Genomic DNA, 113506 nt, shown 5'->3' with positions numbered 1-113506 from the left:
TCTGGTCGGCGGCCACGCCCGAGCGCTCGATCGCGGCGCGGGTCACGGCGGTGGCCAAGTCGGCCAGCGGCAGGTCCTTGAGGGATCCGCCAAAGCCACCGATGGCTGAACGGACGGCACTGACGACGTAGATTTCTGCGCTGCTCATAGGGGCTCCGATTGCGAAGGCATGGCGGGACCGGGCCAGGCTCTGCGAGAATGGCCGGTGATCCGTCGGTTAGGTCCGAGTCTAGGCAAAGGCCGGGCTTGAGCCTATGCCGGAACTGTTCAGTCAACCTGGCATTTTTTGCCACTCAGCATAGACAGCGAAAAACGCCATGCGCGAGAGCGATTCGGTCGCGGTGTACTTTCTCAATGCCATGCTTCATGCCTTGCGTGATCGCCCCGATGAACGCGATGCGCGTCTGCGTGCCGTGGGCATCGACCCGGCGCTGCTCGGGCAACCCCAGGCGCGGGTGCCGGCCAAGGCTTTCGCGCAGCTGTGGCTAGAGCTGATTCAACTGCTCGACGATGAGTTTTTCCGTCTCGACAGCCACGGCATGCCGCTGGGCAGTTTTGCCCTGATCTGCCGTGGGCTGATCCAGGAACCGAACCTGGAAAAGGCCTTGCGCCAGTGCATGGCCAATTTCAGTCTGTTCCTGCGTGACCTGCACGGCAGCCTGACGGTACGCGGCGGCCGGGCGGTGATCAGCGTACAGTCGAGCATCGTCGACCCTTTGACCCGGGTGTACGCCGAGGAAACCTACCTGGTGCTGATGATCGGTCTGTCGTGCTGGCTGGCCGGTCAGCGCATTGCCATCGACCGAACCGAGCTCTCGGTGGCGCGCCCGGCCCAGGAAGATGACCTGTTGCTGTGGGGGCCGGACCTGCGCCTGGGCAGCGGCCGTACCGAAGTGGAGTTCGACAGCGCCTGGTTGCGTCTGCCGGTGGTACAGGACCTGGCCGGTCTCAAGACCTTTCTGCGCAGTGCGCCCCAGGGGCTGGTGATTCGCTTTCGCAACCAGAATGGCCTGGTGGCCGAGGTGTACCGTCACCTGCGCGCGCGGGGATACGGGCAATGGCCGACATTGGCAGCGCTGGCCGATCAGCAAGGCATTAGTGCCAGCACCTTCCGTCGACAACTGGAACGCGAAGGGCGCTCGTACCAGCAGATCAAGGACGAGGTACGTCGCGCCATGGCTTTCGAGCGCCTACGCGACGGCACCTTGAGCATTGCCGAAATTGCCGAGCAGGCCGGTTTTCAAGAGCCCAGTGCGTTCCACCGGGCGTTCAAGAAGTGGACGGGGCAGAGCCCGGGTACCTACCGGGCGCGCTTGGCGGTAGCCAGAACCGAGTGATCAGGCCGGCACCATCGCAAAGCCAACACCGAAGCGGTTCCAGGCATTGATGGTGGCGATCGCCAGCGTCAGGTTGGCCACTTCCTCGGCTTCGAAGTGTTCGAACAGCGCGTCGTATTCCGCCTGCGGTGCGCCGTGTTCGGCGAGGCGGGTCAGGCTTTCTACCCAGGCCAGTGCTGCACGTTCGCGTGGCGTGAAGTAACGGGTTTCGCGCCATACGCTCAAGGTTTGCAGGCGTGCTTCGGTTTCGCCGGCCATGCGCGCGTCATTGGCGTGCATGTTCACGCAGTAGGCGCAGCCGTTGATCTGCGATGCGCGCAGGCGCACCAGCTCCAGCAGTGAGTTTTCCAGGCCACTGTTGGCCAGGGCCTGCTCCAGGCCGACCATGGCTTTGTAGGCTTGCGGGGCGTGCTTGGCCCATTCGATGCGCGCTTGCATGACAGTCTCCGTATTCAAGTGTGAAGGGGTGTGGACATGCAGCTACCTTAGCCGTGCCCGTGCGCTCACCCGATAGCCAATCCCGCGCTTTCAAGGGAGGCCAATGGCCCCATTTGGGTAGCCACTGGCAGGCATCCAATCTCTTCATTTCAGCCGGCAAGCGTCTGCCGGGATAATGACCGGGTCTTGCATCAGGAGTACGTGTCCATGCCCGAAGAACGTTACATGCGCGAAGCCCTTGAGCTGGCTCGTGCCAATATCCAGGCCGGCGGCCGGCCCTTCGGCGCCGTGCTGGTGTACCAGGGCAAGGTCGTGGCCCGTGCGGTCAACGAGATCCACTGCACCCAGGACCCCACCGCCCATGCCGAAATGCAGGCCATTCGCCAGGCGGCCAAGGCCTTGGGGCAAGCGCGCCTGGACGGTGCGCAGATCTATGCCAGCGGCCATCCGTGCCCAATGTGCCTGGCCGCCATGCACCTGTGTGGCATCGAGCGAGCCTGGTTCGCCTATGACAATGACGAAGGCGAGCCCTATGGACTGTCCACGGCGGCTGTCTATGCCCAGATGGCCCGGCCCCCGCAGCAGCAATGTCTGCCGCTTCGCCCCTTCAAGCCCTCGGGTGAGGCCGGCCTCTATCAACAATGGAAGCAGGCCAGCACACAATGAGAGGTGCACTGAACGTGTTGCTGGTGGTGCTGCTGGCGTTGAACCTGCGGCCCATCCTTACCAGTATCGGCCCGTTGCTCGAACCGATGCGCGAAAGCACGGGCCTGGGCTACCAACAGGCTGCGTTGCTGACCGCGTTGCCGGTGCTGTGCATGGGACTGGTGCCATTGCTGCAACCTTGGCTGCGGCGTTGGCTCAGTGAGCACGGTGGCATGCTGGTCGGGCTGTCGGCCATTGCCTTGGCCTGCCTGTGGCGTCTGCAACTGGACAGCGCCGCCGCGTTGGTCGCCAGTGCGGTGCTTGCCGGGCTAGGCGTGGCCGTGGTCCAGGGCATGATGCCGGGGCTGGTGAACCGCTGGTTCCCCAGCCGCCTGGCGGCAACCATGGGGTTGTACTCGGCGGCGCTGATGAGTGGAGGAGGGCTGGCGGCGGTGTTCGGGCCGCATCTGAGTGAGTACTTCGGGCGCTGGCAGGCAGGCCTTGGGTTGTGGGCGATTCCCGCGGTGCTGGCGGCACTCGCCTGGGGTTCGCTGCGCCCCCGCCAGGCTGTACCGAAACGGTCCAGTACCGCCGGCGGGCACTGGTTCAGCAACCGTCGGGCCTGGTTGCTGGCGCTGTACTTCGGACTGATCAATGGTGGCTATACCAGCATGGTCGCTTGGCTGCCGGCCTACCACCTGGAGCACGGTGGCACGGCTCAGGGCGGTGGTGACCTGGTCGGGTTGATGACCCTCTTCCAGGTTGCCGGTGCCTTGGGACTGCCATTGCTATTGCGGCGTTGGCTCGATCGTCGCCCAGGGCTGTGGATGGCCTTGTCGATCCAATTGGTCGGTTTTCTGGGGTTGTTGCTGGCGCCGACGCAGGCCATGGGGGCCTGGGTGGCGATGATCGGCTTCGGCCTGGGTGCATGCTTCAGCCTGAGCCTGACCTTGACCCTGGAGCACCTGAAGACTCCGGCCGAGGCGGGCAGCCTGGCAGCCTTCGTGCAGGGGATCGGTTTCATCATCACCGGCATCGTGCCCTACATCACCGGTTGGTTGCGTGATGTGAGCGGTGACTTCCAGGCGTCCTGGTCGTTGCTGGCGCTCACTGTGCTGGCGATGCTGCTGGTCACCCTGTGTTTTGCCCCGCGCGGCTATTCGGTCGCAATCGCTCGAGCGCAGCGGGTCGACCGGGCGCCTGCGGTCAACTGAGTCGTTGCAGGGTATCGACCACCCGGTCCAGGGCCGGGTCGATGTCCAGCAGCTCGATCGCACCGAACCCCATCAACAAGCCAGGGCGCACCGGGACTTCGTGGTAGAAGGGGGCCAGTGAGTAAAGGCCTACTTCGACCTTGCGGGCCAGGTTGGCCAGAAGCTCCACATCGACCTGCGGCTGCGCCAGCGCACTCAGGTGAAAACCAGCACTGGCGGGCACGGCCCGGAACCATGGGGCCAGGTCGCCTTCCAGGCGTGACAGGATCCGTTCGCGGCGGGCGCTGTAGATGCCGTGGCAGCGGCGTATGTGCTTGTTCAGGTGTCCTTCGCTGATAAAGCGTGCCAATGCCCACTGCAGCAGCGTGGGGCTGTGCCAGTCGGTCAGGTGCTTGGCCACGCAGGCCGCCTGCAGTACTGCGGCCGGTAGCACCGCGTAGCCCAGGCGCAGCTCGGGCAGCAAGGTTTTCGAGAAGGTCCCGACATAGGCCACCAGACCGTGTCGGTCGAGGCGCTGCAGGGCGTCCGACGCCGGTCCGTGGTAACGGAATTCGCAGTCATAGTCGTCCTCGATGATCAGTGCACCCAGCTCTGCGGCGCGGGCCAGCAAAGCCTGACGGCGGCCTTCGCTCATCGGCATGCCCAACGGAAACTGATGCGAAGGGGTGACGTAGATCAGCCGCGTGCCTTGGGCGATCTGCTCGACGCACATGCCTTGGTCGTCCACCGGTACCGATTGCAGGCGGGCACCCAGGGCCAGGAACAGTTGCCGTGCGGGTGGGTAGCCGGGGTCTTCCATGGCCACCTGGCAGCCGGGTTCGATCAGCACGCGGGCAATCAGGTCCAGTGCTTGCTGGGCGCCGTTGCAGACCAGCACATCCGCCGCGCTGCAGTGCACGCCGCGGGCGTAGGCGATGTGGTGGGCAATGGCTTCGCGCAGCTCTGGCAGCCCCTGGGCCGGGAATTGCCGCTCGGGATGGCGCTGGCTGCGACGCAACGCGTAGTTCAGGCAACTGCGCCACTGGTCGAAGGGAAACTGCGCCTTGGTCGAGGCGCCGCCAACGAAGTCATAGCGCGAGGGCGCTTGCAGTGTGCGCCTGGCCAGCACCGTAGCCCGCTGCTGCCAGCGTTGCAGCGAGTCGGCGGCGGCCAGGGGAATGGCCTGCGTATCGCTCACGCTCACCGGTTGCCGTGGGGTGATGAAGGTGCCGCGACCCACTACACCGCTGAGCAAGTTGTCGTAGGTCAGACGGGAATAGGCCTCGGCCACGGTCTTGCGCGAAACCCCCAGTTGTTCGGCCAGCAGCCGGGAGGGGGGGAGCTGGGTGCCCGCGGCCAGGTGGCCACTGTCGATACCGGCACGCAGTTGTCGATAGAGCTGGTCGGCCAAGCCTTTGCGGCCGTCCAGGCGGATGTGCAATTCCATGGTGGGGGTCCGCAGCGCAGAATTGCTCAGGATAGCGGATACCGCTGGTCAACGTGCACCCCGAGATCGCTGTTACAGGGCATGGCAGCGCCACCGTGCGGGTTACCTAGTGTGGTATTTCTGAAACACCACACTAGAATCGAGCCGTGCTCACGGTGATGTACCTTTTGTCCGGCAGGGCGATGCGGATCACCGTCTCGTCAGCCGGTGCCTTGCGCTTCTGTTTGATGCGCACCCCTTCCACGGCGACGGCGCTCATGCGGTGGCTGATGGCGCGGCCACTGGCATCGAAGAACACTTCACTGGCCAGTAGCTCGATCTGTTCGACCAGTTGCCGGGTGCGTTCATCGGTCGAGCAGAAGAACAGCACGCCGGACAGGTGCGGGTCGTCATCAGGGTTGCTGATGTCGTGGTCCAGCAGTTCGCGCAGGGCGCTGCGCAGTTCGGCGGTGGTGCGCAGGTGTTTCAGCATGGGGAACCTCCTCGGATCGCGAGCGGGGTCGGGCCGCCAGTTCCTTGCGGCCCTTTGTCATCCAGTGCCGATCATGTTTTCGCCGGGTGGCTGCGACAAGTAAGGCACATCCGTTCTGTCCGTGGGAAATTTCCGAATTTATCGCTATTGGCGCCATCGGTCAGGCTGGTACCGCCCTATGGCACTGCGGCACAATGTCTCGCTAAATCGCATTGCCGAGGCGTCCCGATGAACAGCCATTTTCAAGCCGTCGACCTGAACAAGGCTTATCGCCTGCTCAATCACGGGCCGACCGTGCTGGTGTCCGCGCACCATGTGGGCGTGGAAAACGTCATGGCTGCTGCCTGGGCCTGTGCGTTGGACTTCGACCCACCCAAGGTCACGGTGGTGCTCGACAAGACGGCCCGCACCCGGCAATTGGTAGAAGGCAGTGGCTGGTTCGCGATCCAGGTGCCGACGGCTGCTCAGGCTGAGCTGACCCACGAAGTCGGCACGCGCAGCCTGTTCGACCACCCCGACAAGCTGGCCAGCATTGGCGTCGAGTTGGCCCATGTCCAGGGCTACGCGCCACCCTTGGTGCAGGGCTGCTCGGCCTGGTTGATGTGCCGGGTGATCGACGAGCCGCACAACCAGAACACCTATGACCTGTTCATCGGTGAAGTGGTGGCAGCCTGGGCGGACGATCGGGTGTTCCGTGATGGGCACTGGGCCTATGAGCATGCCGACCCGCAGTGGCGCAGCCTGCATTACGTGGCGGGTGGGCATTTCTACGCAATCGGTGAGCCGGTGGTGGTGCCGGACTGACGTCTGGCTTCTGGCAACGACGCCGTCACAATGCAGCGGCCCCGGCCTTGGCCACTTCGGCATCTTGCTCGGACTTGACCCCGGACACACCGATGGCGCCCACCACTTGGCCGTCGATCCTCAGCGGTATGCCGCCTTCCAGGCTGGTGAGCAAGGGCGCGGTGACGAATGCGGTGCGCCCACCGTTGACCATTTGCTCGTAATCGCGGCTTTCCTTGCGTCCCAGCGCCGAGGTGCGGGCCTTTTCAACGGCGATGTAGGCGCTGGCCGGGGCGCAGCCGTCCATGCGTTCCAGGGCCAATGGGTGGCCGCCATCATCGACCACGGCGATCGTCACGTTCCACTGGTTGGCCTGTGCGTGTTGCCGGGCGGCGCTGAGCAGGCGATGGACTTCGGCCTGGCCGATCACGGGCTTGCTATGCATGGTTGGTCTCCGGGTTCAGGGCTGCTTCGACGATTTCGATCCAATGGCGCACGGTTGTGCGCCCGGCGCCGTCGAGGTGGGTCTGGCAACCGATGTTGGCGGTGGCGATGATCTGCGGCTTGCCGCTTTCCAGGGCGTCCAGGCGGTTGTCGCGCAGCTGTTGCGACAATGCCGGCTGGGTCAGCGAGTAGGTGCCAGCCGAGCCACAGCACAAATGGCCGTCCGGCACTGCAGTGAGGGAGAAACCCAGGCGTGTCAGCAGGCGCTCCACCGCGCCGCCGAGCTTGAGGGCATGCTGCAGGGTGCACGGGCAATGGAAGGCCAGACGCTGTTCGGTGCACAGGCCCAGTTGCTCGACCGGCTCGTCGCGCAGGATCTCCACCAGATCGCGTGACAGGTCGCTGACCCGTCTGGCCTTGGCGGCGTAGCGTGGGTCTTTTTCCAGCAGGTGACCGTAGTCGCGCACGAACGCGCCGCAGCCGCTGGCGGTTTGTACGATGGCTTCGGCGCCTGCTTCGATGGCCGGCCACCAGGCATCGATGTTGCGTCGTGCGCGTTCCAGGCCGCGTTCCTGGGCGTTGAGGTGATAATCCACGGCGCCGCAACAGCCGGCTTCGAACGCCGGCTCGACGCTGATACCCAAGCGGTCCAGCAGTCTTGCCGCGGCCGCGTTGGTGTTGGGCGACAGCGCGGGTTGTACGCAGCCTTCGAGCAGCAACACCCGGCGGGCATGGCGTGGTGCCGGGCGCTTGCCTGGATCGGCGACATGCACCGGCAGCTTATGCCTGAGTGTGGCCGGCAACAGCGGCCGCAACACCTGGCCGGTGCAGCTCAGGGCCTTGAACAGGGCCGGCCGAGGCACCACCGCCCGCAAACCCTGGCGCAGCAGGCGCTGGCCGAGGGGGCGCGGCACTTGCTGCTCGACCACGGCGCGGCCAATGTCCAGCAGATCGTGGTACTTCACCCCCGAGGGGCAGGTGGTTTCGCAGTTGCGGCACGTCAGGCAGCGGTCCAGGTGCTCTTGGGTGCTGGCGGTGACTGGCGCGCCTTCGAGCACCTGCTTGATCAGGTAGATACGTCCGCGCGGGCCGTCCAGTTCGTCGCCAAGCAGTTGGTAGGTGGGGCAGGTGGCGGTGCAGAAACCACAGTGCACGCAGGCGCGCAGGATGCTTTCGGCCTCTTCGGCGCGGGCCAGGCGCTTGGATGTTTCGCTCAGGTTGGTTTGCATGGCGTGGCCTCACAGATCCGGGTACAAACGACCGGGGTTGAAAACCCCCTGGGGGTCGAGCTGTTGCTTCAGGGTGCGGTGGTAGCGCATCAGCGCGGCGGGCAGTGGTGCGCTGCTGTCATCGCCCGCTGCATAGCCTGTGACATGGCCGCCGCGCTGGGCGACCTGCTCACGAATCAGCGCCGCTGGGGCCGTGGAGGTGAGCCAGCGCTGCGCACCGCCCCAGTCGATCAGCTGTTCGCCCGGCAGCTCCAGTTCGCCGGTGGCAATCGGCAGCGACACGCGCCACAACGGCGCTGGGGCAGCGAAGAAGCCCAGGCGCTGTTCACGCAGGTCGCTCCAGAAGCGGCTATCGAGTTCCTCGCCCCCCAGCCGTTGACGGGCCGACTGCACCGAACCTTCGCCGCCTTCCAGGCGCAGGTACAGTGCGTCGCCGTGGTGGCAGGCGGCGCTGATCGGCAAGGGTTGCTGGCCCCATTCGGCCAGCTCTGCCAGCGCCTGGTGGCGGGTCATGGGCAACCGCAGGCTCAGGCATTGCCGTGGACGTGGCAGCACTTTTAGCGACACCTCGGTCAGCAAGCCCAGGCAGCCGAAGCTGCCAGCCATCAGCCGCGAGACATCGTAACCGGCCACGTTCTTCATCACTTCACCACCAAAGCGCAGCAGCTTGCCGTGGCCGGTGATCATCCGTATGCCCAGGACGTAGTCGCGCACTGAACCGGCCCAGGGCCTTCGTGGCCCGGACAACCCCGCCGCGACCATGCCACCAAGGGTCGCCTCGGTACCCAGGTGCGGCGGTTCGCAGGGCAGCATCTGCCCGGCTTCGTACAGCGCTGCCTCGATCTCGCGCAGCGGTGTACCGGCGCGGGCGGTGAGCACCAGTTCGGTCGGGTCGTAGCGTACGATGCCACGGTGGCCACGGGTGTCGACGACTTCGCCGGCCACCGCTCGGCCAAGCATGGCCTTGCTGTTGCTGCCCTGGATGCGCAGCGCGCTGCCTAGGTTCAGCGCCTGGTTGACCTGTTCCAGCAGGTCCTGGCTGAGGTCGCGATCCATGCTCATCAGAAGCGCTCCAGTTCGGGGAAGGGCAGTTGGCCATGATGCACATGCATCGCCCCAAACTCGGCGCAGCGATGCAGGGTCGGGATGTTCTTGCCGGGGTTGAGCAAACCCTTCGGATCGAACGCGGCCTTCACTGCGTGGAACAGGGTGATTTCGTCGCTGTTGAATTGCGCGCACATCTGATTGATCTTCTCGCGCCCCACGCCATGCTCACCGGTGATGGAGCCACCCACCGCGACGCACAGCTCCAGAATCCGTCCACCCATGGCCTCGGCGCGTTCCAGTTCGCCTGGCAGGTTGGCGTCGAACAGGATCAGTGGGTGCATGTTGCCGTCGCCGGCGTGGAACACGTTGGCCACGCGCAGGCCGTATTCCTGCGACAACTCGCCGATGCCCCTGAGTACCCGTGGTAGCTCGCGACGCGGAATCGTGCCGTCCATGCAGTAGTAGTCCGGCGAGAGCCTGCCCACCGCCGGGAAGGCGTTCTTGCGCCCGGCCCAGAAACGCGCACGCTCGGCCTCGTCGCAGGCCAGGCGTACCTCGCGGGCACAGGCCTGTTGTAGCACGGCTGCGACGCGTTCGCAGTCGTCGTGCACGTCTGCCTCGACCCCGTCGAGTTCGCACAGCAGTATCGCGGCGGCATCCACCGGGTAGCCAGCGTGGATGAAGTCCTCGGCGGCGCGGATCGCCAGGTTGTCCATCATTTCCAGGCCGGCTGGGATGATCCCGGCGGCGATGATCTGGGCGACCGCCCGACCGGCATCCTCGACGCGGTTGAAACTTGCCAGCAGCACCCGCGCCACCTGGGGGCTGGGCAGCAGTTTGACGGTCACTTCGGTGACGATACCCAGCATGCCTTCCGAACCGGTGAACAGGGCCAGCAGATCGAAGCCCGGGCTGTCCAGGGCATCGCCGCCCAGGGTCAGGCGTTCGCCCTCGACGGTGAGGATTTCGACCTTGAGCAGGTTGTGCACGGTCAGGCCGTATTTCAGGCAGTGCACGCCACCGGCATTCTCGGCGACATTGCCGCCAATCGAGCAGGCGATCTGCGAGGACGGGTCCGGCGCGTAGTAAAGACCATGGGGCGCCGCCGCCTGGGAAATCGCCAGGTTACGCACCCCAGGCTGCACACGGGCGAAGCGGCCCTGTGGGTTCACTTCGAGAATGCGGTTGAAGCGTGCCATCACCAGCAGGATGCCTTTGCTCAGGGGCAGGGCGCCGCCCGACAACCCGGTGCCGGCGCCCCGTGCAACCACAGGCACTCCCCATGCATGGCAGAGCTTGAGCAGGGTTTGCACCTGTTCCAGGCGTTCAGGCAACACCACCAGCAGCGGGAGCGTGCGGTAGGCCGAGAGACCATCGCACTCGTACGGCTTGAGGTCTTCGGCGCGGTGCAGGATATCGAGGTCGGGTAGCGCCTCGCGCAAGGCCGACAGCAGGGCAGGCAGGTCGATGGCGGGCAGTTCCCCATCGACACGTTCGTCGTAAAGGATGCTCATCAGGCTCACTCAGAGGCAATTCTTGTTGTTATCGCGCACCTGTGGCAGGCGCGCGCTCACGGTTAACCCATCACCCTTTCAGCCTGCGCCGACGGAGGCGTTCGGTCGAGCCTTCGGGCAGCTGGTCCTACCAGTTTTTCGCACGAAAGCTGGTGATTCGTGGCGCTCCATGGCTAGATTGCGGCATGCAGTACATGTGGTCCTACCAGTCAGAGGATACGTATGATTACTGAAGGCAAGGCCAAGGTCGCCGAACAGGTGGCCGAGCGGGTCGAGCGGTTGATCGTGGAGGGAGTATTGAAGGTCGGTCAGGCGCTGCCGTCGGAGCGACGCCTGGTGGAGAAGCTCGGCTGTTCCCGTTCGGCGCTGCGCGAGGGCCTGCGTCTTTTGAGCGGGCGTGGCATCATCGACACCGAACAGGGGCGTGGCTCGTTCGTGGCCGACCTCACCGGCTCGGCCAACAGTACACCATTGATGCATCTGTTCAGTTCGCAACCGCGTACGTTGTTCGACCTGCTGGAGGTGCGTGCGCTGCTGGAAGGTGAGTCGGCCCGCCTGGCGGCCCTGCGCGCCACCGAGATCGACCGTCTGCTGATTCGTCGTCGTTACGAAGAGATGCTGGCGGCCCATGAGGCGGCTGACGCCCACGACCCACGCGAGCACGCCCGCCGCGACCACGCCTTCCACCGAGCCATCAGCGAGGCATCGCACAACCCGGTGTTGGTGCACACCCTGCAGACGCTCAGCGACCTGACCTTGAGCACGGTATTCGCCTCGGTCAACAACCTGTACTGCCGGCCAGCGCAGAAGCGTCAGATCGACCGCCAACACGCGCGGCTATACCACGCCGTGATGGAGCAACTGCCCGAGCAGGCGCAGCGAGCGGCGCGCGAGCACATCAACGGCATACGCGACAGCCTGCGCGAGATCGAGCAAGAGGAACAACGCCTGGTGCGGGCGACCATGCGCATGGATGGGTGGGGGTAGGCGTGGAATCGCCCTCTAGAGATTCGAGCGCTATGTGGGCCGCGATGACCCCGGCTGCCCCGCAAGCGCCGGCGAGCCGACGCTTACAGGGTTCGCACCGCGCCGATCAATGCTCGGCGATCGGGTCATCCTGGGACAGAATTGCGCGCGCCAGCTCTTCATCACTGGCCTGCAGGCCTGGATGGTCCTTGCGGGCCTGCTCCAGCGCCGACTCCACGTAGGCGCCGCGAATCGCGCCACCGCTGGCGACAAAAGCCGAAAGCTCGTCGCGGGCAGGGATGATGCGTTTGTCATCCTTGAAGGTCGAATACAGCGACGCGGAGATACCGGCCGAGGTGGCGACGTCTCCGGCATCGACTCTGGCCAGGGCAGCCCCGGCAGGCAGAAGGAGCAGCAGTGCAGGGGCAAGGAGTAGTTTGCGCATAGCGTGTTCTCCAAAAGCGTGCAGCCAAAAGGGGTTGGCGCTCAATCCTTAAGAGGGTGCGGGCCCGGCAGTAGTTCCGTTGGCGATCCTGCCAAGTGACTCAGCGGCAACCCGTGGGCGGACGGCGGTAAAGCGCGTGCGGTGTGCCAGGGGCCTGTCCGACTTGCACGCAACCCTCGCGTCTGAATCCCACACGCTCGGCCAGGCGCTGGCTGGCGCTGTTGGCCAGATCGGTCGTCAGCCAGAGCGGCACCTCCACGGCATCCAGCAGGCCTGCCAGTGCCTCGCGCATCAAACCTTGTCCGCAGTGGTCCTGGCTGACCCAGTAACCCACCTCGTACCCATCCTGACCGGGGCGCAGGCCGATGCAGCCGACCACTTCGGCGTTGTCCGGGGTCAGCACGAAGTAGCGTTTCTCAGCATCAGGGTCGATAAACTGTTCGGCGCTCACTTCCAGGCTGTCGCGGACTTCATCCAGCGTCCAGTCGTCCTTGGCCCATGCCAGGAAGGTTTGGTGCAGTGCGTAGCTGCGCAGCAGTGCCCTGTGCAATTGGGAGGCTATGGCCGGGGTCGGACGACTGAGCCGGGTGCGTTGAGTGGTGACGGCGCGGGGCAATGAAGGGCAGGGCATCGGAGCCATCCTGGCGGAGTGTGCTGGGCTGTATCTAAGCATAACGGGCGCAACGGTTCACCTGTGGGCTCGATTGCATCAGTGATGCATTGACGCTGGCGACCAGGGCATGATTTGCTCCCTGGCTCGGGTGCGAACCCGATCACAGATCATTCAAGGGAAAATGAAGGTCCGCCATGTCCGAATACACGCTGCACTGCTTCGCTGAATCCGGCAACGCTTACAAAGCTGCGCTGATGCTTGAACTGACCGGCCAGGACTGGCAACCGGTATTCGTCGACTTCTTCAATGGCCAGACCCGTGAGCAGGCCTGGCGAGACGAGGTCAACGAGCAGGGCGAAGTACCAGTGCTCGAGCACGCTGGGCAGACGTTGACCCAGTCGGCGCTGATTCTTGATTACCTTGCGCAACGCACGGGCCAGTTCGCTGCCCGTAACGAGGACGAAAAACGCGAAATCTGGCGCTGGATGCTATTCGACAACCACAAGTTCACCAGCTACTACGCGGCGCTGCGTTTTCTGTTCTGTCTGAAGAATACCGGTGAAACGGACGTGACCCACTTCCTGCGCGAGCGGGCCAAGGCGGCCTACAGCGTGGTCGATGCGCACCTGGAAAAGACCCCTTTCATGGTGGGCGGGCGCGTTACCATTGCCGACCTGTCGTTGGCGGGTTACGTGTACATGCCTGAGGACACCGGCATCGAGCTGGAAAATTATCCCCACATCCAAGCCTGGAAGGCGCGCATCAAGGCATTGCCAGGGTGGAAGCACCCCTACGAGTTGATGCCCAAGGCGCTGCCGGTCAGCCGCTGATCGCAGGCTGCGCGCCGGTCACTTCAGTCACCGCTTGCGGGGTGGCGGCGCGCAGAATCACTCGACGGCGTTGTTCGTACTCATCCATGGAAAGGCCTTGACGCTGTAGGGCCTCCAGTTGCAGTTGCAGGGTTTCCTGCGCCGTGTAAGGGCGCAGTTCCGGGTGGCTGGCGCAGCCGCCAAGCAGTGCCACGCCGAGGGCGCTCAGGGCAGTGATCAATATTCGGGTCGTGGCTTTCATTGGGCGGCTCCAGGGGCGGCGGGGCAGGTGTCTTGTCGATGGCCCCAGCTTATTGAGCGTCGCCGCGCGATAGAAATTGGCATTGTCGATAGTGACTATCGAGCCAACCCCAGGACCAAGAGAACGCGCGCTTGTTGCTGACGACGAGCGCTTTGCTAACCTTATTCACGCTCCAACTGCCCAGTGGCGGTTCACTCCTTTCACGCAAGCCGAACACATGGGGAAATGCCATGCGCATTCCAATGTGCTGTGTTGTGTCGATGGTGCTGTGCCTGAACGTCCTGCCCAACCGCCTGCAGGCTGCAGATCCCCCAGCGCCTGAACCTGCGACGCCGGCAGTTGCGACTAAGGACGCGGTGTTCACCCAGGCGCAACTGGACCAGATGCTCGCTCCCCTCGCGCTTTACCCCGACGCGCTGCTGGCCCAGGTACTGATGGCCGCCACTTACCCCGGCGAAGTCGCCGAGGCGGTGGCCTGGTCCAAGGCCAATCCGAAGGCCCAGGGCGACGAGGCTGTGAGGCAAGTGGCCAAGCAATCCTGGGACCCCAGTGTTCAGGCACTGGTGGCCTTCCCTCAGGTGCTCGTCACGCTTGGCCAGGACCCGGTGTGGGTGCAGCGTCTGGGGGATGCGTTCCTCGCCCAGCCCGACGATGTGATGAACAGCGTCCAGCGCTTGCGCCACCAGGCCCAGGCCGTCGGCAACCTGCAAAGCAACCAGTACCAGAACGTGACGGTCCAGGCGGCGCCCGCCACTGGCAGTGCATCCCCAGCGGCCAGTTCATCGTCGACCACGATCATCATCGAGCCAGCCGACCCGCAGGTGGTGTACGTGCCCAGCTACAACCCGAGCACGACTTATGGCACCTGGGCCTACCCGGCCTCGCCACCGGTCTATTACCCGCCATCGCCGTTGTATTACGCTGGCTCCGCCCTGATCGCCGGGCTGGCGTTCGGGGCGGGGGTGGCGATCATCGATTCGCTGTGGGGTGATTGCGACTGGGGCGACAACGACATCGACATCGACGTCAATCGCTACAACAACATCAACGCCAACAACCGCATCACCAACAACCAGAACAAATGGCAGCACAACGCCGTGCACCGTGACGGGGTGCCTTACCGAGACAGCCGTAGCCGTGAGCAGTTTGGCCGCCAGCTCGACGGTGCCGCCCAGCGCACGGCGTTTCGTGGTGACGATGCCCAGCGGGCGCAGGCGCGGGAAAAGGCCCGGGCGTCGATGGATCGCCATGGCATCGAGCGCCCGGCCACCAGCAATCGCGAAGCCCGCGACCGGGTACGCGAGGTGCAGGCGGGCAACAGCCCGGGTAACCGGGTGCAGGCACGGCAGGACGCGCCACGTGCCCATGATCGCAGGCAGGAACTGCGCAACACCCGGGACGCCGGCCAAGCCCGGCCTGGTGAAGGGCGGGCCCTGCAGCAGCGTAGCGCCGGACGAGCGCGCAACAATGCCTTCGAAGGGGTTCGCTCGCCGTCGCGCAGCACCCTGCAAGCCACCCGCGGGCGGACCAGCCAGAGCTTCGCCCAGCGGCCCAATGCCTCGCGGGCGGCCGGGCACCAGATTTCCCGGCCCTCCAGTGCAGGCGTGCGCCGTGGCGCAGGAGGCCGTCGATGAATGCAAAGGCAGCGGTACTGGCATTGGGCCTGGCCTGGTCGGGTCTGGCCATGGCGCAGCAGGCATTCCCCACACCGGAAAAGGCAGTGGAGGCGTTCGTTGCGGCATTGGGCGAAACGCACGCCGATGAGGCGCGTCTGGCGCAGCTTCTTGGGGATGACTGGCGTACCTATATTCCCCGCGGGGGTGTGCAGCGCAGCGATGTCGACGCATTCTTGCAGCAGTACCGCGAGCAGCACCGTGTCCAGGCGCAAGGAGACCGTAACGCGATTCTGGCGGTGGGCAGCCAGCACTGGACGTTGCCCATCCCGCTGGTAAAAGGCGCGCAGGGTTGGACGTTCGACCTGAAGGCCGGCAGCGCCGAAATTCGAGCACGGCGCATTGGTCGCAATGAACTGGCCGCGCTGCAGTCCGTGCTGGCGTACCACGACGCACAGATGGAGTACGCCTCCCAGGACCGCAACGGCAACGGCGCGCTGGAATACGCGCAAAAGATCTTCAGTTCCCCAGGCAAGCATGACGGGCTGTTCTGGGAAGACGAGAACGACGGCCAGGTCAGTCCGCTGGGGCCGCTGTTCGGCAATGACGTGATGGGCGACGACTGGTATGGCTATCACTTCCGCATCCTCGACGGCCAGGGACCCTCGGCACCGGGTGGGGCCTACAGCTATCTGATCGGCAACCAGATGAGCCGTGGTTTTGCCTTGATCGCCTGGCCTGCGAAGTACAACGATACCGGCGTGATGAGCTTCATGATCAGCCATGACGGCCAGGTGTTCGAGAAGGACCTTGGGCCGAATGGGGAGGCAGAGGCCAAGGCCATGAAGCGCTTCGATCCGGATGACAGTTGGCAGGTGGTCCCCGACGACGTAGGGGCCCCCCCGGCAGGCGCCAGCACGCCAGCGATTGGCCAGTAGCAGACAACCAAGCAATACGCATCAGCCTGTGAGAGGATGTCCATTCCGGCCGATCGGCCAGCCAGGACCCAAGAACCCAGCCTGATGAAGACGCCAAAACGAATCGAACCACTGATCGAAGACGGACTGGTCGACGAAGTACTGCGGCCATTGATGAGCGGCAAGGAAGCAGCCGTCTATGTGGTGCGCTGCGCAGGGCAGATCCGCTGCGCCAAGGTCTACAAAGAGGCCAACAAGCGCAGTTTCCGCCAGGCCGCCGAGTATCAGGAGGGCCGCAAGGTCCGCAACAGTCGCCAGGCCCGGGCCATGGCCAAGGGCTCGAAGTATGGCCGCAAGGAAGCCGAGGACGCGTGGCAGAATGCCGAGGTGACCGCGTTGTTCCGTCTGGCCAATGCCGGTGTGCGGGTGCCTAAGCCCTACGACTTTCAGGATGGTGTGTTGCTGATGGAGCTGGTGACCGACGCCGACGGTGACGCTGCACCACGTCTGAACGATGTTCACCTGGAGCCGGAAGAAGCCCGCGAGCACCATGCCTTCGTCATCCGCCAGATCGTCCTGATGCTCTGTGCCGGCATGGTGCATGGCGACTTGTCGGAATTCAACGTGCTGCTCGGGCCGCAAGGCCCGGTGATCATCGACCTGCCGCAAGCGGTGGACGCCGCCGCCAACAACCACGCCTTCAGCATGCTGCAGCGTGATGTGGCGAACATGGCCAGCTATTTCGGGCACTTCGCACCAGAGCTCAAGCGCACCCGTTACGCAGAGGAAATGTGGGCCCTGTACGAGGCCGGGGAATTGCGCCCCGACAGCCCGTTGACCGGGCAGTTCGAGGACGATGAGTACGACGCCGACGTCCAGGGCGTGCTGCGCGAGATCGATGCCGCACGGCTCGACGATGCCCGTCGCCGAGCGGCTCGTGCCGAGGCGGAGCACGGGCCGCTCAACGCGGTGGAACCGACGCCACCCTGGATGCAGTAGGGTTATCATCGCCGACGTGGGCGACCCGCGAGGCGGACATTGGCGTCACGTCGAGGGACTGCGGTCAGAAACGGTAGTCCAGCGTGGCGAAGTACGACCTGGGTGTGCCCATCAGCCATTGTTCGCCACTGTAGGCCGAGGACACGTAGTCACGGTCGAACAGGTTGTTCAGTTGCAAGCCCAGGCGTACGTCCGGCACCACCTGCCAGCCCAGGTTGGCGTCGACCACGGTGTAGCCAGGTACTTGAAGGCTATTGGCACTGTCGGCGTAGCGCTGGTCGACGTAGCGCAAGCCCAGCCCAGCTTCCACGGCCTGCCCGAAGCCTTTGCTCACCCATAGGTTGGCGGTGCGTCGCGGCACGTTGGCCGGGCGGTTGCCGGCGCGGTCCTGGGTTACGCCACCGACCACTTCATCGAAGTCGTCGTACGTGGCGCGAACCACGGCGGCGTTGGCCGAGACCTGCCACTGGTGGGGCAAGGCCAGTTCGAGGCTGGCCTCCAGCCCGTCAGAGGTCTGTTGGCCGGCTTGTTGTTTGTCGTGGCTGACAGGGTCGTCCACCAGCAGCTTTTTCTTGACGATGTGGTAAGCCGCCAGGGTCCACTCGCCGCGCCCCTCCCAGAAACGTTGCTTGAGGCCCAATTCGGTCTGTTTCGACTCGGTCAGGTCATAGTGCATCTGGCCGGGGCTGAGGCTGATCAAATCGTTCACCCCGTCCTCGCTGGTGGCGTACTGACCGTACAGGGACAGGTCATCGTTCACTGCGAACACCAGCCCGGCGCGCCAGTTGCCGCCTTGCAGGCTGTGGTCGCTGCGGGTGCCGTCGACCAGGTTGTCGCGGTCGATATGGTTCTGGTCGCGGCGCACGCCGGTCACCAGCGAGAGGCGCTCGGTGACCCGAAGGCGGTTTTCCGCGAACAGGGCGAAGGTGTGGGTGGTGGACAGCGTCTGCGGGCGCAGCGGCGAGTTGCTGTGGAACGTCGCCGCAGTTGGGTGCCATGGGTCGACGTAGTCGCCACCGACATCGTCGTAGGGTGAGTTGCTGTCGACGTTGAAGCGAATCTTGTTGTACTCGGCGCCGACCAGGGTGGTGCTGGCCAAGCCGAACAGGCGGTGGTCGAGCGTGAAGGTCTGGCGGTCGCCGATCTGCTCCTGATTATGCTTGATCTGCAGGTAGCTCTGGCGCAGCAGTTGGTCACGGTCGGCATCCCAGCTGTAGGCCTCGGCATTGCGCCAATGGCGGCGGCTCTTGATGTAGTAGAGCTGGTTGCTGGCACTGAGGTGGTCGCTGAGGGTCCAGTCGGTGGTGAAACGAGTCCACGCATCACGGTAGCGCTGCACGTCATCGTCGATGTTGTAGTTCTTCTTGCGCAGGCTGGAGCGGTAGTGGCCGTCGATCAAGGGTGTGCCGAAGTCGTTGGCCGGCTCGGCATCGCCGCGCTCGTGGGCCAGGGTGAAGCTGAGGTCGTCGTTGGCGTCGAAGCGCAACGCGGCGCCCAGGGCCAGGCTGCGCGAGTCGGTGCGGTCGACCCAGCCGTTGCTTGCCTGGCGGTTGAGGGTCACCCGGTAGCTGAGGCGCTCGCTGATGCTGCCGCCGCTGTCCAGGCCCAGTTGCTGACGGTCCCAGGCGCCATAGCCCAGGCGCAGATGGTTCTGCACCTGGCCGCTGAATGGCTTTTTGGGGATCACGTTGACCACCGCGCCGGTTGCGCCCTCGCCATACAGCACCGAGGCCGGGCCACGGATCACGTCGATACGCTCGACCAGCCACGGGTCTACCGGAAAAGTCTGGGTGCCCGCGCCCGTGTACAGGCGTGTGCCATCGAACAGGGTCATCACCGATCCATGCCCGGTAAAGCCCCTGGCCGAGAGACCGGTGCCGCCGTCGCCTGGGGTACCGATGAAGGAGATGCCGGGCGAGCGGCTGACTGCATCCTGAACGGTGAGGTTGTTGCGCTGCTGGATCTGTTGTGCGCTGATGCTGCTGGTGCTGGCCGGGGTTTCCAGGGCGCTGAGGTTAAGGCGCGAGCCAGCCTGGGTCGGGGTGGCGAGGTCCACGGCGGCGTCATCGTGGGTGCCGGTGATGGCCGTGGAGGGCAGGGCCAGGGCACTTCGTTCGTCGGCCAGGGCAGGAAAAGTCACGGCCAGGCAGGCCGCCAGTGTGTGAAGCTTGTAAATACGGGACATGTCGTTCCACGGCTGCAGGAATGAATGGATCCCGGTGGAAAACACGCAAAGGTGAGCCACGCACGCAGGTGCGCACGCGCAAACCGGCCTGCGCCCGCCCACCGCGGGTTGCCAAGTGAAGCTCCAGGCCGGTCTCCGGGCTTGCGAGGGTCGTGAAGCCTTCACCTTCCCATGCGTTTGCACAGTGGTATTTCGAAGGGTTCGCTCGCTTACCGTTGCGGGGGCAGCGCCGGACTTGTCGTGTAGCTCGACTCACCGGCTTCCCGTTTCACCCTGCGCGCGGCGGCGCAGGGCACCTGAAACTGGCGCGCATCTGACCATCGAAACGGCTCTGCGTCAATGGATTGCGCGGTATTGCCGATGGCGCTATCGACCCCGGCGGCGTGATACGCGGGCTTCGATGTTCTTGCGCCCGATCAGCAGCGGCGGTTTCTCCACCACCGGTTCGTCGGCCAGCCATTTGTACATCACCAGGCAATCCACCAGCCCAAGACGGGCATGGCGGTAGGCCTTGGGCAGGCGACCGACCGTTTCGAAACCCAGTTTCCGCCACAGCGCCACGGCCACTTCGTTGCTGGCCACCACCGAGTTGAACTGCAGGGCCAGGAAGCCCTCCTGGCGTGCCAGCTTTTGCGAGTGCTCGCACATCATCCGCGCCACGCCGCGCCCGCGGGCGGCTTCGCAAACCATATAGCCGCAGTTGCCCACATGGGCGCCGGGACCTGCCGCGTTGGCCTTGAGGTAATACGAACCGAGCACCTCGCCGTTCGCTTCGGCAACCAGGGTATGCAGGGGCAGTTCCAGCCACAGTTGCCGGGCGTGTTCGAAAGTGAGGGCAGGGTCGTAGGCGTAGGTTTCGCGGGCCTGGATGACGGCCTGGAAGGTTGGCCAGAAGCGCTCGAAGTCTTCGGGCGTCATGGGGCGGATGTGGATCATGCGGGTTCCTGCAAGGGCTGAGGTGCCCAGTCTGAGTAACGCGGCGCCGTCGCGCAAGGGCGGCGCCGCCAGGCCTCAGCTGTCGGCCTTGCCAACGGCATCCAGTGCCCGGGCCGAGTAGACCAGCGCGGCACCCGCATTCATGGCGACGGCCACGCCCAGGGCTTCGGCGATTTCTTCGCGGGTGGCGCCGTGCTTGACGGCTTGCTGCGAGTGCACGGCGATGCAGCCGTCGCAGCGGGTGGTGACCGCCACGGCCAGGGAGATCAACTCGCGAGTCTTGGCGTCCAGGTGGTTGGTCTTGGCACCCGCACCGCTGGCCGTCATGTAGCCGGCCACGGTGTCGGGGGAGAGTTGCTTGAGATCGCCGATGCCGGCCATCAACTGCTTACGGTAGGCGTCCCAGTCCATCATGCTCATCGTCTTCACCTTGTTGGGGTTTGGGCAGGAGATTTCAGGGTAGTCCAAGCCTTCAGATATAGATGAACACCAGCAGCAGTGCCGCGACCACGGCCCACTTTTCCAGGTAGTAGCGGGTACGGTTACGCTTCTTCAGCGCCTTGCCGCGCTCACGGATCCGGTAGATGCGGGTGAACAGACGGTTGATGCCGCCGGTCTTGTCGTTGGCGGTGTTCGGCGCGGCGGCGGCGGCCATGACATTGCGGCTGAACCAGCGGTTGAAGGCGGTCGCCCAGCGGTACTTGAGCGGACGCTCGACGTCGCAGAACAGGATGATGCGGTTGTGATCGGTGGTATTGGCGGCGTAGTGGATGTACGTTTCGTCGAACACCACCGCTTCGCCATCGCGCCAGGAATACTTTTCGCCATCCACATCGATGTAGCAGCCGTCGTCGTTCGGTGTATCCAGGCCCAGATGGTAGCGGTAGGAGCCGGCGTAGGGGTCGCGGTGGCGCACCAGTTTCGCACCCGGCGGTAGGGTGGCGAACATCGCCGCCTTGACCGTGCCGATGCCTTGGAGCAACTCGGTGGTGCGTGGGCACAGGCTCATGGCCGAGGGGTGGCTTTCGCCGTACCACTTCAGGTAGAAGCGCTTCCAGCCGGTCTTGAAGAACGAGTTGAAGCCAACGTCGTCGTAATTCTCGGATTTCTTGATGGCACCGGCATGCAGCAGTTGCTGGGCCTCTTCACGGATTTCCTGCCAGTGGTCCTTGAGCGGTTGCAGTTCCGGGAACGCCTCGACCGGCAGGTAGGGCTTGGCTGGATGCTTGGAGAACAGGTAGAGGAAGCTATTGATCGGGGCGAGGAAACTGGAGTGGTCGCCCAGCTGACGGGTCAGCTTGTGGCGTACCCGACCGCGCAGGTGAACATAGGCGATCGAGAAGACGAAAAGGAGTACGAGTGCAATTTTCATGGACGTTTACTTGTCGAAGAAATGGCCATGCGACATGGCATTAGCACGCCAGCATAAACAATCATGTAGGGACTTTGTACTTATTGTTACGTGAAATCAGGACGACTTAGGTGTAATGGCCCATGCTTTGCGCAAACGTTTCAAGTGGATTCAGCCCTATGGAGATCCCATGCCCCAGGATGTTCGCCCAAGTGGCGCCCCGTTCAAGCGACTGTTCTTCGCACTACCGGTAAAAGGCAGCCAGCGCAGTGACATTGCCCAATGGCGGCGCGGTCTGAACCTGCGCAGTGGCAAGCCGGTGCCCAGCGAGAACTTCCACCTGACCTTGTTGTTTCTTGGCGATGTGGACGCCGCACAGGTGCCTGCCATTTGCGCCGTGGTAGACAATCTGGCGCGGCCCGAGGCGCCGCTGCGGTTGCTGCTTGACCGGTTGCAGGTCTGGAACCGCGCCAATGCACTGGTGTTGGAGCCTCAGGAAACGCCTGCGGGGATGCGTCAGCTGGTGTATGGCCTGCAGCAGGCACTGCTGCCCCTGGGGTTCCAGGAGCAGGCACGCGAGTACCGGCCGCACCTTACCTTGTCCCGGGATTTTCGCGGGCAGCTGCCTGAAGCGACGGTGGCCCCGGAGTTCTTTATCGCGGCCCGGCATTTCACCTTGTACGAGTCACGCAAGGGGCGCTACTGGCCGCTGGCCGAGTGGCCGTTGTTGTAGAGCACGGTGGGCGCGGCCTGGCGTCGCGAAATGGCTGCCTCAGAAATGACGCACTAAACGGGGTATGACAGGAGGCGGCCACTTTCGTCCCCTGGACTGCGGGCAAACTGGCGTTTGTACTCGCGGCTGAACTGCGAGGTGCTCTGGTACCCCACCCGGTGCGCTGTCTGCGCCACTCCAAGGCCTTCGCCGATCAGCATTTGCTGGGCTTTGAGCAGCCGCAGACGCTTGAGGTACTGCATCGGTGCCATGTCGGTGCAACGCTTGAAATGCTCATGAAAAGTCGAAACGCTCATGTTGGCGCACGCCGCCAGGTCTTCGACGCTCAGTGGCTCGGTGTAGTGCTCGCGCAAGTGGGCCAGGGCCGCGCCGATGCGGGCGAAGTGACCTTGCTGTTCGACCAGTGCCCTCAGGACATTGGCCTGGGGGCCGCGCATGGCGGTGTAGAGCACTTCGCGTACACGTGCCGGGCCAAGAACCTTGGCGTCCAGCGGGTTTTGCAGGCACTGCAGCAGGCGTTCGACGCTGTCGCGCATCGGCGCATCCAAAGCCGCCGACGTCATCGACTGCGGAGTTTGCGCCTGCACTGTGGCGTCGGGGGGCAGGTCCATGCTTTGCACCAGCTCACCGAGCACCGCGCGGTCGATGTCCACGGCTACGCCAAGCAGAGGCGCATCGGGAGTGGCAAAGGTTTCGCACATAAAGGGCACCGATAGCGCCTGCACCAGGTAATGGCCGGCGCCATACTCCAGCGTGCGTGGCCCAAGGCGAGCAAGCTTGCTGCCCTGGGCCAGGATCATCAGGCTCGGCTCGTAGATCTGCGGGCTGCTGGCCACGTAGTGGTCCCAGCTCAGGACGTTCACCTGGGGCAGGGCGGTGGGTACGAAACCGGGGCGTGTGGTCAGTCTGCGGATCAGGGCGCAGAGGGTGGCATTGGCGTCGACGTGGCGGGTCAGTTGCATGAGGAACCAGGGCAGAGAATCAGACAGTCGCATCATCGCAGATTGACGGTCTAGCGCCAGAGCTTGGCTGTTAGTTCCGTAGAATCAGGCATGGATGCCGGAGAATCGGTTGTGGGCTCAGCGATTCGAGGCGCGCAGAATGCGTCGCCTGAATCGTTTCACTTCCCATGAGGTACCGTATGTACACCGCTATCGGTTACGCCGCCCAGACGTCCACCAGCCCCCTCGCGCCGATGACCTTCCAACGTCGCAGCCCACGCCCGGACGATGTCGCTATCGAGATTCTCTACTGTGGCGTGTGCCACTCGGACATCCACCAGGCCCGCAACGAATGGGGCATCGCAGTCTATCCACTGATGCCGGGCCACGAAATCATCGGCCGGGTGACCGCCGTGGGGGCGAATGTTACCCGGTACAAGGCGGGCGATCTGGTCGGCGTCGGCTGTATGGTCGATTCCTGCCGTCACTGCGAAGCCTGTGCCAAGGACCTGGAGCAGTACTGCCTGGAAGGCCCGACCATGACCTACGCCACCCCCGACCGGGTGGACGGCAGCAATACCATGGGCGGCTACTCCAACAGCATCGTGGTCGACGAGCATTTCGTCGTGCGTATTCCCGAGGGCATGGACCTGGCCAGTGCCGCGCCGATTCTGTGCGCGGGTATCACCACTTACTCGCCACTCAAGCACCACGGCGTCGGCCCAGGCCACAAGATCGGCATTCTCGGCATGGGCGGCCTGGGCCACATGGGCATCAAGCTGGCCAAGGCGCTGGGTGCCGAAGTGACGCTGTTCACCCGCTCCCAGGCCAAGGCCGAGGAGGCGCGCCGCCAAGGCGCCGACCATGTGATCGTGTCCACCGATGCCGAGCAGATGCGTGCTGCCGCCGGGCGCTTCGATTTCCTGCTCGACACCATCCCGGTGCCGCACGACCTGAACCCGTACCTGGAAACCCTCAGGTTCGACGGCGTGCACATCCTGGTCGGTCTGATCGAACCGGTAGACCCGGCGCTGCATGCGGCCAACCTGGTATTGAAGCGTCGGGTGCTGGCTGGCTCGTTGATCGGCGGTATAGCCCAGACCCAGGAAGTGCTGGACTTCTGCGCCGAGCACGATATTCGCTGCGACATCGAGCTGCTGGATATTCGTCACATCAACCAGGCTTACGAGCGGATGATCGCCGGTGATGTGAAATACCGGTTCGTCATCGACATGGCGACGCTGCAGGGTTGATCGAACCCCAGGTCGGCGCGATGAATCTGGGACGCCTGTGGTTGTGAGGGGCTGGGCTGACGCGTACCATGCCCGGCATTCCTTCCAATAACAGACCGTACGTCAGCACCGTGCCCGCGTGTGCCAGGCGCGCCGACTGTTGCCTCGTTTCCGGAGTAACGATATCCACCCATGAACGGACCCATTCCTACCCACCTACCCACCACTACGGGTAATGGCAGCTGGTTGAGCGTCATTGCCCTGGCATTGGCGGCCTTCATCTTCAACACCACCGAATTCGTCCCGGTGGCATTGCTCAGCGACATCGGTCGCAGCTTCGAGATGACCACCGCGCAAGTCGGGCTGATGTTGACCATCTACGCCTGGGTGGTGGCGCTGGCGTCGTTGCCGATGATGCTGATGACCCGCAACATTGAGCGCAGGCGTCTGCTGCTGATGGTGTTCGCGGTGTTCATCGTCAGCCACCTGTTGTCGTGGCTGGCGCAGAGTTTCGCCATGTTGCTGGTCAGCCGGATCGGTATCGCCTTGGCCCATGCCGTGTTCTGGGCCATCACCGCATCGCTGGCGGTGCGTGTGGCGCCACCGGGGCAGCAGGCCAAGGCCTTGGGGCTTTTGGCCACCGGTACCACACTGGCGATGGTGCTGGGCATTCCGCTGGGCCGCGTGGTGGGTGAGGCGCTGGGCTGGCGCACCACTTTTCTCAGCATCGCCGGGGTGGCGCTGGCGACCATGCTATGCCTGATGAAGTCGTTGCCGCTGTTGCCCAGCCAGAACTCCGGCTCGCTGCGCAGCCTACCGATTCTGTTCAAGCGTCCAGCGCTGGTCATCACCTACCTGTTGGTGACCTTGGTGATTACCGCGCAGTTCACCGCCTACAGCTACATCGAGCCGTTCGCCCTGCATGTGGCGCAGATCGGCGGCGAACGTACCACCTTGGTACTGCTGCTGTTCGGTGGCGCTGGCGTGTTCGGTTCGCTGCTGTTCAGCCGTTACAGCGACCGCTTCCCCCATGGCTTCCTGATTGGCTCGATCAGCCTGCTGGCTGCTTGCCTGCTGTTGTTGCTGCCACTGTCGGGCAACTTCTATGGGTTCGCGGCGTTGAGCATGTTCTGGGGCGTGGCGATCCTGAGTTTCAGTCTGGCGCTGCAATCTAAGACCCTGAAGTTGGCCTCCGACGCCACCGACGTGGCCATGGCGTTGTTCTCTGGCATCTACAACATCGGCATTGGTGGTGGGGCGCTGCTGGGCAGCATCGTCAGCAGCCAGATGGGCGTGGCGGACATCGGCCTGGTGGGCGGTAGCGTAGCCGTGGCGGGGTTGCTGCTGGCGCTGGCCAGCACCCGGCGCTTCCGGGAAGCGCTGGGGGCCTGAGCACTCCTGGAAAGGCATCACCGCATCGGTTGAAGCCGGCTTGCCGGCTATGAGGGCGTAAGTCTCAACCCAGGACAGCCAACCCTGCCGACACCAGCAACAACCCGGCAAGTCCCCGGTTGAACCCACGCAGCCGCTGCGGCGAATGCAACCAGCGGGCGCTCCCCACGCCCAGCATCGCCCAGACGGTCATGCACGGCAGGGCAACCAGCAGGAACACCAGCGCCAACTGCCACACTGGCAGTGACGGCGCGGCGAACACGCCGATCACCGCCACCGCCATCATCCACACCTTTGGGTTGACCAGTTGCAACGACGCAGCGCTGAAGGCGCTGAAGGGCTTGCCAGTGAGACTGTGCAGCGGTTCGTCAGCGCTGCGCAGCATCTGCCACGCCAGCCAGCTCAACCAGATCACTCCAGCCCAGCTCATCAACTGCTGGGCGAGGGGGTGGCGAGTCAGCCAATCACCCAAACCCAGGCCGACCATCAGCACCACCCCTGCGGCCGCGCCACACCCCGCCACGATCGGCGCCACGCTGGCTCGCAGGCCCAGGCGGGCACTGTGGGCAAGGATCAGCAGGTTGGTCGGTCCTGGGCTGATGCTGGCGACCAGGGCAAAGAGGATGAAAGGCAACAGGGACGACGACATGACGAGTACTCCAATGAATCGGAGCACCATCCTCGCTGTCAGCGGTGCTTCAGTCTGGAAGCTTTGAGCAACGTCGACGGTAGTCGGCCGGGGTCAGTCGATATGCGCGGCGGAACCAGCGGCCGAGATGGCTCTGGTCGGCGAAACCCAAGGTCGAGGCCACTTCGGCTGGCGTCTGGCCTTTGGCAAGCAGGCGCCGGGCACGGGCCACCCTCAGCTGGATCAGGTAGGCGTGCGGCGCCAGGCCGAATGCAGCCTTGAAGGCGCGGGTCAGGCGGAAGCGGTCGACAGCACAGACATGGGCCAGGTCGTCCAGGCCGATGTCCTGGTCAAGATGGGCATGCAGATAGTCGCGGGCCACCTGGGCGACCAGGGGCAGGCGCGGGTCGGGGTTGATCCGTTTGCGCCAGTGCAGGTGCCGGGTAAGGCAACTGAGCAGGTCATCCGTAGCGGTCTGGCGGACCATGCGCAATTCTTCGCCGTGCAATGCCTGGAAGGCGCGGAACGTGGCTAGGGACAGGTGCTCGTCGCGCCAAAGCGTGCCTTTGAAGCTGGGCAGGCTGCCGGCCGGGGCCTGTCCGAACAGCGCGCGCATTTCGGCTTCCAGCCAGTTCGGGTCCAGGTACAAGGTCGAGTAGGTAAAGCCGTCATCGGTGGGCGCGTGGCCGTCGTGCAATTCACCGGGTTCGAGCAAGAACACCTGCCCAGGCGTGCTGTTGTGTTGCTCGCGGCGGCAGTTGAACTGTTGCACACCCTGCTCGGTCACCCCGACCAGGTACGTGTCGTGCCAGTGTGGGTCGTAGGCGTGACCGGTGAAGTGCGCACGCACCGACTCGATGCCGGTGTCGGCGTCCTGCTTGAGGTCGATCCAATTGCTCATGGCCGGGTGCTGCTGTGGAAATAGGCTTGCCACTGTAACTCGCAGGTCCTGCCCCGGCTTAGAACATTTGTGCAGAAAGTCAGGTCATCGCGGGTCCAGCGCCGCGAACCGGTCACGCAACCACACATGCAGGCGAGAAACCGCAGGCGACAGCTGTTTGCGGTGCGGGCATACCAGGGTCACCGGCGTCGGTTCACCAGGGTGGTCGGGCAACAGGACCTCCAGCTCGCCGGCGGCCACATTGGCACGCACATCCAGCCACGATTTATAGGCAATGCCTTCGCCCATCAGCGCCCAGCGCCTGACCAGGTCGGCGTCGTCGCTGAACAGCGAACCCTTGACCTGTACTGTGCGATCTCCCAGGCGCCACTTGTCATAGACCCGGCCTTGTTGTGGGTACAGAAGGCACGCATGGTGATGCAGCGCCTCGGGTGTGGTCGGCCGTCCATGGTGGGCCAGATAGGCCGGCGAGGCGACCACGACACGGCGATTGGCAGGCGCCAGAGGCAAGGCGATGTAGTTGGCATCGTCGTTGGTCCCATAGCGGATGGCCACGTCGACCGGGTCGCGGTAGAAGTCGGCGAGCTGATCGGAAAGGAGGATGCGCAAGTTAAGGTCGGGGTGTTCGCGGCGAAACTCCGTGAGCCATGGCAACAACATGTTGCGGCCCAGGTCCGACGGCGCCGATACCTGTAGCACACCGCGCAGGCTACTGTGGGCGCCGTGCAGGTTGTCCCGCCCTTGGCGCAGGCTTTCCAGGACGGTATGCGCGGTGGGCAGGTACAGCTCACCCTCGGCGGTCAGTCGCAGGCTGCGGGTGGTGCGGGCGAACAGACGTACGTCCAGTTCGCGCTCCAGGCGCTTGATGGCGGCGGCCACCTGCCCGGGCAGCACTTCGGCCTCCTGGGCGGCAGCGGTGAAGCTGCCCAAGGCGCTACTGCGAACGAACAATTCCAGATCAGCGATACGCAGCATTTTCACTCCAAAGATGAAAGTGTTGCTGCATTGTGCCTGTTTTTCTTTTTCTACGGACAGATAAGATGCGTGGCAAACCCGTGCCACCACCAGGAGTCGATTCATGGATACCGTTGCGCTCGCCAAACGCCGTTACACCACCAAAGCCTACGATGCCTCGCGCAAGATCCCACAGGCCACCATCGACGCGCTGCTTGAGCAGTTGCGTCACAGCCCGTCGTCGGTGAACTCGCAACCCTGGCATTTCATCGTTGCCGACAGCGCCGAAGGCAAGGCGCGTTTGGCCAAGAGCACGGTGGGAGGGTTTGCGTACAACACACCAAAGATCCTCGATGCGTCCCATGTCATCGTTTTCTGCACCCGCACCGAGATGACCGAAGCGCACCTCGATGCCGTGCTCGATCAGGAAGCGGCCAATGGTCGATTCCGTGACGAGCAGGCCCGCGCCGCGCAGAACCAGAGCCGCCGCCACTATGTGAATCTGCACCGATACGATCAGAAAGACCTGCAGCACTGGATGGAAAAGCAGACCTACCTGGCCCTGGGTACCGCGCTGCTCGGTGCCGCCGCACATGGCCTGGACGCCACGCCGATCGAGGGTTTCGACAGCAAGGTCATGGACGCCGAGCTGGGCCTGCGTGAGCGCGGTTTCACCAGCGTGGTGGTGCTGAGCCTGGGCTATCGCAGCGACGCAGACTTCAATGCGGGGTTGAACAAGTCGCGTCTGCCAGCCTCGACCGTCTTTACCTTCCTCTGAGCGGCAGCCTGAGCGCTGAAAGCCGGCCCCATCAGAGGTGCCGGCGTTCAGGTGCCAGGGCCTAGCCCGACCCCGTGCAGGGCCGCCACGTCAGCTTCGGATGAACGCCAGCAAGTCGGCATTGATCACGTCGGCATGGGTGGTAGGCATGCCATGGGGGAAGCCTTTGTAGGTTTTCAGCGTGCCGTTGGGCAGCAGCTCTGCCGACTTCGGCCCTGAGTTTTCATAGGGCACGATCTGATCATCATCGCCGTGCATGACCAGTACCGGTTGCTTGATGCCTTTGAGGTCCTGCGTGAAGTCGGTTTGCGAGAAGGCGACAATGCCGTCGTAATGGGCCTTGGCGCTGCCGATCATGCCCTGGCGCCACCAATTGGCGATGACGCCCTCGCTGGCCTGTACGCCAGGCCGGTTGTAGCCATAGAACGGTCCGGCCGGGACATCGCGATAGAACTGTGCACGGTTGCTGGCCACCTGTTCCTGGAAACCGTCGAATACCGACTTGTCCAGGCCGCCCGGGTTAGCCGGCGTCTTCACCATCAGCGGGGGTACCGCGGCAATCAGGACGGCCTTGGCCACCGGGTCCTGGGGGTACTTGGCCATGTAGTGCACCACTTCGCCGCCGCCTGTCGAGTGACCGACATGGACAGCTCCTTGGATACCCAGGTGCTGGACCACCGCAGCCACGTCAGCGGCGTAGTGATCCATGTCATGGCCCTCCCAAACCTGGCTGGAACGTCCGTGGCCACGGCGGTCATGGGCGACCACTCGGAAGCCTTTGGCGAGGAAGAACAGCATTTGCGCGTCCCAGTCGTCGGCACTCAGTGGCCAGCCGTGGTGGAAGTGGATGACGGGTGCATCGCGCGGCCCCCAGTCCTTATAGAAGATATGAACGCCGTCTTTGGTTGTTACGTAGCTCATGGTTGTTTCTCCTCCGTAGGGGGGTATCAGGCAGAGTCGAATGAACCATTGAGAATAGGAGAGATTTCGCCAGGCATAGGAGATTTTGGGGCGGTGACTTATCGGAATACCCAGAGCACGCGGGTCGCCCGGTCGGACAGGTTGGCGTAGCGGAACTGGCTGTGCGGGGGGAGCTGGAAGCTGTCGTTGGGGCGCAGGGTGACGGCTTGGTCGTGGCCATCGAGCCACAAGGTGAGCTCCCCTTCGAGCACGAAGCCGCCTTGTTCGGCGCTGTCGTTCAAATGCCCATCGCCGCTGCTGGCGCCTGGCGCCAAGTGGCTGTCCAGCATCGAGAACCCACCGTTGAGCTTGGGTGATACCAGTACGTCGGTGATGCCGGCGGCGTAATACAGCGTACGTCTCTCGTCCGGGCGGGTGACCCAGTCCAGCGCCCTGGGCTTGCTGACGTGGTAGAAGTAGGTGGTAGGTACCTTCAGTGCTTCACTGATTGCGGTCAGGTCGGCGACGGTGGGGCGCGACAGCCCGCGCTCGACTTGGGAGAGGAAGCCCACCGAGCGGTTGATCCTCGCCGCCAGGTCGTCAAGGGTCAGGCCACGGTGCTTGCGCAGGTCACGTACCAGAATCGCCAGCCCCTCGATCTCATCCTGCATGTTCATGTGCCAGCCTCGCTTCAGAAATGGTCCCGCAGCCGGTACCACGCCTTGGCGGCTGCCTCCAGGGGCGCGGCCAGGGTGTCGCCGCCGGGAAAGCGGCCATTGTCGATGCCCTGGTAAAGTGCCAACAGGTCATCGTCACCCAGGATCGCATCGCTGACTGCTTTCGCCGCCGCCAGGGTCGGCAGCACACCATGGCCGGAAAAACCTTGCAGCCAGTAGCGCTGGCTGTCCCGGCCAACGTCCGGGGTGCGCCGCATGCTGCAGTCGATATGGCCACCCCAGGCGTAGTCGATGGTCACGCCCGTCAGTTGAGGGAAGACCCGTTCCAGGTAGGGGCGGGTGGCGCTGGCCACGTCCTTGGGTATGCCGCCCAGGTAGGTGCAGCCACCGCCGAACAGCAAGCGGTGGTCCGGGGTGAGGCGGAAATAGTCGGGGACGAACTGGTTGTCGATCACGCAACTGTTGCGCGGCAGCAGCGATGCGGCAAGTGCAGGGTCAAGCGGCGCGGTGGCGACCTGGTACGAGCCCACTGGCAACAGCCTGCGTGAGAGCGTGCGGTCGAGGCGGTCGATGTAGGCATTGCAGGCCAGCACCAGCACGTCACACCGCACTTCGCCGCGCTCGGTGCGGACGCGATAACCGTTGTTGGTCTGCTGGTAGTCGACCACTTGGCTTTGTTCGAAGATGCCCCCGCCCGCGGCTTCGAGGGCAATGGCCAGTCCCTGGGCGAGCTTGAGCGGGTTGAGGTGCGCGCCCTTGCCGTCGTACAGCGCAGCCTGGTAGCGCGGGCTGCCGATCCACTGCGCCAGCTCGTCGCGGCCAATCAGGCGCAAGCCGTCGTAGCCCCATTTGTCTTCGGCCTCGTGCAGGGCTTCTTCCAGCATCTTCACACGGCGAGGCAGTACCGCCGCCCACAGGCTGCCGGGCCGGTAGTCGATGTCGAAACCGTGGCGCAGGGGCAGTTCACGCATCTCTTCTGCCGCCCAGCACATGCTGTCCCACAGCCGACGTGCGCGTTCTGTGCCAAGGGATTTTTCCAGCGGCGGCATGTCGCACGACCAACCCAGCAATGCCTGGCCACCATTGCGCCCGGAGGCAGCCCATGCCACACGACTGGATTCGAGCAAGGTCACGCGCTTACCGGCCAAGGCCAGGCGCAGGGCAGTGTGCAGGCCGCTGAAGCCAGCACCAACGATCACTACATCGGTGTCATGCTGGCCTTGCAGGGTAGGGCGCAAGGGGATGGGGGTGGGGAAGGTCTGGGCGTAGTAGCTGGCAATATGCTGAGCGGATTGCTTGAACATGCAGATGCCTCGTGAAATTTATAGTGCTTATTTTCATGAAAATGTAGCATTATTTTTTCACAGCGCCAGCTTTCTTTTATGGGAGATTCGCGGCTACCGCTCTTACGCAGGGTGGCGATGAGGAGGAGGCAACGATCAATCCTCCGGCTATGTCGATGCCTTGCGCCGAGGCTGCTTCGGTTTGCCAGCGCTCGCTTTGCCTTTCCCGCTGCTCCGGCGCTTCTTCTTCCACGGTGTCGCTGCCTTGCCTGCCGCCGGTCCGCTGATGGTCAGTTGCATGCCGCTGCAGCGCTGCACCAGCTTGCCCATCCAGGCCGATTGCCGCGCGACGAATTCCTCCAGGCTCATTTCGCCGCTTTGCACCATGTCCAGGGCCTGCTCCCAGATCGCCGTGGTACCGGGGTCGGCAATGGCGCGGGGGACGGCGTCGATCAGGCTGAAGGCTGCCGGGGTGGCGCTCAGCGCCTTGCCGTTCTTCACCAGGTACCCGCGGTCGAGCAGGCCTTGGATGATGCTGGCACGGGTCGCCTCGGTGCCGATGCCGGTGGTTTCCTTGAGCTTTTGTTTCAGGCGAGGGTCGTCGACCAGTTTGGCGACGTTCTTCATGGCCTTGATCAGGTCGCCTTCGGTGAAGGGTTTGGGGGGCTGGGTCCATTGATCCTTCAGTTGCACATCGTGCACGTTGCACACCTGGCCTTCAGACAGGACTGGCAGCACCTGGGCCGGTGGCGCCTCGCGGCCTTTGTTCGGGGTCAGTGCCTCGGGGAGGGCGCGGCGCCAACCTGGCTCGACGATCTGCTTGCCCACGGCACGCAGCGCGTGGCCGGCGCAATCGAATTCGGCTTGGGTGCGGTCGAATTCATGATTGGGCAGGAACTGCGCCAGATAGCGGGCACGAATGAGCGTGTAGACCGCCTTGTACTTGGCCGGCAGGCGGGACGGGTCGCTGGCGGCCGCGGTGGGGATGATGCCGTGGTGAGCGCTGACCTTGGCATCGTTCCAGGCCCGTGAACGGCGCTGGGGCGTCAGGTATGGCTGCAAGGGGGCCAAACTGGCGTCGGCGCGTTGTAGCGCGGCGAGGATTGCCGGAGCCTCGCTGTGCTGGCTCATGGGCAGGTAGCCGCAGTCGCTGCGCGGGTAAGTGATCAGCTTGTGGGTTTCATACAGCGCCTGGGCGATGTCGAGGGTTTCCTGGGCGCCGAGTCCGAACTTCTTCGAGCACAGCTCCTGCAGAGTGCCAAGGTCGAAGGGCAGGGGCGCTGCTTCTCGCACGCGCTCAGTGGCTACCTTCAGCACCTGCGCGGTGCCTGAGTTGCCCATATCGGCGGCGGCTTGTTGTGCCAATGCCGGGTTCAGGCAGCGGCCCTGATCGTCGCAGGCATCCTCTGGAGCGCGCCACTGGGCGTTGAAGTGCTGGCCGGCGTGTTCCAGCTGCACGTCGATGGACCAGAACGGCACGGGTACGAAGTCGGCGATGCTGCGGTCGCGGTCGACCACCAGACGCAAAGTCGGCGTCTGTACACGGCCTACCGGCAGTACGCCCTGGTAGCCGGACTGGCGACCGAGCAGGGTGAACAGCCGGCTCATGTTCATGCCGATCAGCCAGTCGGCCCGCGAGCGGCCCAGTGCCGAGTGATAAAGGCTGAACGTGTCCTGACCCGGCAGCAGCCGGGCCAGGGCCTTGCGAATCGACGCATCGTCCAGGGCCGACAGCCATAGGCGTTGAATCGGACCCCGATAACGACAGTGCTCGACCAGCTCGCGGGCGATCATCTCGCCTTCACGGTCGGCGTCAGTGGCGATCACCAGCTCCCGGGCTTCTCCCAGCAGGCGCTTGACCGCCTTGAACTGGCTGGCGGTCTTGGGCTTGACCAGCATTTTCCATTTTTCCGGAATGATCGGCAGGTCGGCCAGGTTCCAACGTTTGTAGCGAGCGTCGTAGCTGTCGGGCGGTGCGGTTTCAAGCAGGTGGCCGATGCACCAGGTCACGCAGACATCGGTGCCTTGCCAGCAGCCGTCGCCCTTGCGATTGGCACCTAGCACCTTGGCGATGTCTTTTGCCTGAGAGGGTTTTTCACAGAGGAACAGGCGCATGGCCGGGAACGCTTCATCGGGAAAGATGGGCACTAGGATGCGCAAGCGAGGGCGCGCAGGCAAGCTTTATCTGGATGGATGTACAGGTTTTTGTGTCGGGCAGGCATGTCTTTGGCCGGCAGCGGCCCTTTCGCGGGTAAACCCGTGATAGGGCCGCTGCCGGTTGTGCATCAGGCGCGCGAATCGCGGACCATGTCCACGTGCGGGATACCCGCTTCGAGGAACTCTTCGCTGACAACGCGGAAACCCAGCCGCTCATAGAAGGGGGTGGCATGGACCTGGGCGCTGAGCATTTGTTGCTTGAGGTCGCGGTTCTGCGCTTCGGCGATCACGGCCTTCATCAGCGCATCGCCAACCTTCAGTCCGCGCCAGTCCTTGAGCACTGAAATGCGTCCGATGGTGCCGTCGGGCAGCAGGCGGGCGGTACCGATCGGGTAGTCGCCTTCCAGGGCGAGAAAGTGCAGGGCGTCCTGGTCTTCGGAGTCGAACTCCAGCTCCGGCGGGATGTGCTGTTCGGCGACGAATACCGCCTCACGAATGCGGCGGATATCGGCGTTGTCTTTGTGCCAGTCGGCCAGGCGAACGCTGATCTTATTCATTGGCAAACCCCAGGCTTCCTTGTTTGACCAACTGCTGTACCAGCATAAGGCCATCTTCGTCCTGCAGCCACTGGTCAAGGTTGTCGATATGCAACGCGTCGGCGGAACACACCAGTTTCAGCAGTTCGCGCAGTTTGTCCGGCAGCGGGCAGCTGCGGCCGCTGGCGAACAGCATCAGGTCGTCGTTGAGCTCGGACCAGGCCATGCGTGCACTCGGGTTGCGGATCAGGATCGCGCCGTCTTCAAGGGCCTCGATCAGCTCGTCTTCGGACAACTCTTCGCCGACGACCTGTTCCGGATAGCGTGGCTCGGTCATGAACTGGCCGAACCAGGTCAGCAGCAGGTCTTTGTCGCCCATGTGCTTGTCGAGCAGCGCCTTGAGGCGGTCGAGGGCATCGTGCTGAATCTGGTGTGGGTCGCTGGCAGGCTCCGCGTCGGCGTCGCTGTAGCGCTCTTCGTCGGGCAGGAACTGGCCGAGGAAGTCGGTGAAGTGGGTCAGGACCTCAGCGGCGCTCGGGGCGCGGAAGCCTACCGAGTAGGTCAGGCAGTCGTCCACGGCCACGCCGTAGTGGGCCAGGCGCGGTGGCAGGTACAGCATGTCACCCGGTTCCAGGGTCCACTCGCCGCTTTGCTCGAACTCGGCGAGGATGCGCAGGTCGGCATGCGGCAGCAGCGGGCTGTCGCTGTTGCACATCTGGCCGATCTTCCAGTTGCGCTGGCCGTGGCCTTGCAGCAGGAACACGTCGTAGTTGTCGAAGTGTGGGCCGACACTGCCTCCGGGGGCGGCGAAGCTGATCATCACATCGTCGATACGCCAACTTGGCAGGAAGCGGAAGTGCTCCAGCAGCTCGGCGACTTCCGGAACGAACTGGTCGACGGCTTGCACCAGCAGGGTCCAATCCTTCTCCGGCAGCTCGGCGAAGGTTTCCTCCTCGAACGGGCCCCGGCGCAGCTCCCATGGGTGCGCGCCGTGCTCGAGGACGATGCGCGACTCGACTTCGTCTTCCAGGGCCAGGCCGGCCAGCTCGTCGGGGTCGATAGGGCTTTCGAAGTCCGGGAACGCCTGGCGCACCAGCAGGGGCTTCTTCTGCCAGTAGTCGCGCATGAATTCGCGGGCCGTGAGGCCGCCGAGCAGCTGCAGTGGAGTATCAGGATTCATGTTCAACCTATTGAAAAAACGTAATTTTCGTACGGGAATAAAAACGCCCGGCCAAGCCGGGCGTTGTACGCGACGCTCAGCTTAGATGCGTTTGGCCTGGGCTGCCGCGTTGCCGATGTAGGTCGCCGGGGTCAGCTGCTTGAGCTCGGCCTTGGCTTCGGCTGGCATGTCCAGACCATCGATGAAGGTCAGCAGCGCTTCAGGCGTGATGCCCTTGCCACGGGTCAGCTCCTTGAGCTTCTCGTAGGGGTTCTCGATGTTGAAACGACGCATGACGGTCTGGATCGGCTCGGCCAGGACTTCCCAGCAGGCGTCCAGGTCGGCGGCGATGCGCTGGGTGTTGATTTCCAGCTTGCCGATACCTTTGAGGCTGGCCTCGTAGGCGATGACGCTGTGGGCGAAGCCCACGCCCAGGTTGCGCAGCACGGTGGAGTCGGTCAGGTCGCGCTGCCAGCGGGAGACTGGCAGTTTGCTGGCCAGGTGCTGGAACAGTGCGTTGGCAATACCCAGGTTGCCTTCGGAGTTCTCGAAGTCGATTGGGTTGACCTTGTGCGGCATGGTCGAGGAGCCGATTTCGCCAGCGACGGTCTTCTGCTTGAAGTAGCCCAGGGATATGTAGCCCCAGACGTCACGGTCGAAGTCGATGAGGATGGTGTTGAAGCGAGCGATGGCGTCGAACAGCTCGGCGATGTAGTCGTGCGGCTCGATCTGGGTGGTATAGGGGTTGAACACCAGGCCCAGCTCGTCTTCGATGAAGGCGCGGGCGTTGGCTTCCCAGTCGATCTGCGAGTAGGCCGACAGGTGGGCGTTGTAGTTGCCCACGGCACCGTTGATCTTGCCCAGCAGCGGTACGGCGGCAACCTGGGCGATCTGGCGCTCCAGACGGTACACGACGTTGGCCAGCTCTTTGCCCAGGGTGGTCGGCGATGCCGGTTGGCCGTGGGTACGCGACAGCATAGGCACGTCGGCGTACTGATGAGCCAGGGCGCGGATGGCGTCGGCGATCTGACGCATCAGCGGCAGCAGGACTTCGTCACGACCGGCGCGCAGCATCAGGGCGTGGGACAGGTTGTTGATGTCCTCGCTGGTGCAGGCGAAGTGGATGAACTCGCTGACCTTGGCCAGCTCAGGCAGCTTGGCGGCCTGCTCCTTGAGGAGGTATTCGATCGCCTTGACGTCGTGGTTGGTGGTGCGCTCGATTTCCTTGACGCGCTCGGCGTGCTCGAGCTTGAAGTCGGTGGCCAGGCTGTCCAGCAGGGCGTTGGCTTCGGCGGAGAACGCCGGCACTTCGCCGATCTGCGGGTGGGCGGCCAGACGCTGGAGCCAGCGGACTTCGACCAGGGCGCGGAAACGGATGAGACCGTATTCGCTGAAAATAGGGCGCAGGGCCTGGGTTTTGCCGGCGTAACGGCCGTCTACAGGGGAAACCGCAGTGAGCGAAGAGAGCTGCATGGGGTGTTCTCGGACAGTCAGGCTTTTGGAAGGGCGCATATCATACATGAAAAATGCGCTCAGGTCGGGTGGCTGACCAAAGGTCAGGCCATTTATCAGGTGCGGCATTGCGTATTGCCTGTTCCGGCACTCTCGCTGGCAAGTCAGCTCCCACAGGACTTGCACCGCGCTCGAGGCGAGTGCGGTTCCTGTGGGAGCTGGCTTGCCGGGATGAGGGCCGGAACGGTCAACCCCCCCCTCAGGAAGGGTTGCGCATCATGTCGTACAGTTCGTTCAGCAACTTGCGCCGGCTGAACACCAATTGCCAGCGGTGCCCGCCCAGCTGGCGCCACAGGCGCGCGGCGCGGATGCCAGCCAGCAGCAGGGCGCGGATTTTCGAGGCATTGCTGGCCTGCTGCAGGAAGCGCATGTCGCCATGCACCTGGATGCGCTGGCGCAGGGTGCTCAGAGTGTCCTGGTACAACGCGCCGCTGGAAGCGATGACGTTTTCGTGGACCAGGCCAAAATGCTCGGCCTGCGACTGGATCTGGGGCAAGCGGTTGCCGATGGTGTCGAGCAGGTCGCCGCGCTTGTTCAGCTGGCGCTCCAGGCCCAGCATCGACAGGGCATAGCGCAGGGGCTCGCGCTGCAGGCTGCTGGGGTCGCGCTCCAGGGCGCCGACCAGGGCGCGATAGCCATCGCGCAGGTTGAGGTCGTCGCCGCCGAACACTTCCAGGGTGTCCTTCGGGTCGCGGACCAGCAAGCTACCGATCATGCAGCCAATGTTGGCCTCGCTGGCCTGCCCGGTGCGGGCGATGCGGTCGACCAGCACCGCGGCCTGGAACACGCCGCCCAGGGCGACCAGTTGCTCCTGCAGGTTGCTCATGCGCGCGGGCTCCACGGCTCGGCGGTTTCGATCACACCGCCGCCGAGGCAGACCTCGCCGTCATAGAACACCACCGACTGGCCTGGAGTGACAGCCCGTTGCGGCTCGTCGAACACTGCGCGGTAGCCGGTCTCGGTGCGCTCCAGGGTGCATTGCTGGTCGCTCTGGCGGTAACGGACCTTGGCGGTGAGTTTACGCGGGCTGCTCAGGTCGATCGGGTTGACCCAGAAGATTTCCGAGGCGAGCAGGGCGCGGGAGAACAGCCACGGATGTTCGTTGCCCTGGCCCACCACCAGCACGTTGCGAGCCAGGTCCTTGTGCAGCACGTACCACGGCTCGTCGCCGGCATCTTTCAAGCCGCCGATTCCCAAGCCCTGGCGCTGGCCGATGGTGTGGTACATCAAGCCGTGATGGCGGCCGATCACCTCGCCTTCGGTGGTCTCGATATCGCCAGGCTGAGCGGGCAGGTACTGCTTGAGGAAGTCGCTGAAGCGGCGTTCGCCAATGAAGCAGATCCCGGTGGAGTCCTTTTTCTTGGCGGTGGCCAAGCCGTGTTTCTCGGCGATGGCACGGACTTCGGGCTTCTCCAGTTCGCCGACCGGGAACAGGGTGCGGGCAATTTCCTTGCCGCCGACCGCGTGCAGGAAGTAGCTCTGATCCTTGTTCGGGTCCAGGCCCTTGAGCAACTCGGTGAGGTCGCCGGTATCGCGGCGGCGCACGTAGTGGCCGGTGGCGATCAGGTCGGCCCCCAGGGAAAGGGCGTAGTCGAGGAACGCCTTGAACTTGATTTCGCGGTTGCAGAGGATGTCCGGGTTCGGCGTACGGCCGGCCTTGTACTCCTCGAGGAAATGCTCGAACACGTTGTCCCAGTATTCGGCGGCGAAGTTGGCGGTATGCAGCTTGATGCCGATACGGTCGCACACCGCCTGGGCGTCGGCCAGGTCTTCGCGGGCAGTGCAGTATTCGGTGCCGTCGTCTTCTTCCCAGTTCTTCATGAACAGACCTTCCACCTGGTACCCCTGCTCCATGAGCAGAAGGGCGGAGACGGAAGAGTCCACGCCGCCGGACATGCCGACGATGACGCGGGTCTTGGCGGGGTCTTTGAGTGCTGGGCTGGTCATGGCTACCGATGTGTTTCAGGGGGAAAAGCGCCGATTCTATCAAACCCGCGCACGTACGTCAGTCACGCAGCAGGTCGAGGCTGTGCAATGGTCCGGCCAGGTAGTCGTCGATGCAGCGTGGTACCAACTCGCTGCGCCAGCGCGTGGAGTCGGCCAGCAATTCTTCGCGGGTGAGCCAGACGACGCGGACGATATCGCTGTCCAGCGCCAGGTCGGCGTGGTGGCGCACGGGGCGGGCGGCGAAGCAGATGCGCTGGTAGGTTACGCCGTTGCTCGGGGCGGTGTAGAGGTAGATGCCGACCACGCCGGTCAGCTCGACTTCCCAGGCGGTTTCCTCGAGGGTTTCGCGCAGGGCGGCCTGGGGTAGGGTCTCATTGGGTTCGAGGTGGCCAGCAGGCTGGTTGAAGACGTGCTGGCCGGCTTTGAATTCTTCGACGAGGAGGAACTTGCCTTCGTGCTCGACGATGGTGGCGACGGTGATGTGGGGTTGCCAGGTCATGGTGGAGTCCTTCGATCGTTGGGGCCGCTGTGCTGCCCTCGCCGGCAAGCTGGCGCCTGCGGATTCTGGGTGTGTACCTGAAAAGCACAAACCCCGGTGCGTGGCCGGGGTTTGTGTGGTTACTTCAAGCGAGCCTTACAGGGCGGCAATGGCACTGTTCAGGGTCTGGCTTGGGCGCATCACCTTGGCGGTCAGCTCGGCATCCGGGGCGTAGTAGCCACCGATGTCGGCCGGCTTGCCCTGAACGGCGTTGAGCTCGGCGACGATGGTCGCTTCGTTCTCGGTCAGGGTCTTGGCCAGCGGGGCGAAGCGCGCCTGCAGCGCAGCGTCGTCGGTCTGAGCGGCCAGGGCCTGGGCCCAGTACAGGGTCAGGTAGAAGTGGCTGCCGCGGTTGTCGATACCGCCGACTTTGCGCGATGGCGACTTGTTGGTGTCCAGGAACTTGCCGGTAGCTTGGTCCAGGGTGTTGGCCAGGACTTTGGCGCGCGGGTTGTCGTAGGTGTTGCCCAGGTGCTCCAGGGAAGCGGCCAGGGCCAGGAACTCACCCAGCGAGTCCCAGCGCAGGAAGTTCTCTTCGACCAGTTGCTGCACGTGTTTCGGAGCCGAACCACCGGCGCCGGTTTCGAACAGGCCACCGCCGTTCATCAGCGGCACGATCGACAGCATCTTGGCACTGGTGCCCAGTTCCATGATCGGGAACAGGTCGGTCAGGTAGTCGCGCAGTACGTTACCGGTTACCGAGATGGTGTCCTTGCCTTCGCGGATGCGGGCCAGGGAGAACTTGATGGCGTCGACCGGAGCCAGGACGCGGATGTCCAGGCCGGAGGTGTCGTGGTCCTTCAGGTACTGTTGCACCTTCTCGATCATCACGCCGTCATGGGCGCGAGCCGGGTCCAGCCAGAACACCGCCGGGGTGTTGCTCAGGCGGGCGCGGTTGACGGCCAGCTTGACCCAGTCCTGGATCGGCGCGTCCTTGGTCTGGCACATGCGGAAGATGTCGCCAGCTTCGACGTTCTGTTCCAGAACGACGTTGCCCTTGCCATCGACCACGCGCACGACGCCGTCGGCCTTGATCTGGAAGGTCTTGTCGTGGGAACCGTATTCTTCGGCTTTCTGGGCCATCAGGCCGACGTTCGGTACGCTGCCCATGGTGGTCGGGTCGAATGCACCGTTGGCCTTGCAGTCCTCGATCACGGCCTGGTAGATGCCAGCGTAGCAACGGTCCGGGATCACGGCCTTGGCGTCTTGCAGTTCGCCAGCGGTGTTCCACATCTTGCCCGAGTCGCGGATCATGGCCGGCATCGAAGCGTCGACGATGACGTCGCTCGGAACGTGCAGGTTGGTGATGCCTTTGTCGGAGTTGACCATCGCCAGGGCTGGGCGCACGGCGTACAGGGCCTGGATGTCGGCTTCGATCTCGGCTTGCTTCTCGGCGGGCAGGTCCTTGATGCGGGCGTACAGGTCACCGATGCCGTTGTTGGCGTTGAAGCCGACTTCGGCCAATGCGGTGGCGTGCTTGGTCAGCACGTCGTTGTAGAACTCTTCGACGATCACGCCGAACATGATCGGGTCGGAGACCTTCATCATGGTGGCTTTCAGGTGCACCGACAGCAGTACGCCGGAGGCCTTGGCATCGGCGATCTGTTCGGCGATGAAGGCTTTCAGGGCCTTGCGGCTCATGGTGGCGCAGTCGATGACCTCGGCGGCCTTGACCGCGGTCTTTTCTTTCAGGACGGTGGTGGTGCCGTCTTTGCCGACCAGCTCGATGCGCAGGCTGTCGTCAGCTTCGATCAGTGCGGCTTTCTCGCTGCCGTAGAAGTCGCCCTGGGTCATATGGGCAACATGCGACTTGGAGTCAGCGGCCCAGGCGCCCATCTTGTGCGGATGCTTGCGTGCGTAGTTCTTGACCGACAGCGGGGCGCGGCGGTCGGAGTTGCCTTCGCGCAGAACCGGGTTCACGGCGCTACCCTTGATGCGGTCGTAGCGGGCGCGGGATTCTTTCTCGGCTTCGGTGGCCGGCTCGTCGGCGTAGTCAGGGATGTTGAAGCCCTTGCCTTGCAGCTCCTTGATCGCGGCCTTGAGCTGCGGTACCGAGGCGCTGATGTTCGGCAGCTTGATGATGTTGGCTTCGGGGGTGGTGGCCAGCTGGCCCAGTTCCGCCAGGTGATCGCCTACCTGCTTCTCGGCGCCCAATTGCTCCGGGAAGGCTGCGAGGATACGGCCGGCCAGGGAGATGTCGCGGGTTTCGACGGCGATATCGGCCGATGCGGTGAACGCTTCGATGATCGGCAGCAGGGAATAGGTGGCGAGGGCGGGAGCTTCGTCGGTGAAGGTGTAGATGATCTTGGAACGGGTGGGCATGCGGGTTAACTCTCTATGTGCTGAGCGTACTCGAGTCTCGAGGTGCGCAGGGTAGGCGCATCGCCCTGGCAACGCCATGAGCGGATAGTCGAGAGGCTGCGAGCGGTGATGGTGGATGCATCAGTCGAGCGTCAAGTGCTGAGCTGCGGTAACAACCCAGGCTTAGTGGCCGTCGATGGCCAAGGGCGAGCCGCATTTTTCCAAGGGTTCGCCCCGATGACCCTACGGTCGCGCCGCAGTATACCAAACCATGCGGGCTATTCAGCAAGGCGAAGTGATATCTGCGCATTTATAAGACCAAAGACGTAGGGGCAATGTGGCGTGTTGCCGCAGGCTCGTACGGGGCCTGCAAGGCCGTGCGGTGCGGCGGATTTCTTGCGGGAAACGGCCTGCCCGGCGACGTGCCCTGTCTCGTCGACGCACGCGCAACGCCTTGCAGGTCAGCGGATGTGGTTTAGGCTCAGTGGATCGCATGATGTCCAATCACACCCGACAGCGGAGTAGTGCAAGCATGGGATACCAGAAAATCAAGGTTCCGACCGACGGCGCCAAGATCACCGTCAATGCCGACCATTCGCTTAACGTTCCCGACAACCCCATCATTCCTTACATCGAGGGCGACGGTATCGGCGTGGATGTCTCGCCGGTGATGATCAAGGTGGTCGATGCCGCCGTGCAGAAGGCCTATGGCGGCAAGCGCAAGATTGCCTGGATGGAAGTTTACGCCGGCGAAAAGGCGACCCAGGTCTACGATCAGGACACTTGGCTCCCCCAGGAAACCCTGGATGCGGTGCGCGATTACGTGGTGTCGATCAAGGGGCCGCTGACCACCCCGGTCGGTGGCGGCATCCGCTCGCTTAACGTGGCCTTGCGCCAGCAGCTTGACCTCTATGTATGCCTGCGCCCGGTGTTGTGGTTCCAGGGCGTGCCCAGCCCGGTCAAGAAGCCTGGCGATGTCGACATGGTGATCTTCCGTGAGAACTCCGAGGACATTTATGCCGGTATCGAATGGAAGGCTGGCTCGCCGGAAGCCAACAAGGTGATCAAGTTCCTCAAGGAGGAAATGGGCGTCACCAAGATCCGCTTCGACCAGGATTGCGGCATCGGCGTGAAGCCGGTCTCCAGGGAAGGTACCAAGCGTCTGGTGCGCAAGGCCTTGCAGTATGTGGTGGATAACGACCGTGAGTCGCTGACTCTGGTGCACAAGGGCAACATCATGAAGTTCACCGAAGGGGCCTTCAAGGACTGGGGCTACGAAGTGGCACGGGACGAGTTCGGCGCCGAGCTGCTGGACGGCGGCCCATGGATGAAGTTCAAGAACCCCAAGACCGGCCGCGAAGTGATCGTCAAGGACGCCATCGCCGATGCCATGCTGCAACAGATCCTGCTACGCCCGGCCGAGTACGACGTGATCGCCACGCTTAACCTCAATGGCGATTACCTCTCCGACGCCCTGGCGGCCGAGGTGGGCGGTATCGGTATCGCGCCGGGGGCCAATCTGTCGGATACCGTGGCCATGTTCGAAGCTACCCATGGCACTGCGCCGAAATATGCCGGGCAGGACAAAGTCAACCCAGGGTCCGTGATCCTTTCGGCCGAAATGATGCTGCGCCATATGGGCTGGACCGAGGCGGCCGACCTGATCATCAAGGGCACCAATGGCGCCATTGCGGCCAAGACCGTGACCTATGACTTCGAGCGCCTGATGGAGGGGGCGACGCTGGTGAGCAGCTCAGGTTTCGGTGATGAAATGATCAAGCACATGTAATGCTGTGCCCTGGGGGGCTGGGCTGCCGGCACCATCACCGGCAAGCCGGCTCCTGCAGGGGGATGGTTAAATGAAAACCGGCCGCTTCCGTTCAAAGAAGCGGCCGGCTTGTTCGTCTACCGGCAGAGTAGGGTGCGTCAGGCATTCACGGTATCGTCGGTCGTGGTCTGTATGCCGGGTGAGGGGGTGGCGCCAGCGCTGCTGATGTTGGTCGCGTGCAAGCCTTTGGGGCCCTGGATGATCTCGAACGTCACGGCCTGTCCGGCCTTGAGCGTCTTGTAGCCGTCCATCTGGATCGCCGAATAGTGGGCGAACAGATCTTCGTCTTTGCCCTCCTCATTGATGAATCCATAGCCCTTGGCATTGTTGAACCACTTGACTTTACCGCTTGCCATCCCTATGTCCCTCTGCAAAGGACTCCATCACTGGAGTATCATCCACTTCATCCGCATACGAACCGTGCGAAAAATCTGGTTGACTGCGCGGATCTTTATCGACCACGGTGGGTTCTTATTGGTTGTAACACCGTTTTGCCGATAGTCAAGGTCAGCCGGCGCGTGCGCTGTTGGTGGCCTGTGCGGTCAACCCACAACCTTAACTTGTCGATCATGATGAAATTCTTTCCATGCATGCACCTAGTGAGATTCGACTAACATTCAATCAGGATCGCCCGCAATCGAATGAGGACGACGGCTCAGGTCTTGCGGTTCAGGAAGCCAAGCCGATCCTGCAGGCGCCACCGATGTACAAGGTGGTTTTGTTCAACGATGACTACACACCGATGGATTTCGTCGTCGAAGTGCTCGAAACGTTCTTCAATCTGAACCGCGAGCTGGCGACCAAGATCATGCTGACCGTCCATACCGAAGGGCGGGCAGTGTGCGGATTGTTTACCCGTGACATCGCCGAGACAAAGGCCATGCAGGTCAACCAATACGCCAGGGAAAGCCAGCATCCGCTACTCTGTGAAATCGAGAAGGACGGTTAATCGCCGACCACTTGGGTATGAGGTGAAGCTATGTTAAACCGCGAGCTCGAAGTCACCCTCAATCTGGCCTTCAAGGAGGCTCGTTCGAAGCGTCATGAGTTCATGACCGTCGAACACCTGCTGCTAGCACTCCTTGACAATGAGGCTGCCGCGACCGTTCTGCGCGCCTGTGGCGCGAATCTCGAGAAACTCAAGCACGACCTGCAAGAGTTCATCGACTCCACGACACCCCTGATTCCGGTCAATGACGAAGATCGCGAAACTCAGCCGACCTTGGGCTTCCAGCGCGTTTTGCAGCGCGCCGTGTTCCATGTGCAAAGCTCGGGCAAGCGCGAAGTGACCGGTGCCAACGTGTTGGTGGCGATTTTCAGCGAACAGGAAAGCCAGGCAGTCTTTCTGCTCAAACAGCAGAGCGTGGCCCGGATCGATGTGGTCAATTACATCGCCCACGGCATCTCCAAGGTGCCGGGCCATGGTTCGCACACCGAGAACGACCAGGAAATGCAGGACGAAGAGGGCGGCGAAACGTCGGCCTCGGGCAACCCGCTGGATGCCTATGCCAGCAATCTGAACGAACTCGCCCGGGCCGGACGCATCGATCCGCTGGTAGGGCGTGAGCAGGAAGTCGAGCGCGTTGCGCAGATCCTCGCTCGCCGTCGCAAGAACAACCCGTTGCTGGTGGGTGAGGCGGGTGTCGGCAAGACCGCCATCGCCGAAGGCCTGGCCAAGCGCATCGTCGACGGCCAGGTGCCCGACCTGCTGGCGCAAAGCGTGGTGTATTCGCTAGACCTCGGTGCGCTGCTGGCCGGGACCAAATACCGCGGCGACTTCGAAAAACGCTTCAAGGCGTTGCTCGGCGAACTGCGCAAGCGTCCCCAGGCCATTCTGTTCATCGACGAAATTCACACCATCATCGGTGCCGGTGCGGCTTCGGGTGGGGTGATGGATGCATCCAACCTGCTCAAGCCGCTGTTGTCTTCGGGTGACATCCGCTGCATAGGCTCGACCACCTTCCAGGAATTCCGTGGCATCTTCGAGAAAGACCGTGCCTTGGCGCGGCGCTTCCAGAAAGTCGATGTCTCCGAGCCATCGGTCGAAGATACTGTGGGCATTCTGCGTGGCCTGAAGGGGCGCTTCGAAAGCCACCACAACATCGAGTACAGCGACGAAGCGCTGCGCGCCGCCGCCGAATTGGCCTCGCGCTACATCAATGACCGGCACATGCCGGACAAGGCCATCGACGTGATCGACGAGGCCGGCGCCTATCAGCGTCTGCAGCCGGAAGCCAACCGGGTCAAGCGCATCGATGTGCCGCAGGTCGAGGACATCGTCGCCAAAATCGCGCGTATTCCGCCCAAACACGTCACCAGCTCCGACAAGGAACTGCTACGCAACCTCGAGCGTGATCTGAAGCTGACCGTTTTCGGCCAGGATGCGGCGATCGACTCGCTCTCCACGGCCATCAAGCTGTCGCGGGCGGGCCTCAAGGCGCCGGACAAGCCAGTCGGCTCGTTCCTGTTCGCAGGTCCGACCGGTGTCGGCAAGACCGAAGTGGCGCGGCAATTGGCCAAGGCGCTGGGTGTCGAGCTGGTACGCTTCGATATGTCCGAGTACATGGAGCGCCACACCGTGTCGCGCCTGATCGGTGCGCCACCTGGCTATGTCGGGTTCGACCAGGGTGGCTTGCTGACCGAGGCGATTACCAAGCAGCCGCATTGCGTGTTGCTGCTCGATGAAATCGAGAAGGCCCACCCGGAAGTCTTCAACCTGCTGCTGCAGGTGATGGACCACGGCACGCTGACCGACAACAACGGGCGCAAGGCCGATTTCCGCAACGTGATTCTGATCATGACCACCAACGCCGGTGCAGAAACCGCTGCGCGGGCCTCGATCGGTTTCACGCACCAGGATCACTCGTCCGACGCGATGGAAGTCATTCGCAAGAGCTTCACACCGGAGTTCCGCAACCGCCTGGACACCATCATCCAGTTCGGCCGCCTGAGCCACGAGACGATCAAGAGCATCGTCGACAAGTTCCTCATCGAACTGCAGGCGCAACTGGAGGACAAGCGTGTGCTGCTGGAAGTCAGCGATGCGGCTCGCGGCTGGCTGGCTACCACCGGCTACGATGTGCAGATGGGTGCGCGGCCGATGGCGCGGCTTATCCAGGACAAGATCAAGCGGCCGCTGGCCGAGGAGATCTTGTTTGGCGAGCTGGCCGAGCATGGCGGTGTCGTGCACATCGACCTGCGCGATGGCGAACTGGTGTTCGACTTCGAGACCACGGCAGAGGTGGCGTGAAAGCGGGGTCGCGCAGCGGCCCTTGCCAAACTGGCAGGTACAAAAAAGCCCGGCACATGGCCGGGCTTTTTCATGGCTTGAGCTTAGCGCGCACGGTAAGTGATGCGGCCCTTGCTCAGGTCGTATGGCGTCAGTTCGACGCGGACCTTGTCACCAGTCAGAATGCGAATGTAGTTCTTGCGCATCTTTCCGGAGATGTGCGCGGTTACGACGTGCCCGTTTTCCAACTCCACGCGGAACATGGTGTTGGGCAGGGTGTCGACGACAGTACCTTCCATTTCGAAGCTGTCTTCTTTCGACATGCAGTAAAGCCCTCGGTATCCAGTGTTGGCCCGACGCAATGACTGCACCGGGCAAAAAAGTGGCGTGGATTATGCCCGATAACTGTGTGTCAAGCCAATGCTTTCAGTTGAGGGTGACCCAGCGCTGATTGATCAGCAGCTCGATAGGGCGATATTGGGTCTTGTAGTTCATCTTCTTGCAGTTCTTTATCCAATACCCCAGGTAAACCGCTTCAAGGTTCTGGCGAAGCGCTTCGGTGATCTGCCAGAGGATGGCGTATCGGCCAAGGCTGCGGCGCTCTTCCTCAGGTTCGTAGAAGGTGTAAACGGCTGACAGACCGTTGGGTAGCAGGTCGCATACCGCCACAGCCAGCAAGCGTTCGCCCAGGCGGAATTCGTAGAACCAGCAAAAAGGCAGGTCGCGTACCAGGAAGGTGGAGAACTGGTCACGGCTCGGTGGGTACATGTCGCCATCGGCGTGTCGGGTTTCGATGTAGCGTCGGTACAGGTCGAAATACTCTTCCTTGAACGCCGGGCGCGCCGCGGTCACGGTCAAGTCTGCGTTGCGCTTCAGGATGCGCCGCTGCTGGCGATTGGGGAGGAAGCGGGCGGCAGGGATGCGCGCTGGCACGCAGGCATTGCAGTTCTGGCAATGGGGGCGATAGAGGTGGTCGCCGCTGCGACGAAACCCCATTTCCGACAGGTCGGCATAGACATGCACGTCCATCGGCTGGCTGGGATCGAGGAACAGCGTTGTCGCCTGCTCGTCCGGCAAGTAGCTGCAGGAGTGGGGTTGAGTGGCATAAAACTTCAACCGCGCCAGCTCTGTCATGATCAACCCCCTCGGTGAGACTTTGCTTTAAGTGTAAGCCAGCTGGCAGAACTCGCCTAGGGAACCCAGGTGGCGCTGTTGGGCTGGTCGAGGTGGCGGTTGAGGTAGCTTGCGAACTCGGCGCGGCTGATGGCGCGGGCGCCAAGGCTATGCAGGTGGTCGGTGGGCATCTGGCAGTCGATCAGCACGAATCCGGCCTGGCGCAGGTGGTTGACCAGCGTCACGAAACCGACCTTGGAGGCGTTGTCGGCACGGCTGAACATCGACTCCCCGAAAAACAGTCGACCCATGGCCAGGCCGTACAAGCCACCCACCAGCTCGCCGTTCTGGCGCACTTCCACCGAGTGCGCGATGCCGCGCCGGTGCAGTTCGCAGTAGGCGGCGCGCATGGTGTCGGTGATCCAGGTGCCGTCGGCATAATCCCGAGGTGCCGCGCAGGCGGCGATGACGGCAGGAAAGTCGGTGTCGAAACTCACCTGGTAGCGGCCTTGGCGCATCAGCTTGGCCAGGGACCTGGAGATGTGCAGCTCGTCTGGAAACAGCACCGTGCGGGGGTCGGGCGACCACCACAGGATCGGCTGGCCATCCTGGTACCACGGGAAGCAGCCATGTCGGTAAGCCTGGACCAGGCGCTCGGGGCTCAGGTCGCCACCGGCGGCCAGCAGGCCATTGGGGTCATGCAGGGCCTTTTCCAGGGGAGGGAAGGTGAGCGAGTCGCGGGTCAGCCAGGTCAGCATGGTCTATCGTGCGGTGGGGGAGGGGAGAGGGCAGCATGGCGCGCCAGGCGTATGGGGTCAATGCCAGCGCTGTCTGGCTGGGCTGCCGGTAATTTCCTACACATTCATGTTCCCATCGGCACCATCCACCACATTTGCTGTCACACCTGTGCAAAAACACAGCATAAGCCTTTGTCACGAAAGAAAATGCGTGCTCAAATTGCACCTATACGAAAGTCGCCCGCTAAGCCGGCCATACGGCGTGCCGCCATGGCGGCAGGCGGGCAGTAATGTTAAAAGTAGTGGTTCATTGGCCAGTGACCGGCCGATCACTATTGGACGCGCACCACGCGCAGGAATAGACGCGTTTTGAAGAAATCCACCGCAACTCCAGCCCCTTTGCCAGTGCCCCAGTGGCGGCAGCAGCTGCACTACCGCCTTAAGGAAGGTGCGTTGATCGCTGTCGGCGCCCTGTGCCTGTACCTGTGGATGGCCCTGCTGACCTACGACACCTCGGACCCGGGCTTCAGCCACACCAGCAACGTCGAGCAGGTGCAGAATGCCGCTGGGCGCGCCGGTGCCTACTTCGCCGACATCCTGTTCATGGTGCTGGGTTATTTCGCCTATATCTTCCCGCTGCTGCTGGCGATCAAGACCTGGCAGATCTTCCGTGAGCGCCACCAGCCCTGGCAGTGGAGCGGCTGGCTGTTCTCCTGGCGCCTGATCGGTTTGGTGTTCCTGGTGCTGTCCGGTGCGGCGCTGGCGCATATCCATTTCCATCCGCCCGAGAGCCTGCCGTTTTCCGCGGGTGGGGCCTTGGGCGAAAGCCTCGGCGACCTGGCGCGCAATCTGTTGAATGTGCAGGGCAGCACGCTGATGTTCATTGCCTTGTTCCTGTTCGGCCTGACCGTGTTCACCGACCTGTCGTGGTTCAAGGTGATGGACATGACCGGCAAGATCACCCTTGACCTGTTCGAGCTGGTGCAGGGCGCAGCCAATCGCTGGTGGGAAGCCCGCAACGAGCGCAAGCGCCTGGTGGCGCAACTGCGTGAGGTCGACGAGCCAGTCTTCGATGTGGCGCCGATGGCCGCCGAGAAGCGCGAGCCGGCCAAACCGCAGCAACCACAACCGCAACCGCGCGAGCGCAGCGTCGAACGCGACGAGACCCCGATTCGGCCCGTGCTGGCGCGTGAGCCCGCAGTGTCGCGCGAGCAGCCAACGGCACCGGTGATCATTGCGCCAACGCCGGCCAAGCCAGCAGAGCCGAGCAAGCGGGTGATGAAGGAAAAACAAGCGCCGTTGTTCGTCGACAGCGCCGTGGAAGGCACCTTGCCGTCGATTTCCATTCTCGACCCGGCCGAGCAGAAGAAGATCGAGTATTCGCCAGAGTCCCTGGCCGGTGTCGGCCAACTGCTGGAAATCAAGCTCAAGGAATTCGGCGTGGAAGTCTCGGTGGACTCGATCCACCCGGGCCCGGTCATTACCCGTTACGAAATACAACCTGCGGCCGGGGTCAAGGTCAGCCGTATCGCCAACCTGGCAAAGGACCTGGCGCGTTCCCTGGCGGTAACCAGCGTGCGGGTGGTCGAAGTCATTCCTGGCAAGACTACCGTGGGTATCGAGATCCCCAACGAAAACCGGCAGATGGTGCGGTTCTCCGAGGTTCTCGCCACGCCGCAGTACGATGAGCAGAAGTCGCCGGTCACCCTGGCCCTGGGTCACGACATCGGCGGCAAGCCAGTGATCACCGACCTGGCCAAGATGCCACACCTGCTGGTGGCCGGTACCACCGGCTCCGGTAAGTCGGTCGGTGTGAACGCGATGATCCTGTCGATTCTGTTCAAGTCCAGCCCCGAAGACGCGCGGTTGATCATGATCGACCCGAAGATGCTTGAGCTGTCGATCTACGAAGGCATCCCGCACCTGCTGTGCCCGGTGGTCACCGACATGAAGGACGCCGCCAACGCCCTGCGCTGGAGCGTGGCCGAGATGGAGCGGCGCTACAAGCTGATGGCGGCCATGGGCGTGCGTAACCTGGCGGGCTTCAACCGCAAGATCAAGGACGCCCAGGAAGCCGGCGAAATCATCCATGACCCGCTGTACCGTCGCGAGAGCATGGACGACGAGCCACCAGCGCTGAAGACCCTGCCAACCATCGTGGTGATCGTCGACGAATTTGCCGACATGATGATGATCGTCGGCAAGAAGGTCGAAGAGCTGATCGCCCGTATTGCCCAGAAGGCACGTGCCGCGGGCATTCACCTGATCCTCGCGACCCAGCGCCCGTCGGTGGATGTGATCACCGGCTTGATCAAGGCCAACATTCCGACCCGCATGGCGTTCCAGGTATCGAGCAAGATCGACTCGCGGACGATCATCGACCAGGGTGGCGCCGAACAATTGCTGGGCCACGGCGACATGCTCTACATGCCTCCGGGCACTAGCCTGCCGATCCGCGTGCACGGTGCGTTCGTCTCCGACGATGAAGTGCATCGGGTGGTAGAGGCCTGGAAGCTCCGAGGGGCGCCGGACTACAACGACGACATCCTCAACGGCGTCGAAGAAGCCGGAAGCGGCTTCGAAGGCGGCGGCGGTGGCGGCGACGGTGACGATTCGGAAAGCGATGCCTTGTATGATGAGGCCGTGCAGTTCGTGCTCGAGAGCCGGCGCGCCTCCATTTCGGCGGTGCAGCGCAAGCTGAAGATCGGTTACAACCGTGCCGCGCGTATGATCGAAGCGATGGAAATGGCCGGTGTCGTCACCCCGATGAACAGCAACGGTTCCCGCGAAGTGATTGCCCCGGGCGGCCCACGCGATTGATCACACCTTGCCGGGTGCCAACGGTGGCATCCGGCCTATTCAATGCTCAATGAGGATTCCCATGCGCGCGATTCGCATGCTGTTGGTTTCTGCCCTTACCCTGGGCTCCCTGTCGGCTTACGCTGGTGAGCAGGATGTACAGCGTCTGACCCAATTGCTGGAGAAGTCCCAGACCATCGAGGCCAACTTCTCTCAGCTGACCCTGGATGCCAGTGGCACGAGCCTGCAGGAAACCAGCGGCAAGATGACGGTAAAACGTCCCGGCCTGTTCTACTGGCACACCGACGCACCCCAGGAGCAGGTGGTGGTTTCCGACGGCAAGAACGTCACCCTGTGGGACCCTGACCTTGAGCAGGCGACCATCAAGAAGCTCGACGTGCGCCTGAACCAGACCCCGGCGTTGCTGCTGTCCGGTGATGTGTCGAAGATCAGCCAGAGTTTCGACATCACCTCCAAGGAGCAGGGCGAAGTCATGGACTTCACCTTGAAGCCCAAGACCAAGGACACCCTGTTCGATTCCCTGCGTATTTCTTTCCGCAAGGGTTTGGTCAACGACATGCAACTGATCGACAGTGTCGGCCAGCGCACCAATATCCTGTTCAACGGGGTGAAGGCCAACCAGGCGGTGCCGGACAGCAAGTTCAAGTTCGACGTCCCGAAAGGCGCGGACGTCATCAAGGAGTAACCAGAGCCCGCCATGGACCTGTTTCGAAGCGAACCCGTCGCCCAGCCCCTGGCGGCCCGCCTGCGTCCGGCGAACCTGGACGAGTACGTCGGCCAGGAGCACCTGCTGGCGCGCGGCAAGCCGCTGCGCGAGGCGCTGGAGCAGGGTGCGTTGCACTCGATGATTTTCTGGGGACCGCCCGGGGTGGGCAAGACCACCCTGGCGCGGTTACTGGCGCAGTTCTGCGATGCTCACTTCGAAACGGTTTCCGCGGTGCTGGCCGGGGTCAAGGAGATCCGTCAGGCGGTTGAGGTGGCCAAGCAGCAGGCGGGGCAGTACGGTCGGCGCACCATCCTGTTCGTCGACGAGGTGCATCGCTTCAACAAGTCCCAACAGGACGCCTTCCTGCCATATGTGGAAGATGGCACGCTGATTTTCATCGGCGCTACCACTGAGAACCCGTCCTTCGAATTGAACAACGCCTTGCTGTCGCGGGCGCGGGTGTATGTGCTCAAGAGCCTTGACGAGCCGGCGTTGCGCAAGCTGGTTGACCGCGCGTTGAGTGAAGAGCGCGGCCTGGGCAAGCGCAACCTGCGGGTAGGCGACGATGCCTTCAAGATGCTGATGGCGGCCGCCGATGGCGATGGCCGACGCATGCTCAATTTCCTCGAAAACGCCTCGGACCTGGCAGAGGACGGTGGAGAGATCGGTGTCGACCTGCTGCAAAGCCTGCTCGGCGACAGCCGTCGCCGTTTCGACAAGGGCGGCGAGGCGTTCTACGACCAGATTTCGGCGCTGCACAAATCGGTGCGTGGTTCCAATCCCGACGCGGCCCTGTACTGGTTCGCGCGCATGCTCGACGGCGGCTGCGACCCGCTGTACATCGCACGCCGGGTGGTGCGCATGGCCAGTGAGGACATCGGCAACGCCGACCCTCGTGCGCTGAGCCTGTGCCTGGCGGCCTGGGATGTCCAGGAACGCCTGGGTAGTCCCGAGGGTGAGCTGGCGGTGGCGCAGGCCATCACCTACATTGCCTGCGCGCCAAAGAGCAACGCCGTCTACATGGGCTTCAAGACGGCGTTGCGTGAGGCCGCCGAGCATGGCTCGCTGGAGGTGCCGCTGCACCTGCGCAACGCGCCGACCAAGCTGATGAAACAACTGGGGTATGGCGAAGAGTACCGCTATGCCCATGACGAGCCGGATGCTTACGCCGCTGGTGAAGATTACTTCCCCGAGCAGCTTGAACCCCGCCAGTATTACCAGCCGGTGCCCCGCGGCCTGGAACTGAAAATCGGCGAAAAGCTTCGCCATCTGGCTGACCTGGATCGCAACAGCCCACGGCAGCGGAGAAAACCATGATCGCACTCATCGCCGCCGTCAGTGCGGGTGGCATCGCTGGCACACTGCTGCGCTTCGCCACCTCGAACTGGGTATCGGCCCACTGGCCACGGCACTTCTATCTCGGTACGCTGGCGGTCAACCTGGTAGGTTGCCTGCTGATCGGCCTGCTTTACGGCCTGTTCCTGCACAAGCCGCTGGCGCCGGTCGAGCTGCGCGCCGGGCTGATTGTCGGCTTCCTCGGCGGCCTTACAACTTTTTCCTCTTTCTCGCTCGATACCGTGCGCCTGATGGAAAGCGGGCAGGTACCGCTCGCCTTGGGCTATACCGGTATTAGCGTGATGGGGGGCTTGCTCGCAACCTGGGCCGGCCTGTCCCTGACTCGATTCTGAACCAACCTAAACATAACGAGAGAACGATATGCTCGATGCCAAACTGTTACGCGGCCAACTTCAGGAAGTGGCGGATCGCCTGGCCTCCCGTGGCTTCAGCCTGGATGTCGCGCGCATCGAATCACTGGAAGAGCGCCGCAAGGCGGTGCAGACCCGTACCGAGCAACTACAGGCTGAGCGCAATGCCCGCTCCAAGTCCATTGGCCAGGCCAAGGCCAAGGGCGAGGACATTGCGCCGCTGATGGCCGATGTCGAGCGCATGGCCAACGAGCTGGCCGCTGGCAAGGCTGAACTCGATGGTATCCAGGCTGAGCTGGACGGCATTCTTCTGACCATCCCCAACCTGCCGGATGCCAGCGTACCGGTCGGCGCGAGCGAAGAAGACAACGTCGAAGTGCGCCGCTGGGGCACGCCGCGTGCCTTCGATTTCGAAATCAAGGACCATGTGGCCTTGGGCGAAATCAGCAAAGGCCTGGACTTCGAAGCCGCAGCCAAGCTGTCCGGTGCCCGCTTCGCCGTGCTGCGTGGCCCGATCGCCCGTCTGCACCGCGCCCTGGCGCAGTTCATGATCAACCTGCACACCGGTGAACACGGCTACGAGGAACACTACACCCCGTACATGGTGCAAGCCCCGGCCCTGCAGGGTACCGGTCAGTTGCCGAAGTTCGAGGAAGATCTGTTCAAGATCAGCCGCGATGGCGAAGCCGACTTCTACCTGATTCCTACCGCCGAAGTGTCGCTGACCAACCTGGTGGCCGACCAGATTCTTGATGCCAAGCAATTGCCGCTCAAGTTGGTTGCCCACACGCCTTGCTTCCGCAGCGAAGCGGGCGCCTCCGGCCGCGACACCCGCGGCATGATCCGTCAGCACCAGTTCGACAAGGTCGAGATGGTGCAGATCGTCGAGCCGTCCAAGTCCATGGAAGCGCTGGAAGGCCTGACCGCCAATGCCGAGCGCGTGCTCCAGCTGCTGGAACTGCCCTATCGCGTGCTGGCGCTGTGCACCGGCGACATGGGCTTCGGTGCGGTGAAGACCTACGACCTGGAAGTGTGGGTGCCTAGCCAGGACAAGTACCGCGAAATCAGCTCGTGCTCCAACTGCGGTGACTTCCAGGCCCGACGCATGCAGGCGCGCTGGCGTAACCCGGAAACCGGCAAGCCTGAGCTGGTGCACACCCTCAACGGCTCTGGCCTGGCGGTCGGCCGCACCCTGGTGGCTGTTCTGGAGAACTACCAGCAGGCCGATGGCTCGATCCGCGTGCCCGAGGTGCTCAAGCCATACATGGGTGGTGTCGAGGTCATCCGCTAAATGGATTTCCTGCCCCTGTTCCACAAGCTGCAAGGCGGCCGCGTACTGGTCGTCGGCGGTGGCGAAATCGCTTTGCGCAAAGCGCGCCTGCTGGCCGATGCCGGCGCCGTGCTGCGGGTGGTCGCGCCCGAGGTCGACAGCCAGTTGGCCGCGCTGGCCCATGAAGGTGGCGGCGAGGTGCAGGTGCGTGGCTATCGCATGAGCGATCTGGACGGCTGCCGTCTGGTTATTGCCGCGACCGATGACACTGCGCTCAACGCCCAGGTCTCGGCCGATGCCCAGGCACGCAGCCTGCCGGTCAACGTGGTGGATGCCCCGGCGCTGTGCACGGTGATCTTCCCGGCGATCGTCGACCGCTCACCCCTGGTGGTGGCGGTTTCCAGTGGCGGCGATGCCCCGGTGCTGGCGCGGTTGATCCGCGCCAAGCTCGAGGCCTGGATTCCGTCGGCCTATGGCGAACTCGCTGGCCTGGCTGCGCGGTTCCGTGACAAGGTCAAGGGCTTGTATCCGGATGTCAATCAGCGTCGGGGCTTCTGGGAGACGGTGTTCCAAGGCCCCATCGCCGAGCGCCAGTTGGCCGGGCAGGGCGCCGAGGCCGAGCGCCTGCTGCAGGCCATGGTCGAGGGCGCGCCGGTGCAGCAGGGTGGTGAGGTGTATCTGGTGGGGGCCGGTCCTGGCGATCCAGACTTGCTGACCTTCCGTGCCTTGCGCCTGATGCAGCAAGCCGATGTGGTGTTGTACGACCGTCTGGTGGCCCCGGCGATCATCGAGATGTGCCGGCGTGATGCCGAGCGTATCTACGTGGGCAAGCGCCGCTCCGACCATGCCGTGCCGCAGGACCAGATCAACCGCCTGCTGGTCGATCTGGCCCGCCAGGGCAAGCGTGTACTGCGGCTCAAGGGCGGTGATCCGTTCATCTTTGGCCGCGGTGGCGAGGAGATCGAGGAGCTGGCCGAACAGGGTATCCCGTTCCAGGTAGTACCGGGCATTACCGCGGCCAGTGGTTGCTCTGCCTACGGCGGTATTCCGTTGACCCATCGTGACTATGCGCAATCGGTGCGCTTCGTCACTGGCCATCTCAAGGACGGCACCAGCAACCTGCCTTGGAATGACTTGGTCGCGCCTGCCCAGACGTTGGTGTTCTACATGGGGTTGGTGGGGTTGCCGACCATTTGCGCAGAACTGATTCGCCATGGCCGGGCGGCCAGCACGCCTGCGGCGCTGGTGCAGCAGGGGACTACGCGAAATCAGCGGGTGTTCACCGGCACCCTGGCAGATCTGCCAGAGCTTGTGGCCCGGCACGAAGTGCATGCGCCGACCCTGGTGATCGTGGGGGAGGTGGTGAAATTGCGTGAGAAGCTGGCCTGGTTCGAAGGGTCGCAGCAAGATTGAGTAACCGGGGCCGCTTAGCGGCCCCCGTTATTTCAGTCTTTCCAGATGCCTTTACCCACCAAGCGTTGCCGATCGTGTGGCAGGTTGAAGTCCTGCAGCGGCCCCTTTGGCACGATGCCTGTCGGGTTGATGGTCTTGTGACTCATGTAATAGTGCTTCTGGATGTGCTCCATGTTCACCGTCTGCGCAACGCCGGGCCATTGGTACAGTTCACGCAGCCAGTTGGACAGGTTCGGATAGTCGGCCAGACGACGCAGGTTGCACTTGAAGTGGCCGTGGTACACCGCATCGAAACGTATGAGCGTGGTGAACAAGCGCACATCGGCTTCGGTCAGGTACTCACCGGCCAGGTAGCGCTGGCGGCTTAGCAGGTCTTCCAGGGCGTCCAGTTCATTGAACACATCGTCGAACGCAGCCTCATAGGCTTCTTGTGTGGTGGCGAAGCCTGCGCGGTAAACACCATTGTTCACCGTAGGGTAGATACGGGCATTGAGCGCGTCGATGGTCGGGCGCAGCGGCTCGGGATACAGGTCCAGCAGGTTGCCGGTCAGTTCGTTGAACGCCGTGTTGAAGATCCGAATGATCTCGGACGACTCGTTGTTGACGATGCGCTTTTGCTGTTTGTCCCACAGCACAGGCACGGTGACGCGCCCGGTGTAATGCGGATCGTCTTGGGTATAGCGCTGGTGCAGGTAGCTCAGTGCGTCCAGGTGATCGCCGGTGGAGCCGTTCTGGACGTCGAAAGTCCAGCCGTTTTCGCCCATCAGCCAGCTCACCACCGACACGTCGATCAGGGGTTCGAGCCCTTTGAGGGCGCGTACGATCAGGGTGCGATGGGCCCATGGACAGGCCAGCGAGACATACAGATGGTAGCGGCCGGCTTCAGGAGCGGGTAGCGCGTTGCGGCGTTGGGCGTTTTCACGTTTGAAGGCGCCGTCCTTGCCGTTTTCATACCACTGGTCGTGCCAGCGGCCGTCGATCAAAAGGCCCATGCTGAGCTCCTCGGAACAAAGTGTTTGTCGTTGGAGCCCAGTCTAGGTGAAAACGTTCGAATAAATAGCGCAAAGACTGGGGGGCTTTGATCGGCTATTTCGATTGTTTGCGCGCGGTCCAGTAGTGGCGAGCGGTTTCGAAGGCCTCCTCCCGCGATTGTCCAAGCCCTCGCAACGCCAAGGCCATCGTCGCGACCACGGCCATTTCGCCATAGCTGTCCTGTGCCTCGCCCCGCCATACCGTCATTAGATGTTCCGGTTGCAGGCTGGCTGGCTTGACATGACGGCGCTCACTGAGTGCCGGCCATTCCTCGTCCCATGCCTCGCCGGCGGAGGTGCCGTACAAGTGGCTGATGACATCGGGGTTGACCTCGATTTCGCCTCCATCGCCCTTGATGACCACGGCATGGTCGCCAAGCAGGCGGCTGGCCTCGCGATGCACGGCCTGGTAGCCGGGGTGGAAGATGCTCTGCAGGCCACAGCGGGCACCCAAAGGATTGAGCACCCGGGCCAGGGAGTGAATCGGTGAGCGTAAGCCAAGGGTGTTGCGCAGGTCGATCATGCGTTGCAACTGGGGGGCCCAGTCTTGCAGTGGGATGAACGCCAGTTGCTGCTGGTCCAGGGCACTGGACACCGCTGCCCAGTCGCGGCACAGCGGAATGTGCAGCAGGTCGAGCAGTTGCTCGGTGTACAGACGTCCGGCAGTGTGCGCGCCGCCGCCGTGCAGCAGGATGCGCACACCGTTTTGGGCCAGGCATTTGGCCGACAGCAGGAACCAGGGCAGGTGGCGCTTCTTGCCGGCATAGCTGGGCCAATCCAGATCGACGGCCATCGAGGGTGCTTGCAGGTGTGCCCGCAGGGCTTCGGTGAAACCGGCCAGCTCCTCGGCACTTTCTTCCTTGTGCCGCAACAGCATCAGGAATGCACCCAGCTGAGTGTCCTCGACCTGGCCTTCGAGCAGCATGGCCATCGCGGCGCGGGCTTCCTCACGGGTCAGGCTACGGGCGCCGCGCTTACCCTTGCCCAGAATGCGTACGAATTCGGCGAAAGGGTGCTCGGCCGGGGTTTGCAGAGTGAGTGGGCGCGGGCTGTTGGTCATCGGCTCGGTCATATACAGTTGGTCGGCTTGGGCAGGCCCGCCAGCTTGGCGGCGAGTTTGGCGGGCGTGCCATTGAACAGGCGGTTCAGGTGCGGGCTGTTGCCCTTCTCCGGGCCCAGCTTGAGCGCGGTGTACTTGATGAGCGGGCGGGTGGCCGGGGACAGCTGGTATTCCTCATAGAACTGACGCAGCAAAGCGAGGATTTCCCAGTGATCCGCGGTCAGGGAAATGCCTTCGCGGCTAGCGAGGGCTTCGGCAACCGGATGCGACCAGTCTTGCAGGTCGACCAGGAAGCCGTCTTTGTCCAGGGCGATGTCGCGATCACCGACAGTCAGGGTACTCATAGCCAGCTGTTGACCTTGTCATATTCCAGCGAAAGCGCGACGAAAGCCGGGTAATCGACAGGCTTGGCCAGGTCGCTATCGAGGGCGCGCGCCTGCAGGTCTTCTTCGAGGGCGAACAGGCGTTGTCCGAGGCCGCTGGCCTGCAGCGCAGCATAGGGTTCGCTGCCCGGGCGCAGGGCGTACACCGCGTCGCCGCACAGCAGCAAGCCATCCCCGGCACCCAGCAGGCGCAGGCAACTGTTCAGGCGGTCATCGCCAAAGGGGGAGTGGGCAATAACATGCAGGGTCGTCATCAGAGGGTCACCACCAGGTCGAAACGGGCGATCAGTTCAGCAAGGGCCTCGTCTTCCATTACTTGCACTGGCAGCGCCAAGGCTTGGTCGCTCAGGCCGCGCCGGTTCAGGCTGTGGCCGCAGGCGAAAAGCGCTTCGACACCGAACATCGGCAAGGCCTGCAGGTTGGCGGCAAGATTTTTCTGCTGCACGGTGGACGGTTGCTGGCCTGGGGTGAGCTGGAACACGCCATCGTCGAGAAACAGCATGGCCAATGGCAGGTCGAACGCGCCGCCGGCCAGCGCAATGTCCAGCGCCTCTCGGGCCGAGGGCCCGCTCCAAGGTGCCTGGCGGCTGATGATCAACAGGGACTTGCTCATCTCAGTCGCCTCCGAAGCAGATCAGGCGATCGGCGAGCTGAGCGGCCTCGTGCAACTGGCCCAGGCCCGACAATGCCCAGGGTTTGGGCAGGTTGACCGCCGGACGCTGGTACCGGTTGGCTTCGGCATCGTCGAGCACGCCGCGACGCAGGGCGGCGGCGATGCACACCACGGCGTCGAGCTGGTGTCGCTCGACGAAGGTGCGCCATTGGCCGGCCAAGTCCAGTTCATCCTGGGGTGCGACGATATTGGCCGAGGCGCTGTGCACGCCATCTTGGTAGAAAAACAGTCGGACAATTTCATGCCCGCCCGCCAACACCGACTCGGCAAAGCGCAGGGCGCGACGCGAGGAGGGCGCGTGGGCCGGGGAAAACACCGCAATTGCGAATTTCATGGGCAACTCGTGTAAAGGAATGACGCCATGATAATGCAAAACAGCCCGCACCTGTTGGGGCGGGCTGGGCCCTGTGGCGGGTTCTAGAGGCTGTTCAAAACCGCGCCTTGCTTGGCCATCCACTTGAGCAGTGCAGTGATCGGCACGCTGCGATGAACCTCGCGGCAGTGCGGACGGCCTTGTGCGGTGCGATGCTCCCGGTAGCGGCTCACGATCAGGTGTTGGCCATCGTCGGACACCCTGGCTTGCAATTCATGCAGCAGAACGGACTCCGATGCGGCACGTTCCAGGCGTCTGAACAGCAACATCGACGCATTGGCTGGGTCACTCATCGCCTTGCTCCCGGCAGCTAGGAACCCACGCAATGTGCTTGCCGGCCTTGCCCTCGGCCACATAGTGGGCGCGCACCATCGCGGTGTAGTCGCGCACGGCGCGGTAATAGTCCGGCGCCTCTTGCAGCACGTCGGTCAGCGCAAGCGCCTGGGCGCGTCCTGCCACTGCGCCACCGGTCATGGCAACGGTGTTCAGGGTCTGGACCGTGTCGCTGTTGTCGCCGAACGGGTCGATGGCCAGGCTCAGTACGCGTCCCGTGGCGTCGCGCAGGTTATGCGAGCCCAGCAGCGGCAGTTCCACGATAGGCCCGGCACCGATGCTCCAGACGCCGAAGGTCTGGCCAAAGTCCGCGCTGTGGCGCTCCAGGCCCATCTTCCCGGAAACGTCGATCAGGCCGGCCAGGCCGAAGGTGGTGTTGAAGATGAACCGCGACAGGGTAGTCATCGAGCGTTCGACATTGCCTTGCAGCAAGTCGTTTACCCATACCTTGGGTTCACCGAAGTTGGCGACGAAGTTGTGCACGCCCTGCTGGGCGGCTTCGGGCAGTTGGGTATAGCCACGGGCGACCGGCGCCGCGATGTAGTCATCGACGCCTCGGTTGAAGGCAAACACCGCGCGGTTGGCCGGCTCGGCGGGGTCACTGATCTGGTAGCGGGGGTCGCTGCACGCGAGGGTCGTTGAAGCGGCCCGTTGGCTACAGCCCCCGGCGCTGAGCAACAGGAGGGCCAGCAGCGCACTGCGGGCAGATGCCGATAGCAAAACAGAAGCAGACATGGATGCATTCCTGACGAGAACGGGTGCAGATGCTGCGGGTGCTTTTTTGCCTGGGCATGTCCGCTTTGTCTCCGTCCTGATGCATTGTTTCCGGGTTGAAATATATGACGGCACCGGTCGGATGGTCTTAAATACGCCATCTTGCCTATTCCCGTGGTGCCATTGTGTGAGTCATTTGCTGATTGTCGACGACGATGTCGAAGTGCTGGACCTGCTGCAGAAATTCCTCCGCCAGCACGGCTATGACGTGGAGGTGGCCAGCGATGGTGCAGGCCTGTGGCGGGCATTGGCGCGACGGGTACCGGATCTGGTCATCCTCGATGTCATGCTGCCCGGCGAAAGCGGCCTGGTGTTGTGCCAGCGACTGCTCGCCGAGCACCAGTTGGCAGTGATCATGCTCACCGCCATGGGCGAGCTGAGTGATCGCGTGGTAGGGCTGGAGCTGGGCGCGGATGACTACCTGACCAAGCCGTTCGCCGCTCGTGAGCTCCTGGCCCGGGTCAGGGCGGTCTTGCGACGTGCCGGTGAAGCCCCGGTGCCGGCGGGCAATTCGCGCACGATTCTTGAATTCTCGGGCTGGCAGCTGGACGTGGTGAGGCGCGAACTGCGCTCTCCCCAGCAGGTGATGATACCGCTGTCCAATGGCGAGTTCGAATTGCTGTTGGTGTTCGCCGAGCACCCACGGCGAGTGCTGAGCCGTCAGCAACTGCTCGACCTTGCGCGCGGTGAGACGCATGAAGCGTATGACCGCAGCGTCGATGTGCAGGTCAGTCGCTTGCGTCGCAAGCTGGAGACCGATAGCCAGGTCGAACCGCTCATCCGCACGCTGCGCAACGTCGGTTACCTGTTCACGCCAACGGTGGTAAGGCGGTGAAGGCAAGGGCGCTAGGCCGTCAGAAAGGGTGGCGTCCCCGCATCACCATCACCCGCTGGATCGCGATGACGACGCTGGTCGCGATGCTGGCTTTGCTGGCCGTGCGTGGCCTGCTCAGTCTCGTGCTGGAAACCTGGGCGCAACCGCCCTTGCTGCAAAGCGGAATCATCGAGCGAATCGCTTCCGTCACTCGCATCCTCGACGTCGCGCCTGTGGAGCAGCGCGCGACGATTGCCCAAGCGGCCGGTGACACTACCTACCGCGTGCAATGGCTGCAGCGGCATGCCGACGCGGGTATCCCCAGGGTGAGGGATGCAGGCTTTCCCGAGGGCGAGCCGATCTTGCGTGCGTTGCTGGGTCGGCCCGATGCCAGGATCGAAGCCTACGGGCCACCGAACCTGCCGCCCGAGCTGGCGGGGCAGGGTTATGCGCTGATGATCGAGTTGTCGGATCGTTCATGGGTGGTGTTTCGCGCTCCCTCGCGCAATTGGGGGCTGGATGAGTTGCCCCGCTACCTGATAATCCTCGTACTGATGCTGGCGTCCAGCGTTGCCGTGGCCGTGCTGGCTGGCCGCTACCTGGCAAGTCCACTGGAGCGCTTTGCCGAAGGTGCGCGGCGATTCGGCAAGGACTTCAACGCACCGCCCATTCCGGTGGTCGGCCCCCATGACCTGCGCCAGGCGATACTCGCGTTCAACGCCACGCAGGCGCAACTCAAGCATTTTCTCAATGACCGCACGCAGCTGCTGGCCGCCATTTCCCATGATCTGCGGGCGCCGTTGACACGGATGCGACTACGTGGCGAGTTCGTCGAAGACAGCCAATTGCAGGCGAAGCTGTTCAAGGATGTGGACGAAATGGAGTCCATGGTCAACGCCGCACTCGAGTTCTTCAGGGACGATGCGCGGTTCGAGCAGACCACGGCATTCGACCTGGGCGAGTTGCTGCAGACGGTGGTGGACGATTACAAGGATGCCGGTGTGGAGGTGGCTTTCGACGGCCCGCGTCACTGGGTTTACGTCGGGCGGCCGATTGCGCTCAAGCGAGTGCTGGTCAACCTCATCGACAACGCCGCCAAGTATGGCCGGGAGCCGAGGCTTGAATTGCGCGTGAGCGCTGATGAGTTGCAAATCCAAGTGCTCGACCGTGGGCCAGGCATCGCCCCGCAATTGCATGAGCAGGTCTTCGCGCCGTTCTTCCGTATCGAAGGCTCGCGTAACAAGACTACCGGAGGGGTGGGGCTTGGGTTGGCGACGGTGCGTGCGATCGTGCTTGAGCAAGGGGGGAGCGTAACCCTGACCAACCGCCCAGAGGGTGGGCTGCAGGTCAGGGTCACGTTGCCGATCGATTGATCAGAGCCCCAGGTCGCTGAGGCCTGGGTGATCGTCCGGGCGACGGCCCAGTGGCCAGCGGAATTTGCGCTCCGCTTCGGCAATGGGCATTTCGTTGATGCTGGCGTGGCGGTTCTGCATCAGCCCGTCCTCGGCGAACTCCCAGTTCTCGTTGCCGTAGGCACGGAACCATTGGCCGCTGTCGTCGCGGTACTCATAGGCGTAACGCACTGCAATGCGATTGCCGGTGAACGCCCACAGCTCCTTGATCAGGCGGTATTCCAGTTCGCGGTTCCATTTGCGGGTCAGGAAGGCCTGGGCCTGTTCACGGTTGGTGGCGAACTCGACGCGGTTGCGCCAGCGGGTGTCCGGGGTATAGGCAAGCGCGACCTTCGCCGCATCGCGGCTGTTCCAGCCGTCTTCGGCGAGACGGACTTTTTCGATGGCCGAGGCCTGGGTGAACGGTGGCAGTGGAGGACGGGACATCGTGGTATTCCTCTAATGAAGGGAAGGAACGGATCTGTTGGCGACGATGTGTGGCCATTTCGTCGATCGGCACGATGAAGGCTACTATTGCGCACGCTGGCGGAGAATCCGCGCGACCGGCACTTCATAGTTGCGGCCGGTGGAATAATGCGCGGTTGCTTGCGAGGATGACCAGCCGGGGCTGCGCGGGTAACGCAGCCCCCGCCAGCCGTTTACGCGGCGTCGCTCAGGGAGGCCTGGCCGGCCTTGCCACGCTGGCCAAGCCAGACCAGCAGCAGCCCGGCGCCTGCCAACAAACCACCCGCCATGGGCACTGCAGCGTAGCCCAGATCCACGCTGATCACCGCCCCACCCAATGCCGCACCCAACGCATTACCCAGGTTGAAGGCGCCCACGTTGATGGACGATGCCAGTCCTGGCGCCTCGCTGGCGGCGATCATCACCCGCATTTGCAGCGGTGGGACCACGGCGAAGGTGAACACCCCCCAGATCAGCAGGGCGGCAGCGGCGCCGACATGGCTGGCCAGCACCAGGGGCATCAGCAGCATGATCACGGCCAGCACGCCCAGGAAGATTTTCGCCGCCCCGTCCAGCGACCAATCGGCCAGGCGTCCGCCGAGGCTGTTGCCAAAGGTGAAACCCACGCCGATCAGCACCAGGGCGAGGGTGACGAAGGCGTGCGAGGCCCCGGTCAACTCGGAAAGTACCGGCGCTACGTAGGTGTATAAGGTGAACATGGCGCCTGCGCCCAATACGGTGGTGGCCATGGCCAGCAACACGCTGGGGCGGGCAATCACTGCCAACTCCTTGCGCACGTGAGGCACACTGCCGCGTTCACCTTTGGGCAGTGCATACCACAGCGTCGCCATCGCCAGCAGGCCGAGCACGGCGGTGCCAGCGAAGGCCATGCGCCAACCGACCTGCTGGCCCACCCAGGTGGCGGCGGGCACGCCACCGATGTTGGCGATGGTCAGGCCCATGAACATGGTGGCCACGGCACTCGCTTGCTTGTCCTTGGGTACGACACTGGCGGCCACCACTGCGCCCAGGCCGAAGAAGGCACCATGGTTGAGGCTGGTGACCAGGCGCGAGGCCAGCAGCGTGTAGTAGTCCGGCGACAGCGCCGACAACAGGTTGCCCAGGGTGAAGATGCTCATCAGCCCCATCAATGCGGCACGCTTGCCGAAGCGGCTGAACAGCAGGGTCATGATCGGTGCACCGACCATGACGCCCACGGCGTAGGCGGTAATCAGCATGCCCGCGCTGGGAATGCTGACCCCAACGCCGTCAGCGATCACCGGCAGCAGGCCCATGGGGGTGAACTCGGTGGTTCCGATGCCGAATGCGCCGATGGCGAGGGCGAACAGAACCCGTTTGGAGGAAAGCGTGCTCATCGGCAGCTCCGGTTTGAAAATAGGGAAGATCGCAGGTGAAACGGTGTCGTCTGAAAGCGAGCGTGATCACTGCAGGAACGGGCTTGCCCGCGAACACGGGCACTGCCCGCGCCACCCACTGCGCAGCGTGCTTCGCGGCCCAGCCCGCTGCTGGTTTCAGTCCCAGGCGGGCGCCAGGTTGTCCGGGCTGACTTCTCGGCCGTTGCGCTCGAGGGTAGCGATGCGCGCCATGTCGCCATCGTCCAGGCGCAGGCTGCGGGCCAGCAGGTTGCTTGCCAGGTTCTCGCGCTTGGTGGACGACGGTATCACCGCATATCCCAGTTGCATGGCCCAGGCCAATGCCACCTGTGCCACGGTGGCCTTGTGCTTGTTGGCGATCTCGGACAGTACCGGGTCTTTCAAGACCTTGCCGTAGGCCAGTGTCATGTAGGAAGTGACGGTAATACCCTGTTCCTTGAGGAACGCCGCGAGCTTGCGGTTTTGCAGGTAAGGACTCAGTTCGATCTGGTTGGTGGCGATCTCGCCTTTGCCGACCACCTCGATTGCCTGTCGGGTCAGCTCGATGTTGAAGTTGGAGATGCCGATCTGGCGGGTCAGGCCCAGTTTCTTGGCCTCGGCCAAGGCCGTCATGTATTCGCTCGGTTCGACACCGTTGCCGGGGGCCGGCCAGTGAATCAGCAGCAGATCGACGTACGCGGTGCCCAGTTTGCTCAGGCTTTCGCGCAGGCTGGGAACCAGCTTTTCGGCGCTATAGTTCTCGACCCAGATCTTCGTGGTGATGAACAGCTCGTCACGAGGTACGCCGCTCTTGGCGATGGCCTCGCCGACCTCGGCTTCGTTCTTGTAGATCTGCGCGGTATCGATCACCCGATAGCCCAGCTCCAGGGCGGAGGTGACCGAGTCGATGACGGCCTGGCCGGTAAGACGGAATGTGCCGAGGCCGAAGGATGGAATGCTCATGTAGGCTCCTGATCAATGAAGTTCGTCGTTGTTGCCAGTGGCGAGCAGTGTGCGGGTTTCCCGGGAAATGATTAAGGGCATGCGCGGCCAAGGATATTTGACTTGCAGTCACGAATCGCCGGTGCATCACATAAGTAGTGCTTGGGTGGAGCGGTAGCCTGTTTAGCTTGGGTTTTCACCCAAAGGACCGCCTCCATGACCTTCGAACCCTCCCCACCACACGATGTCGACTCCCTGATCGCCAGCAGGTTGCCGGAATGGCTCACCGCTGCCTCGCTGGATGATCTGAGCAGGTTGCGTACGAGTTTGTTGCAGCAGCAACGCATCCAGCACCAACTGGCGGCTCGCTTCGCCAGGGTGGCGCCTTTGGATACCTTCGGCGAAGCGCTGCTTGGGCAGGCATTGGCAGCGCGCGCGTGGCCGCGAACGGATGTCCGCAGGGCCAAACTGCGCCACACCCGGATCGTGGTTCCCGCACAGGGCGCTCCTGGCGCATTGGGCCGGCGCGTGGAAGAGGTCAGTGAGGTGACTTTACTGGCGGCTGCGCTGCAGAATTTCGCCGAACACGAAACAGCGCCGTCCGGCGCGCTGCACACCTCGGTGATCGTCGATGCGCAGGATGAGCCGTTGGCGCTGCAACCTGCCGCCTTCATGCAGCTTTGCCGCGAGGTGGATGTTGGCGATGCCTATCAACGCCACCTCGATGAGGTTATTGCGAGGCCGGCCGACATGCGCCAATTGCTGGAAGAGGGCGCCCGTGCGGCGCTGGAGGCCTCCGTGCGCCTGGCCCTGCTCAGTGGCGGAATCGACCGGGCAACCTACTACTCGCTGTTGCCTATCATCTCGGTGGCGCCCATCGTCGGCCCGAATTCCGGGCGCGCCGTGCCGTTCGACTTTCGCGTGCTCGGCAAGCGAGTGCGTGGTGGCGTGGCATTCGAGATTCGCCATGGCCTCCAGTCGGATGCGCCGCTGCAGGGGGTAGTGCTGTGGGTTCTGGACGATCCGCATGGCGCGTTGCAACGCTTCGACACCTGGGCGGCCCTCTGGCAGGGGCTTGGGCGGCGTTTCAAGGCGCCGGACTATGCGGCCTTCTTCGCGCGGTTCATCAGTGAGCGCGACCGTCCAGGGTTCGTCCAGGCACTCGATGGCTTGATCCGAAGTGCCGCAGGCCATGGGGCGATCCAACTCGATGGCCGCAGCCACCGGATCAATGCGCCGTTGTTTCGACATCTGCGCGAGGTTCGCGTGGACACGATGCTGGACGATGCAGCGCTTCTGGCTGTCCCTAGCGCGCAGGCGGCCAAGGCCGAACGCGAGCAGCGAATGTCCGAATACGCAAACGCAGGCCTGAACGTACTGGGGCTGGCTAGCCTGTTCGTGCCAGCCCTGGGCCTGCCCCTGTTGGGCATCGCGGCCCTGCAGATCGCCGATGCGGTCTTCGAAGGCTATGAGGATTGGCAATTGGGTGACCGGGAAGGGGCCTTGAAGCATGTGTGGGGTGTGGCCGAAAACGTAGCCGCAGGCATTACCCTGGCTGGCGCTGGACAGGTTGCGGCCAGGCTGATCGAGCGTTCTGCCCAGGTGGACAGGCTGGTTCCGGTGCTGACGGCTGGCGAGCAGGTCCGGCTGATCGACCCCAGCCTGCCGGGCTACGCAGTGCCTGATCAGGACGTGGCGGTCGGTGAACGCACCCAGGTGGCGGGCACGACGAGGGTGCGTACCCTGCAGGCGACTTATCAGGTACGTGAGGAGCACGGCGGTTTTCGCATCCAGCACCCTCGCAGGTCGTCTGCGTACTCGCCCTGGCTCGATGATAACGGTGAGGGCGGCTGGCGCCATCAGTTGGAAACGCCACGGGACTGGCAGGATCCGCACTACCTGATGCAGCGGTTGGGCAGTGAATGGGCCACACTCGACCGGCAGACAGCCGAACGGGTCATGCATATTGCCGGTTTCGACGAGGACCGGCTGCGCGAGTTGCACCTGGAGCATGCGCCTGCACCTGCGCGTTTGTGGGATGCCTTGCAGCGCTACCAGTTGCACGAGCGCCAGCCTGGCCTGATCGGCGAGGCGTTCGAGCAGCACTTCGCCGCGATGCAGGCCGCACCGACGCCAGCTGCCCAATTGTTGCGTAGGGATTTTCCGGGCTTGTCGGCGCGCGCCGCGCAGGAAATCGTCGAGCACGCCGGCACGCAGCAGATCGAAACCCTGGTCAACAGCGGCCGTGTTCCGTTGCCGCTGGCCACCCAGGCGCGTTGGGCGCTGCGCGACAGCCGCCTGGATCGGGCTTGTGTCGGTTTCTACCAGGCGGACGCGATCAACCCTGACAGCGAACGCTTAGCACTGGGTTTGATTGACCATTGGTCAGCCTGGCCGGACACGCTGCGCATCGAAATTCGCCTGGGCGGCGTCGCTGGAGAGCTTCGAGCGCGCAGCGCTGCCCAGGATGCCACGCAGGTGGGCTACATCATCAAACGTGGACAGGGCTACCAGGCAGTGGATGGCCATGGCACCGGGTTGCCTTCGGCGCAGGGGGACGACAGCTTATTCAAAGCGTTGTGGCTGCAGTTGGTCGATGCCCAGAAACATGACTTGGGGGAGGCGGGCCGCTCGCCCGAGTCCTTGAGCCAGGCCCTTGCCCTGAGGGCCTCTGACCAACGCGAGCGGGCCGCTCACCTGCTGGGCATGGCGCCGAGTGCTCTGGGAGTGCGTCCGCCGGTACGCCTGGGTGATGGCCGGCTGGGCTATCCGCTCAGTGGCGGGGAGATTGGCTGGCTGCCAAGGGGCGAGGCAGTCAATGCCGGCGCTGCCCAGGCGCGCCAGTCGATTCGTGCCGGCGTATGGCACCTGTTTCCGCACCGCTCTGCCGCGGACATCCACTGGCTGATTTTCCAGTTGGCGCGAAGGCCCGGGCAGTCGATCTGGGTTGCCTTCAGCGAACTGGCCAGGCAGGTGGATAGGCTGGAGTCGAGCCTCAGGGCCTGGCGAGGCGTGTACCTGGACCCTGCGTACCGCAGTCGGCAACAAGCGGGGCAGTTGATTCGCGAGGCTTGGGAGCCGGAGTTTTTCGGGCCGCATGGTGTCAGCGAACTGGTGGTGCGCAACCTGCCCATGGGCACCTGGCCAGAGCTGCCAGCGGACCTCGCGTTCAAGCACATACACCGGTTGAGCTTGGTCAATGTGGCCCTGAAGTCGCTGGATGACGCATTTCTGAGTCGCTTCCCCAACCTGCGCCAGTTGCAACTGGGCGGCAACAAACTGGTCGGCGTGCCCCGGCTTGATGGCATGAGGCATCTGAACACGCTCGATTTGCAGTTCAACAAACTGACGGCCATCGACGGTGTGGGGCAACTTACCGGCCTGGCCGAGTTGATCGCCAACGACAACGAGCTGGTTGCATTACCTGGGTTGGGGGGCCTGCAGCGGTTGACGCGGCTGGATCTACAGCGCAACCGCTTGGCTGATGTCGAGGGTTTGCAACAGATGACCCTGTTGACTCGTCTGGACCTCAGCGACAACCGACTGATCCGGTTGCCTGATTCGATTCACAGACTCGTGCGCGTGCAGTACCTGAGCCTCAGTGGAAACCGATTCGAAAGTCTGCCTGCCGGGATCGAGCAGATGACAGGGCTGCTCGAGCTGGACCTTTCTTATAACCAGCTTGCCGAGCTGCCAAAAGGGCTGGGAGAGCTGAGCCGACTCAGGCAGTTGAATGTAGGCGACAACCGCTTGATCCGTGTGCCTGGGGACCTCGCCAAGCTAAGCCAGCTGAGCGTTCTGGACCTGCGTGACAACCAGCTGACCGCCATTCCCGAGGGTTTGGAGCGCTTGAGGAAACTGCAGGAGTTGTACCTGACAGGCAACCAGATCGTCATAGATGGGCCGGGTGCCCAGCGCCTGGAAGCGTTCAGTGCACTGCGAACCCTGCACCTGGGGGGCAACCCGATCGGCACTGTTCCCGCGCTGCGCAACCTGGATCACCTTAGCCACCTGTCGTTGCGCGCCACTGGCCTGACCGAGCTGCCGCTCGCTTTCCTCGAACGTCATCCTGACCTGTATGTCGACCTTGCCGAGAACCTGATCGTCGATCTGAGTCAGCAGGCGCTGCAGTGGATTCGAAATCACCCGACCCGACTGAATCTTTTTCGTAATCCGCTGGATGTTGAAGCCATGGCCCGGTTGCAAGCCGTCCAGTTGCAACTCGATACGCTCAGTCGACAAGGCCGCAGCCACGCTTGAAGAAGCGGCCTGCGGAAATGCAACGGCCCGCCAAGGAGGCGGGCCGTTGTGGCAAACACGGTCGAATCAGCGGCGGCGGAACAGCGGCAGCGGTTCGTCGGTGGCGGCCTGGTAGGTGACCGAGAAGTCCTTCAGGCTTTGCAACGCATCTTCCGGGTCTTTGTCGGCGCGGATGGCGAAGGCATCGAAGCCGCAGCGGGCCATGAAGAACAGCTGGTCGCGCAGCACGTCGCCTATGGCGCGCAGTTCGCCCTTGAACTTGTAGCGGTCTCGCAGCAGGCGCGCATTGGAGTAGCTGCGCCCGTCGGTGAAGGCCGGGAAATTCAGGGCGATGACCTGGAACTGGTCGACGTCGTCGCCAATCTCCTCGGCTTCTTCGTCGCTGTCCAGCCACACACCCAGGCCACCGTCGCGGGCCTTGAGCACGTGGGCATGGTCTCGCCACAGCTGCAGGGGGACGATGTAGTCGTCGCAGTTGGTCAGCTCGTCGAGGGTGGTTTCCTTGGGCAGCAGGTGCCAGGTTTCGTCGACGAGTTGGTTGTTCTTAATGATTCGCTGCATAGACGCGTTCCTTGAAGGGGTCGATGCCGATACGCTGGTAAGTGTCGATGAAGCGCTCTTCTTCGGTACGCTGTTCCACGTACACGGCAATCAGCTTCTCGATCACATCGGCCATGTCTTCCTGGGCGAAGGACGGGCCGAGGATCTTGCCCAGGCTCGCGCCGCGCGCGGCGTTGCCGCCCAGGGAAACCTGGTAGAACTCCTCACCCTTCTTGTCCACGCCGAGGATGCCGATATGGCCCACGTGGTGGTGGCCGCAGGCGTTCATGCAGCCGGAAATGTTCAGGTCGATTTCCCCGATGTCGAACAGGTAGTCCAGGTCGTCGAAGCGGCGCTGGATGGACTCGGCGATCGGGATCGACTTGGCGTTGGCCAGCGAGCAGAAGTCACCACCCGGGCAGCAGATGATATCGGTCAGCAGGCCGATGTTCGGCGTGGCGAAGCCGTTCTCGCGCAGCTCCATCCACAGCGTGTGCAGCTGACGCTGCTCGACGTCGGCAAGGATGATGTTCTGCTCGTGGGAAGTACGCAGGAAACCGAAGCTGTAGCGCTCGGCAAGGTCCGCCACGGCGTCCAGCTGCTTGTCGGTCAGGTCGCCTGGTGCTACACCGGTCGGCTTGAGCGACAGGGTCACGGCCACGTAGCCGGGCTTCTTGTGGGCGCGAGTGTTGCGCGAGCGCCAGCGGGCGAAGCCTGGGTGCTCCTGGTCCAGTGCGCTGTAGTCGACGTTTTCCAGCGCCTTGTAGTCAGGGTCGACGAAGTGGCGCGACACACGGTCGACTTCCGCTTGGGTCAGGGTGGTGCTGCCGCCACGCAGGTGGACCATTTCGGCCTCGACCTTCTCGGCGAACACCTCAGGGGTCAGTGCCTTGACCAGGATCTTGATGCGCGCCTTGTACTTGTTGTCACGGCGACCGTAACGGTTGTACACGCGCAGGATCGCGTCCAGGTAGCTGATCAAGTCCTGCCATGGCAGGAATTCGTTGATGAACGAACCGACCACCGGGGTACGGCCCAGGCCACCGCCGACCAGCACGCGGAAGCCCAGCTCGCCGGCTTCGTTGCGCACCGGCTCCAGGCCGATATCGTGGACTTCGATGGCCGCGCGGTCTTCCTGCGAGCCGTTGACCGCAATTTTGAACTTGCGCGGCAGGTAGGCGAATTCCGGGTGGAAGGTGGTCCACTGGCGGATGATTTCGCACCAGGGGCGAGGGTCGACGACTTCGTCGGCAGCCACACCGGCGAATTGGTCGGTGGTGGTGTTGCGCAGGCAGTTGCCGCTGGTCTGGATCGCGTGCATCTGCACGGTGGCCAGCTCGGCCAGGATGTCTGGAACATCTTCCAGCGCAGGCCAGTTGAACTGCACGTTCTGCCGGGTGCTGATGTGCGCATAGCCCTTGTCGTAGTCGCGGGCGATCTTGGCCAGCAAGCGGACCTGGGTCGAGTTCAGCTGGCCGTACGGCACGGCGACGCGCAGCATCGGGGCAAAACGTTGGATATAAAGGCCGTTCTGCAGGCGCAGAGGGCGGAATTCTTCTTCGCTCAGCTCACCGGCCAGGTAGCGGCGGGTCTGATCACGGAACTGCTTGACGCGGTCCTCGATGATCCGCTGATCGTACTCGTCGTATACGTACATAAAAGTCCTGTCTCAGGCTGCATGCAGCTATTCGCGCGCACGGCCGCGCACTCCGGTTTCGGAGCCGGGGAACGATATCAGGTTGTAGTTATGCGCTAAAGTGATGTTTTTGCATATGAAAAGAACTAAACGGACTATGTGAGACTGACTGGCATTTGTTCGCCCGTGCGCCGACATGTTTATACTCGCGACTTTGTTTCGACGGGTGTAACCGCATGCTCAAGGCGTTGTGCCAAAGCCTGTGCCTGAGCCTGCCGCTGGTAGCCAGTGCGCAGGCTGCTTCGGTGGTATTTCTCAACCCAGGCCTGTCCAGCGAAGCGTTCTGGACCAGCTATTCGCGTTTCATGCAGGCGGCGGCCGACGACCTGGGCATGACCCTTCGGGTGGAGTACAGCGAGCGCAGTGCCGAGCGTGCGCTGGTTCAGGCCCGGACGATTCTCCAGGGGCCGCAACGACCCGACTACCTGGTGCTGGTCAACGAGCAGTACGTGGCGCCGGAAATCATCCGGCTGTCCCAGGGCACCGGGGTCAAGTTGTTCCTGGTCAACAATGGCCTGACCGCCAGCCAGGCCCAGAGTATCAAGGCGCAGCCGGAGAAATACGCACAGCTGTTGGGTACCCTAACCGCCAATGACGAACAGGCCGGTTACCAGATGCTGCACCAGATGGTCGCTTTGCTGCCCCGTAGCAACGAGCCCGTGGACCTGGTGGCATTCGCCGGGGTCAAGAGCACGCCAGCCTCGCAATTGCGCGAGCAGGGCATGCGCCGGGCGTTGGCGGACTTTCCCCAGGTGCGCTTGCGTCAGGTCGTGTACGGTGGCTGGAACCGTCAGCGTGCCTTCGAACAGGCCCAGGTGCTGCTTGAGCGATATCCGGACATCAAGCTGGTCTGGTCAGCCAATGACGAAATGGCTTTTGGCGCCATGCAGGCGTTCGAAGCGGCTGGGCGCAAGCCGGGCCGGGACGTGGTGTTCAGCGCGATCAACAGCTCCCCCGAGGCACTGCGGGCACGAATCGATGGACGCCTGGGGGTATTGATGGGCGGGCACTTCACCTTGGGCGGCTGGGCCATGGTGATGCTGCATGATGATGCCCAAGGGGTGTCGATGGATCGTGATGGCCTGCATGAGTACCGGGCGCCGGCGCTGCAATCGATCGACGAGAACAAGGCCCGGCGTTGGCTGAAGCTGCTGGATCGGGACGACTACGGGATCGATTTCCAGCGTTACAGCGCCGAAGGGCGCCCGGCCGGTTTCCAGTATCCGTTTCTTGCGTCACCCGTCGACTATTGAAAAACCCTGCTTGAGAGAAGGGCATCGCTCGTCTTAACTGCTGGTTGTGAAGTGCATTCCCATAACCACTACAAGAGGCAATGCAATGGGAAACTCAACCAAGGTCCGCAAAGCTGACAGCAGCGTCGATGCCTGGGCGATCCTCTGCCTGATCGTCCTGGTGGTGGTCACTGCCGTATATTGGGTCAGCCACCAGTAGCCTTAGTCTTCAGACCGTGACTCAACCTGAGCCGCCCGTGGAAGGGATTTCCGCGGGCGGATTGCGTTTTAGCGGGCGGTGAGGTGCACGGCCAGTTGCACGAGGCCGATCAGCACCAGGATGAACACCAGCGTGAACAACGTGCCCAGCACGATGAAGTGGCTGGCTTTGCCGTGAGTGAAGTCGCGTGCCCGGTTCTTGCCGCTCTGCACGCCGAACGCTGCGGCCAGGATGCTGTGCAGCATCTGCCAGAAGGTGGGCGGCTTGCCTTGGCTGGAATCGTCCATGGGGGCTCCTGATCAATGCAGAGGCATACAAGGACAGTGTAGGTGATAGGTACTGGCCTCATCGCTGGCAAGTCGGCTCCTGCAGGCTCTGCGCCATCGTTGCAGGCGCCGGCGTGCCGGCGATGAACTGTCAGCTGTCGTAACCGAGGTTAGGTGCCAGCCAACGCTCACTTACGGTTACTTCCTGGCCCTTGCGCGCGCTGTAGCTGTCGATCTGGTCCTTGTCGACCTTGCCCACGGCAAAGTACTGCGCCTGCGGGTGGGCGAAATACCAGCCGCTGACCGCTGCCGCCGGGAACATCGCGAAGTGCTCGGTGAGGAATACGCCACTTGGGCCGGTTTCGCCGATGGCGCTGCCGTCGAGCAGGCGGAACAGCGTGGCCTTCTCGGTGTGATCCGGGCACGCGGGGTAGCCTGGGGCAGGGCGGATGCCGCTGTACTGCTCCTTGATCAGCGCTTCGTTGTCCAGGTGCTCGTCCTTGGCATAACCCCAGTGCTCTTTACGCACCTGCTCGTGCAGCCATTCGGCGCAGGCCTCGGCCAGGCGGTCGGCCAGGGCTTTGACCATGATCGAGCTGTAGTCGTCGCCCTTGTCCTGGTAGGCCTTGGCCACTTCCTCGGCACCGATGCCAGCGGTGGTGATGAAGCCGCCCATGTAGTCAGTGACGCCGCTGTCCTTTGGTGCGACGAAGTCGGCCAGGGAGAAGTTCGGCTTACCGTCCGGCTTGATGGTCTGCTGGCGCAGGTGGTGCAGGGTGGCCAGCGTCTGGCCGTTCTCGCCGTACACTTCGATGTCGTCGTCGGCCACCTGGTTGGCTGGCCAGAAACCGAAGACGGCACGGGCGCTGATCAGCTTTTCGGCGATCAGCTTGTCGAGCATCTCGCGGGCATCCTTGTACAGCGCGGTGGCGGCTTCCCCGACCACCTCGTCGGTGAGGATGCGCGGGAACTTGCCGGCCAGGTCCCAGGAGATGAAGAACGGGGTCCAGTCGATGTACTCGGCCAAGGTGCGCAGGTCGATGTCTTCCAGCACCTTGACGCCGGTGAAGGACGGGACGACCGGTTGGTAGCCGGCCCAGTCGTACTTCGGTTTGGCGGCCACTGCCTGCGCGTAGCTCAGGCGCTCGGTGCGGGCGCTGCGGTTGGCGGTGCGCTCGCGCACTTCTTCATAGTCCTGGCGAGTTTTCTCGACGAAGCCTGGCTTGAGCTCCTTGGACAGCAGCTGGGTGGCGACACCCACGGCGCGGGAGGCGTCGGTGACATAGACCACCGCATCGTTGCTGTACTTGGGTTCGATCTTCACCGCTGTGTGGGCCTTGGAGGTGGTGGCGCCACCGATCATCAGCGGCAGGTGGAAATCCTGGCGCTGCATTTCACGGGCGACGTGGACCATCTCGTCCAGCGACGGGGTGATCAGGCCGGATAGACCGATGATGTCGCAGTTCTGTTCACGGGCGGTCTGCAGGATCTTCTCCGCCGGCACCATCACGCCCAGGTCGACGATGTCGTAGCCGTTGCAGCCCAGCACCACGCCGACGATATTCTTGCCGATGTCGTGCACGTCGCCTTTGACCGTGGCCATCAGGATCTTGCCCTTGGCCTCTGGCTTGTCGCCTTTTTCCGCCTCGATGAAGGGGATCAGGTGGGCTACCGCCTGTTTCATCACGCGGGCTGACTTCACCACCTGGGGCAGGAACATCTTGCCAGCACCGAACAGGTCGCCGACCACGTTCATGCCGCTCATCAGCGGGCCTTCGATGACCTCGATAGGACGCGCGCACTGTTGACGGCACTCTTCGGTGTCTTCGACGATGAAGGCTGTGATGCCTTTGACCAGCGCGTGCTCCAGGCGTTTTTCCACCGGCAGCGAGCGCCACTCTTCGTTTTCCACTTCCTTGGCCGCGCCACCGCCCTTGTAGTCATCGGCAATGGCCAGCAATGCATCGGTGCCGTGCGGGGTGCGGTTGAGTACCACATCCTCGACCTTCTCGCGCAGGGCAGGCGGGATCTCGTCGTAGATCTCCAGCTGGCCAGCGTTGACGATACCCATGGTCAGGCCGTTCTGGATGGCGTGGTAGAGGAACACCGAGTGGATCGCCTCGCGCACCGGGTTGTTGCCGCGGAACGAGAACGATACGTTGGACACACCACCGCTCGACAGCGCGAAAGGCAGGTGGTCACGGATGTAGGCACAGGCCTCGATGAAGTCGACGGCGTAGTTGTTGTGCTCTTCGATGCCAGTGGCCACGGCGAAGATGTTGGGGTCGAAGATGATGTCTTCCGGTGGGAAGCCTACCTCGTTGACCAGGATGTCGTAGCTGCGCTGGCAGATCTCCTTCTTGCGTGCGGCAGTGTCGGCCTGGCCGACTTCGTCGAAGGCCATCACCACCACGGCGGCGCCATAGCGCTTGCACAGGCGTGCGTGGTGCTTGAACTGCTCGACGCCTTCCTTCATGGAGATCGAGTTGACGATGCCCTTGCCCTGGATGCACTTGAGGCCCGCTTCGATCACTTCCCATTTGGAGGAGTCGATCATGATCGGCACGCGGGAGATATCCGGCTCGCCAGCGATCAGGTTGAGGAAGCGGACCATGGCAGCCTGGGAGTCGAGCATCCCTTCGTCCATGTTGATGTCGATCACCTGGGCGCCGGCTTCTACCTGCTGCAGGGCGACTTCCAGCGCTTCGGTGTAGTTCTCTTCGCGGATCAGCCGGGCGAATTTGGCGGAACCGGTGATGTTGGTCCGCTCGCCGACGTTGACGAACAGCGACTGACGATCGATGGTGAACGGTTCCAGGCCCGACAGGCGGCAAGCCTTGGGTATATCGGGAATGGCCCGCGGCTTGTACTTGGCCACAGCTTCGGCGATGGCCTGGATATGCGGCGGGGTGGTGCCGCAGCAACCGCCAATGATGTTGAGGAAACCGCTGGCAGCGAACTCCTCGACCACGGCAGCCATTTCCGCCGGGGTTTCGTCGTATTCGCCGAACGCGTTGGGCAGGCCGGCATTGGGGTGCGCCGAAACATGGGTGTCGGCCTTGGTCGCCAGTTCTTCCAGGTACGGACGCAAGTCCTTGGCGCCCAGGGCGCAGTTCAGGCCGACGGAAATCGGCTTGGCGTGTCGCACCGAGTTCCAGAAGGCTTCGGTGGTCTGGCCGGACAAGGTTCGGCCGGAGGCATCGGTGATGGTGCCGGAGATCATGATCGGCAGTTCGACGCCGTCTTCTTCGAACACTTGCTGCACGGCAAAGATCGCGGCCTTGGCGTTGAGGGTGTCGAAGATGGTTTCGATCAGCAGCAGGTCGGCGCCGCCTTCGATCAAGCCACGGGTGGCCTCGATGTAGTTTTCCACCAGCTCGTCGAAGGTGACGTTGCGGTAGCCGGGGTCGTTGACGTCCGGGGAGATCGAGCAGGTACGGCTGGTAGGGCCGAGCACGCCGGCGACGAAACGCGGTTTGTCCGGGGTTTCCAGGGTCTTGGCGTCGGCCACCTGGCGGGCGATGCGGGCGCCTTCGACGTTCAGCTCGTACACCAGCGACTCCATGCCGTAGTCGGCCTGGGAGATTTGCGTGGCGTTGAACGTGTTGGTTTCAAGGATGTCGGCGCCAGCGTCCAGGTAGGCCTTCTCGATGGCGGCGATCACATCGGGGCGGCTGAGCAGCAGCAGATCGTTGTTTCCCTTGACGTCACTTGGCCAATCGGCAAAGCGCGTGCCACGATAGTCGTGTTCCTCGAGGCGGTAACTTTGGATCATAGTACCCATGCCACCGTCGAGGATCAGGATGCGCTCTTTGAGTGCGTTCTGGAGTGCTTGGAGACGAGCGCTGCGGTCGGACATAGGAACTACCTGGTCGGGCAAAAATCAGAAGGTGCCGAATCATAACAAAGCTGCGCGGTTTTTAGGCGCGCTGCCCATTTGCATGAATTCTGTTCATGTTGGGTCGATGAGCATCCAAGGACGACCAGGCTAACGTGATGGCTTTCTGTAACCAGGATTTCGCGCACATGGTGCATCGCTGTTTTATTGCCCTGGCTTGTGGCTTCGCGCTGCTCGTCAGTGGCGTGGCCTTTGGGCAGGGCCCCCAGTCGAGTCCGGGCATCTCCTACACCCGGGATATTCAACCGATCTTCACCGAGAAATGCGTGGCCTGCCATGCGTGCAACGACGCCGCGTGCCAGCTCAAGCTGGAAAGCCCCGAAGGTGCAGTGCGCGGTGCCTCCAAGGTGCCGGTGTACCAGGGCGACCGGAGCAAGGCGGTGCCCACCACACGGCTGTTCTACGACGCCCATAGCGAGGCCGAATGGCGTAAGAAGGGCTTTTATTCGGTGCTCGACAACCAGGGCAGCCAGGCCGCACTGATGGCTCGAATGCTCGAACTCGGTCACAAGACCCCGCTCACGCCCAATGCCAAATTGCCCGACGAGATCGTGCTTGGGCTCAACCGCAACAACATGTGCCCGTTGCCCCATGAGTTCGACGCTTATGCCGGCGCGCATCCCAAGGAAGGCATGCCGCTGGCCGTCACCGGTCTGACCGACCAGGAGTACCAGACCATGCGCGCCTGGCTGGCCGCCGGTGCACCAGTCGAATACCAGCCGATCCAGCCCAGCCCGGTCGAAGCCAGGCAGATCGCCGAGTGGGAAGAACTGCTCAACCGTCCCGGTTCCACCGAAGCATTGGTGGGTCGTTGGCTGTACGAGCACCTGTTCCTCGCGCATATTTATTTCGTCGGCGGCGAACAAGGCCACTTCTTCCAATGGGTACGTTCGCGCACGCCGAGCGGCCAGCCGGTCGACCTGATCGCCACTCGTCGCCCCAACGACCCGCCGGGCACCGACTTCTACTACCGCCTGGTGCCGGTGCAGGGCGTGATCGTGCACAAGACCCACATCACGTACCCCATGGGTCCGCAGAAGCTCAAGCGGGTCAAGCAGTTGTTCTACGCGGGCGACTGGCATGCCACCGCGCTGCCGGGTTACGGCCCACGTCACCGGGCCAACCCGTTCGAGACCTTCGAGGCGATTCCGGCGGTGGCACGCTATCAGTTCATGCTGGATAACGCCGAGTACTTCGTGCGGACCTTCATCCGCGGCCCAGTTTGCCGTGGGCAAATCGCCACCGACGTGATCCGCGACAACTTCTGGGCGCTGTTCCAGGAGCCAGCGCATGACCGCTACATCACCGATGCCAAGTACCGCAGCGAAGCCACGCCGCTGTTGGCGATGCCTGGGCAGATCGATGACGTGGGCAGCGTGCTCACCCTGTGGCACGCCTACCGGGACAAGCGCAATGAATATGAAAAGCTGCGCCGCGAGGCCTACGCCGAGATGGCGCCGCCGAGTTGGTCGACCCTGTGGGCGGGCAACGACAATGCCTTGCTGACCATCTTCCGCCACTTTGACAGTGCTTCGGTGACCAAGGGGTTGATCGGCGATGTGCCGCTGACCACCTGGCTGTTCGACTACCCGTTGTTCGAGCGCACTTATTATCAGTTGGCGGTCAACTTCGATGTGTTTGGCAACGTCTCGCACCAGTTGCAGACGCGCTTGTACTTCGACTTGATCCGCAACGGCGCCGAGGTCAACTTCCTGCGCCTGATGCCGGCCGATCAGCGTGGCAAGGTGCTCAGCAACTGGTACCAGAACAGCGGCAAGGTGAAGATGTGGATGGACTACGAGGACATCGACACCGACACCCCAAGCGGGCTGAAACTCGACCCTCGCGACCCGACGCGCGACTTTGGCCTGAAACTGCTGCAGCGCACCGGCAGCCTCAACGCAGCGCCAGACCCGATCAACCGCTGCAAGGGCGCTTATTGTTCACGGCCGGAGATGGATGCCGAGTTCCGCGATGTAGAGCAGTCGCTCAGCCGACTGGTGTCGCGTCCGGCGGCGGGGCTGAAGGTGATCAACCAACTGCCCGAGGCGACCATGCTGCGCATCGAAGGCGAGGGCGGCCGCCGTCAGGTCTACAGCCTGTTGCGCAACAGGGCCCACAGCAATGTGGCCTTCTTGCTGGGCGAGGCGTACCGCTACCAGCCAGGTCTGGATACCCTGACCCTGTACCCGGGGGTGCTCAGTAGCTACCCGAACTTCATCTTCAACATCCCGGCGTCGAACGTGCCGGAGTTCGTCGAGGACATGGAGGCGGCACGCGACGACCCGGCCAAGTTCGAACGCATCGTCATGCGCTGGGGCGTGCGGCGTAGCCATCCGCGGTTCTGGTTCTACTTCCATGACCTGAACACCTTCATCGAACAGACCGATCCGGTCGAGGCGGGCGTACTGGACATGAACCGCTACGAGAACCTCTGATCGGCCGGACTGACCTTTGCGGACTCACTGCGGTCCCAAAGGTCGGGTGGCCAGGGGCTGGTTTGCAGCCCCATCGCCGACAAGCCGGCTCCTGCAGGTGCTGTGGGAGCCGGGCGGGCGAGGCCTCAATGCACCGGCTGATCGCAGGTATTTCATGCTGTATTCGCTTCAGGCACTGCGGGCGCTCGCCGCCTGGGTGGTGGTCTGCCACCACTTCATGCAAATTTTCTTCGACTTCCATGCCACCGGCCCTGTCGGCCGCCTGCTCAGCGAGCGAGGCGCCGTGGGGGTCGACATCTTCTTCGTGATCAGCGGCCTGGTGATCTACCTCTCAACCCGAGACAAAGCCATCGCCCCTGGGCAGTTCCTGCTCAACCGACTGCTGCGCATCGTCCCGGCGTACTGGTTCTACACGGCGCTGATGGCCACGCTGCTACTCGTCGCCAGCCAATGGATGCCCCACCAGGTGTTCCAATGGCAACACTTGCTGTTGTCGCTGTTGTTCATTCCGGCCGAAAACCCGGGAGGTTATGGGCTGTATCCGACCCTGAACGTTGGCTGGACGCTGAATTACGAAATGTTCTTCTACGCGTTGTTCGGCCTCGCGTTTCTGGCCCGCCAGCGTCACCACCTGTTGCTGGTGGCCGCCGCGCTGCTGGTGGTGAGTGAGTTGCTGGGCGGATTGGGTGTCGTCAGCCGTTTCTACAACAACGACATCATCTACGAGTTCCTGCTCGGTATTGGCCTGGGTGTGCTGTACCGCCGCGGACTCATTCGCGAGGGGCGATGGCTGCCGCTGGCAGTACTGGCGGTGGCGGGGTATGCGCTGTTTCACCTGGACGCTTCCCAGCGCCTGCTGCACTGGGGGCTGCCGAGCGCGCTGGTGGTGCTGGCATTCGTTGCGTTAGAGCCCTGGTTCAAAGGCAATCGACTGCTCAAGATGCTGGGCGACTGCTCCTATTCGGTGTACCTGATCCATGTGCTGGTGCTTTACGGCGGCTGGTTCGTCAGCCAGCGGCTGAAGCTGAACCCTTACCTGGTCTTCGCCTTCTGCGTGCCGTCCATTGGACTAATGTCTTGGTTCAGCTACCAGTGGCTTGAGCGAGGCCTGTACCGACGGATGCACGCCTGGCTGGCGGCGCCACGGGAGCAAAGCCAGGCATATGCGCTTTCCCGAGTCAATTACTAGGACTTTGTTCGAAGGCCAGGTTGGCGTACACTTGGCCGCAAGTCTGTGAGGAACTTCCATGAGCGCTATAACCATTACCGACGCCGCCCATGATTACCTGGCCGATCTGCTGTCCAAGCAGAACACGCCTGGCATCGGCATCCGCATTTTCATCACCCAGCCGGGCACCCAGTACGCCGAGACCTGCATCGCCTACTGCAAGCCGGGCGAAGAGAAGCCTGACGACACCGCGCTGGGGCTCAAGAGCTTCACCGCGTACATCGATTCGGTCAGCGAACCGTTCCTCGAGGACGCGCTGGTCGACTACGCCACCGATCGCATGGGTGGCCAACTGACCATCAAGGCGCCGAATGCCAAGGTGCCGATGGTCAACGAAGACAGCCCGATCAACGAACGCATCAACTACTACCTGCAGACCGAGATCAACCCGGGGCTGGCCAGCCACGGTGGTCAGGTCAGCCTGGTGGACGTGGTCGACGACGGTATCGCCGTGCTGCAGTTCGGCGGCGGTTGCCAGGGTTGCGGCCAGGCGGACGTCACCCTCAAGGACGGCATCGAGCGTACCCTGCTCGAGCGCATTCCTGAGCTCAAGGGTGTACGTGACGTGACCGACCACAGCCAGAAAGAAAACGCGTACTACTGAGACGTCTCGGGCGATTCAGGTTGGCGCTGCCAGAACCTTGATCCCTAGCAACAAACTGTTACGGATTCAACCCCTGCGACAACAGGCCGCAGCCCGTATTTAAAGGGCTGCAGGCCTGCACCTCCAACGTCGGGTAGATGCCCTGGGGGTGTCATGCCAGAATGCCCCGGTTTTTCGGCCGGCCTGTCCCTAGGGCCGGCACCTTCCCTGTAAAGGATGGTTCCATGAATGATCTGTTTACCCGGCGCGCGGTCGTCGCCGGGATGGGCGTTCTCGGGCTCGGCCTGCTGGCAGGCTGCAGCCCGGCCCGGGGGCTCGAGTTCAAGTACGGCAAGAACATGAGCAACGAAATCCTCGGGCGCAAGTTCCGCCTCAAGGATACCCGTGGCAACGACGTCACCTTGTCGAGCTTCTACGGCAGCATGCCGATGATCTTCTTCGGCTTTACCCAGTGCCCGGCGGTCTGTCCGACTACGCTGGCGCGCGCCGCACAAATCCGCAAGCTGCTCAAAGGCCGCGATCGCGACCTGTTCCAGGTGGTGCTGATTACCCTGGATCCGGAGCGCGACACGCCGGAAGTGCTCGATGCCTATGTCAAGGCGTTCGACCCGTCGTTCACCGCGCTCACCGGCACCCCCGAGGAAATCGCCGCGGTAGCGAAGGAATTCAAGGTGTTCTACGAGAAGGTCCCGACCGGGGATACCTATACCGTCTCCCACTCGTCCACCAGCTATGTCTACGATACGCGCGGCACGCTGCGCCTGAGCCTGGGCCATTCCCTGACCGCCCAGGAATGCGCCGAAGACCTGGTTACCCTGATGGAGATTTGCTAATGGCTATTTCACTGCAACCGTTCAAGCGCGGCCTGGCCACGCTGGCATTGATGGGCCTCGCCTTGCCGGCTCTGGCTCAGACCACGGTGAGTGATGCGTGGGTACGCGCCAGTGTGCCGCACCAGCAGTCCACCGGTGCCTTCATGACCCTGACCGCCAGTGCCGACAGCAAGCTGGTTGGCGTGGCTTCGCCCGTGGCCAAGACCGTGCAAGTGCACGAGATGACCATGAACGGTGATGTGATGGGCATGAAGGAGGTCAAGTCGGTCGAACTGCCAGCGGGCAAGCCGATCAGCCTGGACCCTAATGGGTATCACGTGATGCTGATGGGCTTGAGCCAGCAGCTCAAGGAAGGCGAGAAGGTGCCTCTGACCCTGACCGTCGAGGATGCCAAGGGCAGCCGGGAAACGGTCCAGGTGCAAGCCGAGGTACGTGCGCTGACCGCCGGGATGGGCGGGCACGATCACATGCACATGAATCACTGATTCCCCAGGGGCCGCCAATGCGGCCCCCCTTCATTCAGCTACGAAAGCGTGGCAACGGCCGGTCCAGCGTTAACGAAGTCAACGTCTTGCGGACCTGGGCTTCGTCGGCTTCCAGGGCTTTCAGGCTGGCGCGGATCTTGCCAGCGGCGGGCATATCGCCCTGCCGGTCGATCCAGTCGGCAATCTCCTTGCAGGCGCTACTGAGGCAGGCCTGGCGCTGGTTCATCAGCGACAGCAGGGTGGTGAGCTCTCTTTCGGACATGGCAGGACCCTCCATTTAGCTCTGTTAGTGTAGCAGAGGCTTGACGGGGCTCTGCTGCCTGTGCGGGAGGCGCCGAGCCGGCAGAAAAGGGCTGCAGTGGCGGTCGGCTGCAGTTGACGGCTTTTGGGTGTCGCTCCTTCGAAGTGCCAAGCGCCCGCCCTGGCTTTACAGCCGCAGGTCATGCGGGGGCTGTGTCGAATGCTATGGGAAAGCAAGCGGCAGGAGCGAGCCGTGCGCCTGGTTGGTGTCGCCGTCAGGATTCGACGGGATCTGCTGAATCCATTGCAATTCGAGTTGGCCTTGTGAGCGATTCTGCTGGCATATTTGAGCTGATGCATGCCTTTCGGTAGGTCCCAGGGGGCACCCCGAAGGCCTGCTTGAACTGCCTACTCAGGTGGCTTTGGTCGGCATAGCCCAGGGCGAACGCCACCTCCGAGGCGGTCTCGCCACGCTTGAGCAATTCCCGCGCCCGGGCCAGGCGGCGTTGCTTCAACCAGGCATGGGGCGGCAGCCCGGTGGCCTGGCGGAACACTCGGGCGAAATGGAATGGCGACAGGTTGACCGCCGCCGCCAACGCTTCGAGCGACGGTGGAGCGGCCAATTGGCTTTCCAGCAGTTCACGGGCACGGGCCACCGCCAGTGGCTCATTACCCGGTGCTGCCGGTTCTGCGCATTGCCCGTGGCGCTGCACCAGGGCCAGTACCGCCTGGCGCCAGGCGGTTTGCTGCTCGAGGGCACTGGCGCCGGATTCGGACAGCTGGTGCAGTTGGCTGAACGCCAAGGCCAGGGCCGGGTCCTGAATCACACTTTCCTTGAAATGCGGCATGCCATGGCGGCCAAGCTCTAGCTCGTCCAGCACGCCGGTGACCCGCTCGTGCTCCGGATAGAAACCGCGATAGCGCCAACCGGCTTCATGGGCGGTGGCCCCGGTGTGCAGCTCATCGGGATTGATCAGTACCATGCTGCCGACCGGTGCCAGATGCTCGCTGCCTCGGTGCCAGAAGCGCTGGGCCCCGGACTCGATCACGGTAAATACGTAGCCCTCATGCACGTGCGGGGCAAAGCGTTGCTGGAAATACCGCGCATGCAGCATCTCCACATCGCCCAGGGCAGGCGCTTGCCAGAGGTGGGTCTGTTCGCGCAGGGGTCTGCTCATGCCAGCCAGCTACGCAGAAGAAAGAAGATCAACATGCTCACCAGCATGCTCAACAATACGCTGCGCGTCCAGAGCACGAGTGCGATGGCCACCAGCGAGCCAAGCAGGTAAGGATTGAGCGGGCTCAGGTCCAGTTGGTGGTCGGGCAGGAAGATGATCGGCCCGCAGATGGCCGTGAGCATGCCGGGCACGGCGAAGCCCAGGAACTGCCGGGCATTGGAGCTCAGGCGCAGGGGCAGGCGAGGTTCCAGGAAGGCATAGCGGTTGAGGAATACCACCGCGCCCATGGTGAATATCAGCAACCAGATCATGCGCGGCCTCCGGAAAACTTCTGACAAATAAAGCCCGCCGCCATGCCTAGCAGGCCTGCAGCCACCAGCGCAGTTTCCCACTGCCAGTAGCTGAACAGCACCGAGCAGAACAGCGATACCGCCACACACACGACTGTCGCCAGGCTGCGTACAAGCGGCGCAATCAGGGCGACGAAGGTGGCGACGATGGAGAAGTCCAGACCCAGTTGATCCAGGTGCGGGATGTTCTGGCCGAGGATGATCCCGGCCAGGGTGAACAGGTTCCACGCTATATAGAAGGTCAGGCCCACACCCAGTGCGTACCAGCGGTTGAACTGCTGCTGGTCGTAATGGCTGGTCAGCGCGAAGAACTCGTCGGTGAGCAGAAAGCCCAGACCCAGCCGCCAGCGCAGCGGCTGACTCGACAGCACCGGGCGCATGGACAGGCCATAGAGCAAGTGCTGAGAAGTCAGCAGCAGGGTGGTGAGCAGGATCGACGCCAGGTTGGCGCCGCCCTTGAGCATGCCAATGGCCACCAGTTGTGCCGCGCCCGCGAAGACGATGGCCGAAAGCCCCTGGCCTTCCCAGGCGCTGAGGTTGGCTTCGATGGCCATGGAGCCTGCCAGCAACCCCCACGGGGCCACGGCCAGGGACAGCGGGAGAATGGCGATGGCGCCGTGGAGAAAGGCTTGACGGGCAATGGGAAGGCTGCTGGGCATGGCGATGACGACACGTCGATTAGGCAGGCCAGCATGCCAGAGCGAGGGAGCCGATGGCTTGAACGATCTTGCTCTGTCAGCGGTGGCTGGCCAAACGCTGCTGGGCGGTGGCGCAGCCATTGATCTCGATAGCCTTTTGCAACAGGGCTTGACGCTGCTGCGGATCCAGGTCGCTCAACAGCCGGTAGACCTCGGCCTGGTAGTCGCGCTGACGCCCCCATTGCATCTGCAGGCCCTGTGGTTGGCTGCGATTGCAGGCCAGGCGCAAGGCCGGTTGCGGGTAGTAGGGTGCGTAAAGCGTGGCCATGCTGGGAATGGCTTCCAGCTCCTGGCGGTAGGTCGGGCTGGTGTTGTACGGCGCGCACAAGCTGGCAATGGCCGAGGCAGGAGGGGCGAACCCTTGTTTGAGACTGTCCTCCAGCAATGGGCAGGCGGCATCCGGAATCTGTGCTGCCGGCAAGTAGGTCATGTAGTACAGGGCCAGTCGGTACTGTGCCACCGGGTGGCCCAATTCCACGGACTTCTTCAGCAATGCCACGGCCGTCGGCAACGTGCGGGCCATGGCCTCGCCCTGGCGGGTCAACTCAGGGTCGCTGCCCAGGGCGGTGCGCAGGGGGCTAGGGTTGTCTTCCTGGGTATCGGCCTGTTCGAGCAGTGGCAGGGCCTGGCGATAGAGCAGGTCGGCATGGGGATCGATGCGCACATCGAGCGCTTGCGCGGCCAGCGGTAACAGGGCGAACAACAGCGCAGGCAGGGGTCGGACGCGACTCACAGGCTGCCCTCGCACGACGAACAGCGGTCATGGCCAGCGGGCAGGGTCTGATGCAGGACTACGAGGTTCATGGCCGGTACAGGGTGCCTCAGGCATAACGGAACGACGACGTATTCTAGCCATGCCCAGGCGCTTGCCGGAAGGCCCAAGGGCAACTGTCAGACGAGCTTGATCGGTGTGACCTTGCGCGGAGCGTGTTTTTCCTGGGCCAGGCCAAGTTTGGCGGTGATCACCTTGGCTACTGCATTGTTGCCCAGGTCGTTGAGGTGCAGGCGATCGACGAACAGCTCGGCGGCGAATACAGGTGAGCTGCTGAGCATGCTGTTCATGTCATAGCAGGGAACCGGGTCGGCCTGGCGCTTGATACGGCGGAAGTAGGCCATGTGCAGTTGGCTGTCGAATGCATCCTCCAACAACTTGTCGAAGTTCGCCGGTCGACGCTCCAGGGCTGCCAGCATTGCTTGCTCGCCAGCGGGTACCGTGTCCCGGCACCAGGGCAGCAGTGGCTGGAGAATGAAGGTGAGCGTGGCGTGGCTGTCGGCTAGCATGCGCTCCCATTGGCGCAGGGTGCGGCCGATGGTGTCGGCGGCGCGGGCCATGCGTTTTTCTGGCGAGGAGAGTGTCCAGTTGATCGGGGTAGATGGTCTGCGCGGCGCCAGGGCTTGCCCCAGGCGGCGCCACAAGGACTGGTTGGTCGGCGAGGCCGGGGGCTGAACCCCTTCCTTGAAACTGTCGAGAAATGCCTGCTGGGCCTTGGCATGCTGTGGGTCGAGCAGGCCGTCGAGGACTTCGCTCAAGCCTTCGTGGGCCAAAGTGTTCAGGCCACTTAGAACCACCACGTGGCCGATCTGCCCGAAGCGGTGCTGATGGGTGAGGAACAGCAGCAGTTCCTGGCTGGCGTTGAGTCCGCAACTGGCCAGATTCAGCCATACCTCTCCGGTGAGCATCGACAGGTGCGAGGCCACGGTGTGCTCGTCGGAGCTGGCTCCAATGCCCAATACGGCGGAGCCACCGACCAGCAGGTTGACACGTCCTGCCGGGCCACGTTCGGCCGCCGAGAAGCGCTTGCCAGCGAAATGGCTGTAGCGAAAGCCCAGTGCATCGGTGTTGATGGTGCCCGAGCGATAGCCGCGCTCGTGCACCTGCAAGGTGTGCGGCGCCCGCTGGTTACCCATCAACAGGAAATGCTGATAGTCCTGCTGCAGGGAAGAGGGCATGTCCGGCGCGTCGTTGGCTGTGTCGGTCGTCGTCATGGGCATTCCTCTTTCTGGGGCGACGGGGTTGGCTCGCCTGTGTCAGGAGGCCAGCTCCTTGAGGTTGTACAGCAGGCCACCGGTGGCAATCAGCAGCAGGGCGACGCCCGAGGCCAAGCTGATGAGGCGGTTGCTACGCTGCGAGGCGATCTTGCCAATGGCGAAGATGTAGAGACTGAGCACCGCGAAGTCGATGAACACCCAGAGCAGCGACAGTACCACCATGCTCTTGCCGAACGATTCGGTGATCTGGATGAACTGGGGAAAGAAGGCGATGAAGAAGATGATGTCCTTGGGATTGGAAATGCCGACCATGAACCCTTGCCACAAGCCTCCGCGTCCAGCCCTGGATGCCTCGCCGGATGCCTCGGCAGCCGGTGCTTGCAGCGCGTCTTTTAGGGTGCCCACGGCGATATGACCGATGAACAGGCACCCCAGCAGGCTCATGGCGCTGAGCCAGGTCTTGTCGATGGCGGCGCTGGTCAGAATGACCCAAGCTGCCGCGCCGATCAGTACCAGCGATGCCCAGTTGGTGCCGACAGCGGTAAAGATGGCCTTGCGCGAGCCTGAGGCCGCGGCAGTGTTGACGATCAGTGCCACCACCGGGCCTGGGGTGGCGATCAGCAGCAGGACGGTCAGGGCGTAGGTCAGCGTCAGTGCGGTATTCACGGTCAGTTCTCGATCAATGATTCAGAGGTTGCCAGGGCGTGGAAGGGGCAGCGTGGTGGGTTCAGCGAGCCTTGCTCCTGAAGCTGGTATTGCTTCCACTCGTAGTTGTCGTCCTGGCCGAAGAAGCCGAGGGTGTCGGGTACGACGCCATCGTTGTAATGGTGCACGCGTTCGCGGATGCGGGCGCGGATGCGCTTGCCGCTCTCAGTACTGGCGTTGGCGACTTCGTCGAAGTTTTCCCGCGGGTTGATGACGAAGGTGATGTGCGCGCCGAGGTTGCGGCTTTTCATCTGCTGGTGGCCGGGAAAGTTCATGTTGATGAACAGCGGCATGCCGGCGTAGCAAAACGACCAACCGCTGTCGTCAGGGTCGGTCGGGATGGCCTGGGGCCAGGGGTGAGGGTCGCGCGCGTGAACGCCACGCAAGACTTTCCAGGCCAAGGCCTGTTGTTCGGCAAGGGTCATTTCGCTGGCCGTTTCGAGAAACACCACCAGGGGGCTGCCGATGCGTTGCTTGACCGGCACGTGCTTGATGTTCACGACATAGTCGGCAAGCCCCTTGGCCATGTCGTCAGCCAGGTATTCGGCGCGTGCGAAGAGGATGTGGCAGGTTTCGGCAGCCACTGCCTTGCGCCCGAACAGGCAAGGAAATTCGGGGTTGGCAAGGACGCCTTTGAAGTGTTGTATGGTCGTGTAGGTCCAGTGTTGCGAATTCCGGACATGTTCAGAGGCCGCGTCTAGCGCATCCAGGCGATAGCAGTTTCCATAACCTGTAAACATGATTTCCCCAGGCGTTTAAGATAAGTGGACGTTCCAGTCATATGCAGGCAGTTTGTTTGTTTATCTTTGTTATTTACCTGCATTTTCTGAGACGGCCCTCAGGTTGTAAAACGCGTGGAACTATGACCTACTATTAGTCTCACTCATGCTTCGGAAGACCCCATGTCGGAACGGATTCAGGCTTTGCACGCGCTGCGTGCGTTTGAGGTGGCTTCTCGATACGGGTCGTTCACCCGGGCGGCGGAGGAACTGGCCTTGACCCAAGGGGCGGTCAGTCACCACATCAAGACCCTGGAAGCGATGTTCGGCTGCGACCTGTTCGAGCGCCGAGGTCCCAAGTTGCGCCTGACCGAGCACGGGCGGTTGTTGGCCCAGGAGCTCAAGGTTGGCTTCAAGATCATCGAGAATGCATGTGCGTTATTGCGTCAGGACCGCTATGGCCTGCGTTTGAAAGCGCCATCGACTTTGACGGTGCGTTGGCTGCTGAGGGCGCTGGATGCGTTCAAGAAGGTCGATGACAGTTGCAGCGTGCAATTGTCGAGCGTGTGGATGGACATCGACACGGTGGATTTCTATTCCGAGCCCTACGATTGCGCGATTTTGCTGGCCAATGGGCGTTTTCCGGCCGATGTCGAGAGTTTCAAGTTGTTCGATGAGTGGCTGATCCCGGTGTGTCACCCAGATTACCTGGATAACCCGCAGCCGGACCTGGGGGATCTGCGTCACTGTGAATTCCTTCATCCGTCACCGGATAGGCGAGACTGGCGGCGCTGGTTGGCGCGTATGGATGCGTTGGATATCAGCATCGACCATGGTCAGGTGTTCGATACGCTCGACCAGGGGATTTCCGCGGCGCAGCAAGGGTTGGGGATTTCGGTGGTGGACCTGGTGTTGGCCAGTGCTGACTTGGCGGCGGGGCGGTTGGTGACGCCGTTCAAGCATGCGGTGGCGACGGGGGATGGTTATTACATGACCTGGCTCAAGGCGAGTCCCAAGGCCCGGCAGATGGGCAAGCTGCGTGAGTTCCTGCTGGGGCAGGTGCCAGCGTTGGCCTACAAGGATATCAATTACCTATACGGGTGATTTCTCGGTGTCGCTCTTGCTCTTCTTTGCTTCTCGTGTGCGCAAGTTCAGGTTCAGCCGATTGCCACGACAGGAGGCCGGGAGACCGGAGGCAGCGGTTGGACCCTCGCGCGGTTTGAATGCCGCGCCTACGTTAGTGACCTGACGTCTGGCGTGTTGGTTTCTGGATGCGTGAGCATCCATTTGCCAAGGCGACGCGTCATCACTTTTAAACTTCCTGAAGTCGCAACCGGGTGTGTTTGAACGGGTGCGCACTCGCGAATTCTGCCGTTGTCGAACCTCCCATCGGCGACTGGAGGTAGAATCACCTCTTGAATCGAACAGCCATTCTGAGGACAACGCAGTGAATGTGCAGCAGGGCTTCGTCCTGACCCGACACTGGCATGACACCCCCCAAGGCACCTGCGTGGAATTCTGGCTGGCTACCGACCAAGGCCCCCGCCAGGTACGCCTGGCCCCTCAGGCGTCAATCGCCTTCATCGCCAGCGAAGACGCCGACCGCACCCGCGCACTGCTGGCCAATGAAACGGCTGTCGAACTCAAACCGCTGGACCTGCGAACCTTCGAGCAGCAACCGGTGATGGGCCTGTACACCCGCCAGCACCGCCAGCTGATGCAACTGGAACAACGCCTGCGCAGCGCCGGGATCGAGGTCCATGAGGCCGACATACGCCCGCCCGAGCGCTACCTGATGGAGCGCTTCATCACCGCTCCCGTGCAGTTCACCGGCAAACCCGACGCTCAAGGGGTCCTGTGCGACGCCCAGCTCAAACCCTCGCCGGACTACCGCCCAAACCTGCGCTTGGTCTCGCTGGACATCGAAACCAGCGAGCGCGGCGAGCTCTACAGCATCGCACTGGAAGGCTGTGGCCAGCGACAGGTCTACATGCTCGGCCCAGCCAATGGCGATGTTCAAGACCTGGACTTCGACCTGCACTACTGCGACAGCCGCACCGAACTGCTGACCTGCCTCAACCAGTGGTTGTCCACCCACGACCCCGACGCCATCATCGGCTGGAATCTGGTGCAGTTCGACCTGCGGCTGTTGCACGAACATGCCAAGCAACTGGACGTGCCACTGGCGTTGGGCCGCAATGGCGCTGTCCTGAGCTTGCGCGCCCAGGCCAGCCGGGGCCATGTGTTTGCCGATGCCCCCGGTCGCCTGCTGATCGACGGAATCGAGGCGCTGCGTTCGGCAACCTGGAGTTTCCCTTCGTTCAGCCTGGAGAACGTCGCCCAGACTCTGCTAGGGGAGGGCAAGGCCATCGAGACCCCTTACCAGCGCATGGACGAAATCAACCGCATGTTCGCCCAGGACAAGCCATCGCTGGCGCGCTACAACCTCAAGGATTGCGAACTGGTCACCCGCATCTTCGCCCATACGCGGCTGCTGGAATTCCTGCTGGAGCGCTCGTCCGTCACCGGTTTGGCGGTGGATCGCAGTGGCGGGTCGGTGGCCGCGTTCTGTCATCTGTACATTCCGCACATGCATCGCCTGGGCTTCGTCGCCCCCAACTTGGGCAGTCGCCCGGACGAAGCCAGCCCCGGTGGCTTCGTCATGGACTCGCGCCCTGGCCTGTACGACTCGGTGCTGGTACTGGACTACAAAAGCCTGTACCCCTCGATCATCCGTACCTTCCTCATCGACCCGGTGGGACTGGTCGAGGGCTTGCGCCAGCCGGACGAGGAACACTCGGTGGAAGGCTTTCGGGGCGCGCGCTTTTCGCGCAGCCAGCATTGTTTGCCGGCTATCGTGGCGCGGGTGTGGCAGGGCAGGGAGGCGGCCAAGCGTGAAGGCAATGCACCGCTGTCCCAGGCGCTGAAAATCATCATGAATGCGTTCTACGGCGTGCTCGGCTCCAATGGTTGCCGCTTCTTCGACCCACGCCTGGCATCGTCCATCACCCTGCGCGGCCATCAGATCATGCGCCAGACCCGCGCGTTGATCGAGGCGCGAGGTTATGACGTGATCTACGGCGACACCGACTCCACCTTCGTCTGGCTCAAAGGGGCCCATGGCGAGGAGGCTGCGGCCCGAATCGGTCGCGCGCTGGTGGCTGAGGTCAATCAGTGGTGGCGCCATCACCTGAGTGAGACCATGGGCCTTGAGAGTGCCCTTGAGCTGCAGTTCGAAACGCATTACCGGCGCTTCCTCATGCCCACCATTCGTGGTGCCGACGAGGGCAGCAAGAAGCGCTACGCCGGCCTGGTCCAGCGCACCGATGGCAGTGACGATGTGGTGTACAAGGGACTGGAGTCGGTACGCACGGACTGGTCGCCCTTGGCCCAGCAATTCCAGCAGGCCCTGTATGGGCGCATCTTCCGCGGCGAGCCTTATCGCGAGTATGTCCGGGAGTTCGTGCGAAGCACCCTGGCAGGCGAGCAGGACGCATTGCTGGTTTACCGCAAACGCCTGCGTCGGCCACTGACCGATTATCAGCGCAACGTGCCACCCCATGTGCGCGCCGCACGCATGGCCGACGACTACAACAGCCGCCTGGGGCGCGCGCGGCAATACCAGAATGGCGGATGGATCAGCTATGTGATCACCACCGCAGGCCCGGAACCGCTGGAAAACCTGCAGTCGCCCATCGACTACGACCATTACCTCAGTCGCCAGCTTCAACCCGTGGCAGACGCCATCCTGCCCTTTGTCGGCGATGACTTCTCGGCGTTGACCGATCGCCAGCTACTGCTGTTCTGAGGCGGGTATTACCTATCTAGTGCCCTGAAACACCCTTGCTGCCTAGGCTGGCGGTCTTTGTCGACCACGAGGCCGCGAGCATGGGCACGAAACCATCGCCACACACACCAACCGCCACGCAAGACAATGTGACGGTCGAAGCCCAGCGTTTCGAAACCTATCGAAAGGCGAGCAGGGCCTACCAGGACGGAATCATTGGCAGGCGGTTGCCTGGATGGCTGCGCGATGCGCCGGTCGCACAGTTACCCGAGATCGGCAAGGCATTGGCCCAGAGCCTTGCCTGCCGGCAGCAACTGAACAGACTGCTGACGCGCCTGCAGGATATCGACGGTTACGTCGAGTCGGCCTTGGCAACCGCATTGCAGGACCGTTACGGCATCACCGCTAACCTGCGCCGCATGCGGTTTCTGGAGGGGCGCCGCGAACCTGTCATCAACGAGCAACCGGTAGGCGCGCACCTGACGAAAGTGGTGTACGAAGAAAAGCCGTTGCTCGAGGTCGCACTGCGCAACTTCACCGCCGAACAGGCGCTGGCGGGCGGCCAGCCGGTGGGCAACCGTCTGCTGATGCCGCGCCAGGGTTCGGTGAAGCCGCCCACGGCCATCGAGTTCGCGGCCCTGTGCCGTGAGCTCGATCTGGGTGAGGCCTACCAACGCCACCTGGACTCGATCCTTTCGCCCGGCGACCGCGACGAGCGCGTAGAGGCCTTGCTGCGTGACGCCAGCCGCTTCAGCATGCTGGTCGACGCCTACAAGGCCAGACAGGAGCAACAGCTGGACGACAGCGAGCTCAGGTTGCTGGTGGCCATGTGCATCGACGGCAAGTTGCTGCGCCTGGCGGGCGATCTGGTGGTTGCCAGGCGTTTGAGCCTGCTGGGGTGCGAGCTGGAGCAGATCGTCGTGCTGCAAGTCATCGACCAGGGGCCGCTGCTGGACACGACCCGGCGTCTGCTGATGCATGTCCCGGGTGATCCGGTGGCAGCCTGGAGTGCCTTCGCAAGCATGGATGAGCTTGCGCGCGCGCTTGGCAATCGGCTGCGTGAGCCGTCCTACCAGCGATTCTTCACCCGCTTCGTGCGCCGCCGTGACAGCCAGGCATTCTTCTCCACGATCATTCCCGATTACGCCGATTTGCCCGCATGGGCGACGCTGGACCTCAAGCCGCGCTTACGCGCCTACCCGGCACCCTTGTTCAATAGCCTCGCCCATGCCCGCGTCCGCCAGATCAAGGACGATGCCGCCGTCATCGCCATGCCGGTCGCCGAACTCGATCGTGAAGTCCAAAGGGCCCATGACGAACGCCTGGCAGCACAGGGCTGGACACTGCTCAACGTGGCAGGTCTGTTCGTTCCTGTCATCGGTGCCGCCTTGCTGGCAGTGGCCGTGTGGGAACTGCTGGACGAGGTTTATCACGGTATCGAAGCGTGGCGTGATGGCGACCACCAGGAGGCGCTCGACCACTTGACCAACGTGGCCATCGACCTTGCGGCCATTGGTGCCGTGGCTGTCGGAGGAGTGGTCGTACGGCGGTTGTGGACGCGCTCTTCGCTGGTCGATGCCATGGTGCCCGCGCAATTGGAAAACGGCAGTACCAAGCTCTGGCAGCAGGACCTGATGCCCTACCGCAGCACATTGCCTGGCGCGGCGGCAACCCGGGATGCGCAGGGCATCTGGCGCTTGGGCGATCACGCCTGGATCGAGATGGACGGGCATCATTATCCGGTGGTCGAGCAAGGTGGCGAAGGGCAGTGGCAGTTGCGTCCGCATAACGGGCATGGCCCGGCCCTGCGAAGCAATGGTGCCGGCGCCTGGCGACTTTGGAGCGAGCAGCCGGCAGACTGGCGCGACACCCATCGGATGTTCCGCCGGCTGGGTGAGCCGCTCAATCAACTGAACGACGAACAAATCGATCAGGTACTGCTGTTCCAAGGTATGGATGGTGACCATGTACGGGCCCTGCATGTCTATGGCCTGGCGCCTGAGCCTGGAATGCTCGACAGTGCACAGCGCATCGGCCTTGACCAGCGCATTCGACGAGCGATCAACCGTTTGCGTGGTGGTGAGGTGGTCGACGATCCGATGGTGCTGGACCAGGCCCGCGGGCTGACAGGCGCCCAAAGCCTGTCCGACCAAGCGTTGGCTGAGCTTGCCTGGACTCAGCGACGGCTGTTGCTGGGACGTTTGTACGAGGCCCAGCAGCCCGTAGAAAGCCCGGGCAGCGCCACGCTGCGCCGGGTCTTCACGGGGCTGTACCCGCGAGCCGCGCAAGCGCTTGTCGAGGCAGCCAACGTACAGGACCGCCGAACCCTGCTGGAGCACGGCCGGGTGCCATTGCGTCTGGCTGAGGCGGCGCGGCGCTGTGTGCTGGGCATTCGTACCGCGCGGGTGTTCGAGGCATTCAACATCGATACACCGCAAAACGCAGACCTGGCGCGCGTCGCGCTGGGGATGCTCAAGCACCTGCCAGGTGGCGAGCAGGGTATCCGCTGGCGCTTGTTCGAGGGTTATTTTCAGGGGCCATTGCTAGCCTCGACCGAGCTAGGGCAGCAAGCGTTCGACCTGGTGCACACCAACGGCGCCTTCCAACTGCGCGACACCCACGGCGTGCTGTTGGGTGAGCCAGGGGAGTTGTTCGACGTCATGGCCAGGGCCTATGGCGCGAGTCAGCGTGAAGCCATGGCAATCGCCGAACCTTTCGCGCACAACCTTCGGGTGATCCTGGGACTTGAAGCGGCGCAGCGAAGAGCCGAGGTCAAGCGCTTGCTCAGTCCGTTGCGCCCGGGTGCGACCCGCTTGCCCTTGCGCTTGGCCGACGGTCGCCTCGGCTACCCCCTGGGCGGGTGCAGTTCGGGCGAATTGCGAGGTGCCGATCGTTCGCTCAGTGCAATGTTGCGTGAGCTGTACCCCACGTTCACCGATGAGCAGGTGGAGGCCTGGATCACTCATGTGCAGCGGTCCGGACGCCGGGTCGAGACGGTATTGAGCACGCTGCAGCAACAGCTGACTGTCTTGCGCAACACCCTGAGCGCCTGGGTGGGCGAGGTCGAGGGTGATGTCTGGGAGGATCGGGACAGTTTTCGTACGACGATGATCGACTGCTGGCGTCGAACGGTTTCGGTTGGCGAGTCGCAACTCAATACCGACCAGGACTACCGCATCATGACCTACAACTCCAGGCTCGGTGAGCTGCCGCCTATACCGGCGCAGGTCAGCTTTGCCCATGTTTCCGAAATGTCATTGCTGCGCATGGATCTGGAGGACCTGCCTTCGAGCTTTCTATTGGCTTTCCCTCGCTTGCAGGTCCTGGACCTGGGCGGCAACTACCTGACCCGCCTGCCGCAGTCGTTGTTGCAGATGCAACACCTGCGTCATCTCACGTTTACCAACAACGAGATCGTCCTCGATATGGCGCAATCCGCCCTGCTGGCCAGCTGTGGCAACCTGGAGTACGTCGATCTGTCCTACAACCCGCTGGGGCGCGCGTTCACCTTGGCTGGGTTGACCCGACTTCGCTGGTTGAATTTGCGCAGCACGGCCATCAGGCAGTTTCCCAGCGGCCTGCTCAACCATGAGCTGGTCTACGTGGATCTGCGTGAGAATCGCATCAGGCATATACCCGAGCGCTTCTACCAGGCTTCGCTCCGTACCCGGCGCAGTATCAGGTTGGCCGGTAACCCGCTGGGCGAGGCAGAAATGATGCGTCTGCATGCTTCGCTCATGGATATTTCCGAACCCGTGGACGAAGCCTTGCGCAATGAACAGCTCGCTCACGCACGTCAAGTGTGGGGGGATGCCATCGGCCCACGGTTACGCGGCCTGCTGATGGCGGCCTGGGAAACCGTCGATCAGGGCGCCGTGTCGGAGCGGTTGTTCCGGGTGCTGCAGCAGTTGGTGCATTCAGCCGATTTCCACATCGATGCCCCGTCCCTCGCAAACCGGGTGCTGGCCCTTCTGCAGGCGATGGCGATGGATGCCTCGCTGCGTGACGAACTGTTCGTCGTGGCCAATGACGAGTGGGGTTGCCAGGACGGCGCCACTTGGTGCCTGAGCAACCTGGAGCTGAATGTGCTGACCTGGCGTGCTCGGACCCGGGTCGGGGGAAACCCAGAGCGCAGTCTGCTCGCGCTGGGCAGGCGTTTATGGCGTCAGGATGCCGTTGATCGGTATGCCGCGCAGGAGATCCGCTTACGGCAACAACGGGGAGGCAATCCAGATGAGAGCGAGGTCGGGCTGGCTTATCGGGTTGGTCTTCGCGACCGGCTGGGTTTGCCGATTACGGTGGGTAGCATGAGCTTTCGCCTGTTGTCAGGCGTCGATGAAGCAGCCTTGGCAGAGGCTGAAACCAGGATTCTCGCCTGGGAGCAGAACGTAGACGACGTCGCACGCTCGCTGGTGGATCGTGCCTTCTGGCGAGAGCATTTGGAGCGCACCTATCCTGATCGCTTCGCGTCGGTCGACGAGCCATTCAGGCAACGGCTTGAAACGGTGCTCGACGATGACACGCTGACTGATGAACAGCGGCGTGATCAGTCGGATGCGACCCTTGAGGAGCAGCGTGCCGCCCGGCGCGCCTTGATGCTCGACATCACACTCAGGGCCATGGAAATCGGCCCGGAAGACCCCGGGATCGACGTCTGACCGCGGCCCGGCGCAAACCATTGAACCCCTGCGCGCCCGTGGCTTTGGACTATGCTCAGTCAGGGTATCGGCACTTTCTGAAGGGCTCGACGTCCGAGTCTGACGCAGGGCTGGAAACTGTCAGTTACTTTTCCTTGGCCACTGGGCGTTGGAACTGGTTTAGGCTCCGGATCGGATTTTTCTCCGTGATCTGTAGTCATTGGTTTATCGAAACATTAAGGAGATGCGCATGCTCGTCCGGTCACTGACCCTCGCCACCTTGCTCGCCGTCACAGGCCCTGTGTTCGCCGCCGACAGCGACGCGCCACTGGCCAAGGAACTGGGCAAGGCACGGCCCTTGGTGATCATTGCCCCGAGTTCAGCCGACCCGACCTTGCGGGGGCTGAACGAGGCACTGAAGGACCCCGCGACCCAGGCTGCCTTCAAGGAACGCGGCCTGGTGCTGTACAGCGTCGCCAACATGATGGGCAAGCGCGAGGACAAGAACCTCGAGCAACAGACCACCATGGCCCTGATCCGCGAGCTCAAGCTTGGGGCAAGCAAGGGGACCAAGGTCATTCTGGTGGGCAAGGATGGCGAGCGTCATATGCTCAAGGACGACGACACCGGCGAGAAGATCGACCCACAGGTGATCCTCAAGGCCGTCGACGACCTGCCGGCCAGCGAGAAAACCATCACTGCGCCGGAACCGGTAGCGGCTGCAGCTGCACCCGAGCCCAAGGCCAAGGACAGCAAGCCGGCGAAACCGGCCAAGCCGGCGGCGCCCCCCAAGCCGCTGGAAGACTGACCACCCTGCACGGACCTCGACTGCCGCCAGCTGACGGGGTCTGAATGTATCGCTGTGTATCTGTCACGGCAACAGACGCATTCTCATACCAAACGCAGATTGTGGTGATACACCTGCGACACATCCAAGCGGCTTAATGGCTCCACTTCCCAACCACAAGTGGAGCAACACCATGACTCATGCACGCAATACTCTCGGACTGCTCGGCGCTGCACTGATCGGTAGCATGGCCTTTGGCAGCACTGCGTTCGCGGCCGAACCGCTGGCCCAGGGTTATCAACTGGCTTCAGCCAAGGTCCCAGGCGAAGGCAAGTGCGGCGAAGGCAAGTGTGGTGGCAGTGCCAAGGCTACTCACGGTGAAGGTAAATGCGGCGAGGGCAAATGTGGCGCCAGCACCAAGGCCGGGGCAGAGGGCAAATGCGGGGAGGGTAAATGTGGCGATGCCTCCTTCGCTCGCACCGATACCGACCACGACGGCAAGGTCTCGCGCCAGGAGTTTCTGGTGGTGGCAAAGGACCGTGCCGCCGACTTCGACAAGATCGACCGCAACCACGATGGCTTCATCTCCGAGCAGGAAGCCTACGATCATCTGAAGTCGATCTACCAGGCCAACGGCAAGGCCATGCCTGACGGGCTATTCAGCCACCTGGCCGGCAAGTCCTGACCCTCACCCTTGCGTTACCCACGACGCTCCCTGCCGGGCAGGCGAGCGTCGTGCCTTATGGAGTGACCGCCATGAATCACAACCCAATGCGTGCCGGCCTGGGCCTGCGTCGCGGATTGCTGCGCGAACTGCTGGTAATGGAAGACGGCGCGGTCGACTTCCTGGAATGCGCGCCGGAAAACTGGATCGGTGTCGGGGGGGCCTATGGCCAGGGGCTGGCACGGTTGGCCGAGCGCTTTCCGATCACCTGCCATGGTCTGTCCCTGTCCCTGGGCGGAAGCCTGCCGCTTGACCGTGCTTTTCTCGACCAGACCCGCCAGTTTCTCGACCGCTACCACGTCGGGTTGTACAGCGAGCACTTGAGCTACTGCAGCGACGATGGCCATCTGTACGACCTGATGCCGATACCGTTCACCGACGAGGCCGTGCACCACGTGGCCGCGCGAATTGGTCAGGTTCAGGACCACCTGCAACGGCGTATCGCCGTGGAGAACATCAGCTATTACGCCGCGCCCTACCAAGCCATGAGCGAGCTGGAGTTCATCAATGCGGTGCTCGATGAAGCCGATTGCGACCTGTTGCTCGACGTCAACAACGTGTTCGTCAATGCCTGTAACCACGGTTACGACGCAGCGGGCTTCCTCAATGGCTTGCCGGTGGCACGAGTAACCGGCATGCATGTGGCCGGGCACTATGACGAGGCGGATGACCTCAAGGTCGATACCCATGGGGCGCCCGTTAAAGAGGCTGTCTGGTCGCTGTTTCACGCTGCCTGTCGGCGCTTCGGTACGCAACCGACGCTGCTGGAACGGGATTTCAACTACCCGCCGCTGGCCGAGCTGCTGGCGGAAACCGCGCGGGTACGCGCCGTGCAACAGGCAGCACAGGAGGACCGTGATGAACGAGACGCTGCGTGACCAGCAATGGCGCCTGGCCCGGCATCTTCGTGACCCGAAGGTGCATGCGCCACCACCGGGCATCGAGGCGAGGCGGCTCAAGGTGTACCGCGATCTGTTCTACGGTTCCATCGAGGGCTTGCTGGCGGGGAGTTTCCCGGTAATGCGGGAGACATTGGGCGATGCCGCCTGGCATGCGCGGGTGCATCACTTCTATGCCAACTACCGCTGCCAGACGCCCTTGTTCACCGAAATTGCCGAAGCCTTCATCGACTACCTGCAAGGCATCGAACTCGACGCACCCTGGCAGCTGGAGCTGGCCCATTACGAGTGGGTCGAAGCGCAGTTGTACCTCAGCGATGCACAGGACCCGCCGCATGACGCCAGGGGTGATCTGCTCGAAGGTGAGCCGCTGTTGTCCTGCACGGCCAGGGTGTTGGCCTATCAATGGCCGGTAGAGCAGATCGGCCCGCCGTTTCAGCCCCAGCAAGCGCCCGCCGCGCCAACCTTGCTGCTGGTCTACCGCGATGCTGACCTGCAGGTGCGCTTCGCCCGGCTGACAGCCATGGCCTATCAACTGCTGGCCGTGGTTTCAGGCACTGGCCGCGCGCGCCTTCAGGCCTTGGGTGATGTAGACCTGCAAGGCCTGGCGTTGCTCACTTCACTGCGCGAGCAAGGTGTGATCGTAGGCACTCGTTGATCTTCAGACGGGGGCGTGCTGGCCGGTCATTCCGGGCAAGGGCGAGTTTCTCCAGCCGCGCCCCGAGTCGACCCAGAAGTTCACCGACAGCGAGGTGGAGCGAGACTCCACCTGGTGGAACCAACCCTCCGGCAAGAACAGCAAGTCCCCCGCCTGCAGCACCACCTCCATGAAATGCACCGCCTGGCAGCCCGGGAAACGCTGCGGATCCGGCGCCTTTGGGTCCACATCGCAACCCTCCAGTCCCCCGTCGGGCGATGTTGCCCAGCAGCCGAGCGCATCGCGATGATGGGGAGCGGCCAGGATGAACGACTTCTCCCCCCACACCTGAGCGAACAAGTTGTCGCTGTCATCGCGATGCAAGGGTGTCAGCGTGCCCTTCGGGCCGATCCAGATCCTTGGTGGTATGAACTGCGCCGTGTTGAAGTAGCGCGGATAGCGAATGTGTTCGAGCAACTGCGCAGGCAGAATGTTGTTGCCCATGTATGCCGGCGGCTGACCGTGTCTGCTTGGCGGGGCGGGTGCATCCAGGCTGGCGATGAATTCGGCCATCGAGGTCGAGCGGAAGTCGCGTTCGGTGGAGAAGGTTTTCTTCACGTAGTCGCCATGGCGGGTGATGCCTTGCAGATTGGCGAACAGCTCCAGCGAAGCCTGGCGACCGATGGTGAACAAAGGCCAGTCCTGCAAAGCATCGCTGATCACCACAGGAATGCCATGCAGCATGTAACGTTCACGGAACGCCTCGACCGACAGGCTGCTGTGCGCACGACGCTCCACGCTGAGCAAGGGCGGCTGGCTGGCTGAAAGGGCATCGCTCAGGCGGGGACGTGGAGGGTAACGGCGGTTGGCCTCGACCCTGGGGGCGCTGGCGCCATTGAGCGCCATGTCGATGGCCTGAGGCAGCAAAGTGGCAAGGCCAAGATTGCCGTCGATCTTGAGGCGGCCAGTGGCGAACAGTTCCTCGACATTGGCCTGGCCGCCCATGATGCCCATGAAGTCGGGCGTGGCCACTTCGATGGTGACATCCGGGGCAGCATGACGGCCACTGCCGCCTCGGCCGCCGGCCTCGAACCAGCACGCGTGAGTGGCATCGAAGATGAACTGGAAGGTGCCGGTCAGGCCGACACTCCCAGCGTTGGCGAACAGCTTGCCCAGAAGGGTCTGCAGGTCCACGGCGCGTTCTCTTGGTCATTGATCTGAACAGAAAACGAGCGACGCGCCGGGAAATTTATCGGGACCGGGCGTGGCACTCAAGCGTGGCGAAGAAAGCGCTGGCTCAGCCACTGGTCCAGGCTCAACCGTCCGGCGCCCTTGAGCAGCAGCGGTAGCAGTGCGACCAGGTAGATCAGCGGTAACTTGTAGTTGCCAAAGCCCTGGTCGGTAATGGCATAGCCCTGGGCCAGTTCAGCCAGGCTCGACCAGTGCGCCGGCCAGTGCACGGCGGCGATGGCGACCACCGTCACCACCATCAAGCCTGCCGAGGCCAGCCGCGTACCCAGGCCCAACAGCAGCAATAGCGGCAGGATCAGCTCGGCCCACATCGACAGCTGCCAGTTCAACTGCGCCGGCAGATGATTGAAGGGGAAGGGGAAGCTTGCCTGCAGGTCGCCGAACCAGTTGCTGCCGTTGAATTTTTCCAGGCCGGACTCGAAGAATTCCCAGGCCAGGAACAGCCGCAGCGGCAGGTCGGCGCTCCAGGTACCGAAACGGTCGAAAAGGGTCAGGGCGCGGGTCAGGGTCGTCATGGTCAGGGCTCATCTCAGGAAAGGGCGGTGGTGGTGCGGCGTTGGCGCTGGGCCAGCTTGGCGGTGAGCTTGAAGGCAAGGGCGGCGAACATGATGGCGAATGCCACCGGGTACCAGCCGCCCAGGGGGACGCGCTTGTAGAACGAGAAGCAGAACACACCCGCCAGTACCCACATTCCGGTGCTGTGCAAGGTTTTCCAGGCACGCCCGCCCAACAGGCGCATCGGCGCTTTGAACGAGGTCAGGGTGAACAGCAGCAGGAACAGGTAGCCCACGCTGCCAGGAAGGCTGGAGGTTACCGTGCGACCGGCCCAGAACAACTCGGGGAACTGCTGGGCATAGCGGTAGATCAACAGGCCATGCACGGTGTGCGAGAAAGCGAACGCCAGGCCCAGGAACCGTCGTTCGCGTATCAGCCAGCGGCTGCCACTACCGGGGAGGAAGGTCACCAGCGTCGACGCCAGGAAGGCCAGCAGGAACAACGCGAACGAACTGCGCGCAGTGGCGCGTATCGCGCTGCGCAGCCCATCCGAGCCAATGGGGTGGCTGGCAAGTACTACGGCGGTCATGGCCAAAGTCAGGCCGGCAAGGGCGGCGAATAGCTTCCAGCCGCTGGGCAGGGTGAGGGATTTCATCGAGGGCGCTCCCGGTTGTGGTGGTATGCCGAGAGTGTGAAGGCGGGGGGTATCTGCAGTGTGTCGGTGAAGGGGCGTCTGTGTATCGGACTGTAGCGATCTGGATCGTGGGCAAAGTCATGGGCCAGCGCGGGCGCTGGCCAGACTCACTTCAGTTCGATTTGGGCACACAGCCCGCCAGAGGCGCGATTGCTCAGGGTCAGCTGGCCACCCATGGCCTGGGTCAGCTGCTGGGCGATCGCCAGGCCCAGCCCGGTGCCGCCCGTGCTGCGGTTGCGCGAGCCTTCCACCCGGTAGAAGGGCTTGAGCACGTCATCCAGCTCATCAGCAGGAATGCCGGGGCCGTCATCGAGCACGCGGATCAGCGTACTGCCGCCCTCGCGGGACACTTCCAGCTCTGCGGCGCCAGCGAACTTGAGGGCGTTGTCGATCAGGTTCACCAGCACCCGGCGCAGGGCATGGGGACGGGTCTCCAGCAGGCTATCGGTGGTGCCATGCCGGGCGACCTGGGCGCCGCTGTCCTGATAGTCGAACACCACGCTGTCGAGGAAGGCGTCGAGGTTGATCCGGCAAGGCGCTTCGGTGCTGCTGTCCATGCTGCGGGCGTAGGCGACGCCCTCACGCACCAGATGCTCCATGGCGTTGAGGTCGCTCCACAGCTTGTCCTTATCGGCGCCATCGTCCATGACCTCGACCCGCAGCTTCATGCGGGTAATGGGGGTTTGCAGGTCATGGGAGATCGCGGCCAGCAGTTGCATGCGCTCCTTCAAGTAAGCGGCGATTCGCGCCTGCAGCGCGTTGAACGCAGCCGCGGCGTAGCGAACTTCTCGCGGGCCGCTTTCGTCCAGTTGCACGCCAGGTTTGTCCGGGTCGAGGTTGTCTACGGCCTGGGCCAGGCGGGTCAGTGGGCCGATGGCCAGGCGCACGGCCATCCAGGTGCACAGCAACAGGACAAGCAACTGGATCAGCAGCACCGTTGGCAGCCAGGTAGCCATGGGCACCGGTGCCGGCGTGACATCGATGGTCAAGGGCGCGCCATCCGCCAGGCGTAAATGGACCTGGAAGTGCGCATTCGGGCCAGGGATATCCTGGAAGGTCAGGCGGTAGTCATGGCCGATGGCTTTTACGATCGAATCGGCGGCCATCGGCGGGTTCTCGGTTGGCATCGCTTCGCCCGACTCCCCCGGGTCGAGCCGGTAGCGGTAGGTGCGCCGCTCCAGGCGAGGCAGCCAGCTGGCGCGCTCGGCCGCAGGCAGGCGGTCGAGGATGGCTACCGAGGTGGCGACGTCTTGTTCCAGATTGCTGAGCATCATCGAGCGGCTGCTGACGAACCGCTCATAGGCCTGCAGGCTGAACGACAGCCCATAGGCCAGTACCAATCCGGTGAAGAAGATCAGGGCCAGGCGCGAGGCCAGGGTGCGGGGCCATTTCATGAGGGTGACTCGAGCAGCTGCACGGGCAGTGAAAAGACGTAGCCTTCGCTGCGTACGGTCTTGATGCAGCTGGGCTCCCGAGCGTCGTCGCCCAGGCGCTGGCGCAAGCGACTGACCAGCAGGTCGATGGAGCGGTCGAAGATGTCCGCCTCGCGGCCCTGGGTAAGGTTGAGCAACTGCTCGCGGCTCAGCACCCGTTGCGGATGGTCGAGGAACACCCGCAGCAAGCGGTACTCGGCGCCGCTGAGCGCCACCAGGGTGCCTTCGCTGTCGAGCAAGTGACGTGCGGTGGTGTCAAGGCGCCACTGGCCGAAGCCGAGCAGGCGGCTGCTTTCGCTGATGGTCAGGTTGGGCGGCAGCATGCGGGTCCGACGCAGCACCGCGTTGATGCGAGCGAGCAGTTCGCGGGCGGAGAAGGGCTTGGTCAGGTAGTCGTCTGCGCCCATCTCCAGGCCGATGATGCGGTCGGTCTCGTCGTTGCGGGCGGTCAGCATCAGCACCGGGGTATTGCGGTGCTTGCCGGCACGCAGTTCGCGGCACAACAGCAGGCCGTCGTCACCGGGCATCATGATGTCGAGCACGATCAGGTCGACGCTGTTGGCTTCGAGGAAGGCGCGCATCTGCCGGCCATCGGCAACGATGCTGGTGCGCAGGCCGCTCTTTTTCAGGTAGTTGCCGACCAGCTCGCGGATTTCGCGGTCATCGTCGACGACCAGGATGTGATCGACGTGTTCCATCTAAAGCGTTCCTGTTCAGAAGGGTTGGGCGCAGTGTACCGAGCCTTTGCGTACTTGCCTGCGGCGCTTTGTATTGCAGTGTATCTGTACCAGATATAGCAACTGGTTTAAGGTACTGAATTTAAAGGAGATTAACTGGTCTCCAGAAATCTTCCCCCAATATATCCCCAAAACTAAAATACAAAACCAGGCGAAATCGATCCCTGCAGAGCCCCGGCTATCGAGGTACATATCGGTCATTTTGGCAATATGGTGTCCGAGTCGCCGCTGGGCATCCCGGCCTTCTTGTTCATGGAGCCGTGCAGCCAACGACCCCTGTTCATGGAATGGCGGTGGGCTGTTCCCCAGTACCAAACCCAGCTTCGCTACCGCCCGGTCTCGAGCTGCCGCGAACTCTTTGCTGATGGTGTCTGGCATGATCGTTGCGCCCGCTTTGACGCGAGCGACTGTTCGGTGATGGTGCGCCAGCTGTTTTGCAACTACCCTGTCACGACAACGTCGTATCACCTCAACTAGGCTCAGGCCTATGCGCCCCAGCGTGATGCTGATCCTGAGCCTGGCTCCTGTCTTCGACTTAACTACCTGCAGGAAACCCTCCACCTCGTCTTTGAACCTGAAAGAGAGAATGTCTTGCCGGTGCTGGCCAGTGAGAAGGGCTAGGCTCTGGACGAAAAGCCTTGAAACTCGGTGATGCTGCGTTGAAAACAGCCTTGCCTGACCTTCGTCTCAAGACTTTTCATAAAGACCCTAGCCATGGCCTCCATGAAAATGTCCTTTTGCTGAGAGCGGTGATTAACCACCCGGACATCGGATGCGGCTGTTGATGGCTTCCACTTCAAATACATAGAGTTCAGCTGGTAGCCCTGCCTGTGCGATTGGCGGGGATAGCTAATAGGAACGCCCTATCAAAATCCATCTCGATAATGTTTTTATCAATTTTCTGTAGATTATCTAATTTGGTTCTGACATGTTTTGTAAATCAATTCTACTTGCGAGCTTAAAAGCCTCGATAAAATATTGGCTCGTGACGCCGGGCCCCTCTGACGGTTAACAGCCGCCATGTCGGAGTCATAGTTGTTAAACTACGACTGTCGAGGAGGGGCCTATGTCTGCCCTCAGTGCTTATCTCTCTCAAGATGTTTTTGGTACTGAACTATGGCTCTGGCTGTCTTTCTTTGCCGTTGTCTTGACCCTGTTGGCTCTTGATCTAGGAGTTCTTCATCGCGGCAATCGTGAGATTGGGGTCAAAGAAAGTCTAATGCTCTCTGCAGGCTATATTGGCATGGGGCTGCTGTTCGCAATTTGGGTTTATTTCCAGAAGGGAAGCGATGCCAGTTTGGACTATGTGACAGGTTTCTTGATTGAGAAATCCTTGTCCATGGATAACGTTTTTGTGATCGCGCTAATATTTAGCTTTCTAGCGATACCACGGCAGTACCAACATAGGGTCCTATTCTGGGGGATCATGGGGGTGATCGTACTGAGAGCTATCATGATCGGCCTTGGTGCGGCGCTCATCGCGAAATTCAGTTGGGTGCTCTACTTGTTTGGTGCTTTCCTAGTATTTACGGGTATAAAAATGCTGTTTGCGCGAGTCGATCATGCCCCGGATCTAGAAAATAACCGTTTTGTCAAGTATTTGCGCAGTCATCTCCGCGTTACCAAGGAGCTGCACGGGCAAAGTTTTCTGGTGAGCTTGCCAGACGCAAGAGGTAAAAATGTTTTATGGGTGACGCCGCTTTTCCTTGCGCTTGTTCTTATCGAGTGCGCCGACTTGGTGTTTGCTGTTGATAGTGTGCCTGCTATATTTGCCATTACCCAAGATCCTTTCATAGTCTATACATCTAATATTTTTGCCATTCTCGGTTTGCGAGCCCTTTATTTTGCGCTGGCAGCCATGATAAGTCGTTTTGTTTATCTGAAGTATGCGTTGGCACTGGTGCTCGTATTCATTGGCGCAAAAATTTTCCTTCATGATATAGTTGGTAAGGTTCCGGCAGAGCTATCTTTAAGCGTGACAATAGGTCTTCTGCTGGGTGGGGTTGTGGTTTCGCTTTGGAAAACTAAATTGCCCAAAGAGGCTGATTAACTTTCCATTGAAAGTGTGCAAGAGTACCCTCCGGCCCCTTTGCTTGGGTGGATCATTGAGCGAGAGAGTTTGCGCAATGACCATGCTGGATTCGCCGGACAGTGCCGAGGAAAGTCCTATAATGCGCTGGTCAGATGATCGGAGCGGTACCGTGGATAAGCACAGCTTTATAGGGATGGTCGAGGCTGGCGAGCAGCTGATTCAAAAGTCCTTTGATGCCATGCGCAAGTACCACCACGCCCAAGACCATGGCGCTCATCCAGAAGAGGTGGAGCGCCATTGGCTGCTGGCGGAGCCCACTGGTTGAGTCGGTTTCTGGCCACCTGCTCCGTGTCCATAGGGAAGGCTCCCAGGAAGGATTTGCCCCCACGGCACTAGGTTAGCGATTGCCGGATCAGCACTGTAACTAGTGTGCGATAGCCACCCGCGCCGCCAGGGTACTCTGCGACCTGCTCGCACGGGCTGAGTGATCGGGAGAACTGTCGACAGCTGATGACCGTGCCCGAATAGCTGGCGAACAGTGTGACCGTGAATATGACCGTCTTTCGAAGGTCTCCGCCTAGATACGCTAGGGCCGAGCAGGAATGGCCGCTATCGACCCTTTGCAGCCGTTCGAGATGTCTGCGAAACCAGGGGCGATTCATTTATCGATAATGAGCTCGAGCGAGTCTTTGGTGAATTGGACAAGCTCATGCTCCAGGCCTCGTTTGCTGAACTTGATTTTTACTTGGGTGTACCCTTCCTCATTGGTGTACATCCAATTCGCATGAACATCCTTGTTGCGAAGGCTCCCGCACTCCCGAAGAACTGATAAGAGCGATAAGAGCGATGAGAGCCACGTAGGCTGATCGTCTCTTTCCGAGGCGGCGTCTAACGGCTGGGTCGACCGTTGGTCTTGTGGCGAGAAGTGTCTGCCGTGCCTCGGCCGACATGGCCGAGGCACGATGCAAGAGTTACTCGTGGTGCGGCTCCCCCAGGAACGTCAGCGAACTGAACAGACTCTGCTGGGCTACCGGTCCGCCTTCAGCCAGTGGCAGGGTGGCCTGCGCCGCGACGATGTTGAGGCCTTCGTTGCGTACGGTGATGTGTGCCTTGCCTTGCTTGTCGGTGGTGGCGCTGAGCTGGTGAGGCGAGCCTCGGTAATCCCCTTGCAGCGGTATATTCGCAGCCGGTTTGCCATCGAGCAGCACCTGAACTTCCAGCGTCTTGCCTGGCCCAACTTGCAGCGGGTCACTGAGCGGGACGATCGCCAAACGCAGCATGTCCAGTTTCGGTAGGCGAGCACCGCTTTGGTAAATGGCCAGGCTGTACTTGAAGCTGTGGGTGGAGGCGATCGCATCCTTGACCTGGGTACGGTCCTGATTGACCCATTGCTTGTCCGGGCGCTGCGACCAAGGCCCGTTGTCCAACAGCACGGCAAGTGCCGCAGGTGGGGTGAGCGGTTGCAGGACCGCATGATCCGCCAGGCGTTCGACAGTGACCGGGACCATCTTCCCGGCTGCGTCGAATGCCCAGGCGCGCTTGATCTTCTCCGCCTTATAGGCGTTGTCCTCGGCACCGTGGCCGTACACGGCCTCGATGTTGCCGCGTCGCTGCTCGGTCCACAGGCCGTGGGCACTGGCGTTGGCGCTGATCACCATGGCCACCAAGGCGGCCACTTTCAACGATGGATGCATGATGGTTCCTCAGCTCAAAGATTCAGGGTCAGGCTCACACTGAAGTTGCGCGGCTCCCCGGGCAGCACCCAGGAGCTGTTGTACGATCGTTCGTAATACTTGCGGTCGAACAGGTTGTTGAGGTTCAGGCCGACGGTGACTTGTTCGCTGGCCTTGTAGTGCGCCAGAAGGTCGACCGTGCTGTAGGCCTCCAGGGTGAAGTCGCTGCCGGCCTGGCCTGAGCGTTCGCCGACGTAGTTCACCGCTGCGCCCACATCCGAGCCGCGCAGGGCGCCCTCCTGGAATTCATACACGCCCATCAGGCTGCCGCTGTTGCGGGCGATGCCCAGCAAGTCGCTGCCCTTGGGCAGGGCCGCGTCGCCTTTGGTGACTTCGGCGTCGATATAGGCGTAGGCACCGATCACCCGCAGCGCGTCGGTGAGCTGGCCGCTGAACTGCAGGTCCAGGCCTTGGCTGCGCGCCTCGCCGGCCGCCACGCTCTCGCCAAGGGCGTCGGTGGTGATGACGTTCTCCTTGTCGATGTGGAACAGGGCGATGGTCGCGCCCAGGCGGCTGTCGAGCAGGTCCAGCTTGACCCCTGTCTCGTAACCCAGGCCCTTTTCAGGTTTGTACACCTGGCCCTGAGTGCCGATGGTATTGGGTTTGAACGAGGTGGAGGCGTTGGCGAATACACCCACCTGCGGGGTCAGTTGGTACAGGACTCCGATGCGCGGTGTGGCGACCTCCTTTTCCTGGCTGTTGCTGACGCCAGTGGCGCGGTTTTGCGAAGTCTGCTCGAACCGCTCCAGACGCACGCCCAGCAGCCCGCGAAGGCGCTCGGTGAACGCGATCTGGTCTTGCAGGTTGAGTGCGTAGCTTTCGGTGTGCTCGAAGAAGTCGTTGGGCCGGATGATGGCTGGCTTCGGCTTGCCGTAGACCGGGTTGTAGATGTCCAGCCCATACCCTGCGGAGGTGGCACTTTGTGGGTACTTCTGGCTGTTGCGGTAGTTTTCGTACTCCAGCCCGACCAAGGTCTGATGTTGCCAGCCGCCCAGCTCGAACTGGCCGTGCAGCTCGGCCTGGGTGATGTTGTCGTTCCATTCGAAGTCGCGTTCGCGATAGAAACGCGTGATGGTGGTGCCGACCAGGGCCTGGGGTTCGGAGCTGTTGCCCTTGAGCGTCCCCTGGGTATAGTGGTTGGCCAGGCGCAGCTTCCAGTTGTCGTTGAGAACGTGTTCCAGTGCGACGTCGAGGGTCTGATTGTCGTTGCGGATCTCGCCGTCATTCGGCTCGCCAAGGAAGGTCGAGCGCTTGACCGAGCCCATTTCGCCATTGACCGCCGGAATGCCGCGGTCGAACACCGACTCAGTGCGGGAAAACTCGGTGTCGATCATCAGCCGGGTGTCGGGCGACAGTTGCCAGCTCAGGGAGGGGCTGACGATACGGCGTTCGCTGCCGACATAATCACGGAAGCTGTCGTTGTCCTCGACCGCGAGGTTGATCCGGCCCAGCAGATTGCCTTCGCTGTCCAGCGGCGAGTTGGCATCCAGGGCAGTGCGGTAGCGGTCCCAGCTGCCTGCGCTGAGGGTAAGGGTGCTGAAGGCTTCAGCCTGAGGGCGCTTGGTGACGATGTTGACCAGCCCGCCAGGGTCGCCACGGCCGTAGAGGCTGGCAGCAGGGCCTTTGAGCACTTCGATGCGCTCGATGTTGGAGGTGTCGGGCGCGCTGTAGCTGCCGCGATTGATGGCGAAACCGTTCTTGTACAGCTCGCCGGTGGTGAAACCGCGCACGCTGTAGTTGAGGAAGGTCAGGCCGCCGAAGTTGTTCTGCCGCGACACCCCACCGGCAAAGTCCAAAGCGCGGTCGATGCGGGTGGTGTTGAGGTCCTTGATTACCTGCACAGGCACCACGTCGATGCTCTGCGGCGTGTCGCGAATGTCGGTATCGGTTCGGGTCGCCGTGGCCGAGCGGTTGGCACGATAGCCTTGCACCGGCCCGTCGACGCGCTCTTCGAGGTAGGCATCGGTGATCGAGGTTTCGTTCAGCAACAAGGGTTCCGCCGCTGAAATCGGCTGGCCGAACAAGCCTAAGGTCAGGCCGGCCAGAAGGGGGCGCGAGGGTTCACGTAAAGTCTCCATCTATCACGCTAAAACGTTGCATTTTTGCCCATCCTGACCTGGGTACTTACCTGCCCATCCGTGAGTTGATTGGCCTGTGTTGTCTGAACCAAGCGACACAGGCCGCACTGTTTACGCAGACGCCCGATGCGAGCGGCCTAGCTCGCGTCAGACCTGACTGAATCTTGATGAAGAAAATTTCATCAAACGGCTACGCATGGTATAGGATGTAATAACGTAACACTACTATCGTGCGCAAAAATTTTTGGAGATGTAACTTAAAGGTGTTGTGTAGGGAACTTGGGAACCACCCCATCTACCGTCCTGTGCTGTTACACGACACATCGGCGAACGTGTTCAAAAGGCTGTGAATGGACATCCCTAGGTGTCTACGAAACTACGGGCGATTCAGGTCTGGCCGATTTCAGCCGGTTGCCTACGGTCGGTTTGACTCCTTCCTTTGGCGGCCAGTCGTTTGCTCTCCCACTTTTAAGACGTAGACGAGGGTCTGCTTTGGGTCGGTTAGCGACCGTCCACCGTATCGAGTTCACCCTTGTTCTCCCCTAACGCGGAGGACAACCCATGAAAACCGCTGCTATCTACACCCATCGCCCATGGAACAAGGGAAAGCTAGTCGGGCAGAAAGCTCCGCTCCGACTCAGAGATATCTGGGCCATCCGGGTAAGGCTCCAGATCGCGGAGAAATCTAGGGATCTGGCGTTGTTCAACTTGGCAATCGACAGCAAGCTGCGAGCCTGCGACTTAACCAAGCTTCGTGTACGGGACGTAGCCCATGGAGAGCATGTGTCGTCACGAGCGATCGTGATGCAGCAGAAAACTCACCATCCCGTGCAATTTGAGATCACCGAGCAAACCCGTATGGCTTTGGAAGCCTGGATGCATCAGGCTCATCTCCGTAGCGAGGACTGCCTGTTTCCGAGCCGGCTACATGGTTCAGATCATCTCTCCACCAGGCAATACGCTCGAATAGTGAAAGCCTGGGTGACAGCCATTGGCCTTGATCCGACGCTGTACGGCACCCACACGCTGCGGCGAACGAAGGCCTCATTGATCTATCGTAGAACCAAGAATCTGAGGGCAGTCCAACTCTTGCTTGGCCATACGAAGCTTGAAAGCACCGTCAGATATCTGGGGATTGAAGTCGACGATGCCTTGGAGATGGCAGAGCAGACGGAGGTCTGATCATCCAAAGCGACGGTCGAGGGCAGACCGTCGCTAACCGACCCCAAGCGGACATCAGTGATGCCTATGGCCCTAGGCTCTGTCTGAAAAAAGCCGTCGCATACACCGCATGACACAAGCCAGCGAGACCATTGCGGCATAACTTTTTGCGAGCTTGTCGAAGCGCGTGACGA

Annotated in this window: 105 protein-coding genes, 2 pseudogenes and 1 riboswitch (1 of these 108 cut by a window edge); of the genes and pseudogenes, 41 read left to right on the top strand and 66 right to left on the bottom strand. The window is 62.7% G+C overall.

The features are described 5' to 3' along the window. Positions 1-148: the beginning of an acetyl-CoA C-acyltransferase family protein gene (locus H620_RS0107820; protein WP_023381139.1), read on the bottom strand. It extends 1037 nt beyond the left edge of the window; the window shows 148 of its 1185 coding nt (coding positions 1-148); it begins with the start codon at positions 146-148; the stop codon falls past the left edge of the window. Positions 149-317: 169 nt separating this feature from the next. Between H620_RS0107820 and H620_RS0107815 the strand changes: the two genes are divergently transcribed. Next, positions 318-1337 carry an AraC family transcriptional regulator gene (locus tag H620_RS0107815; RefSeq protein WP_023381138.1) on the top strand — a complete coding sequence of 340 codons (1020 nt, stop codon included), beginning with the start codon at positions 318-320 and terminating at the stop codon, positions 1335-1337. On the opposite strand, the gene H620_RS0107810 is transcribed toward H620_RS0107815, so the two are convergent. Beyond that, a complete protein-coding gene (locus H620_RS0107810; RefSeq protein WP_023381137.1) occupies positions 1338-1775 on the bottom strand; it encodes a carboxymuconolactone decarboxylase family protein in 438 nt (145 codons plus the stop codon). Positions 1776-1982: 207 nt separating this feature from the next. Between H620_RS0107810 and H620_RS0107805 the strand changes: the two genes are divergently transcribed. After that, a complete protein-coding gene (locus H620_RS0107805; RefSeq protein ID WP_023381136.1) occupies positions 1983-2441 on the top strand; it encodes a nucleoside deaminase in 459 nt (152 codons plus the stop codon). Next, the gene (locus H620_RS0107800) at positions 2438-3634 is read left to right on the top strand and encodes a CynX/NimT family MFS transporter (RefSeq protein WP_023381135.1); all 1197 of its coding nucleotides are present in this window, start codon (positions 2438-2440) and stop codon (positions 3632-3634) included. Before H620_RS0107805 ends, H620_RS0107800 begins: the two co-directional genes overlap by 4 nt. Here the strand turns inward: H620_RS0107800 and pdxR are convergent. Together pdxR and H620_RS0107790 are read right to left on the bottom strand one after the other, a co-directional pair. Beyond that, positions 3627-5060 carry a MocR-like pyridoxine biosynthesis transcription factor PdxR gene (pdxR, locus tag H620_RS0107795; protein ID WP_027907091.1) on the bottom strand — a complete coding sequence of 478 codons (1434 nt, stop codon included), beginning with the start codon at positions 5058-5060 and terminating at the stop codon, positions 3627-3629. The genes H620_RS0107800 and pdxR overlap by 8 nt on opposite strands. Positions 5061-5193: 133 nt before the next feature. Next, positions 5194-5532: a hypothetical protein gene (locus H620_RS0107790; protein ID WP_023381133.1), complete on the bottom strand. Its 339-nt coding sequence runs from the start codon at positions 5530-5532 to the stop codon at positions 5194-5196. A 228-nt stretch (positions 5533-5760) separates the two neighbouring features. On the opposite strand from H620_RS0107790, the gene H620_RS0107785 reads away from it, so the two are divergent. Continuing rightward, the gene (locus H620_RS0107785; RefSeq protein WP_027907090.1) at positions 5761-6336 is read left to right on the top strand and encodes a flavin reductase family protein; all 576 of its coding nucleotides are present in this window, start codon (positions 5761-5763) and stop codon (positions 6334-6336) included. 25 nt (positions 6337-6361) lie between these two features. Here the strand turns inward: H620_RS0107785 and H620_RS0107780 are convergent, their stop codons facing one another. From H620_RS0107780 to glcD, 4 genes are read right to left on the bottom strand one after another with little or no spacing between them, the layout of a single operon-like run. After that, positions 6362-6760, bottom strand: coding sequence for a heme-binding protein (locus H620_RS0107780; protein ID WP_023381131.1), 399 nt, complete (start codon positions 6758-6760; stop codon positions 6362-6364). Further along, a complete protein-coding gene (glcF, locus tag H620_RS0107775; RefSeq protein WP_023381130.1) occupies positions 6753-7988 on the bottom strand; it encodes a glycolate oxidase subunit GlcF in 1236 nt (411 codons plus the stop codon). Before glcF ends, H620_RS0107780 begins: the two co-directional genes overlap by 8 nt. Positions 7989-7997: 9 nt before the next feature. After that, a complete protein-coding gene (gene glcE, locus H620_RS0107770; RefSeq protein ID WP_027907089.1) occupies positions 7998-9050 on the bottom strand; it encodes a glycolate oxidase subunit GlcE in 1053 nt (350 codons plus the stop codon). Then, positions 9050-10549, bottom strand: a complete 1500-nt coding sequence (gene glcD, locus H620_RS0107765; protein WP_027907088.1) for a glycolate oxidase subunit GlcD — start codon at positions 10547-10549, stop codon at positions 9050-9052. Before glcD ends, glcE begins: the two co-directional genes overlap by 1 nt. Before the next feature lie 222 nt (positions 10550-10771). On the opposite strand from glcD, the gene glcC reads away from it, so the two are divergent. Then, a complete protein-coding gene (glcC, locus tag H620_RS0107760) occupies positions 10772-11536 on the top strand; it encodes a transcriptional regulator GlcC (protein WP_023381127.1) in 765 nt (254 codons plus the stop codon). A gap of 106 nt (positions 11537-11642) precedes the next feature. Here the strand turns inward: glcC and H620_RS0107755 are convergent, their stop codons facing one another. Next, positions 11643-11960: a DUF2388 domain-containing protein gene (locus tag H620_RS0107755; protein ID WP_023381126.1), complete on the bottom strand. Its 318-nt coding sequence runs from the start codon at positions 11958-11960 to the stop codon at positions 11643-11645. Positions 11961-12060: 100 nt separating this feature from the next. Beyond that, a complete protein-coding gene (locus H620_RS0107750) occupies positions 12061-12591 on the bottom strand; it encodes a GNAT family N-acetyltransferase (protein ID WP_023381125.1) in 531 nt (176 codons plus the stop codon). A gap of 176 nt (positions 12592-12767) precedes the next feature. On the opposite strand from H620_RS0107750, the gene H620_RS0107745 reads away from it, so the two are divergent. Beyond that, on the top strand, positions 12768-13403 hold the full coding sequence (locus tag H620_RS0107745; protein WP_023381124.1) for a glutathione S-transferase family protein: 636 nt from the start codon (positions 12768-12770) through the stop codon (positions 13401-13403). Here the strand turns inward: H620_RS0107745 and H620_RS0107740 are convergent. Continuing rightward, positions 13393-13644, bottom strand: a complete 252-nt coding sequence (locus H620_RS0107740) for a lipoprotein (RefSeq protein ID WP_023381123.1) — start codon at positions 13642-13644, stop codon at positions 13393-13395. The genes H620_RS0107745 and H620_RS0107740 overlap by 11 nt on opposite strands. Before the next feature lie 230 nt (positions 13645-13874). Here H620_RS0107740 and H620_RS0107735 point away from each other — a divergent pair, with 230 nt between their 5' ends. The 3 genes from H620_RS0107735 (at position 13875) to H620_RS0107725 (ending at position 17173) form a co-directional block, all read left to right on the top strand. Next, positions 13875-15278 carry a DUF3300 domain-containing protein gene (locus H620_RS0107735; RefSeq protein WP_027907087.1) on the top strand — a complete coding sequence of 468 codons (1404 nt, stop codon included), beginning with the start codon at positions 13875-13877 and terminating at the stop codon, positions 15276-15278. Then, on the top strand, positions 15275-16195 hold the full coding sequence (locus H620_RS0107730) for a DUF2950 domain-containing protein (protein WP_027907086.1): 921 nt from the start codon (positions 15275-15277) through the stop codon (positions 16193-16195). The genes H620_RS0107735 and H620_RS0107730 overlap by 4 nt, the downstream gene beginning before the upstream one ends. Before the next feature lie 84 nt (positions 16196-16279). Then, complete coding sequence (locus tag H620_RS0107725) at positions 16280-17173, top strand: PA4780 family RIO1-like protein kinase (RefSeq protein WP_023381120.1); 894 nt, start codon at positions 16280-16282, stop codon at positions 17171-17173. Between the two features lie 64 nt (positions 17174-17237). On the opposite strand, the gene H620_RS0107720 is transcribed toward H620_RS0107725, so the two are convergent. The 4 genes from H620_RS0107720 to lpxO all read right to left on the bottom strand — a co-directional run bounded on the left by H620_RS0107720 (position 17238) and on the right by lpxO (position 21666). Then, on the bottom strand, positions 17238-19358 hold the full coding sequence (locus tag H620_RS0107720) for a TonB-dependent receptor (RefSeq protein ID WP_023381119.1): 2121 nt from the start codon (positions 19356-19358) through the stop codon (positions 17238-17240). A gap of 109 nt (positions 19359-19467) precedes the next feature. Continuing rightward, a riboswitch (cobalamin riboswitch) is annotated at positions 19468-19673 on the bottom strand. A gap of 51 nt (positions 19674-19724) precedes the next feature. Then, positions 19725-20294: a GNAT family N-acetyltransferase gene (locus H620_RS0107715; RefSeq protein WP_023381118.1), complete on the bottom strand. Its 570-nt coding sequence runs from the start codon at positions 20292-20294 to the stop codon at positions 19725-19727. Between the two features lie 75 nt (positions 20295-20369). Next, positions 20370-20714 (bottom strand): carboxymuconolactone decarboxylase family protein, encoded by a 345-nt coding sequence (locus tag H620_RS0107710; protein ID WP_027907085.1) that lies wholly within the window; start codon positions 20712-20714, stop codon positions 20370-20372. Between the two features lie 52 nt (positions 20715-20766). Next, positions 20767-21666: a lipid A hydroxylase LpxO gene (gene lpxO, locus H620_RS0107705; protein ID WP_023381116.1), complete on the bottom strand. Its 900-nt coding sequence runs from the start codon at positions 21664-21666 to the stop codon at positions 20767-20769. A 169-nt stretch (positions 21667-21835) separates the two neighbouring features. Here lpxO and thpR point away from each other — a divergent pair, with 169 nt between their 5' ends. Next, positions 21836-22378: an RNA 2',3'-cyclic phosphodiesterase gene (gene thpR, locus H620_RS0107700; RefSeq protein WP_023381115.1), complete on the top strand. Its 543-nt coding sequence runs from the start codon at positions 21836-21838 to the stop codon at positions 22376-22378. A 53-nt stretch (positions 22379-22431) separates the two neighbouring features. Here thpR and H620_RS0107695 read toward each other — a convergent pair whose 3' ends face one another. Further along, complete coding sequence (locus H620_RS0107695) at positions 22432-23340, bottom strand: AraC family transcriptional regulator (RefSeq protein WP_027907084.1); 909 nt, start codon at positions 23338-23340, stop codon at positions 22432-22434. A gap of 179 nt (positions 23341-23519) precedes the next feature. Between H620_RS0107695 and calA the strand changes: the two genes are divergently transcribed. Continuing rightward, the gene (gene calA / locus H620_RS0107690; RefSeq protein WP_023381113.1) at positions 23520-24572 is read left to right on the top strand and encodes a vanillin reductase; all 1053 of its coding nucleotides are present in this window, start codon (positions 23520-23522) and stop codon (positions 24570-24572) included. A gap of 171 nt (positions 24573-24743) precedes the next feature. Further along, positions 24744-25943: a sugar transporter gene (locus H620_RS0107685; protein ID WP_027907083.1), complete on the top strand. Its 1200-nt coding sequence runs from the start codon at positions 24744-24746 to the stop codon at positions 25941-25943. 64 nt (positions 25944-26007) lie between these two features. Here the strand turns inward: H620_RS0107685 and H620_RS0107680 are convergent, their stop codons facing one another. The 3 genes from H620_RS0107680 to H620_RS0107670 all read right to left on the bottom strand — a co-directional run bounded on the left by H620_RS0107680 (position 26008) and on the right by H620_RS0107670 (position 28447). After that, positions 26008-26592: a LysE family translocator gene (locus H620_RS0107680; RefSeq protein WP_027907082.1), complete on the bottom strand. Its 585-nt coding sequence runs from the start codon at positions 26590-26592 to the stop codon at positions 26008-26010. Between the two features lie 49 nt (positions 26593-26641). Beyond that, positions 26642-27472 (bottom strand): AraC family transcriptional regulator, encoded by an 831-nt coding sequence (locus H620_RS0107675; RefSeq protein ID WP_023381110.1) that lies wholly within the window; start codon positions 27470-27472, stop codon positions 26642-26644. A gap of 84 nt (positions 27473-27556) precedes the next feature. Next, complete coding sequence (locus H620_RS0107670) at positions 27557-28447, bottom strand: LysR family transcriptional regulator (protein WP_023381109.1); 891 nt, start codon at positions 28445-28447, stop codon at positions 27557-27559. A gap of 103 nt (positions 28448-28550) precedes the next feature. Between H620_RS0107670 and nfsB the strand changes: the two genes are divergently transcribed. Beyond that, a complete protein-coding gene (nfsB, locus tag H620_RS0107665; RefSeq protein WP_023381108.1) occupies positions 28551-29204 on the top strand; it encodes an oxygen-insensitive NAD(P)H nitroreductase in 654 nt (217 codons plus the stop codon). Positions 29205-29294: 90 nt separating this feature from the next. Here the strand turns inward: nfsB and H620_RS0107660 are convergent, their stop codons facing one another. From H620_RS0107660 to H620_RS0107610, 11 genes are all read right to left on the bottom strand, one after another. Continuing rightward, entirely contained in the window at positions 29295-30125 is an 831-nt protein-coding gene (locus H620_RS0107660) for an alpha/beta fold hydrolase (RefSeq protein ID WP_027907081.1), read from the bottom strand. Between the two features lie 98 nt (positions 30126-30223). Next, positions 30224-30781, bottom strand: coding sequence for a helix-turn-helix domain-containing protein (locus H620_RS0107655; RefSeq protein WP_023381106.1), 558 nt, complete (start codon positions 30779-30781; stop codon positions 30224-30226). Between the two features lie 14 nt (positions 30782-30795). Continuing rightward, positions 30796-32085 carry an NAD(P)/FAD-dependent oxidoreductase gene (locus tag H620_RS0107650; RefSeq protein ID WP_027907080.1) on the bottom strand — a complete coding sequence of 430 codons (1290 nt, stop codon included), beginning with the start codon at positions 32083-32085 and terminating at the stop codon, positions 30796-30798. A 147-nt stretch (positions 32086-32232) separates the two neighbouring features. After that, positions 32233-34179, bottom strand: coding sequence for a DNA topoisomerase III (locus H620_RS0107645; RefSeq protein ID WP_027907079.1), 1947 nt, complete (start codon positions 34177-34179; stop codon positions 32233-32235). A gap of 170 nt (positions 34180-34349) precedes the next feature. Beyond that, positions 34350-34778 carry a GNAT family N-acetyltransferase gene (locus tag H620_RS0107640; protein ID WP_023381103.1) on the bottom strand — a complete coding sequence of 143 codons (429 nt, stop codon included), beginning with the start codon at positions 34776-34778 and terminating at the stop codon, positions 34350-34352. Continuing rightward, on the bottom strand, positions 34771-35937 hold the full coding sequence (locus H620_RS0107635; RefSeq protein WP_027907078.1) for a ribosomal protein uL16 3-hydroxylase: 1167 nt from the start codon (positions 35935-35937) through the stop codon (positions 34771-34773). The genes H620_RS0107640 and H620_RS0107635 overlap by 8 nt, the downstream gene beginning before the upstream one ends. 81 nt (positions 35938-36018) lie before the next feature. Further along, a complete protein-coding gene (gene purB / locus H620_RS0107630; protein WP_023381101.1) occupies positions 36019-37389 on the bottom strand; it encodes an adenylosuccinate lyase in 1371 nt (456 codons plus the stop codon). A gap of 238 nt (positions 37390-37627) precedes the next feature. Further along, positions 37628-38254: a high frequency lysogenization protein HflD gene (gene hflD, locus H620_RS0107625; protein ID WP_023381100.1), complete on the bottom strand. Its 627-nt coding sequence runs from the start codon at positions 38252-38254 to the stop codon at positions 37628-37630. Continuing rightward, positions 38251-39375, bottom strand: coding sequence for a tRNA 2-thiouridine(34) synthase MnmA (gene mnmA, locus H620_RS0107620; RefSeq protein WP_027907077.1), 1125 nt, complete (start codon positions 39373-39375; stop codon positions 38251-38253). The genes hflD and mnmA overlap by 4 nt, the downstream gene beginning before the upstream one ends. Positions 39376-39433: 58 nt before the next feature. Next, on the bottom strand, positions 39434-39874 hold the full coding sequence (locus H620_RS0107615) for an NUDIX hydrolase (protein ID WP_027907076.1): 441 nt from the start codon (positions 39872-39874) through the stop codon (positions 39434-39436). A 135-nt stretch (positions 39875-40009) separates the two neighbouring features. Beyond that, the gene (locus H620_RS0107610) at positions 40010-42235 is read right to left on the bottom strand and encodes an NADP-dependent isocitrate dehydrogenase (protein ID WP_023381097.1); all 2226 of its coding nucleotides are present in this window, start codon (positions 42233-42235) and stop codon (positions 40010-40012) included. Positions 42236-42746: 511 nt separating this feature from the next. Here H620_RS0107610 and icd point away from each other — a divergent pair. Beyond that, on the top strand, positions 42747-44003 hold the full coding sequence (gene icd / locus H620_RS0107605) for an NADP-dependent isocitrate dehydrogenase (protein WP_023381096.1): 1257 nt from the start codon (positions 42747-42749) through the stop codon (positions 44001-44003). A 137-nt stretch (positions 44004-44140) separates the two neighbouring features. Here icd and cspD read toward each other — a convergent pair whose 3' ends face one another. Then, positions 44141-44398, bottom strand: coding sequence for a cold shock domain-containing protein CspD (cspD, locus tag H620_RS0107600; protein WP_023381095.1), 258 nt, complete (start codon positions 44396-44398; stop codon positions 44141-44143). Positions 44399-44628: 230 nt separating this feature from the next. Here cspD and clpS point away from each other — a divergent pair, with 230 nt between their 5' ends. After that, positions 44629-44991, top strand: coding sequence for an ATP-dependent Clp protease adapter ClpS (gene clpS / locus H620_RS0107595; protein WP_013973290.1), 363 nt, complete (start codon positions 44629-44631; stop codon positions 44989-44991). Between the two features lie 30 nt (positions 44992-45021). Then, positions 45022-47292, top strand: a complete 2271-nt coding sequence (gene clpA, locus H620_RS0107590) for an ATP-dependent Clp protease ATP-binding subunit ClpA (RefSeq protein ID WP_027907074.1) — start codon at positions 45022-45024, stop codon at positions 47290-47292. Positions 47293-47375: 83 nt separating this feature from the next. Here the strand turns inward: clpA and infA are convergent, their stop codons facing one another. From infA to aat, 3 genes are all read right to left on the bottom strand, one after another. Continuing rightward, positions 47376-47594, bottom strand: a complete 219-nt coding sequence (gene infA, locus H620_RS0107585; RefSeq protein WP_002553999.1) for a translation initiation factor IF-1 — start codon at positions 47592-47594, stop codon at positions 47376-47378. A gap of 103 nt (positions 47595-47697) precedes the next feature. Next, complete coding sequence (locus H620_RS0107580; RefSeq protein WP_023381093.1) at positions 47698-48405, bottom strand: arginyltransferase; 708 nt, start codon at positions 48403-48405, stop codon at positions 47698-47700. Positions 48406-48461: 56 nt separating this feature from the next. After that, positions 48462-49142, bottom strand: coding sequence for a leucyl/phenylalanyl-tRNA--protein transferase (aat, locus tag H620_RS0107575; protein WP_023381092.1), 681 nt, complete (start codon positions 49140-49142; stop codon positions 48462-48464). Between the two features lie 348 nt (positions 49143-49490). Here aat and H620_RS0107570 point away from each other — a divergent pair, with 348 nt between their 5' ends. The 6 genes from H620_RS0107570 to cysG all read left to right on the top strand — a co-directional run bounded on the left by H620_RS0107570 (position 49491) and on the right by cysG (position 57036). Further along, on the top strand, positions 49491-51941 hold the full coding sequence (locus H620_RS0107570) for a DNA translocase FtsK (RefSeq protein WP_023381091.1): 2451 nt from the start codon (positions 49491-49493) through the stop codon (positions 51939-51941). 61 nt (positions 51942-52002) lie between these two features. Further along, complete coding sequence (gene lolA, locus H620_RS0107565) at positions 52003-52626, top strand: outer membrane lipoprotein periplasmic chaperone LolA (protein WP_023381090.1); 624 nt, start codon at positions 52003-52005, stop codon at positions 52624-52626. A gap of 12 nt (positions 52627-52638) precedes the next feature. Then, entirely contained in the window at positions 52639-53964 is a 1326-nt protein-coding gene (locus tag H620_RS0107560; protein WP_023381089.1) for a replication-associated recombination protein A, read from the top strand. Further along, positions 53961-54335, top strand: coding sequence for a fluoride efflux transporter CrcB (gene crcB / locus H620_RS0107555; protein ID WP_023381088.1), 375 nt, complete (start codon positions 53961-53963; stop codon positions 54333-54335). Before H620_RS0107560 ends, crcB begins: the two co-directional genes overlap by 4 nt. A gap of 28 nt (positions 54336-54363) precedes the next feature. Further along, a complete protein-coding gene (serS, locus tag H620_RS0107550; protein ID WP_023381087.1) occupies positions 54364-55644 on the top strand; it encodes a serine--tRNA ligase in 1281 nt (426 codons plus the stop codon). Continuing rightward, positions 55645-57036, top strand: a complete 1392-nt coding sequence (cysG, locus tag H620_RS0107545) for a siroheme synthase CysG (protein WP_023381086.1) — start codon at positions 55645-55647, stop codon at positions 57034-57036. Positions 57037-57068: 32 nt separating this feature from the next. Here the strand turns inward: cysG and H620_RS0107540 are convergent, their stop codons facing one another. The 8 genes from H620_RS0107540 to H620_RS0107505 form a co-directional block, all read right to left on the bottom strand. Beyond that, on the bottom strand, positions 57069-58028 hold the full coding sequence (locus tag H620_RS0107540; RefSeq protein ID WP_023381085.1) for a glutathione S-transferase family protein: 960 nt from the start codon (positions 58026-58028) through the stop codon (positions 57069-57071). 94 nt (positions 58029-58122) lie between these two features. Then, positions 58123-59127, bottom strand: a complete 1005-nt coding sequence (locus H620_RS0107535) for a glycosyl transferase family protein (protein WP_371919392.1) — start codon at positions 59125-59127, stop codon at positions 58123-58125. An 8-nt stretch (positions 59128-59135) separates the two neighbouring features. After that, a complete protein-coding gene (locus H620_RS0107530; protein WP_027907072.1) occupies positions 59136-59471 on the bottom strand; it encodes a TusE/DsrC/DsvC family sulfur relay protein in 336 nt (111 codons plus the stop codon). After that, positions 59468-59764: a sulfurtransferase complex subunit TusB gene (gene tusB, locus H620_RS0107525; RefSeq protein ID WP_023381082.1), complete on the bottom strand. Its 297-nt coding sequence runs from the start codon at positions 59762-59764 to the stop codon at positions 59468-59470. The genes H620_RS0107530 and tusB overlap by 4 nt, the downstream gene beginning before the upstream one ends. Then, positions 59764-60123, bottom strand: a complete 360-nt coding sequence (tusC, locus tag H620_RS0107520) for a sulfurtransferase complex subunit TusC (RefSeq protein WP_027907071.1) — start codon at positions 60121-60123, stop codon at positions 59764-59766. The genes tusB and tusC overlap by 1 nt, the downstream gene beginning before the upstream one ends. A gap of 1 nt (position 60124) precedes the next feature. Beyond that, on the bottom strand, positions 60125-60517 hold the full coding sequence (tusD, locus tag H620_RS0107515; RefSeq protein ID WP_027907070.1) for a sulfurtransferase complex subunit TusD: 393 nt from the start codon (positions 60515-60517) through the stop codon (positions 60125-60127). Between the two features lie 83 nt (positions 60518-60600). After that, entirely contained in the window at positions 60601-60849 is a 249-nt protein-coding gene (locus tag H620_RS0107510) for a hypothetical protein (RefSeq protein WP_023381079.1), read from the bottom strand. Next, positions 60842-61624: an MlaA family lipoprotein gene (locus H620_RS0107505; RefSeq protein ID WP_027907069.1), complete on the bottom strand. Its 783-nt coding sequence runs from the start codon at positions 61622-61624 to the stop codon at positions 60842-60844. Before H620_RS0107505 ends, H620_RS0107510 begins: the two co-directional genes overlap by 8 nt. Positions 61625-61790: 166 nt before the next feature. On the opposite strand from H620_RS0107505, the gene H620_RS0107500 reads away from it, so the two are divergent. Both H620_RS0107500 and H620_RS0107495 read left to right on the top strand, forming a co-directional pair. Beyond that, the gene (locus tag H620_RS0107500; RefSeq protein ID WP_023381077.1) at positions 61791-62498 is read left to right on the top strand and encodes a response regulator; all 708 of its coding nucleotides are present in this window, start codon (positions 61791-61793) and stop codon (positions 62496-62498) included. A gap of 65 nt (positions 62499-62563) precedes the next feature. Next, the gene (locus H620_RS0107495) at positions 62564-63850 is read left to right on the top strand and encodes an ATP-binding protein (protein ID WP_023381076.1); all 1287 of its coding nucleotides are present in this window, start codon (positions 62564-62566) and stop codon (positions 63848-63850) included. Here H620_RS0107495 and H620_RS0107490 read toward each other — a convergent pair whose 3' ends face one another. The 3 genes from H620_RS0107490 to dkgB form a co-directional block, all read right to left on the bottom strand. Beyond that, the gene (locus H620_RS0107490) at positions 63851-64315 is read right to left on the bottom strand and encodes a nuclear transport factor 2 family protein (RefSeq protein ID WP_023381075.1); all 465 of its coding nucleotides are present in this window, start codon (positions 64313-64315) and stop codon (positions 63851-63853) included. Between the two features lie 212 nt (positions 64316-64527). After that, positions 64528-65709: an MFS transporter gene (locus H620_RS0107485; RefSeq protein WP_023381074.1), complete on the bottom strand. Its 1182-nt coding sequence runs from the start codon at positions 65707-65709 to the stop codon at positions 64528-64530. A 156-nt stretch (positions 65710-65865) separates the two neighbouring features. Next, positions 65866-66669, bottom strand: a complete 804-nt coding sequence (dkgB, locus tag H620_RS0107480; RefSeq protein WP_027907067.1) for a 2,5-didehydrogluconate reductase DkgB — start codon at positions 66667-66669, stop codon at positions 65866-65868. Between the two features lie 195 nt (positions 66670-66864). Here dkgB and H620_RS25605 point away from each other — a divergent pair, with 195 nt between their 5' ends. After that, positions 66865-70908, top strand: coding sequence for a leucine-rich repeat domain-containing protein (locus H620_RS25605; protein WP_049818728.1), 4044 nt, complete (start codon positions 66865-66867; stop codon positions 70906-70908). Positions 70909-70974: 66 nt separating this feature from the next. Here the strand turns inward: H620_RS25605 and H620_RS0107470 are convergent, their stop codons facing one another. Together H620_RS0107470 and H620_RS0107465 are read right to left on the bottom strand one after the other, a co-directional pair. After that, entirely contained in the window at positions 70975-71469 is a 495-nt protein-coding gene (locus H620_RS0107470) for a DUF934 domain-containing protein (protein ID WP_023381071.1), read from the bottom strand. After that, on the bottom strand, positions 71453-73105 hold the full coding sequence (locus H620_RS0107465) for a nitrite/sulfite reductase (protein WP_023381070.1): 1653 nt from the start codon (positions 73103-73105) through the stop codon (positions 71453-71455). The genes H620_RS0107470 and H620_RS0107465 overlap by 17 nt, the downstream gene beginning before the upstream one ends. Before the next feature lie 215 nt (positions 73106-73320). On the opposite strand from H620_RS0107465, the gene H620_RS0107460 reads away from it, so the two are divergent. Further along, entirely contained in the window at positions 73321-74397 is a 1077-nt protein-coding gene (locus tag H620_RS0107460; RefSeq protein WP_023381069.1) for an ABC transporter substrate-binding protein, read from the top strand. 267 nt (positions 74398-74664) lie between these two features. On the opposite strand, the gene H620_RS0107450 is transcribed toward H620_RS0107460, so the two are convergent. Continuing rightward, complete coding sequence (locus H620_RS0107450) at positions 74665-74883, bottom strand: DUF2970 domain-containing protein (protein WP_023381068.1); 219 nt, start codon at positions 74881-74883, stop codon at positions 74665-74667. A gap of 130 nt (positions 74884-75013) precedes the next feature. Next, a complete protein-coding gene (gene metH, locus H620_RS0107445; protein WP_027907066.1) occupies positions 75014-78721 on the bottom strand; it encodes a methionine synthase in 3708 nt (1235 codons plus the stop codon). Between the two features lie 167 nt (positions 78722-78888). On the opposite strand from metH, the gene H620_RS0107440 reads away from it, so the two are divergent. The 5 genes from H620_RS0107440 to H620_RS0107420 all read left to right on the top strand — a co-directional run bounded on the left by H620_RS0107440 (position 78889) and on the right by H620_RS0107420 (position 84348). Then, entirely contained in the window at positions 78889-81198 is a 2310-nt protein-coding gene (locus H620_RS0107440; RefSeq protein WP_027907065.1) for a fatty acid cis/trans isomerase, read from the top strand. A 154-nt stretch (positions 81199-81352) separates the two neighbouring features. After that, entirely contained in the window at positions 81353-82387 is a 1035-nt protein-coding gene (locus tag H620_RS0107435) for an acyltransferase family protein (RefSeq protein ID WP_027907064.1), read from the top strand. A 58-nt stretch (positions 82388-82445) separates the two neighbouring features. Further along, on the top strand, positions 82446-83030 hold the full coding sequence (gene nfuA, locus H620_RS0107430; RefSeq protein WP_027907063.1) for a Fe-S biogenesis protein NfuA: 585 nt from the start codon (positions 82446-82448) through the stop codon (positions 83028-83030). A gap of 224 nt (positions 83031-83254) precedes the next feature. Further along, the gene (locus tag H620_RS0107425) at positions 83255-83863 is read left to right on the top strand and encodes an SCO family protein (RefSeq protein WP_023381062.1); all 609 of its coding nucleotides are present in this window, start codon (positions 83255-83257) and stop codon (positions 83861-83863) included. A 5-nt stretch (positions 83864-83868) separates the two neighbouring features. Continuing rightward, positions 83869-84348 (top strand): copper chaperone PCu(A)C, encoded by a 480-nt coding sequence (locus H620_RS0107420; RefSeq protein ID WP_027907062.1) that lies wholly within the window; start codon positions 83869-83871, stop codon positions 84346-84348. A 34-nt stretch (positions 84349-84382) separates the two neighbouring features. Here the strand turns inward: H620_RS0107420 and H620_RS0107415 are convergent, their stop codons facing one another. The 8 genes from H620_RS0107415 to H620_RS0107380 form a co-directional block, all read right to left on the bottom strand. Beyond that, the gene (locus H620_RS0107415; protein ID WP_023381060.1) at positions 84383-84610 is read right to left on the bottom strand and encodes a hypothetical protein; all 228 of its coding nucleotides are present in this window, start codon (positions 84608-84610) and stop codon (positions 84383-84385) included. Positions 84611-84863: 253 nt separating this feature from the next. Further along, positions 84864-85766: an AraC family transcriptional regulator gene (locus tag H620_RS0107410; protein WP_027907061.1), complete on the bottom strand. Its 903-nt coding sequence runs from the start codon at positions 85764-85766 to the stop codon at positions 84864-84866. Further along, entirely contained in the window at positions 85763-86077 is a 315-nt protein-coding gene (locus H620_RS0107405; RefSeq protein WP_023381058.1) for an AzlD domain-containing protein, read from the bottom strand. Before H620_RS0107405 ends, H620_RS0107410 begins: the two co-directional genes overlap by 4 nt. Then, complete coding sequence (locus H620_RS0107400) at positions 86074-86775, bottom strand: AzlC family ABC transporter permease (protein WP_023381057.1); 702 nt, start codon at positions 86773-86775, stop codon at positions 86074-86076. The genes H620_RS0107405 and H620_RS0107400 overlap by 4 nt, the downstream gene beginning before the upstream one ends. A 76-nt stretch (positions 86776-86851) precedes the next feature. Then, positions 86852-87547, bottom strand: a complete 696-nt coding sequence (locus tag H620_RS0107395) for an SEL1-like repeat protein (protein ID WP_023381056.1) — start codon at positions 87545-87547, stop codon at positions 86852-86854. Positions 87548-87705: 158 nt separating this feature from the next. Next, entirely contained in the window at positions 87706-88800 is a 1095-nt protein-coding gene (locus H620_RS0107390; RefSeq protein WP_023381055.1) for a hypothetical protein, read from the bottom strand. Between the two features lie 42 nt (positions 88801-88842). Beyond that, the gene (locus tag H620_RS0107385; RefSeq protein ID WP_023381054.1) at positions 88843-89469 is read right to left on the bottom strand and encodes a LysE family translocator; all 627 of its coding nucleotides are present in this window, start codon (positions 89467-89469) and stop codon (positions 88843-88845) included. Positions 89470-89471: 2 nt separating this feature from the next. Beyond that, positions 89472-90248: a YqcI/YcgG family protein gene (locus H620_RS0107380; protein ID WP_023381053.1), complete on the bottom strand. Its 777-nt coding sequence runs from the start codon at positions 90246-90248 to the stop codon at positions 89472-89474. Positions 90249-90410: 162 nt separating this feature from the next. On the opposite strand from H620_RS0107380, the gene H620_RS0107375 reads away from it, so the two are divergent. The 7 genes from H620_RS0107375 to H620_RS0107345 all read left to right on the top strand — a co-directional run bounded on the left by H620_RS0107375 (position 90411) and on the right by H620_RS0107345 (position 101719). Beyond that, the gene (locus tag H620_RS0107375; RefSeq protein WP_023381052.1) at positions 90411-91331 is read left to right on the top strand and encodes a LysR substrate-binding domain-containing protein; all 921 of its coding nucleotides are present in this window, start codon (positions 90411-90413) and stop codon (positions 91329-91331) included. Positions 91332-91674: 343 nt separating this feature from the next. Beyond that, positions 91675-94035 (top strand): DNA polymerase II, encoded by a 2361-nt coding sequence (locus H620_RS0107370; RefSeq protein WP_023381051.1) that lies wholly within the window; start codon positions 91675-91677, stop codon positions 94033-94035. A gap of 80 nt (positions 94036-94115) precedes the next feature. Further along, positions 94116-98672: an NEL-type E3 ubiquitin ligase domain-containing protein gene (locus H620_RS0107365; RefSeq protein ID WP_081669656.1), complete on the top strand. Its 4557-nt coding sequence runs from the start codon at positions 94116-94118 to the stop codon at positions 98670-98672. 229 nt (positions 98673-98901) lie between these two features. Beyond that, a complete protein-coding gene (locus H620_RS0107360; RefSeq protein ID WP_023381049.1) occupies positions 98902-99459 on the top strand; it encodes a DUF4174 domain-containing protein in 558 nt (185 codons plus the stop codon). A 172-nt stretch (positions 99460-99631) separates the two neighbouring features. Continuing rightward, positions 99632-100123 (top strand): HvfA family oxazolone/thioamide-modified RiPP metallophore, encoded by a 492-nt coding sequence (locus H620_RS0107355; protein WP_023381048.1) that lies wholly within the window; start codon positions 99632-99634, stop codon positions 100121-100123. Between the two features lie 71 nt (positions 100124-100194). Then, the gene (locus H620_RS0107350) at positions 100195-101040 is read left to right on the top strand and encodes an HvfB family MNIO-type RiPP peptide maturase (protein WP_023381047.1); all 846 of its coding nucleotides are present in this window, start codon (positions 100195-100197) and stop codon (positions 101038-101040) included. Further along, positions 101021-101719, top strand: a complete 699-nt coding sequence (locus tag H620_RS0107345; RefSeq protein ID WP_023381046.1) for an HvfC family RiPP maturation protein — start codon at positions 101021-101023, stop codon at positions 101717-101719. The genes H620_RS0107350 and H620_RS0107345 overlap by 20 nt, the downstream gene beginning before the upstream one ends. Before the next feature lie 3 nt (positions 101720-101722). Here H620_RS0107345 and H620_RS25600 read toward each other — a convergent pair whose 3' ends face one another. The 6 genes from H620_RS25600 to H620_RS27255 all read right to left on the bottom strand — a co-directional run bounded on the left by H620_RS25600 (position 101723) and on the right by H620_RS27255 (position 106686). Continuing rightward, positions 101723-102892, bottom strand: coding sequence for a cupin-like domain-containing protein (locus H620_RS25600; RefSeq protein ID WP_049818726.1), 1170 nt, complete (start codon positions 102890-102892; stop codon positions 101723-101725). Positions 102893-102969: 77 nt separating this feature from the next. Then, the gene (locus tag H620_RS0107335) at positions 102970-103464 is read right to left on the bottom strand and encodes an HvfX family Cu-binding RiPP maturation protein (protein WP_023381044.1); all 495 of its coding nucleotides are present in this window, start codon (positions 103462-103464) and stop codon (positions 102970-102972) included. Between the two features lie 14 nt (positions 103465-103478). Beyond that, positions 103479-104099, bottom strand: a complete 621-nt coding sequence (locus tag H620_RS0107330) for a ferric reductase-like transmembrane domain-containing protein (protein ID WP_027907059.1) — start codon at positions 104097-104099, stop codon at positions 103479-103481. A gap of 146 nt (positions 104100-104245) precedes the next feature. Then, complete coding sequence (locus H620_RS0107325) at positions 104246-105532, bottom strand: sensor histidine kinase (RefSeq protein ID WP_023381042.1); 1287 nt, start codon at positions 105530-105532, stop codon at positions 104246-104248. After that, a complete protein-coding gene (locus H620_RS0107320) occupies positions 105529-106269 on the bottom strand; it encodes a response regulator (protein ID WP_023381041.1) in 741 nt (246 codons plus the stop codon). Before H620_RS0107320 ends, H620_RS0107325 begins: the two co-directional genes overlap by 4 nt. Before the next feature lie 15 nt (positions 106270-106284). Next, positions 106285-106686, bottom strand: coding sequence for a site-specific integrase (locus H620_RS27255; protein WP_209439654.1), 402 nt, complete (start codon positions 106684-106686; stop codon positions 106285-106287). 688 nt (positions 106687-107374) lie between these two features. Between H620_RS27255 and H620_RS0107305 the strand changes: the two genes are divergently transcribed. Further along, entirely contained in the window at positions 107375-108358 is a 984-nt protein-coding gene (locus H620_RS0107305; RefSeq protein WP_027907057.1) for a TerC family protein, read from the top strand. Between the two features lie 151 nt (positions 108359-108509). Further along, a pseudogene (locus H620_RS0107300) lies at positions 108510-108736 on the top strand (hypothetical protein). A 575-nt stretch (positions 108737-109311) separates the two neighbouring features. On the opposite strand, the gene H620_RS0107290 reads toward H620_RS0107300, so the two are convergent. Both H620_RS0107290 and H620_RS0107285 read right to left on the bottom strand, forming a co-directional pair. After that, positions 109312-110034 carry a DUF4198 domain-containing protein gene (locus H620_RS0107290; RefSeq protein ID WP_027907056.1) on the bottom strand — a complete coding sequence of 241 codons (723 nt, stop codon included), beginning with the start codon at positions 110032-110034 and terminating at the stop codon, positions 109312-109314. 14 nt (positions 110035-110048) lie between these two features. Beyond that, on the bottom strand, positions 110049-112151 hold the full coding sequence (locus H620_RS0107285; protein ID WP_081669655.1) for a TonB-dependent siderophore receptor: 2103 nt from the start codon (positions 112149-112151) through the stop codon (positions 110049-110051). A gap of 561 nt (positions 112152-112712) precedes the next feature. Here H620_RS0107285 and H620_RS0107280 point away from each other — a divergent pair. Beyond that, the gene (locus H620_RS0107280) at positions 112713-113333 is read left to right on the top strand and encodes a tyrosine-type recombinase/integrase (protein ID WP_023381034.1); all 621 of its coding nucleotides are present in this window, start codon (positions 112713-112715) and stop codon (positions 113331-113333) included. A gap of 72 nt (positions 113334-113405) precedes the next feature. Here the strand turns inward: H620_RS0107280 and H620_RS26900 are convergent. Continuing rightward, positions 113406-113506: pseudogene (locus tag H620_RS26900) on the bottom strand (IS5/IS1182 family transposase); the annotation flags it as partial.

This window comes from Pseudomonas taiwanensis DSM 21245 (assembly GCF_000425785.1).
GTDB lineage: Bacteria > Pseudomonadota > Gammaproteobacteria > Pseudomonadales > Pseudomonadaceae > Aquipseudomonas > Aquipseudomonas taiwanensis.
This window is presented reverse-complemented; position numbering and strand designations above follow the sequence as displayed.

Coding starts and splice junctions, on each gene's coding strand:
- nfsB (WP_023381108.1), top strand. CDS start 28,551: ATGGATACCGTTGCGCTCGCCAAACGCCGTTACACCACCAAAGCCTAC.
- H620_RS0107785 (WP_027907090.1), top strand. CDS start 5,761: ATGAACAGCCATTTTCAAGCCGTCGACCTGAACAAGGCTTATCGCCTG.
- H620_RS0107750 (WP_023381125.1), bottom strand. CDS start 12,591: ATGCCCTGCCCTTCATTGCCCCGCGCCGTCACCACTCAACGCACCCGG.
- H620_RS0107325 (WP_023381042.1), bottom strand. CDS start 105,532: ATGAAATGGCCCCGCACCCTGGCCTCGCGCCTGGCCCTGATCTTCTTC.
- tusC (WP_027907071.1), bottom strand. CDS start 60,123: ATGAGCAAGTCCCTGTTGATCATCAGCCGCCAGGCACCTTGGAGCGGG.
- hflD (WP_023381100.1), bottom strand. CDS start 38,254: ATGAGCAACCTGCAGGAGCAACTGGTCGCCCTGGGCGGCGTGTTCCAG.
- serS (WP_023381087.1), top strand. CDS start 54,364: ATGCTCGATGCCAAACTGTTACGCGGCCAACTTCAGGAAGTGGCGGAT.
- H620_RS0107400 (WP_023381057.1), bottom strand. CDS start 86,775: ATGCCCAGCAGCCTTCCCATTGCCCGTCAAGCCTTTCTCCACGGCGCC.
- H620_RS0107720 (WP_023381119.1), bottom strand. CDS start 19,358: ATGTCCCGTATTTACAAGCTTCACACACTGGCGGCCTGCCTGGCCGTG.
- glcD (WP_027907088.1), bottom strand. CDS start 10,549: ATGAGCATCCTTTACGACGAACGTGTCGATGGGGAACTGCCCGCCATC.
- H620_RS0107330 (WP_027907059.1), bottom strand. CDS start 104,099: ATGAAATCCCTCACCCTGCCCAGCGGCTGGAAGCTATTCGCCGCCCTT.
- H620_RS0107800 (WP_023381135.1), top strand. CDS start 2,438: ATGAGAGGTGCACTGAACGTGTTGCTGGTGGTGCTGCTGGCGTTGAAC.
- H620_RS0107335 (WP_023381044.1), bottom strand. CDS start 103,464: ATGACGACCCTGACCCGCGCCCTGACCCTTTTCGACCGTTTCGGTACC.
- H620_RS0107360 (WP_023381049.1), top strand. CDS start 98,902: ATGCTCGTCCGGTCACTGACCCTCGCCACCTTGCTCGCCGTCACAGGC.
- H620_RS0107380 (WP_023381053.1), bottom strand. CDS start 90,248: ATGTTTACAGGTTATGGAAACTGCTATCGCCTGGATGCGCTAGACGCG.
- H620_RS0107540 (WP_023381085.1), bottom strand. CDS start 58,028: ATGGGCCTTTTGATCGACGGCCGCTGGCACGACCAGTGGTATGAAAAC.
- H620_RS0107345 (WP_023381046.1), top strand. CDS start 101,021: ATGAACGAGACGCTGCGTGACCAGCAATGGCGCCTGGCCCGGCATCTT.
- purB (WP_023381101.1), bottom strand. CDS start 37,389: ATGCAGCTCTCTTCGCTCACTGCGGTTTCCCCTGTAGACGGCCGTTAC.
- H620_RS25605 (WP_049818728.1), top strand. CDS start 66,865: ATGACCTTCGAACCCTCCCCACCACACGATGTCGACTCCCTGATCGCC.
- H620_RS0107505 (WP_027907069.1), bottom strand. CDS start 61,624: ATGTCTGCTTCTGTTTTGCTATCGGCATCTGCCCGCAGTGCGCTGCTG.
- glcE (WP_027907089.1), bottom strand. CDS start 9,050: ATGAGCATGGATCGCGACCTCAGCCAGGACCTGCTGGAACAGGTCAAC.
- H620_RS0107465 (WP_023381070.1), bottom strand. CDS start 73,105: ATGTACGTATACGACGAGTACGATCAGCGGATCATCGAGGACCGCGTC.
- H620_RS0107790 (WP_023381133.1), bottom strand. CDS start 5,532: ATGCTGAAACACCTGCGCACCACCGCCGAACTGCGCAGCGCCCTGCGC.
- H620_RS0107670 (WP_023381109.1), bottom strand. CDS start 28,447: ATGCTGCGTATCGCTGATCTGGAATTGTTCGTTCGCAGTAGCGCCTTG.
- metH (WP_027907066.1), bottom strand. CDS start 78,721: ATGTCCGACCGCAGCGCTCGTCTCCAAGCACTCCAGAACGCACTCAAA.
- H620_RS0107375 (WP_023381052.1), top strand. CDS start 90,411: ATGTCGGAACGGATTCAGGCTTTGCACGCGCTGCGTGCGTTTGAGGTG.
- H620_RS0107320 (WP_023381041.1), bottom strand. CDS start 106,269: ATGGAACACGTCGATCACATCCTGGTCGTCGACGATGACCGCGAAATC.
- H620_RS0107640 (WP_023381103.1), bottom strand. CDS start 34,778: ATGAATAAGATCAGCGTTCGCCTGGCCGACTGGCACAAAGACAACGCC.
- cysG (WP_023381086.1), top strand. CDS start 55,645: ATGGATTTCCTGCCCCTGTTCCACAAGCTGCAAGGCGGCCGCGTACTG.
- icd (WP_023381096.1), top strand. CDS start 42,747: ATGGGATACCAGAAAATCAAGGTTCCGACCGACGGCGCCAAGATCACC.
- H620_RS0107405 (WP_023381058.1), bottom strand. CDS start 86,077: ATGATCTGGTTGCTGATATTCACCATGGGCGCGGTGGTATTCCTCAAC.
- H620_RS0107715 (WP_023381118.1), bottom strand. CDS start 20,294: ATGATCCACATCCGCCCCATGACGCCCGAAGACTTCGAGCGCTTCTGG.
- H620_RS0107410 (WP_027907061.1), bottom strand. CDS start 85,766: ATGAGCAGACCCCTGCGCGAACAGACCCACCTCTGGCAAGCGCCTGCC.
- H620_RS0107650 (WP_027907080.1), bottom strand. CDS start 32,085: ATGTTCAAGCAATCCGCTCAGCATATTGCCAGCTACTACGCCCAGACC.
- clpS (WP_013973290.1), top strand. CDS start 44,629: ATGCATGCACCTAGTGAGATTCGACTAACATTCAATCAGGATCGCCCG.
- H620_RS0107510 (WP_023381079.1), bottom strand. CDS start 60,849: ATGAGTGACCCAGCCAATGCGTCGATGTTGCTGTTCAGACGCCTGGAA.
- lolA (WP_023381090.1), top strand. CDS start 52,003: ATGCGCGCGATTCGCATGCTGTTGGTTTCTGCCCTTACCCTGGGCTCC.
- glcF (WP_023381130.1), bottom strand. CDS start 7,988: ATGCAAACCAACCTGAGCGAAACATCCAAGCGCCTGGCCCGCGCCGAA.
- H620_RS0107685 (WP_027907083.1), top strand. CDS start 24,744: ATGAACGGACCCATTCCTACCCACCTACCCACCACTACGGGTAATGGC.
- H620_RS0107450 (WP_023381068.1), bottom strand. CDS start 74,883: ATGGACGATTCCAGCCAAGGCAAGCCGCCCACCTTCTGGCAGATGCTG.
- H620_RS0107350 (WP_023381047.1), top strand. CDS start 100,195: ATGAATCACAACCCAATGCGTGCCGGCCTGGGCCTGCGTCGCGGATTG.
- H620_RS0107470 (WP_023381071.1), bottom strand. CDS start 71,469: ATGCAGCGAATCATTAAGAACAACCAACTCGTCGACGAAACCTGGCAC.
- infA (WP_002553999.1), bottom strand. CDS start 47,594: ATGTCGAAAGAAGACAGCTTCGAAATGGAAGGTACTGTCGTCGACACC.
- H620_RS0107460 (WP_023381069.1), top strand. CDS start 73,321: ATGCTCAAGGCGTTGTGCCAAAGCCTGTGCCTGAGCCTGCCGCTGGTA.
- aat (WP_023381092.1), bottom strand. CDS start 49,142: ATGCTGACCTGGCTGACCCGCGACTCGCTCACCTTCCCTCCCCTGGAA.
- H620_RS0107495 (WP_023381076.1), top strand. CDS start 62,564: ATGACGACGCTGGTCGCGATGCTGGCTTTGCTGGCCGTGCGTGGCCTG.
- H620_RS0107745 (WP_023381124.1), top strand. CDS start 12,768: ATGTCCGAATACACGCTGCACTGCTTCGCTGAATCCGGCAACGCTTAC.
- H620_RS0107390 (WP_023381055.1), bottom strand. CDS start 88,800: ATGACGACGACCGACACAGCCAACGACGCGCCGGACATGCCCTCTTCC.
- thpR (WP_023381115.1), top strand. CDS start 21,836: ATGCCCCAGGATGTTCGCCCAAGTGGCGCCCCGTTCAAGCGACTGTTC.
- H620_RS0107615 (WP_027907076.1), bottom strand. CDS start 39,874: ATGACCTGGCAACCCCACATCACCGTCGCCACCATCGTCGAGCACGAA.
- H620_RS0107425 (WP_023381062.1), top strand. CDS start 83,255: ATGAATGATCTGTTTACCCGGCGCGCGGTCGTCGCCGGGATGGGCGTT.
- glcC (WP_023381127.1), top strand. CDS start 10,772: ATGATTACTGAAGGCAAGGCCAAGGTCGCCGAACAGGTGGCCGAGCGG.
- H620_RS0107710 (WP_027907085.1), bottom strand. CDS start 20,714: ATGAGCATGATGGACTGGGACGCCTACCGTAAGCAGTTGATGGCCGGC.
- H620_RS0107290 (WP_027907056.1), bottom strand. CDS start 110,034: ATGCATCCATCGTTGAAAGTGGCCGCCTTGGTGGCCATGGTGATCAGC.
- H620_RS27255 (WP_209439654.1), bottom strand. CDS start 106,686: ATGCCAGACACCATCAGCAAAGAGTTCGCGGCAGCTCGAGACCGGGCG.
- pdxR (WP_027907091.1), bottom strand. CDS start 5,060: ATGGAATTGCACATCCGCCTGGACGGCCGCAAAGGCTTGGCCGACCAG.
- cspD (WP_023381095.1), bottom strand. CDS start 44,398: ATGGCAAGCGGTAAAGTCAAGTGGTTCAACAATGCCAAGGGCTATGGA.
- H620_RS0107675 (WP_023381110.1), bottom strand. CDS start 27,472: ATGAGCAATTGGATCGACCTCAAGCAGGACGCCGACACCGGCATCGAG.
- H620_RS0107530 (WP_027907072.1), bottom strand. CDS start 59,471: ATGAGTACCCTGACTGTCGGTGATCGCGACATCGCCCTGGACAAAGAC.
- H620_RS0107610 (WP_023381097.1), bottom strand. CDS start 42,235: ATGCCCACCCGTTCCAAGATCATCTACACCTTCACCGACGAAGCTCCC.
- H620_RS0107415 (WP_023381060.1), bottom strand. CDS start 84,610: ATGTCCGAAAGAGAGCTCACCACCCTGCTGTCGCTGATGAACCAGCGC.
- H620_RS0107680 (WP_027907082.1), bottom strand. CDS start 26,592: ATGTCGTCGTCCCTGTTGCCTTTCATCCTCTTTGCCCTGGTCGCCAGC.
- H620_RS0107725 (WP_023381120.1), top strand. CDS start 16,280: ATGAAGACGCCAAAACGAATCGAACCACTGATCGAAGACGGACTGGTC.
- H620_RS0107810 (WP_023381137.1), bottom strand. CDS start 1,775: ATGCAAGCGCGCATCGAATGGGCCAAGCACGCCCCGCAAGCCTACAAA.
- H620_RS0107285 (WP_081669655.1), bottom strand. CDS start 112,151: ATGGAGACTTTACGTGAACCCTCGCGCCCCCTTCTGGCCGGCCTGACC.
- H620_RS0107755 (WP_023381126.1), bottom strand. CDS start 11,960: ATGCGCAAACTACTCCTTGCCCCTGCACTGCTGCTCCTTCTGCCTGCC.
- mnmA (WP_027907077.1), bottom strand. CDS start 39,375: ATGACCAGCCCAGCACTCAAAGACCCCGCCAAGACCCGCGTCATCGTC.
- H620_RS0107655 (WP_023381106.1), bottom strand. CDS start 30,781: ATGAACATGCAGGATGAGATCGAGGGGCTGGCGATTCTGGTACGTGAC.
- H620_RS0107355 (WP_023381048.1), top strand. CDS start 99,632: ATGACTCATGCACGCAATACTCTCGGACTGCTCGGCGCTGCACTGATC.
- H620_RS0107440 (WP_027907065.1), top strand. CDS start 78,889: ATGGTGCATCGCTGTTTTATTGCCCTGGCTTGTGGCTTCGCGCTGCTC.
- dkgB (WP_027907067.1), bottom strand. CDS start 66,669: ATGAGCATTCCATCCTTCGGCCTCGGCACATTCCGTCTTACCGGCCAG.
- H620_RS0107645 (WP_027907079.1), bottom strand. CDS start 34,179: ATGCGCCTGTTCCTCTGTGAAAAACCCTCTCAGGCAAAAGACATCGCC.
- H620_RS0107485 (WP_023381074.1), bottom strand. CDS start 65,709: ATGAGCACGCTTTCCTCCAAACGGGTTCTGTTCGCCCTCGCCATCGGC.
- H620_RS0107740 (WP_023381123.1), bottom strand. CDS start 13,644: ATGAAAGCCACGACCCGAATATTGATCACTGCCCTGAGCGCCCTCGGC.
- tusB (WP_023381082.1), bottom strand. CDS start 59,764: ATGACGACCCTGCATGTTATTGCCCACTCCCCCTTTGGCGATGACCGC.
- H620_RS0107735 (WP_027907087.1), top strand. CDS start 13,875: ATGCGCATTCCAATGTGCTGTGTTGTGTCGATGGTGCTGTGCCTGAAC.
- H620_RS0107490 (WP_023381075.1), bottom strand. CDS start 64,315: ATGTCCCGTCCTCCACTGCCACCGTTCACCCAGGCCTCGGCCATCGAA.
- nfuA (WP_027907063.1), top strand. CDS start 82,446: ATGAGCGCTATAACCATTACCGACGCCGCCCATGATTACCTGGCCGAT.
- H620_RS0107815 (WP_023381138.1), top strand. CDS start 318: ATGCGCGAGAGCGATTCGGTCGCGGTGTACTTTCTCAATGCCATGCTT.
- H620_RS0107730 (WP_027907086.1), top strand. CDS start 15,275: ATGAATGCAAAGGCAGCGGTACTGGCATTGGGCCTGGCCTGGTCGGGT.
- H620_RS0107560 (WP_023381089.1), top strand. CDS start 52,639: ATGGACCTGTTTCGAAGCGAACCCGTCGCCCAGCCCCTGGCGGCCCGC.
- tusD (WP_027907070.1), bottom strand. CDS start 60,517: ATGAAATTCGCAATTGCGGTGTTTTCCCCGGCCCACGCGCCCTCCTCG.
- H620_RS0107660 (WP_027907081.1), bottom strand. CDS start 30,125: ATGAGCTACGTAACAACCAAAGACGGCGTTCATATCTTCTATAAGGAC.
- H620_RS0107695 (WP_027907084.1), bottom strand. CDS start 23,340: ATGCAACTGACCCGCCACGTCGACGCCAATGCCACCCTCTGCGCCCTG.
- H620_RS0107780 (WP_023381131.1), bottom strand. CDS start 6,760: ATGCATAGCAAGCCCGTGATCGGCCAGGCCGAAGTCCATCGCCTGCTC.
- crcB (WP_023381088.1), top strand. CDS start 53,961: ATGATCGCACTCATCGCCGCCGTCAGTGCGGGTGGCATCGCTGGCACA.
- H620_RS0107365 (WP_081669656.1), top strand. CDS start 94,116: ATGGGCACGAAACCATCGCCACACACACCAACCGCCACGCAAGACAAT.
- lpxO (WP_023381116.1), bottom strand. CDS start 21,666: ATGAAAATTGCACTCGTACTCCTTTTCGTCTTCTCGATCGCCTATGTT.
- H620_RS0107435 (WP_027907064.1), top strand. CDS start 81,353: ATGCTGTATTCGCTTCAGGCACTGCGGGCGCTCGCCGCCTGGGTGGTG.
- H620_RS0107805 (WP_023381136.1), top strand. CDS start 1,983: ATGCCCGAAGAACGTTACATGCGCGAAGCCCTTGAGCTGGCTCGTGCC.
- H620_RS0107635 (WP_027907078.1), bottom strand. CDS start 35,937: ATGAATCCTGATACTCCACTGCAGCTGCTCGGCGGCCTCACGGCCCGC.
- H620_RS0107580 (WP_023381093.1), bottom strand. CDS start 48,405: ATGACAGAGCTGGCGCGGTTGAAGTTTTATGCCACTCAACCCCACTCC.
- H620_RS0107535 (WP_371919392.1), bottom strand. CDS start 59,127: ATGACCAACAGCCCGCGCCCACTCACTCTGCAAACCCCGGCCGAGCAC.
- calA (WP_023381113.1), top strand. CDS start 23,520: ATGTACACCGCTATCGGTTACGCCGCCCAGACGTCCACCAGCCCCCTC.
- clpA (WP_027907074.1), top strand. CDS start 45,022: ATGTTAAACCGCGAGCTCGAAGTCACCCTCAATCTGGCCTTCAAGGAG.
- H620_RS0107305 (WP_027907057.1), top strand. CDS start 107,375: ATGTCTGCCCTCAGTGCTTATCTCTCTCAAGATGTTTTTGGTACTGAA.
- H620_RS0107280 (WP_023381034.1), top strand. CDS start 112,713: ATGAAAACCGCTGCTATCTACACCCATCGCCCATGGAACAAGGGAAAG.